Origin of the sequence: Paenibacillus mucilaginosus 3016 (genome assembly GCF_000250655.1) — a bacterium.
GTDB classification, from domain to species: domain Bacteria; phylum Bacillota; class Bacilli; order Paenibacillales; family NBRC-103111; genus Paenibacillus_G; species Paenibacillus_G mucilaginosus.
Map to the genome: position 1 here is coordinate 2,832,090 of NC_016935.1, position 115,343 is coordinate 2,947,432.

Annotated in this window: 90 protein-coding genes, 3 pseudogenes and 2 riboswitches (2 of these 95 cut by a window edge); of the genes and pseudogenes, 74 read left to right on the plus strand and 19 right to left on the minus strand. The window is 59.1% G+C overall.

Annotated elements, in window-relative coordinates; genetic code table 11:
* The 8 genes from PM3016_RS12175 to PM3016_RS12210 all read left to right on the plus strand — a co-directional run.
* Positions 1 to 1,465, plus strand: the 3' portion of a protein-coding gene (locus tag PM3016_RS12175) for a cache domain-containing sensor histidine kinase (RefSeq protein WP_013915870.1). 344 nt of this gene lie to the left of the window's left edge; 1,465 of the gene's 1,809 nt are visible here — the last part of the coding sequence; its start codon lies off the left edge, out of view; the stop codon is at positions 1,463 to 1,465.
* Positions 1,455 to 3,056, plus strand: coding sequence for a helix-turn-helix domain-containing protein (locus tag PM3016_RS12180; protein ID WP_013915871.1), 1,602 nt, complete (start codon positions 1,455 to 1,457; stop codon positions 3,054 to 3,056). The genes PM3016_RS12175 and PM3016_RS12180 overlap by 11 nt, the downstream gene beginning before the upstream one ends.
* Positions 3,057 to 3,194: 138 nt before the next feature.
* Positions 3,195 to 4,112 carry a carbohydrate ABC transporter permease gene (locus PM3016_RS12185; protein WP_013915872.1) on the plus strand — a complete coding sequence of 306 codons (918 nt, stop codon included), beginning with the start codon at positions 3,195 to 3,197 and terminating at the stop codon, positions 4,110 to 4,112.
* 4 nt (positions 4,113 to 4,116) lie between these two features.
* Positions 4,117 to 4,956, plus strand: coding sequence for a carbohydrate ABC transporter permease (locus PM3016_RS12190; protein WP_014369678.1), 840 nt, complete (start codon positions 4,117 to 4,119; stop codon positions 4,954 to 4,956).
* 70 nt (positions 4,957 to 5,026) lie between these two features.
* Positions 5,027 to 6,352 (plus strand): ABC transporter substrate-binding protein, encoded by a 1,326-nt coding sequence (locus PM3016_RS12195; protein ID WP_014369679.1) that lies wholly within the window; start codon positions 5,027 to 5,029, stop codon positions 6,350 to 6,352.
* A 98-nt stretch (positions 6,353 to 6,450) separates the two neighbouring features.
* Complete coding sequence (locus tag PM3016_RS12200) at positions 6,451 to 8,106, plus strand: MGH1-like glycoside hydrolase domain-containing protein (protein WP_014369680.1); 1,656 nt, start codon at positions 6,451 to 6,453, stop codon at positions 8,104 to 8,106.
* Positions 8,107 to 8,139: 33 nt separating this feature from the next.
* Positions 8,140 to 8,382: a hypothetical protein gene (locus PM3016_RS12205; protein ID WP_013915876.1), complete on the plus strand. Its 243-nt coding sequence runs from the start codon at positions 8,140 to 8,142 to the stop codon at positions 8,380 to 8,382.
* Between the two features lie 56 nt (positions 8,383 to 8,438).
* Positions 8,439 to 8,696: a YczF family membrane protein gene (locus PM3016_RS12210; protein ID WP_013915877.1), complete on the plus strand. Its 258-nt coding sequence runs from the start codon at positions 8,439 to 8,441 to the stop codon at positions 8,694 to 8,696.
* A gap of 4 nt (positions 8,697 to 8,700) precedes the next feature.
* On the opposite strand, the gene PM3016_RS12215 is transcribed toward PM3016_RS12210, so the two are convergent.
* Genes PM3016_RS12215 through PM3016_RS12225 form a run of 3 tightly spaced genes read right to left on the minus strand, consistent with a single transcriptional unit; the run spans position 8,701 to position 12,644 of the window.
* Positions 8,701 to 9,909: a Ger(x)C family spore germination protein gene (locus PM3016_RS12215; RefSeq protein WP_013915878.1), complete on the minus strand. Its 1,209-nt coding sequence runs from the start codon at positions 9,907 to 9,909 to the stop codon at positions 8,701 to 8,703.
* Positions 9,906 to 11,510, minus strand: coding sequence for a spore germination protein (locus PM3016_RS12220; protein ID WP_013915879.1), 1,605 nt, complete (start codon positions 11,508 to 11,510; stop codon positions 9,906 to 9,908). Before PM3016_RS12220 ends, PM3016_RS12215 begins: the two co-directional genes overlap by 4 nt.
* Before the next feature lie 36 nt (positions 11,511 to 11,546).
* Positions 11,547 to 12,644: a GerAB/ArcD/ProY family transporter gene (locus tag PM3016_RS12225; RefSeq protein WP_013915880.1), complete on the minus strand. Its 1,098-nt coding sequence runs from the start codon at positions 12,642 to 12,644 to the stop codon at positions 11,547 to 11,549.
* Between the two features lie 184 nt (positions 12,645 to 12,828).
* Here PM3016_RS12225 and PM3016_RS12230 point away from each other — a divergent pair, with 184 nt between their 5' ends.
* The 5 genes from PM3016_RS12230 to PM3016_RS12250 all read left to right on the plus strand — a co-directional run bounded on the left by PM3016_RS12230 (position 12,829) and on the right by PM3016_RS12250 (position 15,943).
* Positions 12,829 to 13,329 (plus strand): DinB family protein, encoded by a 501-nt coding sequence (locus PM3016_RS12230; RefSeq protein ID WP_013915881.1) that lies wholly within the window; start codon positions 12,829 to 12,831, stop codon positions 13,327 to 13,329.
* Between the two features lie 257 nt (positions 13,330 to 13,586).
* Positions 13,587 to 14,330, plus strand: coding sequence for a hypothetical protein (locus PM3016_RS12235; RefSeq protein ID WP_013915882.1), 744 nt, complete (start codon positions 13,587 to 13,589; stop codon positions 14,328 to 14,330).
* Positions 14,331 to 14,792: 462 nt separating this feature from the next.
* Positions 14,793 to 15,158, plus strand: a complete 366-nt coding sequence (locus PM3016_RS40735) for an RCC1 domain-containing protein (protein WP_269083272.1) — start codon at positions 14,793 to 14,795, stop codon at positions 15,156 to 15,158.
* Between the two features lie 3 nt (positions 15,159 to 15,161).
* Positions 15,162 to 15,629 carry a carbohydrate-binding protein gene (locus tag PM3016_RS12245; protein ID WP_013915884.1) on the plus strand — a complete coding sequence of 156 codons (468 nt, stop codon included), beginning with the start codon at positions 15,162 to 15,164 and terminating at the stop codon, positions 15,627 to 15,629.
* A gap of 89 nt (positions 15,630 to 15,718) precedes the next feature.
* The gene (locus tag PM3016_RS12250; protein WP_013915885.1) at positions 15,719 to 15,943 is read left to right on the plus strand and encodes a hypothetical protein; all 225 of its coding nucleotides are present in this window, start codon (positions 15,719 to 15,721) and stop codon (positions 15,941 to 15,943) included.
* A 354-nt stretch (positions 15,944 to 16,297) separates the two neighbouring features.
* On the opposite strand, the gene PM3016_RS12255 is transcribed toward PM3016_RS12250, so the two are convergent.
* Positions 16,298 to 18,181 (minus strand): DUF2264 domain-containing protein, encoded by a 1,884-nt coding sequence (locus PM3016_RS12255; RefSeq protein WP_014369682.1) that lies wholly within the window; start codon positions 18,179 to 18,181, stop codon positions 16,298 to 16,300.
* Positions 18,182 to 18,415: 234 nt separating this feature from the next.
* On the opposite strand from PM3016_RS12255, the gene PM3016_RS12260 reads away from it, so the two are divergent.
* From PM3016_RS12260 to PM3016_RS12275, 4 genes are all read left to right on the plus strand, one after another.
* Positions 18,416 to 20,275 carry a cache domain-containing sensor histidine kinase gene (locus PM3016_RS12260; RefSeq protein WP_014369683.1) on the plus strand — a complete coding sequence of 620 codons (1,860 nt, stop codon included), beginning with the start codon at positions 18,416 to 18,418 and terminating at the stop codon, positions 20,273 to 20,275.
* A complete protein-coding gene (locus PM3016_RS12265; protein WP_013915889.1) occupies positions 20,250 to 21,869 on the plus strand; it encodes a response regulator transcription factor in 1,620 nt (539 codons plus the stop codon). Before PM3016_RS12260 ends, PM3016_RS12265 begins: the two co-directional genes overlap by 26 nt.
* Positions 21,870 to 22,021: 152 nt before the next feature.
* Entirely contained in the window at positions 22,022 to 23,368 is a 1,347-nt protein-coding gene (locus tag PM3016_RS12270; protein ID WP_014369684.1) for an ABC transporter substrate-binding protein, read from the plus strand.
* 49 nt (positions 23,369 to 23,417) lie between these two features.
* Positions 23,418 to 24,554, plus strand: a complete 1,137-nt coding sequence (locus PM3016_RS12275; RefSeq protein ID WP_013915891.1) for a glycoside hydrolase family 88 protein — start codon at positions 23,418 to 23,420, stop codon at positions 24,552 to 24,554.
* Between the two features lie 788 nt (positions 24,555 to 25,342).
* Here PM3016_RS12275 and PM3016_RS12280 read toward each other — a convergent pair.
* Entirely contained in the window at positions 25,343 to 26,257 is a 915-nt protein-coding gene (locus PM3016_RS12280) for a LysR family transcriptional regulator (protein WP_014369685.1), read from the minus strand.
* A 113-nt stretch (positions 26,258 to 26,370) separates the two neighbouring features.
* Between PM3016_RS12280 and aroA the strand changes: the two genes are divergently transcribed.
* From aroA to PM3016_RS12330, 10 genes are all read left to right on the plus strand, one after another.
* Positions 26,371 to 27,717 carry a 3-phosphoshikimate 1-carboxyvinyltransferase gene (gene aroA, locus PM3016_RS12285; RefSeq protein WP_014369686.1) on the plus strand — a complete coding sequence of 449 codons (1,347 nt, stop codon included), beginning with the start codon at positions 26,371 to 26,373 and terminating at the stop codon, positions 27,715 to 27,717.
* Positions 27,718 to 27,734: 17 nt separating this feature from the next.
* Positions 27,735 to 28,790, plus strand: coding sequence for a chorismate synthase (gene aroC / locus PM3016_RS12290; protein ID WP_013915895.1), 1,056 nt, complete (start codon positions 27,735 to 27,737; stop codon positions 28,788 to 28,790).
* A 197-nt stretch (positions 28,791 to 28,987) separates the two neighbouring features.
* Positions 28,988 to 29,932, plus strand: coding sequence for a carbohydrate ABC transporter permease (locus PM3016_RS12295; protein WP_013915896.1), 945 nt, complete (start codon positions 28,988 to 28,990; stop codon positions 29,930 to 29,932).
* A gap of 12 nt (positions 29,933 to 29,944) precedes the next feature.
* On the plus strand, positions 29,945 to 30,778 hold the full coding sequence (locus PM3016_RS12300) for a carbohydrate ABC transporter permease (RefSeq protein WP_014369687.1): 834 nt from the start codon (positions 29,945 to 29,947) through the stop codon (positions 30,776 to 30,778).
* A 343-nt stretch (positions 30,779 to 31,121) separates the two neighbouring features.
* Positions 31,122 to 32,504 carry an ABC transporter substrate-binding protein gene (locus PM3016_RS12305; RefSeq protein ID WP_013915898.1) on the plus strand — a complete coding sequence of 461 codons (1,383 nt, stop codon included), beginning with the start codon at positions 31,122 to 31,124 and terminating at the stop codon, positions 32,502 to 32,504.
* A gap of 167 nt (positions 32,505 to 32,671) precedes the next feature.
* The gene (locus PM3016_RS12310; RefSeq protein WP_014369688.1) at positions 32,672 to 32,998 is read left to right on the plus strand and encodes a thioredoxin family protein; all 327 of its coding nucleotides are present in this window, start codon (positions 32,672 to 32,674) and stop codon (positions 32,996 to 32,998) included.
* Between the two features lie 90 nt (positions 32,999 to 33,088).
* Entirely contained in the window at positions 33,089 to 33,304 is a 216-nt protein-coding gene (locus PM3016_RS12315; RefSeq protein ID WP_014369689.1) for a heavy-metal-associated domain-containing protein, read from the plus strand.
* 546 nt (positions 33,305 to 33,850) lie between these two features.
* Entirely contained in the window at positions 33,851 to 35,254 is a 1,404-nt protein-coding gene (locus PM3016_RS12320; RefSeq protein WP_041619100.1) for an MFS transporter, read from the plus strand.
* A gap of 32 nt (positions 35,255 to 35,286) precedes the next feature.
* Positions 35,287 to 35,727 carry a MarR family winged helix-turn-helix transcriptional regulator gene (locus tag PM3016_RS12325; protein ID WP_014369691.1) on the plus strand — a complete coding sequence of 147 codons (441 nt, stop codon included), beginning with the start codon at positions 35,287 to 35,289 and terminating at the stop codon, positions 35,725 to 35,727.
* A 73-nt stretch (positions 35,728 to 35,800) separates the two neighbouring features.
* A complete protein-coding gene (locus PM3016_RS12330; RefSeq protein WP_014369692.1) occupies positions 35,801 to 37,018 on the plus strand; it encodes a saccharopine dehydrogenase family protein in 1,218 nt (405 codons plus the stop codon).
* Between the two features lie 259 nt (positions 37,019 to 37,277).
* Here PM3016_RS12330 and PM3016_RS12335 read toward each other — a convergent pair whose 3' ends face one another.
* Positions 37,278 to 38,285, minus strand: a complete 1,008-nt coding sequence (locus PM3016_RS12335) for a CobW family GTP-binding protein (protein WP_014369693.1) — start codon at positions 38,283 to 38,285, stop codon at positions 37,278 to 37,280.
* A 223-nt stretch (positions 38,286 to 38,508) separates the two neighbouring features.
* Here PM3016_RS12335 and PM3016_RS12340 point away from each other — a divergent pair, with 223 nt between their 5' ends.
* Both PM3016_RS12340 and PM3016_RS12345 read left to right on the plus strand, forming a co-directional pair.
* Positions 38,509 to 38,898 carry a DoxX family protein gene (locus PM3016_RS12340; RefSeq protein ID WP_014369694.1) on the plus strand — a complete coding sequence of 130 codons (390 nt, stop codon included), beginning with the start codon at positions 38,509 to 38,511 and terminating at the stop codon, positions 38,896 to 38,898.
* Positions 38,899 to 39,117: 219 nt separating this feature from the next.
* Positions 39,118 to 41,070 (plus strand): amidase family protein, encoded by a 1,953-nt coding sequence (locus tag PM3016_RS12345; RefSeq protein WP_014369695.1) that lies wholly within the window; start codon positions 39,118 to 39,120, stop codon positions 41,068 to 41,070.
* Between the two features lie 122 nt (positions 41,071 to 41,192).
* On the opposite strand, the gene PM3016_RS12350 is transcribed toward PM3016_RS12345, so the two are convergent.
* Together PM3016_RS12350 and PM3016_RS12355 are read right to left on the minus strand one after the other, a co-directional pair.
* On the minus strand, positions 41,193 to 42,671 hold the full coding sequence (locus PM3016_RS12350; protein WP_014369696.1) for a GGDEF domain-containing protein: 1,479 nt from the start codon (positions 42,669 to 42,671) through the stop codon (positions 41,193 to 41,195).
* 68 nt (positions 42,672 to 42,739) lie between these two features.
* A riboswitch (cyclic di-GMP riboswitch) is annotated at positions 42,740 to 42,832 on the minus strand.
* A gap of 267 nt (positions 42,833 to 43,099) precedes the next feature.
* A complete protein-coding gene (locus tag PM3016_RS12355) occupies positions 43,100 to 43,312 on the minus strand; it encodes a hypothetical protein (RefSeq protein WP_013915909.1) in 213 nt (70 codons plus the stop codon).
* A gap of 224 nt (positions 43,313 to 43,536) precedes the next feature.
* Here PM3016_RS12355 and PM3016_RS12360 point away from each other — a divergent pair, with 224 nt between their 5' ends.
* The 9 genes from PM3016_RS12360 to PM3016_RS12400 all read left to right on the plus strand — a co-directional run bounded on the left by PM3016_RS12360 (position 43,537) and on the right by PM3016_RS12400 (position 56,726).
* Positions 43,537 to 47,112, plus strand: coding sequence for a glycosyl hydrolase 53 family protein (locus tag PM3016_RS12360; protein WP_014369697.1), 3,576 nt, complete (start codon positions 43,537 to 43,539; stop codon positions 47,110 to 47,112).
* A gap of 1,352 nt (positions 47,113 to 48,464) precedes the next feature.
* Positions 48,465 to 49,382: an ABC transporter permease gene (locus tag PM3016_RS12365; protein WP_013915911.1), complete on the plus strand. Its 918-nt coding sequence runs from the start codon at positions 48,465 to 48,467 to the stop codon at positions 49,380 to 49,382.
* Between the two features lie 43 nt (positions 49,383 to 49,425).
* Positions 49,426 to 50,325, plus strand: a complete 900-nt coding sequence (locus PM3016_RS12370; RefSeq protein WP_013915912.1) for a carbohydrate ABC transporter permease — start codon at positions 49,426 to 49,428, stop codon at positions 50,323 to 50,325.
* A gap of 137 nt (positions 50,326 to 50,462) precedes the next feature.
* Complete coding sequence (locus PM3016_RS12375; protein WP_013915913.1) at positions 50,463 to 52,004, plus strand: DUF3502 domain-containing protein; 1,542 nt, start codon at positions 50,463 to 50,465, stop codon at positions 52,002 to 52,004.
* 175 nt (positions 52,005 to 52,179) lie between these two features.
* Positions 52,180 to 54,249 carry a beta-galactosidase gene (locus PM3016_RS12380; protein ID WP_014369698.1) on the plus strand — a complete coding sequence of 690 codons (2,070 nt, stop codon included), beginning with the start codon at positions 52,180 to 52,182 and terminating at the stop codon, positions 54,247 to 54,249.
* Positions 54,250 to 54,442: 193 nt separating this feature from the next.
* A complete protein-coding gene (locus PM3016_RS12385; protein WP_013915916.1) occupies positions 54,443 to 54,898 on the plus strand; it encodes a MarR family winged helix-turn-helix transcriptional regulator in 456 nt (151 codons plus the stop codon).
* An 87-nt stretch (positions 54,899 to 54,985) separates the two neighbouring features.
* Positions 54,986 to 55,765, plus strand: coding sequence for a pirin family protein (locus PM3016_RS12390; RefSeq protein ID WP_013915917.1), 780 nt, complete (start codon positions 54,986 to 54,988; stop codon positions 55,763 to 55,765).
* A 75-nt stretch (positions 55,766 to 55,840) separates the two neighbouring features.
* Positions 55,841 to 56,242: a DoxX family protein gene (locus tag PM3016_RS12395; protein ID WP_041619102.1), complete on the plus strand. Its 402-nt coding sequence runs from the start codon at positions 55,841 to 55,843 to the stop codon at positions 56,240 to 56,242.
* Between the two features lie 85 nt (positions 56,243 to 56,327).
* On the plus strand, positions 56,328 to 56,726 hold the full coding sequence (locus tag PM3016_RS12400) for a DoxX family protein (RefSeq protein WP_013915918.1): 399 nt from the start codon (positions 56,328 to 56,330) through the stop codon (positions 56,724 to 56,726).
* Positions 56,727 to 56,913: 187 nt separating this feature from the next.
* Here the strand turns inward: PM3016_RS12400 and PM3016_RS12405 are convergent, their stop codons facing one another.
* The 3 genes from PM3016_RS12405 to PM3016_RS12415 form a co-directional block, all read right to left on the minus strand.
* Positions 56,914 to 58,704 carry a cache domain-containing sensor histidine kinase gene (locus tag PM3016_RS12405; RefSeq protein WP_013915919.1) on the minus strand — a complete coding sequence of 597 codons (1,791 nt, stop codon included), beginning with the start codon at positions 58,702 to 58,704 and terminating at the stop codon, positions 56,914 to 56,916.
* A complete protein-coding gene (locus PM3016_RS12410; RefSeq protein ID WP_014369699.1) occupies positions 58,701 to 60,287 on the minus strand; it encodes a response regulator in 1,587 nt (528 codons plus the stop codon). Before PM3016_RS12410 ends, PM3016_RS12405 begins: the two co-directional genes overlap by 4 nt.
* Before the next feature lie 200 nt (positions 60,288 to 60,487).
* A complete protein-coding gene (locus PM3016_RS12415; RefSeq protein WP_014369700.1) occupies positions 60,488 to 61,558 on the minus strand; it encodes a glycoside hydrolase family 53 protein in 1,071 nt (356 codons plus the stop codon).
* Between the two features lie 804 nt (positions 61,559 to 62,362).
* Between PM3016_RS12415 and PM3016_RS12420 the strand changes: the two genes are divergently transcribed.
* From PM3016_RS12420 to PM3016_RS12455, 9 genes are all read left to right on the plus strand, one after another.
* Entirely contained in the window at positions 62,363 to 62,833 is a 471-nt protein-coding gene (locus PM3016_RS12420; RefSeq protein WP_014369701.1) for a nuclear transport factor 2 family protein, read from the plus strand.
* Positions 62,834 to 63,091: 258 nt separating this feature from the next.
* A complete protein-coding gene (locus tag PM3016_RS41570) occupies positions 63,092 to 63,247 on the plus strand; it encodes an ulvan lysase-like protein (protein ID WP_476638826.1) in 156 nt (51 codons plus the stop codon).
* A 180-nt stretch (positions 63,248 to 63,427) separates the two neighbouring features.
* Complete coding sequence (locus tag PM3016_RS12425) at positions 63,428 to 64,321, plus strand: ABC transporter permease (RefSeq protein ID WP_013915925.1); 894 nt, start codon at positions 63,428 to 63,430, stop codon at positions 64,319 to 64,321.
* A gap of 7 nt (positions 64,322 to 64,328) precedes the next feature.
* On the plus strand, positions 64,329 to 65,225 hold the full coding sequence (locus PM3016_RS12430) for a carbohydrate ABC transporter permease (protein ID WP_013915926.1): 897 nt from the start codon (positions 64,329 to 64,331) through the stop codon (positions 65,223 to 65,225).
* Between the two features lie 75 nt (positions 65,226 to 65,300).
* A complete protein-coding gene (locus tag PM3016_RS12435) occupies positions 65,301 to 67,010 on the plus strand; it encodes a type 2 periplasmic-binding domain-containing protein (protein WP_014369702.1) in 1,710 nt (569 codons plus the stop codon).
* Between the two features lie 88 nt (positions 67,011 to 67,098).
* Positions 67,099 to 68,889 carry a cache domain-containing sensor histidine kinase gene (locus PM3016_RS12440; protein WP_041619440.1) on the plus strand — a complete coding sequence of 597 codons (1,791 nt, stop codon included), beginning with the start codon at positions 67,099 to 67,101 and terminating at the stop codon, positions 68,887 to 68,889.
* The gene (locus PM3016_RS12445; protein ID WP_014369704.1) at positions 68,886 to 70,499 is read left to right on the plus strand and encodes a response regulator; all 1,614 of its coding nucleotides are present in this window, start codon (positions 68,886 to 68,888) and stop codon (positions 70,497 to 70,499) included. The genes PM3016_RS12440 and PM3016_RS12445 overlap by 4 nt, the downstream gene beginning before the upstream one ends.
* 73 nt (positions 70,500 to 70,572) lie before the next feature.
* Positions 70,573 to 71,100: a histidine phosphatase family protein gene (locus PM3016_RS12450; RefSeq protein ID WP_014369705.1), complete on the plus strand. Its 528-nt coding sequence runs from the start codon at positions 70,573 to 70,575 to the stop codon at positions 71,098 to 71,100.
* Positions 71,101 to 71,429: 329 nt separating this feature from the next.
* Complete coding sequence (locus PM3016_RS12455) at positions 71,430 to 72,053, plus strand: carboxypeptidase-like regulatory domain-containing protein (RefSeq protein WP_014369706.1); 624 nt, start codon at positions 71,430 to 71,432, stop codon at positions 72,051 to 72,053.
* A 497-nt stretch (positions 72,054 to 72,550) separates the two neighbouring features.
* On the opposite strand, the gene PM3016_RS12460 is transcribed toward PM3016_RS12455, so the two are convergent.
* Positions 72,551 to 73,369, minus strand: coding sequence for an alpha/beta fold hydrolase (locus PM3016_RS12460; RefSeq protein ID WP_014369707.1), 819 nt, complete (start codon positions 73,367 to 73,369; stop codon positions 72,551 to 72,553).
* Between the two features lie 113 nt (positions 73,370 to 73,482).
* Here PM3016_RS12460 and PM3016_RS12465 point away from each other — a divergent pair, with 113 nt between their 5' ends.
* From PM3016_RS12465 to PM3016_RS37320, 4 genes are all read left to right on the plus strand, one after another.
* Positions 73,483 to 74,439 (plus strand): helix-turn-helix transcriptional regulator, encoded by a 957-nt coding sequence (locus tag PM3016_RS12465; RefSeq protein WP_014369708.1) that lies wholly within the window; start codon positions 73,483 to 73,485, stop codon positions 74,437 to 74,439.
* 22 nt (positions 74,440 to 74,461) lie between these two features.
* Positions 74,462 to 74,740, plus strand: coding sequence for a DUF2277 domain-containing protein (locus PM3016_RS12470; RefSeq protein WP_013915934.1), 279 nt, complete (start codon positions 74,462 to 74,464; stop codon positions 74,738 to 74,740).
* 94 nt (positions 74,741 to 74,834) lie between these two features.
* Complete coding sequence (locus tag PM3016_RS12475; protein ID WP_128758940.1) at positions 74,835 to 75,122, plus strand: metallophosphoesterase; 288 nt, start codon at positions 74,835 to 74,837, stop codon at positions 75,120 to 75,122.
* Positions 75,123 to 75,333: 211 nt separating this feature from the next.
* Positions 75,334 to 75,585 carry a DUF1272 domain-containing protein gene (locus tag PM3016_RS37320; RefSeq protein ID WP_013915937.1) on the plus strand — a complete coding sequence of 84 codons (252 nt, stop codon included), beginning with the start codon at positions 75,334 to 75,336 and terminating at the stop codon, positions 75,583 to 75,585.
* Between the two features lie 161 nt (positions 75,586 to 75,746).
* Here the strand turns inward: PM3016_RS37320 and PM3016_RS12480 are convergent, their stop codons facing one another.
* Positions 75,747 to 76,526 (minus strand): exodeoxyribonuclease III, encoded by a 780-nt coding sequence (locus PM3016_RS12480; protein WP_014369710.1) that lies wholly within the window; start codon positions 76,524 to 76,526, stop codon positions 75,747 to 75,749.
* A 17-nt stretch (positions 76,527 to 76,543) separates the two neighbouring features.
* On the minus strand, positions 76,544 to 76,975 hold the full coding sequence (locus tag PM3016_RS12485) for a PilZ domain-containing protein (protein ID WP_013915939.1): 432 nt from the start codon (positions 76,973 to 76,975) through the stop codon (positions 76,544 to 76,546).
* Between the two features lie 245 nt (positions 76,976 to 77,220).
* On the opposite strand from PM3016_RS12485, the gene PM3016_RS12490 reads away from it, so the two are divergent.
* The 6 genes from PM3016_RS12490 (at position 77,221) to PM3016_RS12515 (ending at position 86,453) form a co-directional block, all read left to right on the plus strand.
* Positions 77,221 to 78,126 (plus strand): ABC transporter permease, encoded by a 906-nt coding sequence (locus PM3016_RS12490; RefSeq protein WP_013915940.1) that lies wholly within the window; start codon positions 77,221 to 77,223, stop codon positions 78,124 to 78,126.
* Positions 78,127 to 78,147: 21 nt separating this feature from the next.
* Complete coding sequence (locus PM3016_RS12495) at positions 78,148 to 79,041, plus strand: carbohydrate ABC transporter permease (RefSeq protein WP_014369711.1); 894 nt, start codon at positions 78,148 to 78,150, stop codon at positions 79,039 to 79,041.
* A 1,276-nt stretch (positions 79,042 to 80,317) separates the two neighbouring features.
* Positions 80,318 to 82,084, plus strand: a complete 1,767-nt coding sequence (locus PM3016_RS12500; protein ID WP_014369712.1) for a sensor histidine kinase — start codon at positions 80,318 to 80,320, stop codon at positions 82,082 to 82,084.
* Positions 82,069 to 83,730, plus strand: a complete 1,662-nt coding sequence (locus tag PM3016_RS12505) for a response regulator transcription factor (RefSeq protein ID WP_014369713.1) — start codon at positions 82,069 to 82,071, stop codon at positions 83,728 to 83,730. The genes PM3016_RS12500 and PM3016_RS12505 overlap by 16 nt, the downstream gene beginning before the upstream one ends.
* A 170-nt stretch (positions 83,731 to 83,900) precedes the next feature.
* Positions 83,901 to 85,556 carry an extracellular solute-binding protein gene (locus tag PM3016_RS12510; RefSeq protein WP_014369714.1) on the plus strand — a complete coding sequence of 552 codons (1,656 nt, stop codon included), beginning with the start codon at positions 83,901 to 83,903 and terminating at the stop codon, positions 85,554 to 85,556.
* A gap of 225 nt (positions 85,557 to 85,781) precedes the next feature.
* Entirely contained in the window at positions 85,782 to 86,453 is a 672-nt protein-coding gene (locus PM3016_RS12515) for a Rossmann-fold NAD(P)-binding domain-containing protein (protein ID WP_014369715.1), read from the plus strand.
* Positions 86,454 to 86,599: 146 nt separating this feature from the next.
* Here PM3016_RS12515 and PM3016_RS12520 read toward each other — a convergent pair whose 3' ends face one another.
* A complete protein-coding gene (locus PM3016_RS12520; protein WP_014369716.1) occupies positions 86,600 to 88,849 on the minus strand; it encodes a glycoside hydrolase family 127 protein in 2,250 nt (749 codons plus the stop codon).
* Between the two features lie 173 nt (positions 88,850 to 89,022).
* Here PM3016_RS12520 and PM3016_RS12525 point away from each other — a divergent pair, with 173 nt between their 5' ends.
* On the plus strand, positions 89,023 to 89,916 hold the full coding sequence (locus PM3016_RS12525; protein ID WP_014369717.1) for an AraC family transcriptional regulator: 894 nt from the start codon (positions 89,023 to 89,025) through the stop codon (positions 89,914 to 89,916).
* An 84-nt stretch (positions 89,917 to 90,000) separates the two neighbouring features.
* Positions 90,001 to 91,554, plus strand: a complete 1,554-nt coding sequence (locus PM3016_RS12530) for a sensor histidine kinase (RefSeq protein WP_014369718.1) — start codon at positions 90,001 to 90,003, stop codon at positions 91,552 to 91,554.
* Between the two features lie 128 nt (positions 91,555 to 91,682).
* On the opposite strand, the pseudogene PM3016_RS41360 reads toward PM3016_RS12530, so the two are convergent.
* Positions 91,683 to 92,469 (minus strand): annotated as a pseudogene (locus PM3016_RS41360) (transposase); the annotation flags it as partial.
* Positions 92,470 to 92,623: 154 nt separating this feature from the next.
* A pseudogene (locus tag PM3016_RS37330) lies at positions 92,624 to 93,303 on the minus strand (MFS transporter); the annotation flags it as partial.
* 383 nt (positions 93,304 to 93,686) lie between these two features.
* Here PM3016_RS37330 and PM3016_RS12540 point away from each other — a divergent pair.
* The 3 genes from PM3016_RS12540 to PM3016_RS38590 all read left to right on the plus strand — a co-directional run bounded on the left by PM3016_RS12540 (position 93,687) and on the right by PM3016_RS38590 (position 96,690).
* Entirely contained in the window at positions 93,687 to 95,141 is a 1,455-nt protein-coding gene (locus PM3016_RS12540) for a serine hydrolase domain-containing protein (protein ID WP_014369721.1), read from the plus strand.
* A 152-nt stretch (positions 95,142 to 95,293) separates the two neighbouring features.
* Positions 95,294 to 96,526, plus strand: coding sequence for an MFS transporter (locus PM3016_RS12545; RefSeq protein WP_013915954.1), 1,233 nt, complete (start codon positions 95,294 to 95,296; stop codon positions 96,524 to 96,526).
* 8 nt (positions 96,527 to 96,534) lie between these two features.
* Complete coding sequence (locus tag PM3016_RS38590; protein ID WP_013915955.1) at positions 96,535 to 96,690, plus strand: hypothetical protein; 156 nt, start codon at positions 96,535 to 96,537, stop codon at positions 96,688 to 96,690.
* A 136-nt stretch (positions 96,691 to 96,826) separates the two neighbouring features.
* Here PM3016_RS38590 and PM3016_RS12550 read toward each other — a convergent pair whose 3' ends face one another.
* Positions 96,827 to 97,393 carry a GbsR/MarR family transcriptional regulator gene (locus PM3016_RS12550; RefSeq protein ID WP_013915956.1) on the minus strand — a complete coding sequence of 189 codons (567 nt, stop codon included), beginning with the start codon at positions 97,391 to 97,393 and terminating at the stop codon, positions 96,827 to 96,829.
* Between the two features lie 431 nt (positions 97,394 to 97,824).
* Between PM3016_RS12550 and PM3016_RS12555 the strand changes: the two genes are divergently transcribed.
* The 4 genes and pseudogenes from PM3016_RS12555 to PM3016_RS12570 all read left to right on the plus strand — a co-directional run.
* Complete coding sequence (locus PM3016_RS12555; protein WP_014369722.1) at positions 97,825 to 99,354, plus strand: glycine betaine uptake BCCT transporter; 1,530 nt, start codon at positions 97,825 to 97,827, stop codon at positions 99,352 to 99,354.
* 77 nt (positions 99,355 to 99,431) lie between these two features.
* Positions 99,432 to 99,572, plus strand: a riboswitch (cyclic di-AMP (ydaO/yuaA leader).
* A gap of 123 nt (positions 99,573 to 99,695) precedes the next feature.
* Entirely contained in the window at positions 99,696 to 100,712 is a 1,017-nt protein-coding gene (locus PM3016_RS12560; RefSeq protein ID WP_014369723.1) for a transposase, read from the plus strand.
* A 717-nt stretch (positions 100,713 to 101,429) separates the two neighbouring features.
* A complete protein-coding gene (locus PM3016_RS12565; RefSeq protein WP_014369724.1) occupies positions 101,430 to 101,756 on the plus strand; it encodes a hypothetical protein in 327 nt (108 codons plus the stop codon).
* A gap of 82 nt (positions 101,757 to 101,838) precedes the next feature.
* A pseudogene (locus PM3016_RS12570) lies at positions 101,839 to 102,384 on the plus strand (alpha-amylase family glycosyl hydrolase); the annotation flags it as partial.
* A gap of 417 nt (positions 102,385 to 102,801) precedes the next feature.
* On the opposite strand, the gene PM3016_RS12575 reads toward PM3016_RS12570, so the two are convergent.
* Complete coding sequence (locus PM3016_RS12575; RefSeq protein WP_013915962.1) at positions 102,802 to 103,713, minus strand: ArsR/SmtB family transcription factor; 912 nt, start codon at positions 103,711 to 103,713, stop codon at positions 102,802 to 102,804.
* A gap of 167 nt (positions 103,714 to 103,880) precedes the next feature.
* Between PM3016_RS12575 and PM3016_RS12580 the strand changes: the two genes are divergently transcribed.
* The 8 genes from PM3016_RS12580 to PM3016_RS12615 all read left to right on the plus strand — a co-directional run.
* Positions 103,881 to 105,653 (plus strand): glycoside hydrolase family 2 protein, encoded by a 1,773-nt coding sequence (locus PM3016_RS12580; RefSeq protein ID WP_014650505.1) that lies wholly within the window; start codon positions 103,881 to 103,883, stop codon positions 105,651 to 105,653.
* A 279-nt stretch (positions 105,654 to 105,932) separates the two neighbouring features.
* Positions 105,933 to 107,243 (plus strand): ABC transporter substrate-binding protein, encoded by a 1,311-nt coding sequence (locus PM3016_RS12585; RefSeq protein ID WP_014369727.1) that lies wholly within the window; start codon positions 105,933 to 105,935, stop codon positions 107,241 to 107,243.
* Positions 107,240 to 109,075, plus strand: coding sequence for a cache domain-containing sensor histidine kinase (locus PM3016_RS12590; RefSeq protein WP_014369728.1), 1,836 nt, complete (start codon positions 107,240 to 107,242; stop codon positions 109,073 to 109,075). Before PM3016_RS12585 ends, PM3016_RS12590 begins: the two co-directional genes overlap by 4 nt.
* Entirely contained in the window at positions 109,050 to 110,672 is a 1,623-nt protein-coding gene (locus PM3016_RS12595) for a response regulator (RefSeq protein ID WP_014369729.1), read from the plus strand. The genes PM3016_RS12590 and PM3016_RS12595 overlap by 26 nt, the downstream gene beginning before the upstream one ends.
* Positions 110,673 to 110,963: 291 nt before the next feature.
* Entirely contained in the window at positions 110,964 to 113,204 is a 2,241-nt protein-coding gene (locus PM3016_RS12600; protein WP_014369730.1) for a helix-turn-helix domain-containing protein, read from the plus strand.
* Between the two features lie 230 nt (positions 113,205 to 113,434).
* A complete protein-coding gene (locus tag PM3016_RS12605) occupies positions 113,435 to 114,409 on the plus strand; it encodes an ABC transporter permease (protein WP_014369731.1) in 975 nt (324 codons plus the stop codon).
* 18 nt (positions 114,410 to 114,427) lie between these two features.
* Positions 114,428 to 115,300 carry a carbohydrate ABC transporter permease gene (locus tag PM3016_RS12610; RefSeq protein WP_014369732.1) on the plus strand — a complete coding sequence of 291 codons (873 nt, stop codon included), beginning with the start codon at positions 114,428 to 114,430 and terminating at the stop codon, positions 115,298 to 115,300.
* Positions 115,301 to 115,337: 37 nt separating this feature from the next.
* Positions 115,338 to 115,343, plus strand: partial view of an extracellular solute-binding protein gene (locus PM3016_RS12615; protein WP_013915971.1) — the beginning only. 1,560 nt of this gene lie beyond the right edge of the window; 6 of the gene's 1,566 nt are visible here — the first part of the coding sequence; its start codon is at positions 115,338 to 115,340; its stop codon lies off the right edge, out of view.

The window sequence follows — 115,343 nt, forward strand, 5'->3', positions numbered from 1 at the left end:
GGTGTCCGTATACCGCGGAGACGGCACGCGGATCGGCGCGGGCAACCAGGTCGCTTCCGACCTGTCGTTCCTGCGGGAGGCCTGGTACGACGACTTCGTCCGGCGGGGGAACCACTGGGTGCCGGCGCATACGGACCCGGTGGAGGCCGGCCTGTCGAGGCCGTACCCTGTGGTCAGTCTCCTGCTGCCGATCGGCGCGTTCGAGCCTACGGCTTCGAGGCCGCTCATGAAGATCAATGTAAGCGCTGACTTTCTGCTCGAGCCCTTGAACCGCATCCATCTCGGCGAGAGCGGCACGATCTTCCTGCTCGATCAGGAGGGCCGTCCGATGCTGCCCCAGCAGCAGGATGTCGATCTCTCCGAGGCGATGGCGAAGGCGGAGGAGATCCGCGCGGGCGCCCAGCCGCAGGGGGTCGTCTACACGAAGAACGGGGAAGGGACCACGGATATTCTCGTCTACAAAAAGCTGAAGCCCAACAACTGGCTGCTCGTGGGCGTGGTGTCGGAAGGAGACCTGTACGCGAAGCTGATGGAGCTGCGGGACAGCATCCTGCTCATCACGTCGCTGCTGCTGCTCTGCGCGATCCTGGCGGCTTCGTGGCTGTCCTACGGCATCACGAAGCCCTTGTCCCGCCTAGCGTCGGCCATGCGCCTCGTGCAGAAGGGGGACTTCGAGCTGGCTGAGAGCCGCATCCCGCCGGAGCGGTATGTCCGCAACGAAGTCGGCTATGTCACCTCCAGCTTCCGGGCAATGGTGACCCAGCTGCGGCAGCACATCCGGACGGAGTTCGAGCAGAAGCTGCTCCGGCAGCAGGCGGAATACAAGGCGCTGCTCCTGCAGATCAACCCGCACTTCCTGTTCAATACGCTGGAGCTGCTGAGCTCCCTGACGATGCAGGGCCGGCAGCGGGATGCCGTCCGGGTGATCGAATCCCTGGGCAAAATGCTGCGCTTCTCCCTCAAAATCAGCGACGATGTGATTCCGCTGGAAGAGGAGCTCCGGGTGCTGCGGCACTATCTCTCGATTCTGCAGATCCGCTTCGGGGAGCGGCTTCACCTGACGCTGGAGGAGGAGGGGGAGACCGCCGGCAGGCTCCCCATCGTGAAGTTCCTCCTGCAGCCGCTCGTGGAGAACGCGGTGGCCTACGCCTTCTCGGTGCGGCCGGAGGCGAAAGTGACGGTCCGCATCCGATGTGCGGACGGCCGCCTGCAGCTGACCGTCGCCGATAACGGCCCGGGCATGCCGCCGGAGCTGGTGCAGCGGCTCCATGCCGAGACGGCTGCCGCCCAGCTCCAGACCATCCTAAGCTCCACCGGCCCCGGGCAGATCGGCCTGCGCAATGTCCTGTCCCGCTGCCGTCTCTACTACGGACCGCTTTTCACCTTCGCCATTGACACCCGGGAAGATGAAGGGACGTCCATTGAACTCCATCTGCCCGCAGGAGGGAACCCCCATGACGTATAGCGTGATGATTGTCGATGATGAGCCCGAGATCCGGCTGGGCCTGCGCCTCAAGGTGGAGTGGGACAGCCCGGACCTGACGGTTGCCTGTGAAGCCGCCAACGGGATGGAAGCCCTGGGGAAGCTGGCCGGGGAGGCTGTTGACATCGTGATTACCGATATGAATATGCCGGTGATGAACGGCGTCTCGTTCCTGGAGTCGTGCCACGAGCTTTATCCCGGCTTGAAGCTGATCGTGATTACCGGCTACGAGGATTTCCATTATGCCCGGGCGGCGGTCCGCACCCATGCAAGGGATTACCTGCTCAAGCCCGTATCGCAGGAAGAGCTGACAGCGGCGCTCCGCAAGGTTGTCCGGGAGCTTGATGAGGAGAAGAGCCGGCAGGTGCAGCAGGAGAAGGTCCAGTGGCGCCTCTCGCAGGATTACAAGGAGATGAAGGAGCATTTTCTCACGGGCCTGGTGAAAGAAGAGGGCTTGGATGAGCGGGCGGTGACGGAGCGCTCGAAGTGGTTCGAGCTGGAGGCGTGGGCCGGACGGAAGGTACGGTTCGTCACCGCGGGACTAAGGGAGCGGGGCGGGGCCCCGCTGGGGGAAGAACGCACGCCGGACAAGCTGCGGACGCCCTTCGAGCTCCTCTGCCGGGAGTATGCGCAGACATACCCCGCGCAGCCGCTGCCCGTGTTCCGGGACGGAAGCTATCCGGGGCTCATGCATTTCATCGCGCCCGCAGAGCCCGGGGCGGCCGAAGCATTCGCGGAAGGACTTCGGAAGTGTGCGGGCGCTCATCTGGCCTTCGAGCCGGCGGTCGGGATCGGCGGGGAGGCGGAAGGCTTCGGCGCCTGGAAGGAAGGGTACATGTCCTCCCTGGTGGCCTGGAATATGGCCGGAAGCCATGTCGATGCGGGCTCCAGGGAGCACCCGGACACCAGAGCCGAGGGGGCGGAGGACACCGCCAAGGTGATCCGCAGGCACCTGATCCGCGGCGAGCTGGACTCCTTCGCGTGGGCGGTGCGCCGGGAGCTCGAGGACGCTATCCGGCACTCCCGCGGCCATCTTGTCAAACGGATCTTCGGACTGTATCTCCTGCTGGATGCGATCGGCAGCGCGGGCGGGGTCCAGCTCGACAGCGCCGACCAGCTGTGGGTGCGTCCGGACAAAGTGCTTGCCCTGGATACGGTGGAGAAGGCCGCCGCCTTCCTGACGGGGATCGGCCGCCGCATCCAGGAGGGGATGGGGGAGAAGCCTGAGGATGCGGAGGGCTCGGTCATCCGGGCCGCGAAGGCGTTCATCGAGGCGAACTACATGTACGAGCTGCACCTGACGATGCTGGCGGAGCGCTTCAATTACAATCCCTCGTACTTCTCCGAGCTGTTCAAGGCGAAGGTCGGGAAGACCTTCATCCAATACGTGACCGAGGTGCGGATGGCCCAGGCCCTGAAGCTGCTTGAAGAGAGCGAGCTCAGTCTGTGGGATATCGCCGAGCTGACCGGCTTCTCCAATCCGAGCTATTTCAGCTCCAAGTTCAAGAAGATGTACGGGGTCACCCCGTCGGAGTACCGGCAGAAGCCTGAAGCACCTACCCGAAAAAATTGATAACGCACTGCCGAAGAAATCGCATTCATTCCATGGGCTCCCATCCCTTATGATGATGTTGCGGCCCCGTTTAAGAAAACGGGCGGCGCTCTCTCTGCAGGAGACAAATTCGCATCACTTACGGATGGGAGGGTACACATGGCATCTGCACGCAGACCGTCTCTATGGCGGCAGGACCGCACGGCATACCTGTTCCTGCTGCCTTGGCTGCTCGGTTTCTTCTGCCTGACGCTCGGACCGATGGTCTACTCGTTCTACTTATCGCTGACAAAGTTCAACCTGCTCAATTCGCCCAGATGGCTGGGCCTGCAGAATTATGTACAGATTTTCACCGATGACGCTTCCTTCCTGCAGTCCCTGAAGATCACGTTCCAGTATGTGCTGCTGTCGGTTCCGCTCCGCCTGATCTTCGCCCTGCTCGTGGCCATGGCGCTGAACAAAGGCATCCGGGCCCTCGGCATCTACCGGACGGTCTACTATATCCCTTCCCTGCTGGGGGGCAGCGTGGCCATTGCGATCGTCTGGAAAAAAATCTTCGACGGCGACGGGCTCTTCAACCACTTCCTCGCCACCTTCGGGATCGAGGGGCCGGCCTGGATCGCCAATCCGCTCTATGTCCTCTATACGATCGTCACGCTGTCCGTCTGGCAGTTCGGCTCGGCCATGGTCATCTTCCTGGCGGGACTGAAGCAGATTCCGGCCGATCTCTATGAGGCTTCCGAGGTGGACGGGGCGGGCAAGGTGCGCCAGTTCTTCCGGATCACGCTGCCGCTGCTGTCTCCGGTGCTGTTCTTCAACCTGGTGATGAGCATCATCAATTCCTTCCAGGTGTTCACGCCAGGCTATGTGATCGGCGACGGCCGGGGCGGGCCGATTGACTCGACGTTATTTTACACGCTGTACCTGTATTTGAAAGGGTTCTCATTCTTCGATATGGGCTATGCTTCGGCGCTGGCCTGGATCATGCTCGCCATTATCGGCGCCTTCACGGCCCTGGTGTTCGTGACCTCGAAGTACTGGGTCTTCTACGGGGACGGCAAGGAGGAAAGGGGATGAAACCATGAACCAGGCAGCGTCCGTCCTCCGGATCGGCAGGCATGCGGTGATTATCGCCATCGGCATCCTGATGCTCTACCCGGTGCTGTGGCTGCTGAGCAGCTCGTTCAAGCCGAATACATTGATCTTCTCCGACACGAGCCTGTGGCCGAAGGAGGTCACTTTATCCAACTATATTACGGGATGGAAAGGCCTGCAGGGCATCTCGTTCGCCCGCTTCTTCGCGAATTCGGCCCAGATCTCGATCCTCTCCGTGCTCGGCAACGTGATCACCTGCTCACTGGCGGCCTATGCCTTCGCCAGGCTGGAATTCCGCTTCAAGAAGGTGTGGTTCTCGCTGATGCTCGTCACGATCATGCTGCCCTATCATGTCACCCTTGTGCCGCAGTACATTCTCTATAACAAGTTCGAGTGGATCAACACGTACCTGCCGCTCATCGTTCCGAAGTGGCTCGCGCATGATTCCTTCTTCATCCTGCTCATGGTCCAGTTCATCCGGGGGCTGCCCAAGGAGCTCGACGAGAGTGCGGTGATCGACGGCTGCTCGCAGTCCCAGATCTACTTCCGCATCATCGGGCCGCTGCTCGTACCGGCGCTGATCACCACGGCGATTTTCACCTTCATCTGGTCGTGGGACGACTTCTTCAGCCAGATGATCTATCTCAATAAAGTGCAGCTCTTCACGGTGCAGCTCGGGATCCGGTCGCTGTTCGACCCGTCGGGGGAATCGAACTGGGGCGCACTGCTCGCGATGTCGGTCTTGTCCCTGCTGCCGATCATGACGATATTCCTGTCGTTCCAGAAGTACTTTCTCGACGGGATCGCGACAACGGGGCTCAAGTAAGCAGGGGGGCCTGGAATGTACCGATCCGACAATTTATCCATCCGAATAGGAAAAAGGGGCGAAACACTCGATGAAAAAACGATACGGATTCATGGCGCTGGCCATGCTGGCCGGCACGCTGTCCGCCTGCGGCGGCGGTACGGGAGACCAGGGGACGGCTGCGGGAACCAGCGGCGGAACGGAGCAGGGGAAGACGGAAGCCGTGGAGCTGCGCATCATGTGGTGGGGCGACCAGAAACGGGCGGACCGCACGAACGAGGCGCTGCGCAAATTCGAGGAGAAGCACCCGAATGTCAAGGTGATCGGGGAGTTCGCTCCGAGCTCCGGTTACTTCGACAAGCTTAATACCCAGCTGGCTTCCGGTACAGCCCCGGACGTGTTCTTCCTTGGCGGCAACGTGGTGGATTACGCCAACAAGGGCGTGCTGCTTGAACTCGAGCCCTATGTCGGCAAAGAGCTCAACCTGAGCGACATGGACAAGGGCATGATCGACTACGGGACGATCAAGGGCAAGCTGCAGCACATCTCGGCAGGGGCCAACGCCCGGGGGATTGTCGTCAACACAGAGCTGTTCAAGAAGGCCGGCATGGAAGTGCCGAAGGACGGGTGGACCTGGGACGATTATGCCCGGATCAGCAAGGAGCTGGCGGAGAAGCTGGGCAAAGGGTATTACGGCACGTATGACTTCACGGTCGACGGCATGGATATTTTCCTGAAGCAGAGGGGCAAGCAGCTCTACGATATGGAGAACAACGCCCTGGGCTTCGAGGCCAAGGATATCGAGGAGTGGTTCCAGTATTGGGAGCGCATGCACAAGGAGGGCGGGGTGGTGACGCCGGAGCAGCAGGTCTCGAACCCGCCGGCGGACACGAGCAAATCCCTGATCGTCACGGGCCGGGCGGCGATGGGGCTCATCTCCTCCAACCAGCTCGTCGCCCACCAGAACCTGACCAAGGATGCGCTGACCCTGGTGCAGCTGCCGAGAGGCCCGAAGGGCACGGCCGTTATCTTCGAATCGAGCCAGGGCCTCTCCGGCTACGCGAAGACGAAGCATCCGAAGGAAGTGGCGCAGCTCATGAATTTCTTCATCAACGACCCGGATGCGGCCAAGATCCTGGGCAACGACCGCGGGGTCCCGGTGACGGCGGCCATGCGCGATCTGCTCAAGAAAGAGGCGAATCCGGTGGAGCAGATCATCTACGACTACACGAGCCGGGTGTCCGAAGCGGGCAAGAAGGAACCGGTGAAGGTCAGCTACAACCTGCCGGGCTTCACGGAGTTCTCCAAGCTGGCCGAAACGACGGTGCAGGAGATCGGCTTCGGCAAGAAGGACGTCCAGAAGGGCGTCGAGGACTTCTATAACGGCACGGTCAAGATTTTCAACAACAACAAGTAGACCGCCGGGCCGGTGGAACAGGGGAGAGGCTCCGCAGGGCAGCCTGTTCCCTGCGCCGGAACGGGGAACATCCATAGAGGAAAGCGGGGCGGATCGGAATGAGCATGGGGCTGCAGCTGCTTGATCGGCTGAGACAGACGGATACAGGGGCGAAGGTCGGTGCTTTGAAAAAGGAATCGGATGCCGCGGTGCTCGGGGAGTGGAAAGGCTCCGGCGTCAAATTCGCCTCTTCCTCGGAGGACTTCGAGGAGGTCTATTACACGGCGCTGCGCAAGCTGCTGGACTGCATTGTTCCGGCCGGCGGGGAGGCGCCCATCCTCCATGAGGGCGGCGTCTATCTTGGCTGCTGGCTGGAGAGCACGGGGACGATCAACGCGGAGATTCTCTCGCGGTTTATCCCGTCGGTGTCCGAGGCTTCCTTCGGGCTGTTCGCGGACTACCAGAGGGAGGACGGGCTCATGCCCTACAAGATCACGGGCAGCGGCCCTTCGTACAGGCAGATTCAGATGGTGACCCCCCTGGCAAGAAGCGTGTGGAACCACTATCTGCTGAACGGCCGGAACCGGGAATTCTTAAGCAAAATGTACGGGGCCATGCAGCGGTTCGACGGGTGGCTGGCCGCCTGGCGGAACACCCGGGGAACCGGCGGGGTCGAAGCGTTCTGCACCTTCGATACGGGCCACGACCTGTCGCCGCGCTTCTGGCATGTGCCGGACACGCCGCATCTCGGCGATCCGAGAGAGTGCTGGCCGGACTCCCCGGTTCTTCCCTTTGTGGCGCCCGACCTGACGGCGAATGCGGCCTGCCAGCGGCACTATCTGGCGCGGATCGCCCAGGAGCTGGGAGACACGACGCAGGCCTGGAAGGCCAGGGCGGAAGAGAGCGAACGCAGCCTGCTGCGTCACTGCTATCACGAAGAGGACGGCTTCTTCTACGATCTGGACCGCAGCGGACAGCAGGTCCGGGTGCAGTCCGACGTGCTGCTGCGGGTGCTGGCGTGCGAGATCGGGGACCGGGCTTTCTTCGATGAGGCGCTGCGCAGGTATCTGCTCAATACCCGCAAGTTCTTCGCCAAGTACCCGTTCACCTCGGTAGCGATGGACGATCCGCGCTTCGACCCTTTCTCGAGCTACAACACCTGGGCCGGTGCGGTGAACTTCCTGAGCCTGATCCGGGCGCCGCATGCGTTCGAGCATCACGGCCGGCATGTGGAGCTGACATGGGTGCTGCAGCCGATCCTCTCCGCAATGAGCCGGATGCGCCGGTTCGGCCAGTGCCTGAGCCCCTGGACCGGGGAAGAGGGCTACACCGAATCGTATTCGCCGGCGATCCTGTGCCTGCTCGATTATGTGGAGCGGCTCTGCGGCATTCTGCCCATGCCGGGGGGAGAGCTCTGGTTCACCGGGCTCGTGCCTTACGCGATGGATCACGGCCGGGAGGTCGCGGAGGCGACCGCCTACAGCCGGATCGTGGACGGCGTCACGTATGAGCTTGTGAATACGCGGGAGGAGGCGGTCCTCTACCGGGACGGCGAGGAGCATCTCCGCTTCCCGGCGGGAACGCGGGCCGTGACCGACCGCAGCGGGAACCTGCAGTCGCTCGTCGGCATGAGCGTGCGGACGGTGCAGGGAAGTGTCATTTACAGGGGAAGCGAGATCGGAGTGACGGTCAAGGGGAACGAACAGCTGCAGCTGGCCGGAGGGCGCCTTGTCACCCTGCTCGACATTGGGGTCGTCGTCCCGGCCTATGCGTAACAGGGCGGCCGCAGGAGCGGGGCAGAACCCAACTTGACCGTTCCGGCGGAAGGCCGATATTACATGTTCGCGACCTTCCGGCGCAGCGACAACGGGCTGCTCGGCACCGCGGTGCTCGTGTCGGAGGCGCTGACCGGCCCTCTCCGGCCGCACAGCGAGGGGCCGCTCGTGCTCACCGTGCACACGCCCAACCGGACTCCGGACGAGCGCCCGGTCTTCCTCCGCATCGTAGAGAGTGGAGGCCGGCTTACGGTACCGGATAACCTTTCTGTTTAGCCGGTTTGCATTTAGGAAATCCTAACCAGCATCACAAGAGGCAGGGAGTTGAGTGTATGGTAAAAATGTTGTTCGTCACCCTCTGCATGTTCGGCGCCGGTCTGCTCTATCTGGTCATGATCGACATGGTGTCCGGCCTGACCTTGCCGGAAGCTGTCATGATCCTAAGGGAGTCCTACTCCGTCCTGACGGTAACTGACTATGTGATCGTGCTGCTCCTTCTGGTGCTTCCGGCAGTTCATTGGGGCTATACCTTCTGGAAGGCCCGGACGGCCTCCGGCCAAACAAAGCGCAGCTCCCCCGATTCCCCTTAAACCGTTACTTCTTGAGCAGGTATGGCGTCGACCTCATCCCGGTCCTGCGGATGAAGGTCTCGACGGACACCTCCACCTTCGCTTCCGCAAACAGGGAGGGCCAATTTTCCTCCATGCTCTTCCACGACTTCATATCCGTGCTTTCCACAATCCGGTCCAATCCCAGGTAATCGCTCCGCCGGCTTTGTGCCCCTTGAACAGCCTTCTCGATCTCCCGCTTCGCCGCGTCCGCCCATTCTTTCTGCAGCTTCACGACCTCGGACCTCTGGCTCGGATCGATGGGGCAGCGGATTTCATTGAGATTGCCTTCTTCCTTCACGTGGATTTGAAAAGCAGGAGAACCGTTCTCCATGCGGTAGGTTACGTTGGTTTTCGATTGTATGACTTCTAAGGAAATGCCGTCCTCCTGCTTGCCGCAGGGCAGGGCGACAATGGTTCCCTTCACTTTGTCGAGCACCCGGATCAGCCCGCGGGCCTCGGTGCCGTCGGCCCATCCCGCCCATTTGCCCTCCTTGAACAGAGCCATTCCCTGAATCTCGGCATGCGCCGGAAGCTCGACTTTCTCCAAGTTCGCTTTGGTGCCGCCCTTGCGCCGGTCGCCTTCGATCTTAATCCCGCTGATCGCCATGCTGCCGGACCGGTTTAAGCTTTTGATGATATCCGTGACTTCCATCTCGGCATTATGCGCCCATACCCGGGATGTGTTCCGGATGCGCTTCGCATTGCCGAGCGCGGAGCTCGGCTCCAGAGGCATGGTGAGATTCAGCACGGCCTTCGCGTCGACTCCGCGGGATACGAGAACCGGCGTATTGAGGCGGAGCTCATGGCTCCTCTCGTAGAAGTCGAACAGCTCCCGCAGACCTTCCTTGGCGAGCGGTTCCCCGATGACAAGCAGCTGGATGTGGGCGAAGAAGAGCTGCCTGGGCACCTTCTGGGAGGCTTTGCGCAGGGCCCCGAACAGGCTTTTGTCCTCGGCCCAATAGACGGAGATCGTATTGGCATCGCCGCCGCCACCGCCTTTGGCGCCCAGGGAAGACGAGCCGGGATTCATGATCTGGAACGAGAGTCGGTAGCCTTCTCCGCCCGCGGCCTTATCGATGCCCATCCCGACCACGATCGCCAGGTCCCTCAGCTCCCGGGAGTTCCAGCAGCCCGCAAGCAGCGGCAGCAGAGCAAGCACCAGTACCAGCTGCAGCCCGGCACGCTTTTTCATGAGGCATTCCCTCCATCCTTCGAGTCGTCGGAAGAGCCCGCGGGTTCCATCCGGATCGTATTCTTCTGGTTCACGAGCCGGGGGCGGGAGAAGAGCGAGCCGAGCGGAATCCGGAGGAGCGAATCCTTCTGGTCCTGCATAATGAAAGGCCCGAAGGGTGTCATGTACGGAATGCCGAAGGAGCGCAGGGCGCACATATGAGCCAGCAGAATGATGCTCAGGATCATGATGCCGTAGAACCCGAGCAGCCCCGCACAGGCCATCATCAGGAAGCGGATCAGCCGGATCGACAGGGAGAGATTATAGGCCGGTGTCGAGAAGCTCGAGATGCCCGTGAGGGCCACGACAATGACCATGGCGGAAGAGATGATGCCCGCCTCGACGGCGGCCTGGCCGAGCACCAGCGCCCCGACGATCGATACGGCTTGGCCGATGGCCCGCGGCATGCGGATCCCGGCCTCGCGCAGAATTTCGAAGGTGACCTCCATGATCATGGCTTCGATGAAAGCCGGAAAAGGCACTCCCTCCCGCTGGGCCGCCAGCGAAATCAGCAGAAGCGTCGGGACCATCTCGTGGTGGAACGTAATGGCGGCGATATAGATGGACGGCACGAACAGGGAGATCAGGAAGGCCGCATGTCTCAGGACACGGATCGCCGTGGCAACCTCGAACCGCTGGTAATAATCCTCCGCCGACTGGAAGAACATGAAGAAGGTTGTCGGAGCGATGAGCACGAACGGCGTGCCGTCCACGAACACGGCAATCCGGCCTTCGAGCAGATTCCCGGCAATCGAATCCGGGCGCTCGGTGTTGTAGAGCGTCGGGAACAGGGTGGACGTATCGTCCTCAATGAACTGCTCGATATAGCCTGATTCCAGAATGGCGTCAGTCTCAATGGCATGAAGCCGCCGGCGGACTTCCTCCACAATCTTGTCGTTGGCCAGTCCCCGGATATACATGATCGCCACATCTGTCTGGGTGACGGCACCGAGCTTCATGCTCTCGAGCAGCAGGTGGGGACTGCGGATGCGGCGGCGCACCAGGGCCACATTGGTCGCGATCGACTCCGTGAAGCCGTCCTTCGGCCCGCGGATGACGACCTGGGAGGAGGGCTCGGTCACGCTCCGCATCTCCCCGCCCCGCGTGCCGCAGACCATCGCTTCCGCCGAGCCGTCCACCAGCAGCACGGTATCGCCCGAGAGAACGGCCAGGATCAACTCCTGCCAGTCGCGGGCTGTGCTGACTTCCCCGACCGCCAAGGCGTTGTCCCTGATATGCCGGGACAGCGAAGAATGGCCCGAGTCCGCACGCTTATGGAGGGAGGAGGACATGATGCTGTGGAGTATAAAATTGCTCACCATGGTCTTGTCGGTAATGCCGTCGGTATAAACGGCAGCGGCCTGCACGTCAAAGCCGTCTACCTTAAAGCTCCGTATGGTAATATCCGGGCTGTTCCCGAGTTCCTCCCGGATCCGGCTCAGGTTCTCGTCAAGCCGGAGGGACAGCGGCTGTTTTCCCTCTTTGGGGGAGTCGGATCCGGGCTTCCCGCCGGTATCGGACTGCGTACGAAGGCGGCTGCCTTTCAGGTTCCAAGGAAACATAGCCTGGTCACCCGCTTTCCTGATGGACTGGAATGATTACTTGAAGCCGAACCGCCTGCGGAGCAGGTGAAGGAGGATGAGCAGGGCGGGAATAACCACCATATAGATCGGAAGTACCAGGGTCAGATGTGTCCTTCCCTCTTCCTTGTGTTCCAGGAAGTTCGGAGCCATGAGAATGGACATGAACAGAACGGTAATGCCTGCGGAGTAGGCCAGCCTGCGTTCATCCTCAATACGGAACAGATAGGCCGCCGTAGCCATAGCGCTGTAGATGTACATGGACATTTTGAAAAAAACGCCGATGATCAGCGTCAGGAGCACAAGCGCATCGAGCCGCTGCAGAAAGTCCGCGATCTCGACCAGCCCGATCGTGGTGAACAACGGGAAGGTCGAGCGGGAATACAGGTCCGAGCCGAGCACGGACATTTCGACGGCATGGGTGAGGCTCAGCCCGACGGCACTGAGGACCATGGCGAGGATTCCCGTTTTTCTTGCCATCCGGACCTGGTTCAGCCGGGGCAGCACCGTGCTGAACGCGGCGATTTCGGCGAAGGGAAACATGAGGATGAACGGGTAGGCGGCTCCCAGGACCGTCCGCCAGCCCTCGCCGGTGATCGGCTGAAGATTCGCCGGGTCGATCTGCCCCGAGAACAGGATGACGAGATTGCCGAGTCCTCCTGCGCAGATCATGATGATCAGATAGATCTGGGCCAAGCGGAAAAAGACCTCGACCCCCTTCTGCAGAACATAGACCGCAGCGACGATCATAGCGAGATGGATCACCAGGGTCGGCGTCTGGTCATACGAGGACGCGATCAAGAGGTCCCCGGCTTCCCTGAGATTGCGGGAGGCGATATACAGGAAGTGCAGCATGTACAGCAGAGAGATGGGCCAGGCCAGATAGCGCCCGAGCAGGACGGCCATGTATTCGCTCGGAATCATATTCGGGTATTGGCGCAGCAGGTAATCGAACATCAGGTAGATGAGCAATCCCCCCGGCAGCGCGGCCCAGATGGACAGCCAGATGCCCTGATTGGTCTGCCCCCCGATCGGGATGACCAGAGCGGTGCCGAACTCGAAGAGAATGATCATGGCCAGCAGCTGGTTCGGAGATATCACCGACTTATTGAGCATGGTCCTGCGTCCCTTTCCTGTAGCGCGATCGGTGAAAGAAATTCGTTACTATCTTTCCACATCCGCCCAAGAAATATTTGTCCGCGAACCATCGCTGACATAAGGCTGTCAGGGTTGCCGTTGTAAGATAAGGGCATATACGGCTCAGAGACCCGTAACGAATCTTAAGGAGGTTATTCACTTTATGTTTAAGACCCTATCTGAATTCGCCGATTCATGGAAGAACGAATCCGCTTCCACCCAGCGTATCCTGGATGCCCTGACCGACAGCTCCCTTCAGCAGAAGATCGCGCCGGACTACCGCAGCCTGGGTCAGCTCGGCTGGCACATCGCCACTTGTATTCACGAAATGCTCTCGCGTACGGGACTCGAATTCCCTGCGCCGGAAGGGGAGGAGCAGGCGCCAAGCTCCGCAGCCGTCATTGCCGATACCTACCGCAGGGCTTCCGCCGCCATGCTGGAAGCCGTGCAGACGCAGTGGACGGATGCGGATCTCTTCACCCGCGTGAACCTGTACGGGGAGGAGTGGCCCAACGGGCTGACCCTGCGGATCCTGATCCAGCATGAGGTGCACCACCGGGGGCAGATGACGGTGCTGATGCGGCAGGCGGGTCTGCGGGTGCCGGATATTTACGGCCCGACGCGGGAGGATTGGATCGAGCAGGGGATGGTTCCGCTGGTGTAGGAAACCGATCGCCTGGTTGTTGGCAGCGGTAAAGTCAAAGATGGCCTTCCCTGTTGGAAGGCCTGTTTGCGTAACGAGCGGCGGGGGAAGGTCGGCCGGACGATCATCGTATGACTTGCTCACGGCATCGTCATGACCGGGACATGACGGCAGGCATGACAGGAAGCATGACCCGGGGGATGACGGGGGTCACTGGTCACTCCGGCGCGCAAACCGTACGATTACTCCGTGGAACTATTCTCGAAGGAGTGATTGGGATGATGAAACGGATTGCGGTTCTGGCCGCCCTGAGTGCCGTCCTGCTGGCGGGCAGCGTATCGGCGGCGCCATCGGTAGAGAAGCCGGGCGGAGGACCGAAGGGAACGCCCGCCGAGCACGTGAACCAAGCGGGCTTCGTCGACGATGATGCGGACGACGATGCGCCGGGAGCGCAGGGCGGGCACAAGGCGAAGGCGGAGGAGCCGAAGCCGCCGAAGATCGAGACGAATGCGCCGGCGGTGGATCTGACGGCACCGGGTGTCCAGTGGCTCGACCAGCTGAAGCCGGTGCAGCCCGGGGACACGGCCGCGCTGGGCGACGGCTACTGCGCCTGCACGATGGTGACGGTGAAGCTGAAGCGCATCAGCGTACGAGGCAACAACGAGTCGGGGACCGATGAGTGGCGCTTCCGGGTGAAGCTCGGCTCGCAGACCTTCTACTATCCTTCTTCCACAGGGCAGTACAACATCTCGAGCAGTGCCACTTATCCCCACGACATCTACCTCGATTATGTGCTGCATGATTCCAAGTACTACCTGACGGACGGCCAGACCGTCGGCATGATCTTCGATGTCGAGGCCCGGGAGCTCGACACGTTCTCCGACGATGTGTCCAGGGCGAGCGGGGCGCTAGGCATCACGATTCCGACGAGCGGCACGTGGTATTCCATCACGGCGCAGAACGATACGCCGGTGCTCTTCCAGTTCGAGATCTCGACCCGGCCGGCGTCCAAGTACGATTGAGGGGGGGCTGACGTCCCTTGGCGAACAAGGGGAGGGCACGCCCGCTTCACATGCGAAAGCCCGGCTGGACCTTGGGTCCGGCCGGGCTTTAAAATTTAGAAGTTATATCTCTTCAGGGCTCGATTCTGCTGGCGCGCAAAGCCGTCTATGAAAATAGCGGAAGTACGGTGCGCTATTTCCACTTTTTGATGGTTCCCATTAGAATTAAAGGAACTCAGATGCGCTATTGTAGGGAAGAGCACCGTTTCCAGGCTCGTTTTCCCCTTATAAGGCATCGGAGTTCCGCTATTTTCCGGGAAATGGAGGGAAATCGCTCAATAAGATACCTCACTTCCGTTATTTTAAAACGAACATTCCGGACGCCCTGCCAAAACGATCGGTCACCGGAGGCGGAGGCCGAACCGCATACCTTCCAGCTCGAACTCCAGGTCGCGGATCGCGGTCTCCTATGAGCCGGTCCAGATCGCAGGTCTCGAGTCGGTCGTCTCGGTCGCTGCGGGAGATAACTTCAACCTGGCCCTGACGAAGGACGGCAATGTCTGGGCGTGGGGGAACAATGCCCGCGGCCAGCTCGGCGACGGCACGAAGGAGAACCGGTCCACTCCCGTTCAGGTCCGCGGCATTGCGGGCGTGCGGTCCATCGCGGCAGGCAAGAACCACAGCCTGGCGCTGCTGAAGAACGGCACCCTCTGGTCCTGGGGCAGCAATGAGTTCGACCAGCTCGCTACTTCCGCTGCTGAAGTCGTCATGCCGCAGCGGATTCCTTATATCGACGGAGTGCAGATGATCACTGCGGGCCATGACCACAGCGCGGCCGTGATCGGCTAGGGGATGGTCTACCTGTGGGGCAAGAACTACTCGGGCCAGCTCGGTGACGGGACGACAGGGCATAAGCTGGTTCCGGCGCAGGCCCTGAAGGTGAATCACACCGCCGTCGAAGCGGAAGGTCTGGAGCTGCTGCCGAGCGAGGGCAGTATCGGAATGTATGAGGACAGTGCGGCATCCGGCGGCCGGGCTGTCGGCTATATCGACAACTATGGCGATAACCTGCAGTTCTATAATCACTACATCCCGGGCAAAATCATCCGCGTGCGCTATGCCGCACTGAACAGCGGCACCATGAACCTGTATATCAACGGGGCCTACGCGCAGAGCGTGTCCTTCGACTCTACAGGTGCCTGGACCGGACGGTACGCCTCTAAGCTGATCTACGTGCCCATACCGGAGAGTTCGACCCTCAAGCTGCAGTATGACCGGGGGTCGGTGCCGGTGAATATCGATGCGATTGAAGTCTTTTAGCCTGTCAGCCGGTCACTGCCCTGGATGCATAACCCCGTTTGGAAAACCCCATATTAAAACGGGTTCCAAACAGGGAGGAGGTGCAGACTATGGCAAACCAAAAGACCCAGCAGGCGGACAACGCGGTGCAGCACGCCCATAATGCCGTATCTCAGGCAATGGAGCATCCGACCGATCAGCTGATCGAGCAGGCGGACAACTCGATCCGCCACGCAAGAGCGGCGGTGACGCAGGCATATGAAACGGGCGACACGCTCAGCGCAAGCAGAGCGGCTGGCGCGCTCGAGGAAGAGTGCGAGCGTCTGGGCGACTAAGCCGAGGCTGGCATGAAGCACTATTACTGCACATGAGAGAAGAAAAGCAGGCTGCCGCCGGGCAGTCTGCTTCTTTTACGTTATTCACTTCACAGGAGCTGCCGGCCGGAGGTTGTACCGACATCCGCTTCCAGCGGGGGAGCCCGGTGGGAAGGGGAGGTAACTGGCGCCAAAAAGTTCAGGCAGCTCCCCAGCTCCCAGCCCGAGCTGCTTCCAGTACTATTCACCCTGTCGCAGCACTCGAATCTGCAGCTTACTTACGATCCAGCCGACTAGCGGCTCGCTGGAACCGTCCGCCTCCGCGTAGCTTACCAGCCGTCCGCCGGTAAGCTCGCTGCAGCTGCCCCCGCGGCTTCAGAGCTCCAGCCGCCTGCGCAGCAGCGGCTCGCCTGAACCGTCCGCCTCCGCGTAGATCACCAGCTCCCCGCCGGTAACCAGCGCCATCGGAGCCGCCTCCCAGCTTCCCGCTCCTCCGCTGACGCCCCCTTCACCGTAGACGGCCGACGCCAGCCAGGTCACGCCGGGCTCTATCCGCGTCCGGATCGTCGGGATCACCGTGCGGGGGTGCAGCAGGTTCGTGTTCGCGTTCGGCTGGATGAGCTCGGCGGTACCGCCGCTGCCGTACAGCCGCAGGATGCCGCTGGCGGTGCCGGCCCACGCCGCGTACGCGGCATCCTCCCGCACCGCCGTCTCCACCGGTCCGGCGGAGACTCCGCCGCTCCGCTCGATGCCGAGCGCGAACCCGCCTTCGGCCGCATCCAGCGTGCGGGCGGTCCGGATGCCGTGGACCCGGATGTGCCACGGGGTGCCCGGCACAAGCCACGTGTGCACCTCGACATCCGCCCACGGCTTCCACCGCGCGTAGATCAGGCCGTCGTCCGTGATGCGGGCCTCTTCGCAGCGCCGCTTCACGCGGTACAGGTTGTCTCCCTCGCTCAGCGCCAGCATGGAATCGAACGCCCCCTGGGCGAGTCCCCATTCGGCCCGCGGCACGCTGAAGCCGAAGAGGGTGGAGTAGGCAAACTTCTCATACTTGGCGGACGTATGCGTATGCTCGTTCGAAGATCCGTGTCCCGAGTTGAAGGCAAGCACGTGAGGCACCTTCCCGCTGTCTGCGCGGCGGAAGACCAGGTGGGGCGCGTGCTGTACAGCGAGGCTCTCCTCCGGCTCAGGCATCGGCAGCTCCTCGGCCGTCCAGAACGGATGATCCGCCGGCAGCGCCAGCGGCAGGAACGTTTTCAGCGCCCAGTAGGGCGATCCGGGAGCATTGTAGTTCTCGGCCATGATCAGGTTCGGGTACGCATACCCGATCGTCAGCGTCCCGTCCGGGGCGAAGATCCCCTGGGCGAACCACCAGCGCAGATTGCGGAGGATGAGGCCCTTGGTCACGCCCAGGGGGTAAGGCTCCACCCCGGCGAACACGAGCGCGCTCCAGAACGCGGACTGGGAGAACCGGTAAGCAAGGCTTCGGCCGTACGGCAGCGCCGAGCCGTCCTCGGCGAACCAGTGGAGGAACCGGCGGGCGAACAGAGCGGCCCGCTCCTTGTACAGCCGGGAGCGCTCCGGGTCCTCCGCTTCCATCAGCTTGGCGTAGAGCAGCCCGTAATAGTGAATGGCGAACGGAACGTAGTAGTCGCTGTGTCCGCCCACGCCGTCGGCATACCAGCCGTCCCCGAGATAGAAGCGCTCGATCTCATCGAGCGTCTGCCCGGTCAGCTCGGCATCGTAGGGGAGCCCCGCTTTTTTGAAGCCGATCTGCACGATGACGCGGAAGAACAGCCAGTTGCAGTCCCACAGCTTCCGTCCGTTGATCTGCCGGAGCCAGGCGGCCAGCCGCTCGAGCTCTTCGCCGGACAGCTTCTCCCGCAGCAGCTCCGGGACCAGCGCGAGAGCGAGGCCGAAGGCGGCCATCTCCACGGATTTTTGGTCATAGTCGTGCACCGTTCCCCAGTATTCCTCATGCCCCGGATCCGTGCCGCTGCGGATGCCTTCCAGCACGGTCTCGAGCAGCTCGCTGGTCTCTCCGCCCGCGAGGAGGGGAACCAGCCCCCACAGGACACGGGAGAAGCCTTCGTAGCCGGCGACCTCCCTCGGGTAGCTTGCTGCCGTGCCGCCGAGCTCGAGCCGGGCCGAGCCAGGACTGTAATACGGGAGCAGGGGAGCGCTGAGCTGTCTGAAGGCCAGGATGAGATCTTCTCTTGTTACCAGCGGATTGTTCACAATAGGCTGCGATTTCATTGTAGGGTTTCCTTTCCTTCCGTCATAAGCTCCTTCTGAAACTTGCCTCGATTATAACCGCACTTTGTTCCCCGATGCATCGGCCTCCCCCCAAGTAGTCAAAATAATTCTAAGAGATGTCAAAATAACGTTATCGTGCTGCCGGGTCCTGGCCTATAATGTACCTATAACCCCCGCTTCGGCAGGGCATCTGGAGCCCCCGATCACGGATGGCAGACAAGGAAGGCGACCCGCATGATTCTGTTTGGGCGAAGGTTCAGACCGTTCTCCATTACCTCATTTCGCACCAAGCTGACCCTCGTGTCGGTCTTGTGCATCCTGCTTCCGGCTCTCGTTACACTCGTCGTGTACAACCTGCTCACCCGCGATGCAGTGAAGGAGCAGGCGGTATCGGGTGCGAAGCAGACGCTGGAGCTCATTGACGGCCATGTATCCAACACGCTGGAGTACATGACCTATCTTCTGAATTACATCCAGGAAGACATCGATCTCAAAATGGCCCTGAAACAGCTCAATGACACCGTTTACAGTGAGGACCGGTTAACGAACGAGCAGTACACCACAGGCAGTGTGGTGCGGTACAAGATCGACAGCCTGACGGCGGCCGGGGAAAGCGTCTACCTGACGATCGTGCTGCCGAACGGCATGTACTTTACGAACTATCCGGCTTATGAATATGCCCCGGCCCGGATCTTGAAGGAGCCGTGGCTCCGGCAGGCGAACGGGGTGTACGGCTATCATTCCTATTGGCCGGGCACGCTGCCTACCCAGTTCCTGTCGGAGAAAGGGAGAAATCCGTACCAGCTGACGGTCGTCCGCGCGCTGAGAAACCAGAGCTCCGACAACTCCACGATCTACGCCTATGTAGTCGTCACGATCATGGAGAGCCGGATTCACCGGTATTTCGAACGCCTCGCCGCCGGCCAGGAGGTGATGCTCCTCGATCGGGACGACCGGGTGCTGTCGCATACGGATGCGGGGCATATCGGGACGGACTTCGCCTACCTGAAACAGGCGGAGGGAGAGCCGGAGCGGGATATCGTGCGCCGGGACGGCACCGACTACCTGATCTCGCAGCACCCGATCTCCTTCAGCGTCAACGGTTGGAAGCTCGTTTCGCTGACGCCGTACCGTACGGCGGTGACCAAGATCAATGCGATTTTTCAGAACGTGTTCCTGTTCCAGCTCGTCTCCTTCGTGCTCTTCTTCATCCTCCTGATGGTGGCGCTGCGGGCGTTCACCAAGCCGCTGGTGAAGCTGGACAAGGTGGCCGTGGAGGTGCAGAAGGGGGATCTCAGCGTCCGCTCGTCGATCCGCGGGATGGATGAGATCGGCCGCCTCGGCAAATCGTTCGACGGCATGCTCGAGCGCATCTCCGATATGATCGAGGAGATTACGCAGACCCAGGCGCGTAAGCGGAAGGCGGAGCTGAGCATGCTGCAGGCGCAGATCAATCCGCATTTTCTGTTCAACGTGCTGAATTCGATCCGGATGAAGGTGCTCGGGCGCGGGGACCGGGAGAGTGCGGAGATGATTGCTTCGCTCTCCAAGCTGCTGCGGATGACGATCCAGGACCAGGGAAGCATTCCCCTCCACGACGAGGTGGAGACCGTGATCGATTATATGAAGCTGATGAATATGCGCCAAAAAGAAACCGCTGTCCTCGAGGTGGACATTGCCCCGGAGGTGTATCTGGAGCGGGTGCCGCGCTTCTTCCTGCAGCCGCTGATCGAGAATGCGCTCATCCACGGCCTGAACCAGCAGGCCGGCACGGTCTTCCTCGAGGCCTCGCCGGAGGAGGCGGACCTGATCCGCATCCGCGTCCGGGATACCGGGCAGGGCATGGATGCGGAGAAGCTGGAGAGGCTGCGCCGGCGGCTGTCGGCCCTGCCGGGGGAAGAGGCGGCAGGCCCCGACAAGAAGGGCTTCTCTTCCATCGGGCTCTCCAACGTATACGAGCGGATGCGGATGACCTTCGGGGAGCGTTTCCGGATGGTGATCGACAGCACGGAGGGAGCGGGAACGGTCATTACGATGTATATTCCGAAGCAGGAGGAGGCGGAGCCGCATGTACAAGGTCATGCTGGTGGATGATGATTACCCGGTGCTGGAATTCCTGGCGAATACCATCCCGTGGGAGAAGCTCGGGCTGACGCTGACGGGCACCTATGAGAACGGGGCGGTGGCGCTGGAGGCGGCGCAGAAGATGATGCCCGATATTGTGGTGACGGACATCGGCATGCCGCGCATGAACGGCCTGGAGCTGATCCGGGCTCTGAAGGAGCTTGAGCCGAGGACGCGCTTCGCCATTCTTTCCTGCCACAGCGAGTTCCATTATGCCCAGCAGGCGATGAAGCTGAGCGTACAGGATTACCTCGTGAAGGATACGCTCGATCCGGAAGACATGGAGAAGCTGCTCGCCCAGTTCAAGGCCTCTCTGGATGAGGAGACGAAGGGGGTTGAGCGGCAGAACCGGATGCGGCAGATGATCGACCGCAACCGGGAGCGGCATAAGGAGACCTTCCTCCGCGGGACGATTCACGAGCCGATCCTGGACGGGCAGGCCTGGCTCCAGGAGGCGGAGGCGTTCGGGCTGAGGCTGCAGGATCGGGTGTGTCTGCCGGTGGCATGCTATATCGATGACCAGCGCCTGGCGCGGCAGCGGTTCGTTACCGATGACGTGCTGCGCTTCGCCGTCAATAATATTCTCGAAGAAATTCTCGGGGCCGATGAGCGGGGCGCGGTGAACTTCACCTATGACGTGCTCCGTTCCTTCATTCTCATCCCCGCGCCGGGCGGGATCAAAACCAACCCGTACGACGAGGCGGTCAAGCTGCTGGCCAGGGTGCAGTCGACGGTCTATGCGGCGCTCAAGCTCAAGCTGTCCTTCATCATCGGTCGGACCTGCGGGGAGCCCTCCGGACTGAAGCAGGAGCTGACCGGGCTGCTCGGCGCGTCGGGCCAGCGCTTCTATATGCGGCAGCAGTCGATGGAGAAGCGGGAGCAGATGACCTTCTCCGAGGCGGACCTGTTCTCCTGCTACGATGAGGCGGCCAGCGGCTTCCGCGGGGTCCTCCTAGAGGGCGGCGCGGCCACGGTGCAGCCGGTTCTGGCCTATTGGACGGGGTACCTGCGGGCGGAGAAGTTTCGTCCGGAGACGGTCAAGGATTGGGTGCTGAAGCTGGTGCTGGATCTCAAGCTGAAGCTGCAGTCGATGCAGCTGTTCCGCAACCATTATTCGGTGGAGATCCTGCACAAGGAGCTCCTGGAGATGGATACGCTCGATGAGATCGAAGCCTGGGTGAACGGCTTCTTCGAATCCTCGCTTACCGCCGCCCGGGACGCCAAGGTGCTCAGCAAGCGGACGGAGGTGCTCGATGCCTGCCACTATGTCTCGCAGCACCTGAACCGCAAGATCTCCCTCGACGAGGTGGCCGAGCACCTGTACATGAACCCGAGCTATTTCAGCCGGCTGTTCAAGAAGGAAACCGGGGAGACGTTCATCGAGTTCGTGAACCGGGCCAAGGTCAACCGGGCGAAGGAGCTGCTCGACGGCACGAACCTGTCCGTGGCGAAGATCTGCGAGGCGCTCGGCTACGACAACCACAGCTATTTCATCAAAATGTTCAAGGCGGCGGCAGGCGTCACACCGCAGGAATACCGGGGAACGGCACCGGTCAAGGCCTAGCGGCGGATAGTCAAAATACCGGCAGGAGAAGTCAATATAGCGTGATTCCTCCGCGGTGCCGGCTTGCTATAATGAGCGGGTGTGCCGGGGCCCGCGCTCCGGCTGCACCCGCCGAAGGGGCGTATATGACAACAACAGCATGGATGAGACGGATGCGGTGTGTGAGCGCTGGGGCTGTGTTGTGCCTGCTGGCCGGCTGCATGCCCGGAGGCGGCACGGACACGGAGAGCGGGGGGGGGCCGGGGCGGGAGCCGGTGACGATTGCCTTCCACACCTTTGGAAGCGAAGAGCAGCAGGCCTGGGGCCGGGTGATCTCCTCCTTCGAGGCCAGGCACCCGGACATCCGCGTGAAGCTGGTGAATCTGAGCGAGAACGGGGACACCCAGGAATACGCGAAGCGGCTGGATCTCGCGGCCGCTTCCGGCGAGGAGATGGACGTGCTCATGTTCAGCGAGCCCGCCATGTATGCCCAGCGGGTCGCTCTGGGCATGGCCGCGCCGCTGGATGAATACATCCGGAGGGAAGGCTACCGGGTCAGCGAGGAATACAAGGTGGACACGCAGCTCGGCGGGAAGGTGTATGCGCTGCCCGGCAAGTTCAATCCCTGGTATGTCCTGCTGAATAAGGACCATCTGGACGAAACGGGTCTGAAGGTGCCGACCGACTGGACGTGGGATGAGTTCATGGACTACGCCGGGAAGCTGACCCGCCCCGGTGCGGGCGGGCGCTACGGCACCTATCTGCACGGGCCGCGGGGAGACGGCTGGGCGGAGTTCACCCGGCTCGCGATGGCGAACCAGCCGGAGAATCCGGATTATCTGCGGGCGGACGGCACGTCCAATCTGGACAGTCCGCTGTTCCGCCGGTCCATCGAGATCCGCTACCGGATGGAGAAGCTCGACCGGTCGGCAACGCCCTATATCGATGCCATTGCGAGGAAGCTGCACTACCGCACCGAGTTCTTCAGCGGAGCGGCCAGCATGATCGTGATCGGCTCCTGGATGAACCCCGAGATCGGAGGAACGGAGGCGTTCCCGCTCAAGTTTCATGTCGCTGCCGCCCCGTACCCCCGCAATCAGGCGTCGGACCCGGGAGGCTATACGATCGTCACGACGGACTTCATGGCCGTGGCGGCGGCTTCGAAGCACAAGGAGCAGGCGTACCGGTTCATCCGTTATTACACGACCGAGGGGATGCTCGAGCAGGGGAAGTATATTCCCTCGTGGACGGGGGTGGACAGCGGGACGCTGGAGCGGATCATTGAGCGGACCGCAGCGGGAAGCCGGTCGCCGGAGCTCGTCGACACGGCTTCCCTGAAGGCCGTGCTGGCGGAGGCCAAAGCGCCGAAGCTCGTGACGCCCGCCCCGTTTCAGGCGGATGTATACCGGGTGGTCAACGAAGAGTTCGAGAAGCTGATGCTGGACCAGATAAGCCTGGACGCCATGATCTCGAACGCGCGGATCCGGACGCAGAAGATGATCGATACGAACAGGAAGTGAGCATGGCTAAAGGCCGGCAGCAGCTGCCGGCGAATAGGGGGATGAGGACATGAACGGGACGAAGAGTCAGCCGGATTGGGTACGGGAGGCGTGGAGCCGGACGACGGCCAAGGTTACAAGAATCAGCGGCCGCATCGGGGACCGGTTCCCGCATGCCTCCGTACAGGGGGAGTACAAGCTGGAGCCGCCTTACTGGTGGACGGCCGGGTTCTGGCCGGGCCTGCTGTGGCTCGTCTACCGCGAGACGAAGAACGAGGCGCTCCGGGAGCTCGCGGAATCATGCGAGCGGCAGCTGGATCAGGTGATCACCGATTATTACAAGCTCGACCACGATATCGGCTTCATGTGGACGCTGACCAGCGTAGCCCGGCATAAGCTGCTCGGCGCCGAGGATTCGAAGCGCCGCGCGCTTCTGGCCGCGAATCTGCTCGCGGCGCGGTTCAACGTACAGGGCGGCTACATCCGCGCCTGGAATCCGTGGCGCGAAGGCGAGCAGAATGCGGGCTGGGCGATCATCGACTGCATGATGAATCTGCCGCTGCTTCATTGGGCCTCGGCCGTGACGGGGGACCCGCGCTACAAGCATACGGCCGTCCGGCATGCGGACATGGCCGTGGAGCACTTCATCCGGCCGGACGGGTCGGTCAATCATATCGTGATCTTCGACCCGGAGACCGGGGAGAAGGTCGAGGTGAACGGCGGGCAGGGCTACGGCCCGGATTCGGCGTGGAGCCGGGGAACCGCCTGGGCCATCTACGGGATGAGCCTCAGCTATCACTACACACAGGATGAGAAGTACCTGCATGCGGCCAAGCGCGCAGCGCACTTCTTCCTGGCGAATCTGCCGGAGGACAGCGTGCCGCACTGGGATTTCCGCCTGCCGGAGGGCGTCCCCGCTTACCGCGATTCTTCGGCTGGCGCCTGCGCGGCCTGCGGCTTGCTGCTGCTTGCCGAGCAGGTGGACGGCCGGGAGTCGGCGCTGTACCGCTCGGCGGGGGAGCGCATCCTGCATTCGCTGTACGTGAATTACGGCGCTTGGGACAACGAGGAAGAAGAGGGCCTGATCCTGCACGGCACATCCCACTTCCCTGAAGGGAAGAACATCGATGTGCCGCTGATCTACGGCGATTATTATTTCGCCGAAGGCCTGGCGCGGCTGGCGGGTTACCGCGAGCTGTTCTGGTAATCCTGTGTAAGCCTGACCCGAAGGAGAAGGCCCTGCATCCCGGAGCGGATGCAGGGCTTTTTTTTGACACATTATAGAATTGAATAAATTTCGGGGCTCGATTCTTCTGGCGCGCAAGCTGTCTATGGAAATAGCGGAAGTACGGTGCGCTATTCCCACTATTCGGGGGTACCCGTCAGAGATAAAGGAACTCAGATGCGCTATTGTAAGGATGGGCGCGGTTTCCGTACCCGTTTTCTCCTTATAAGGCATTTGAGTTCCGCTATGTTCCGGGAAATGACGGGAAATCCCTCAATAAGATACCTCGCTTCCGCTATTTTAAAACGAACGTTGGGGCGCCGTGCCGAAACGATCGGTCACCGGAAGCGGAGGCTGAACCGCATACCTTCCGGCTCGAACTGCAGGTAACGGATCGCAGAGATCTGAGACAAACAGCGGATCAGCTCCGCCTGCAGCAGCTGCAGACCATCCGGCCGGCAGGCGTACTTCCCGCACCTCTATCCCCGTATGGACTGCGGTGAGATCCGATCAGGTTGAAGAGCAGTCGGCCCGCCGCCTCCTTGCGGTCCCGGAGAGCAGCAGAGGGGATGGATTTGGGGTGGAACGTTTACGGGCCGCCTATGAAGTCGTGTCCTCCCCCTTAAAAAAATCAAAGGGGACACGACTTCAAGAAAGGTTGAAACCCCATTCCCATTGCTCCCCGCGCGCCAACGTGTGACCGCCACACAGAGATCTTAAAGGACGCCGACAGGCGTTTTTCTTGCTCATTGGCGGAAGCCATGAACCCCTCAGGGACCCGTAAGCTTCTCACCAGAGGGCCCTTGCCCGGCGCGAAGCATCCGGACGAAGGCATCCGCCGCGGCCGACAGCTTCCGGTCCCGCCTGACGGCAAAGCCTATGCTCCGAGGGGGCAGCGGGTCCTCCAGCTTCAGCTCGAAGAGTGTACCTTCCCGAAGCTCTTCCTGCACGAAAGAGCGGCTGATGAACGCGGCGCCGTAGCCCAGCTTTGCGAACTCCGCCAGCAGATCGATGCTGCCAAGTTCTATGTCCGGCTTCACCGTCCGCCCCCTGGCGGCAAACCACATCTCCACGAACACCCTGGTGCTGCTGCCCGGGGATAATAGAATGAGCGGAAGCTCCGCCAGTTCCTCCGCTGACAGGGTCCGGCCCGCGAGCTCTCGGTAAGCATCTCCCACCACAAAACAGTCCTCCAGCACTGCGAGCGTCTGGATATGCAGCTGGGGATCGTCCATGGGCATATGGACCAGGGCGCAGTCGATCACGCCTTCCTTGAGGCGCTGGGTGATGTCGGGCGTCCGGCCGTGCGACAGACGAATCCGGATGCCCGGATAGCTCCGGTGGAAGGCGTTCAGCTGAGGCAGCAGCAGATGCTTGATCAGCGAATCGCTCGCCCCGATCCGGATCTCTCCCTCGCTTAACTGCTTCAGGTTTCGGAGATGCTTCTGTGCCGAGTCCAGCACGGCGAACGATTGCTCCACGTACTCGAGCAGCGCGCGGCCTTCTTCCGTCAGCTCAACACCCTTGGAGAGCCGGTGGAACAGGGGCAGCCCCATGGCCTCTTCGAGCTGCTTGATGGCATAGCTTACCGAAGGCTGCGTGATGTGCAGCTCCTGCGCCGCCTTCGTCAGATTCAGATGCCGCGCCGTATGCAGAAAAATCCGATACCACTCCAGATTCATCATTTGATATAGATCCTCTCTATGACAATGTGCCAAAAATCCGATTTCACCTATTTCAACGTCTTCATTATAATCGAGACATAGCGAGAAGACAAAGATAAGAAGAGGTGGCAGGCATGGTCATGGGTCAGCCGGATTTGGAAGCCCGTTCGCCCTGGTCGGCGAATAACGATAAACCGCAAGTGGAAATCCATCCCCCGGTGGGGGCCGTGAACGGAAGCCTTCGGGTGCCGGGGAGCAAGAGCCTGACGAACCGGGCGCTGGTCATCGCCGCGTTGGCCGAGGGAAGATCGGCCATCCACGGGATCCTGAAGAGCGATGATTCCTACTGGTGCATGGATGCGTTGAAGAAATTGGGCGTAGGGGTAACCATCGAAGGGGAGACCGCCTATATCGAGGGCTGCGGCGGGAAATGGCCGAATCCCTCGGGCGAATTGTACGTGGGGGCGGCAGGCACGGTCGCGCGCTTCCTGCCGGCAGCCCTGGCCGCCGGCACCGGAGAATGGACGCTCAGAGGAAGCCGGCGGATGAGCGAGAGACCGCTGGCCCCGCTGCTCCGTGCGCTCACAAGTCTGGGGACCCGGTTCCAGTATGGGGAGAAGGAGCTTTGTCTGCCTCTTACGCTCCAGGCGGACGGCCTGCAGGGCGGTGAGGTGACGCTGCCCGGCTCCACGTCCAGCCAGTTTATCAGCGGGCTGCTGCTGGCCGCACCGTATGCCAAGGAACCGCTCACGCTGCGGATCGAGGGCGAAGTGGTGCAGAGGGATTATGTCCGAATGACGCTCGATACCATGGCGGCATTCGGCATTAGGCCGGAAGTGTCCGCAGACGGTCAATCGATCGCGGTCCCGAGGGGATGCTATCAAGCGAGAGCGTTCCAGCTTGAGCCGGACGTCTCCACGTGCGGGTACTTCTGGGCTCTGGCCGCGCTGACAGCGGGCCGGGTGCGCATCGAAGGGATCGACGCGAAGAACACGACCCAGCCGGATATCGAGATCCTCGAGGTGCTGGAGCGGATGGGATGCACGGTGCTGCGCGGCGGGGATTTCGTTGAAGTGCAGGGCACGGAGCGGCTCAAGGGCGGGTTCACCATGAGCATGAGGAAGTCGTCGGATCAGACGCTGACGATCGCGGCTCTCGCCCCGTTTGCCGACGGACCGATTACGCTGACGGATGCCGCCCATATCCGGCATCATGAATGCGACCGCATCTCCGCCATCTGTGCGGAGCTCAGTAAGCTGGGCATCCGTGTAGACGAGCATCACGACGGCTTGACGGTCTATCCCGGCCGGCCGGTACCGGCTCTGCTGGATTCGCATGACGACCACCGCATGGCGATGGCCCTGTCCTTGATCGGGCTGAAGGCCGGCGGTATCCGGATTTCGGACCCGGGTTGCGTGTCGAAGACCTGTCCGGGGTATTTTGACCAGCTGTCCAGGCTTGGGGTAAGGATTGAATACTAACAGGGAGGCTTAATCATATGGGAGGCAGTACGTTCGGCGAGCGGTTCAAAATCACGACCTTCGGGGAGTCCCACGGCGCGGCTGTGGGGGTGATCGTGGAAGGGGTAACGCCCGGTGTGGAGATTGACGAAGCTTATATTCAGAAGCAAATGGACAGGAGAAAGCCGGGCCAATCGTCCGTGACCACCCCGCGCAAGGAATACGATATCGTCCAGATCCAATCCGGCGTCTTCGAGGGCAAAACCACCGGAACGCCGCTCATGGTCATTCTCTATAACCACGATATGAAGCCGGAGGCTTACAGCGACATCCAGCATGCGTTTCGTCCCGGGCACGCGGATTATACTTACCTGCAGAAATACGGCATCCGCGATCACCGGGGCAGCGGGCGGGCATCGGGAAGAGAAACCGCGGCCCGTGTGGCCGGAGGCGCCGTAGCCCGGAAGCTGCTTGAGAGAAGAGGCGTGCAGGTGCTGGCTTATACCCGGGAGATCGGAGGGATTGCGTGCCGCTCGTTCCAGGAGGAAGTCATCGAGGAGAACGCGGTCCGCGCCTGCGATCCCGAGGCGGCAGCCCGGATGATCGAGCGGATCGAGGAGCTGGCCCGGCGCGGTGACAGCTGCGGAGGGATCGTGGAGTGCCGCATCCGGGGGGTTCAGCCGGGGCTCGGGGAGCCGGTCTTCGATAAGCTGGATGCCGAGCTGGCCAAGGCGATGCTGTCGATCGGCGCGGTCAAAGGAATTGAGTTCGGCGCCGGCTTCGCCGCGGCCTCGATGCTCGGAAGCGAGCACAACGACGGGATGAGTGCCGACGGCTTCCTCAGCAACCACGCGGGCGGCATCCTGGGCGGGATCAGCACCGGAGAGGAGATCGTCTTCCGGATCAGCGTCAAGCCGACATCGTCGATCTCGGTCTCCCAGCGGACGGTCAATGTCCGGGGCGAGGAGCAGGAGATCCGGACCGAAGGCAGGCATGATCCGTGCATCTGCCCAAGAATCGTGCCCGTCGTGGAAGCGATGGCCTGCCTGGTCGTGGAGGATCATTACAAGCGGCAGGCCGCCCTGCTCGGCTAATCGCATAGTGCATCAGAAGCGTCTCTTTCGGACCCGGTCCGGAAGAGGCTTTTTTGCTTTATCAGAAAGGATGACTCGCTTAACGAAAAGTCAAGATAGCCTCCGAACCTATCAAAATAACGTTATGGTTGCCCCTCCCGTACTTCTTATAATGAACCTATACCAAGACGACTTACGGAAGTGAGAGGTGACCGACTGTGAATACGACAAGCTCCAATATGACCCTGGTGGAGAAAAAAGCCCGGCATACCCAAAGCAAAAGCGCGCTGCGGCGCAAGGAGAGCCTGGCAGGGCTCCTGTTCGTCGCCCCGATGCTGATCGGTGTGACCGTGCTGACGCTTCTGCCGATACTTGCAACCTTCGTGCTCAGCTTCGCGGATTGGAATTTTGTAGCCGGGATGCAGGGACTGAAGTGGACGGGAGTGGAGAACTTCGAGAAGCTCTTCGCCGACGAAAGCTTCCGGATCTCCCTCAAGAACAATTTCATCTTTATCTTCACCGTGCCGATCTACATGATCGTCTCGCTGGCTCTGGCCATCATGATCAACAAGCATGTATATCTCAAAAGCTTTTTCAAAGTGGCGTACTTCATGCCTTACATCTCGAGCGTCGTCGCCATCGCGATCGTGTGGCAGGTGCTCTTCCACCCGTCGGCCGGGCCGGTCAACCAGTTCCTGATGTCCATCGGCATCGACAATCCGCCGAAATGGATCGCGGACCCGGCTTACGCGCTGCCGTCGGTCATGATGATCTCGGTGTGGATCTCGATCGGGTACAACATGATCGTCTACATGGCGGCCCTGCAGTCGATCCCGAAGGATCTCTATGAAGCGGCCGATATCGACGGCGCGAACGGCTGGACGCAGTTCCGGAAGATTACGGTGCCGATGCTCTCCCCGACTTCGTTCTTCCTGCTCGTGACCGGGATCATTTCCTCCTTCAAGGTATTCGACCTGATCGCCGTACTGACCAAGGGCGGCCCGATGCAGTCCACGAGCATGCTCGTCTGGTATCTCTACGACCAGGCCTTCATCAATCTTCGGGTAGGTTATGCTTCCTCGATCGCCGTTGTCTTGTTCTTCTGCGTGCTGCTCATCACAGTGCTGCAGTGGTTCGGCCAAAAGAAATGGGTTAACTACTAGGAGGCGAAACTCATGAAAGAAAAGCTCAACGTCTGGAAGCTGACGAACACGGTGGTTATGCTGGCGGTCAGCATTCTGTTTCTCCTGCCGTTCATCTGGATGCTCTCGGCCTCCTTCAAGCTGGAGACGGACGTGTTCAAATATCCGATCCAGTGGATTCCGGAGCGCTGGAACGCGGTCGAGAACTATAAGGAAATCTGGGCCGGGCAGTACGCGTTCTACCTGTACTACTGGAATTCCATCAAGGTGGCGGTGCTCACCACGCTGATCTCCTGCACGGTATCGGCGCTGGCGGCATACGGCTTCTCGAAGATCGATTTTCCGGCGGGCAAGTGGCTGTTCCTCATCGTCCTGGCTACTTACATGGTGCCGTCCCAGGCGATACTCATTCCACAGTTTATCCTGTACCGGAATATCGGGCTGTTCGACAGCCACTTCGGGCTCATCCTGCTCGGCTGCTTCAGCGTGCTCGGCACCTTCATGCTGCGCCAGTTCTTCATGGGCCTGCACAACGATTACATCGAGTCGGCGAAGATCGACGGTGCGGGGCACTGGCGGATCTTCTGGCAGATCGCGTTCCCGCTGGTCCGTCCGGCGATCGCGACGTATGCGATCCTGCGCTTCATCTGGACGTGGAACGATTACCAGAACCCGCTGATCTTTATCCGCACGGATAAGCTCTACACGATTCCGCAGGCGGTGGACAAGTTCGCTTCGATGAACGGCGAATTCTACTCCCTGATCATGGCGGCCGCGGTGTCCGCGATCTTCCCGCTGCTCATCACCTTCATCATCGGCCAGAAGAGCGTCATCGAAGGCATTGCGGTGGGCGGGGTCAAAGGATAAGTTTAACGCTGGAATCGAGCACAGGAGGTTGGGGTGAGAGGTTGGAGCACTTGGCTGGCGTATCTCAGAGGCGCATTCCCGTATGGAAAAGGCGGTTAAAGACCGTCTCTGCGGTTCGCCCTTGCGGTAGGAGGCGGCATGACGAGAGCCGGCTCTCTGTAGCTGCCACTTGCGGAAGCCGCGCCGGCCCGGCTCCCGCACCCTTTGCCTGTAGGCGGTAAAAATAACGTGAGAAGTGGTCAAGATAGCGTCACTGTGCTCATGAAACCGGTTGCTATAATGAAGGGGTAAACGATGATCCAGCTTTTCGCAGAACCTTATATATAAACGGAGGGGCTCACTTATGAAAGCGAACACATGGACCAAATTAATCAGTACGGCGGCAGCGGTCAGTCTGATTGCAGGCTGCGGCGGTGGGGCAACGGAAACACCGGCCGCGGAGGGCGGCTCCGGCAGCGGCGGGTCGGCAGGATCGCCGGTCAAGATCAAGTTCCACGCCTTCGGCAGCGAATCGCAGCAGGCCTGGTCGAAGGTGATCTCATCCTTTGAAGCGAAGTACCCGAACATCAAGGTGGAGCTCGTGAACCTGAGCGAGAAGGGCGACACGCAGGAGTATGCGAAGAAGCTCGACCTCGCGGCGGCCTCGGGCGAAGAGATGGACGTCATGATGTTCAGTGAAGCGGGCATGTACGCCCAGCGGGTGGCCCTCGGCATGGTGGCGCCGATCGACGAGTTCATCGCGAAGGAAGGCTTCAAGGTCGGTGAGGAATACAAAGTCGACACGACGCTGAACGGCAAGGTGTATGCGCTGCCGGGCAAATTCAATCCGTGGTACGTTCTCCTGAACAAGGACCACCTGAAGGAAGCGGGCCTGGAAGTGCCTAAGGATTGGACCTGGGACCAGTTCATGGACTACGCGAAGAAGCTGACGAAGGGTGAGGGCGCAAGCAAGCGCTACGGCACGTACTTCCACGGCCCGCAGGGCGGCGGCTGGCTGGAATTCACGCGCTTGGCCCTCGCGAACCAGCCGGACAATTCCGACTATCTCAAGGCGGACGGCACCACGAACCTGGATAATCCGCTCTTCAAGAAGTCCATTGAGATGCGCTACCAGATGGAGAAGGTCGACAAGTCCTCCGTCCCTTACACGGATATGATCTCGCAGAAGCTGCACTACCGTCCGCAGTTCTTCAACCAGTCCGCGAGCATGATCGTCATCGGAAGCTGGATGAACTCCGAGATCGGCGGAACGGAGCAGTTCCCGCTGAACTTCAACGTCGCCGTTGCCCCGTTCCCGAAGAACAGCGCATCGGACCAGGGCGGCTACTCGATGGTGACGACCGACTTCATGGCCGTGGCGGCGAAGTCCAAGCATAAGCAGGAAGCGTACCAGTTCATCCGCTACTTCACCACCGACGGCACGATCGCCCAAGGCAAATATGTTCCTTCCTGGAACAAGGTGAAGACGGAAGACCTGAACCAGATCATCGACACGATCGTCGGCGGCACGAAGTCTCCGGACAAGGTCGACAAGGAGTCGCTGAAGACCGTGCTCGCGGGCTCCAAGGCTTCGAAGCTCGTACCGCCTACTTCGTTCCAGGCCGATGTTTACAAAGCGATCAACGAAGAGTATGAGAAGCTGATCCTCGATAAGCAGAACCTGGATGCCATGCTGAAGAACGCCCAGGAGCGCACCCAGAAGCTCATCGATTCGAACAAAAAGTAAGCTGTCACGTCAGCGGCAGGCGGGAGAGGACCTTCGGGTTCTCTCTTTTTTTGTCACTGCTCGAAAAACCATTAACATACAGTAGGGGGGTATAGTATAAATAAAGCACGAGGAAAACAAACCAAAGAACACACAGGATAGCCTGAGTGATGGAAGGAGTGAGGAGGATGGCGGTGCAGGTGCTGACTGACAAGACCTATGAAGAGTTCGTAGCGTCGGAGAAGCTGGTGCTCGTCGAATTCTGGGCACGGTGGTGCTCCTACTGCAAGCTGATGGAACTTATTCTGGCTGAGCTGTCCGAGGAATACAGGAACCGCGTGACCATAGCCACCGTGGATGTGGAGACGGAGACCGAGACGGCGGAGCGGCTGAATGTGCAGGGACTGCCGACGCTTCTGCTCTACCGGAACGGCCGGCTGCTCGGCCAGGTGAACGGGTTTGTACCGAAGGAGACGCTGACGGCCGAATTGTTGGATAAAGCACTGCAGCTGTGACCGTCCGATTCTGCGGATTTTTTTAACGGACCGATGATACCCCACTGGGGTAATGAAACAACTAACTATAGTAAGGGAGCGTGTTCTATTATGGAAAACAAACAAGTAAAGATTGCAATCGATGGTATGGGCTGCAAGTCGTGCGTGGCGAAAATCGAGAAGGCGGTAGCATCTGTGCAGGGGGCGGAGGGGACTGTGGACTTCGGAGAGAAGACCGCCCTGATCACGGCACAGGACAACTCGTCCTCCGATGAGGCTCTCGATGCCATCCGCAAGCTGGGCTACGGGGTAAGCGTGCTGGCCTGACCGGTGCGCGGGGGAGGTATCGGGAAGTCGGCCGCAGCAGTGCAGGGGGCAGAGCAGGCCCTAGCTTTCGGGGAGAAGACCGCCCTGATCACCGCACAGGGATACCCGGGAACCAGATCTTCCTATTGACGCTGAGACCCATTATTTCTACAATGGCCGCCCTCCCCGGTTCGCCACGCATACATCCAACTTGCGCTCTTTCCTGTGCCGAACACGGAACTTCCCGTGGAACCGGAGAGTTGAAGCGTGCGGGATTCAGGATGACCGGCCGGGGATTAACAAACAGCGGCTTGCTGCAGCCTGCAGTCCGCCTTTCGAGAGGAAGGGGGCTGCAGGCATTTGTGCTGCAAGTGCAGGGCCCGAGGGTGCAAAAGAGTCGGGGCTGGGGAGACGCAGGAAGTTCTTGACAACCACATAGTATAGTATCTAAACTAAACCGGAGGGATGGGAGAATCTGCTCAACTTGAAGAATAAAAGGGAGGTGCTGCATTGAACTACAGCAGCAGATTACCAGACCGAGGACAAACGGGAAGTCGCCGGACCGGGATGATGACGGCGGTCTGCATGGGGGCGTTTCTTTCCCACTTTACGGCGGGCGTTGTCAACGTATCGCTTCCCGGTTTGGCGGCTTTCTTTGACACGGACCTGAACAGGATTACCTGGGTCACCACCGGTTACCTGCTTGTGATTACCGCCCTTCTTCCCCTGATGGGGAAGCTTGGGGACCGCTGCGGACTGGGCTTGGTCCATCACAGCGGCTATCTCGTGTTCGCGGCCGGTTCCATTCTGGCTGCCTTGGCCTCGGATGTCACGGTCCTTCTCGCCTTCCGGGTGGTGCAGGCGGCCGGGGCCGCGATGTTCCAGGCGACCAACCTGGCGCTGATCTCCCACTACATGCCGAAAGAGCGGAGGGGGCGGGCCCTGGGGCTGGTCAGCACCTGCGTCGCGCTGGGAGCGATGCTGGGACCCGCGGCCGGCGGGTGGATCACCCAGTGGCTCTCCTGGCCGTGGCTGTTCCTGATCCATGTGCCTGCCGCTCTGGTGGCGGCCGTGCTTGCATTCCGTTTCATTCCGCTGAGGGAAGGGGAGCGGCTAAGACCGGAGGCAGCCGGGGCATCGGATCGCCTGGGGGCCGTTCTGTTCACAGCCTGCGTCGCTTTCGCTCAGCTGGGGATCCCGTCGGCAGCCGCGCAGGGCTGGCGGTCAACCGGGACGATGCTGTACGTCGGCGGAGCTCTCGTTACAGGGATTGCCCTCATCCTGTGCGAACGGCGGCGCCGCGAGCCCTTCCTGCCGCTGAAGGCCCTCCGCATTCCCGCCGTCTCCGGAGGGCTGCTGCTCAGCTGCGCTGCGTTCCTGCTGACGAATATGCTGCTGGTGCTCCTGCCGTTTTACTTGACCGGGCCCTTGGGTGGTCTTCCCCCGTCCGCTGCCGGGCTGGTCATGACCGCTTACCCGGCCGCCCTGGCTCTGGCCGGACCGGCTGCAGGCCGGCTCTCCGACCGCTATGATTCCGGACGCTTTATGGTCCTGGGCTTCGTCTTCATGGGAGCCGCCCTGGCCGTGCCGGCCTTAGCAAACGGACATCTTCCGCTCGGCTGGATCGCTTTCGTACTGGCTGCCGCGGGCTGGGGGATGGGGTTCGCAGCGTCACCGAATAACCGTTTCATTCTGCAGCATACCCCTGCAGAGCATATCGGTGCCGTCGGAGGCCTGATTGCCCTGACCCGCAACGCAGGCATGGGGTTCGGTGCGGCACTGGGGCTTGGCGTGATGAGCGCGGATGATGCCGGAGGACCGCTGCTCCAAGCGTTCCGGTCGGCCTTCGGAATCGGCGTATGGATCTGCCTGGGGACGCTCGTCGGGCTGATCTGGCTCCTTTTCCATGGAGGGCTCCGTAAGCAGAGTGCAGAAGCAGGAAGAAGGGAGGGTATGCAGAAGCCTTCTTGACAATCTCATCGTTTACTTACTAAACTAATAGCATGGAAAATAATCGATCCGCCCCAACAGGAAGCCATCATCTCGGACGCTTGTTCCTGCAGCTCCAGAGACTCGAACGCAAGCCCCGCATCTTTGGGGATGCCGGGCCATTAACGCCGAGCGAGATCCATACCATTGACGCGATCGGGATGGACGGGACCCTGCTCATGAGTGAACTGGCCGCAAGGCTCGGTGTAACGAAGGGGGCCGTCACCCAGATTTTCAGCCGTCTCGAAGCCAAAGAGCTTGTGATCCGCGCTCCGCATCCGGAAGACTCGAGGGCCGTATTGGTGTCGCTGACAGACAAAGGAAGAAGCGCATACCGGGCCCACGAGGAAGTGCACCGGCAGTTCTACGAAGAGCTGAGCACCGAGCTCGGCGAGGAGGAGATCCGGATCTTTGAACAGTGCATCCAGAAGCTGATCCGGTTTATGGAAGAGTAAATTTTTTGGGATAAATAGTATAGCATCTAAACTAAATCATTGGACGGCGGGAACAAAGGAGCGAATGCGGGAGATGAAGGGGTTAGACCGAGTAAGGCAGTTCATCGGGGCGAACCAGATGAGCCAATTAAGTGAGATGCGCCAGACAGTCCGGATCGGTCGGATGAATCCGTTGGATCCGAAGAACCCGGGGCACCAAGAGCCACTGGGGCTTTCGGGGAAGGAGGACATTCTGGTGGTCGGCGGGTACGGACAGGTCGGGCAGGTGGTCTGCCGGACGCTCGGCGAGCAGTTCCCGGGCAGGGTCTATGCGGCCGGGCGGGATGAGAGGAAGGCCGGCGAGTTCGCCGCCGCATCGGAGGGAACGGTCAAGCCTCTGCGGATGGACGTGCGGGACCCGGGCTCGGCGACCCTGCTGGAGCAAGCCGCTCTTGTAGTCATGTGTGTGGATCAGGAGAATACCCGGTTTGTGGAGCAGTGCCTGGCGCAGCATACCCACTACATCGACATAACGGCCTCCTATGATTTTCTCTGCAAAGTACGGGAGCTCGGGGCCCGGGAGAATCCGAAGTCGACGGCGGTCGTGAGCGCAGGGCTGGCACCCGGATTAACGAATCTGCTTGCCAAACAGTGTACCCGGGTGCTGGAGGAAGTTCATTCGGTGGAGCTGTATCTGCTGCTCGGTCTCGGAGAACACCACGGCCGGGCGGCCGTCGAGTGGATGGTGGACCGGCTCGTGGACGATTTCAGCCTCACGGTTCAGGGGGCCAGGCATCGCGTTCCCAGCTTCGGAGAGGGGAAAGCGGCGGACTTTCCCGGGGGATTGGGCCGCCGCTGGGCGTACAGGTTCGACTTCCCGGATCAGCATGTGCTTCCAGGCACGCTCGGCATTCCGTCCGTATCGACACGCCTGTGCTTCGACTCGGCGGCCGTAACCCGGCTGCTTGCGCTGGCCAAGAAGGCGGGTCTGCTCGGCCTGCTCCGTCATCCGGCCCTCCACCGCACCGCGGTCAGCGTCCTGGGGAAGGTGCAGTGGGGCTCGGAGGTCTATGCGGCTCTCGCCATTGCTGAAGGCCGGCTCGGAGGCCGTATGGTCCGCTACCGATGCTCCGTCCGGGGGGCCAAGGAGCATCTTGTGACCGGCAGAGTTGCGGCTTATGCGGCCAAACAGATATACACCGGAGCCTGCAGGCCCGGTGTATATCATCTTGAAGAACTGTTCGAGCCGCCGGAGGTGATCGGCAGTTTAGGCGAGGGAGTTGTTTTCGAGGAAGCTTTCGAGGAGACATAGGACGGGGAACCGTTGGAGTGAGCCGGATGGAACGGAATTAGGCGGTCATACCAAGCGGCAGGCACGCCGGCAGCCGTCGCCGCTGGCGGTGGTCACAGCCGGGTGCCGGTCCTTGCCAAGCATCGGCTCCCGTGAAGCGCCGGCCGGCCCCCGCCAAGCGTCGCTCCCTCAGCCGGAACTCCGCAATACCCGGGGAACGCGAGGGGCCTAAGCTTTCCCGCAGGCCGTGCCCGCCCGGCGGCGGCATACCTGCGGCCCGTTACACGGCCACGCAGCCGGCGAACTGCTCGCGGAACCAGGCCTCATCGAGGTTGCGCCCGATGATGACGAACTCGCTGCGCCGCACCTCGCCTTCCTTCCAGTACCGGTCGGAATCGGAAGTGAACAGCATGTGGATGCCCTGGAAGACTACGCGTTCCTCGACATCTTTGATATGGAGCACGCCCTTGTAGCGGAACGTGTCCACGCCGTGCTCGGAGAGCCACACGCCGAGGAAATCCTCGAGCTTCTTGAGGTCGAGCGGCCGCTCCTCGCGGAAGACGAGGGAAACGACGTCATCGTCATGCTCGTGGTCTTCTTCTTCGAGGAAGCCCGGGTCAAGCTCCAGCTTTTTCTCAAGCTCGAAGGCTTCGATGCCAAGGACCTTGTCCAGCTCGATCCGCGAGCGGCGGGTACGATAGATTCGCCCTGCCGGGTTCATGGCGCGCAGGCGCTTCTCCAGCTTCTGCAGGGACTCCTCGTCCACCAGATCGGTCTTGTTCAAGAGCAGCACATCGGCAAACGCCACCTGCTCCTGCGCTTCATGGCCTTCATCAAGGTGCATGTCCGCATGCTTGGCATCCACCACCGTCACGATGGCATCCAGGCGGTAGAAATCAGCCATCTCCTCATCCACGAAGAAGGTCTGGGCCACGGGTGCCGGGTCCGCCAGTCCGGTCGTCTCGATCAGCACGCGGTCAAAATTGCCTTTGCGCGGATCTCCCGCCCGCTTGGCATCCATGAGCTCGCCGAGGATGCGGATCAGGTCCCCCCGTACCGTGCAGCAGATGCAGCCGTTATTCATCTCAAAGATCTCTTCGTCCGCGCCGACGACGAGCTGGTTGTCAATGCCCACTTCACCGAACTCGTTGACGATCACGGCGATCTTATGCCCATGATCCGCCGTCAGGATATGGTTCAGGAGGGTCGTTTTGCCTGCACCGAGAAACCCGGTCAGCACCGTGACGGGAATAAGAGAGGAGGCGTCGATGGATTCAATGTCAGACATAGTAGGGGAGGCTCCTTTTATTTAATAGTAATTATTACTTTTATTAGAATAAGTTCTATCCCGCGGGGTTGTCAATCAAAAAGTAATAATTACGAAGTAATACCGCAATCGGGAAGAAACGGAGGCCCCTGCCCCCGTGTTAGAATAAGTGACAGATCTTCCTCATATATAAACGAGGAGCCGCCGGCTTACTGGTGAGAAACCGAATAAAGGAGTGTGTGTGATGAAAAAGGTTTGGCGTATTGCAGGATGGGTGGGGCTCATCCTGGTGGCAATCCTGTTCGTTCAGGCAGGAGTGCTGAAGCTGATCGGCGAAACGATGAGCGTCGAGGGCTTTAAGGCGATGGGCTTTCCGGATTGGTTCCGTCTGCTGATCGGCCTGCTCGAGGCGGTTGGCGGGGTGGCTCTGCTGTTCCGCAAGACCGCCCGCTACGCAGCGGCACTGCTCGGGGCGATCATGATCGGGGCCATCGTGACGATCCTGACCGTGGGCAACCCGCCGGATGTGGCGTTCCCAGCGGTTACCCTGGTGCTTCTCGTGCTGGTCGGCCTGCTCAGAAAGCCGGCGGGCCCCAGGACAGCCGGAGAGACGAAGCTGGGCATCGGACGATAAACTGCCCTGTTCGCTGCTCCGTTGATGAGCGCTGTGCTCAACAACACTTGAACCCAATCATAGCAAGGCTGTGCGTGCCGCTGGAATTCCGGCGGTTTTTTTGTGCTTCATGCCGAACTGTGGGCAGGGGATTGAAAAACGCGATCGCGTAATGTACCATGAATTTGTGATACATATGTGTTAGATAAGGTAACGTGACAACGAGAGGAGAGAGAAACTATGATGCACCATTCGACGCAAAAGAAAAAGCGCTTAACATCTCTGCTGGCAGGCACGCTTCTGCTGGCTGCTCCGCTGTCGGCCCATGCGGCCCAGCCGGGACTCTCTCTTTCTCCGGATGAGGCGGTACTGCAGGCTGCCCCGCTGTCCTCCGAAGGCTCCGGTCTTCCCGGCACCGCGCCCATGGCCTCTGTCGAGCTGGCAGGCCTGCTGCGCCAGGCGGCGGAACTGGCGGGCAAGAGTGCGGCATTCCCGCTTCCCGCAGGAGATGCCGTCACACGTAAGGATACGGCTGCAGCGCTGTCCGAAGCGCTTCAGCTCAGCCCCGCGGCCGAGCCTTACACGGATGTGCCGGACGATTCGCCCTATACTTCCGTCGTCGGGGCCGTATACAAGCTGGGGCTGATGAACGGCTACGGCGCCGCCTGGTTCGGGGCGGACGATCCGCTCACCCGGGAGCAGGCTTATACCGTTGCGAACCGCGTGTACGGCTATCTGAAGCCGTTCGAGCTCGTGGAAGCGAGTATCCCGGATATGCAGACCGCCATGGCTCAAGGGAAGCTGACCTCCGAAGGACTGGTGCAGATGTACCTTGACCGGATTGCGAAGTACGACAAGCAGGGCGTGAGCCTGAATTCGATGATCTCGCTCAATTCTGAAGCACTGGAGCTTGCGAAGGCGCTGGATGAGGAGCGGCGGAGCCAAGGCCCGCGGGGACCGCTGCACGGCATTCCGATCATCGTCAAGGATAACTACGATACCGAAGATATGGCCACGACGGCCGGCTGCCTCTGCCTCAAGGATTCCATGCCGGGTAAGGATGCCGACCAGGTGGCCAAGCTCAAAGCGGCCGGGGCCATCATCCTCGGCAAGTCGAACCTGAGCGAATTCGCCTTCAATATTACGACGACAAGCTCACTCGGCGGCCAGACGCTGAATCCGTATGCGCTGCAGTTCAACCCGGGCGGCTCGAGCGGCGGAACGGGCGCTTCCATCGCGGCGAACTTCGCGGCAGCGGGGATGGGAACCGATACCGGAGGTTCGATCCGCGTTCCGTCCGCCTTCAACAGCCTGGTAGGGATCCGGCCTACCGTGGGCCTGTCCAGCCGTGACGGGATTATCCCGCTGGCCCTCACGCAGGACGTCGGCGGCCCGATGGCGCGCAGCGTCACCGATGCGGCTATCCTGCTCGATGCCACGGCAGGCTATGACCCCGATGATACCGCAACGGCCTTCGGCGTGGGCCGGATTCCCGCAAGCTATACTTCGTTCCTGGATGCCGACGGACTCAAGGGAGCCCGGATCGGCGTGGCTGTGGAGCTGATCGGCTCGGAGCCGCAGCAGAAGGCGGTCAGCGACCTGGTCTACAAGGCTGTCGATGATCTGGAGCGGCTTGGCGCGCAGACGGTGCCGATCCTCATCCCGCATGCGGCCGAGATCGGGAAGTACCCGAGCCTCAGCGGCTACGAGTTCAAGTTCCACCTGAACGATTACCTGAAGGAGCTCGGGCCGAAGGCACCTTATGCGACGCTGAACGACATCATCGAATCGGGCCGGTACATCAAGACGCAGGAAGAGCCGATGAAAGCCCGCAACGCCCGCGAATCCCTTGATACGCAAGAGTACAAAGATATCGTTCTCTTCCGTACGAAGCTGACCCAGGAATCGCTGCTGAAGGTGATGGCGGATCATGATCTCGATGCGATCGTGTATCCGACCTCCGCTTACCCGGCGGCCCCGATCGGAGAGCCGCAGAACTCCGGTCCGAATACGAAGTTCAGTCCGTTCTCCGGCTTCCCTGCCGTTACGGTGCCAGCCGGCTTCACTCCGGACGGCCTTCCGGTGGGACTCGAGTTCCTGGGACGCGCCTTCGACGAAGGCCATCTGATTCAGCTGGCTTACGCTTATGAGCAGGGAACGCAGCACCGCAAACCGCCGGTCCTTCTTCCTTAATTCACGCATAGGCACTCATAAAATGAAACAGCCCCCTTGCCGCAGCTGCGGCAAGGGGGCTGTTGTCATTGGCATGATGTTCGTGGTCGGTACGCACAGCGGTGCAACCGCCCAAAGCAGGTCTATCCGCCTCGATAAAAAGCGAATCCCCGGCCCCCGCGTCGCTTGGCCTCATACATGGCCTGGTCCGCCGCATCGAGCAGGTCGGGCATCGTCCGTGCATCCTGCGGGTACAGGGCGATGCCGACGGACGGGGAGGTCCGGAGCGTCACCTCCTCCAGGCGGTACGGCTTCGAGAGGAGCTGGACGACGGCCTCGGAGAGCTCCTGCAGCCGCTCCAGGCTGCCGAGGGAAGAGAGGGGGACGGCAATGGCAAATTCATCTCCCCCGAGCCGGGCCATGCTGATGCCGTCTTTCTGCAGGGAGGACAGCCGTTCGGCCACTGCCTGCAGGAGCAGATCACCGGTGCGGTGCCCGTGATTGTCATTGATCGGCTTGAACTTGTCCAGGTCGAAGTAGAGAACAGCCACGGGCTCCTGTCCCGGGCCGGAGAGCTTTCCCTCAAGCTCCAGCTCGAACACCCTCCGGTTCAGCAGCCCCGTCAGGCTGTCACAGCTTGCGATCCTCTCCAACCTGCGGAGGGATTGGCGCAGTTTGTCGTTCAGCATCTCCCGCTCAGTGAGGAAGTGGATCTGCCGGACCAGCACGAGCAGCACGGTAAGGGTCAAGCCCCAGACGAACACGTCTGTCGTGAGGCGGTAAAAGACCAGAATCCCGATCAGCAGGAGCAGGCCGATATACGGAACGGAGAACCGGATCACGCGGCCGACACGCCCCTCGGCCCCGGCTGTACCCGGCTTGCCGGATAGGGAACGGAGTCCGGCCACCGCCATACAGAAGGCGGCTCCCGTCCAGAACGTGTCGATCCAGGGCTCAAGCGAATCCAGTGAGTGGATATCGATCAGCAGCATGTAGAGCGTATCCCCGGACATATAGCTTAGGCAGCCGATCGCGAGCATCCGCATCGTTCGGCGGCTCATCCGCCGCTCTCCGTTCAGCAGCCAGCAGGTGAGGATGAATACCATGAGCAGGGAGGTGATCGGGTAGATGAGATCGACGGAGATGGTGATGAGATCAAGATTCTCATCGCCCTGGTAGATCGGCTTGATCAGGAACTCCCAGCTGACGACGGCAAGACTCACCACGAGAATCATGGAGTCGAGCAGGTAACGGTTTTTCTCGCCCGAGCGCACCCATCCATAGAATGCGACCAGGTAGATCAGCGACTGGGAGACCCAGAAGATGTCCGCAATCCCGATGTCCGGTGCTTCCGTTTGCCATATCCATTCGTAGGAGCCCCAGATGAGCTGGGCCGTCATCTCGCAGAAGAGTGCGGTGCCGATCAGCAGCCAGAACCCCTTCTGGGGTCCGGTATGGGCACGGATGACCTGGATCACCACCCCGAGGGAGATGGCCGGTGCCAGGATATCCATCAGATAGAGCGGAAGAATATATTGGCCGTACCCTAAGGACACGGCAGCCTGCACGAAGACGAAGAGCAGACCGAAGATCAGCAGGCGGGAAGAGTGGATTGATCTCATGTTGGAAGCGCCCCTTTTGTAATCAAAAAAACCACCACCCAAGCAGGTGATGGTTGCGCGCACACCACTAAGGCAGCCCGGCTGCCATAGAATGAGAAGGTTCATTCCTTAGGCCCGAGGCTTTGCGTCCTTATTTTTCAATAAGTTTGCTATTGAACAAGTAGAGTTATGGATTGTCGAATGAAAAGCCGGAGGAAATAAATCGTTACATATAATAATAGACAATACGTTGGGATTCGTCAAAATGAAAAAAATGTCTCTTCAGGAAGAACCGTGTCAGATTCAAGAGAGAACGGGAAACAGCGGATTCCGGCGTACACCGGCAGAACCTGTGGGGAATGAAAGAAGGCCGGAGGGAGGACAGCTCCCGTTCCGGCCTTCGGCGTGCAGCGGCCGCCCGGGCATAAACCCGGACGGATTCGGCTGCGTTATTTTTTCAGCGCATCCTTCTTGACTTCTTCTACGAAGACATCGTGGGAATCGCGGGTGCTCCCCGGCTGAATCTCCACGAGCGAATACTTCTTGTCGCCGATCATGATGACGTCCTCAACCTCCGGAAGCGGCTCCTCGAGGTATACGGTCCCCAAATACGAATTGCTTTTCTTCAGTTTAATGTTCCAACGGAACTGCGGCTTGGCCATGTTCTTGTCCTCCTGAATTTCATATGAAATTCAAGTTACCACAGTTCCTCTCAAAATAAAAGGGAACGGAGGGCCGCGAGGGAACACAGATTCCTGCAAAAAGTACAGAAGAATGATATTTTACGGGGGTAATCCCTGTGGGAGCGTTTGCTATAATCGGTTCAGCGGTCGGCAAGAAGTTTGGTTAACCGCTTACAACGAAGTCAGGGAGGTCGTTTTGAGGCATGCGATTCGTGAAAAAAAGCACGGCCCTGCTGCTGGTGGCAGCCATGGCGCTGACATGGGTTCCGCAGGGGGCACGGGCTGCAGAGCAGGAGAGTGTGATCCGCATCAATCCCATTGAGGGGCTGAGCCCGGATTTCATTAAAGGCTCGGATGTCTCCATGCTGAGCCAGATTAAAGAAAGCGGTGGCCGTTACTACGACGGCGGCGTGGAGAAGGATGCGCTGCAGATCCTGAAAGACCACGGGACGAACTGGGTCCGTCTGCGGATCTGGAACAACCCGGTGGATCCGGACGGAAATCCGCTCGGGGGCGGCAATAATGACCTGGCGAGGACGGTGGAGACTGCCGTCTACGCGAAGGAGCTGGGCCTGAAGGTGCTGCTCGATTTCCATTACAGCGACTTCTGGGCGGATCCGGGCAAGCAGTTGAAGCCGGCTGCCTGGGAAGGTCTCAGCGGCGCCGAACTCGAGCAGGCGGTCTACGACTATACCGACAGCGTGATCCAAGAGCTTAAGGCGCAGGATGCGATGCCGGATATGGTGCAGATCGGCAACGAGACCAACGGCGGCATGATCTGGCCGGACGGCAAGACGTGGCAGCAGTCCGCAGGGGAAGAGATCGGCGGCTACGACGGGTTCGCGAATCTCCTGAAGGCGGGGATCCGCGCGGTGGAGGATAACGATCCGGAGGATCAGACGCGGATCATGCTGCATCTGGCGGACGGAGGAGACAACGACCTGTACCGCAGGGTGTTCGATGCGCTTACGCTCCGCGGCGTGAACTTCGATATCATCGGCCTCTCGTTCTACCCGTACTGGCACGGTACGCTGGAAGAACTGAAGCACAATATGAACGATATCAGCACGCGCTACGACAAAGACGTCATCGTTGTGGAGACGGCTTATGCGCATACGCTGGAGAACGGCGACGGGTTCACGAACATTTTCGGCCCGGCGGAAGAAAGCGCGGGAGGCTACAAAGCGACGGTGCAGGGGCAGGCCCAGGCGGTGCGGGATATCATGAACGCGGTTCATGAGGTGCCGGGCGGCCGCGGTCTCGGCGTGTTCTACTGGGAGCAGGACTGGATTCCGGTAGAGGGCGCAGGGTGGAAAATCGGAGAGGGCAACGGCTGGGACAACCAGGCGATGTTCGACTTCGAGGGCAATGCGCTTCCATCGCTCGATGTGTATAACCTCGTTTCGGCCCCGCTGGAGGGCGAGCCTTACGCGGCGGAGCTGGAATATGTGCAGCCGGTGACGCTGGACATTACGGTCGGCGGCGAGCTCCAGCTTCCTGCCGCGGTGAAGGGGGAGTTCAGCGACGACTCGATCCGCTTGCTTCCGGTGGACTGGGAAGCGGTGAGTCCGGAGGATCTCACGAAGCCGGGCACGCTCCGGATTGCCGGGACGATCGAAGGGGCTTCCCTTCAGGCGGAAGCGGTCGTTACCGTGGAAGGTACACGCAACTATGTGACCAATGCGGGCTTCGAAGCCGGGGATTTCAGCGGATGGACGCTGAGCGGCGATACGGAAGCACTCGATGCCGAGAATTCAAGCGCACCGGCAGGCAATGCCTACAGCGGCGATTATTCCCTCCATTATTATCTTGACCGGCCTTATACGTTCAAAGTGGAGCAGAAGGTTACCGGACTGCCGGACGGTACGTATACCGCGGCCGTACGCACGCAGGGCGGCGGCGGGGAGAAGAGCCTGAAGCTCTTCGCGGTGAATGCGGCGGGCGACAAGCTGACCGCGGACATCGTCAATACCGCATGGCATGAGTGGAAGCATATCGTCATTCCGAATATTACGGTGACCGGCGGAGAGCTGACTCTTGGGGTCGAGGCCGATGCCAACAACGGAAGCTGGGGCAGCATCGACGAGTTCGAGCTGTATACGGATCATTCCCAGGTCACACTGAGTGCTCCCGAAGAAGTGGAACCGGGCAGCGAGTTCTCCGTCGGGGTCGGCGTGGACGGGCTCGTGAATGTGATCGGCTCGCAGGACCTGCAGCTCTCGTACGACCGTGAGCTGTTCCAGTACGTAGGGGCGGAGAGCAGCGAAGCGGGTACCGTCGTTGCGGCGACGTATGATGCGGATGCCGGTACGGTTCACCTGGTAACGCAGCATGCGGAGGGCAAGGCGGCGAATACGGAGTCGCTCCAAGTGAAATTCAAAGCGCAGCACATCGAGCGGGAAGGCACGATCGGTGTGACATCGGCAGAGTGGACGGCGCTGTCCTCCGGCAAAAAGATATCGCCTTCCGCTCTTGGCAGCGTGACCGTGTCGGTCTATGGTGCGGCGAACCAAGAGCCGGGCGGCGGCACCGGCGGCAACAATGGTGGAGACAACGGTGGCGGTACCGGTGGAGACAATGGTGACGGCAACAACGGCAGTGGCAACGGTAACAGCAGCAGCAATGACAATGCCGCAGGGAAGCCGGCTTACGATGTGGCCACCGGCACGGCAACGGCCAAGCTGAGCGCTGACGAGGCGGCCAAGCGCCTGAAGGCGGAGGGCGGCCAAGCCCTGAAGCTGGAGATCCCGGCGGTAGAGGGGGCCAAGGCATACGCTCAGGAGCTTCCGGCAGCCCTGCTGCAGGAGCAGCCTGATCTGCGGATCGAGCTGGTCACGCCGTTCGGCAGCGTGTCGCTTCCAGGCCTCATGCTGGCTGGAAGCAAAGGCCTGGGCTCCGGGCCGGTGACAGTCAGTATCCGCACAGTGGACCCTTCCGAGCTGAAGGACGAAGCCCTGAAGGGCAAGCTTGGCGGCAAGCCGGTCATCGACCTGACGGTCCTGGCGAACGGGCAGCCGGTGGCGTGGAACAATCCGGACGCGCCGGTGACGGTATCCATTCCTTACAAGCCGAACGCTGCGGAAGCGCAGCATCCGGAATATCTCACGGTATGGTACCTCAATGCAAACGGTGAGGCGGAAGCTGTTCCTACCTCGCACTGGAATGCCAAAACGGGTCTGCTGACATTCCAGACGACCCACTTCAGCGCCTATGCGGCCGCTTATGACAAGCGCTCTTTCAGCGACCTGTCGCATGTCGGCTGGGCGGCCCAAGCCGTAGAAGCCCTTGCGGCCAAAGGGGTCATCCAGGGGACTTCCGATACCGAGTTTGCTCCGGACGCGCCGGTGACGCGCGCCGAATTCCTGCAGATGCTCGTGCGGGCGGCCGGACTGACGGCATCGTTCGACTCGAACTTCTCTGACGTCACACGCACGGATTACTTCTATGATGCCGCAGGCATCGCGAAGAAGCTGGGCGTGGCCGGCGGCAGGGAGAACGGCGCCTTCGCGCCGTCGGAGCGCATCACGAGGGAAGATCTCATGGCGCTCACCGTGAGAGCCCTCGAGAAGGCCGGCAGGTGGAAGAACACCGGCGGCAGCGGGCTGGAGGCGTTCAGCGACGGATCCACCGTGGCCGGCTATGCCGCCGACGCGGCCGCAGGCCTGGTCCAAGCTGGCGTGATCAACGGCAGAGGCGGCGTGCTCGCTCCGAAGGAAGCGACAACCCGCGCGGAAGCGGCGGTCATTCTGTACCGTGCCCTGCAGGTGTCAGCACAATAATTCAACATACCGTGCCTGCACCCTGAAGGGGGCGGCCTGCGTATCGATCATCTTAAGAAGCTCCGGAAAACAGAGGGTCCGGCCGTTCAGCGGCCGCCTCTGTCCGGGGCTTTTTGGCGAGGGAGGGGGGTTACTGTCTCTCTGCTGCCGGCCCCCCACAACCCAACCATCCAGCAGCGTCGTTCCAGTATGCGATGTTTTTCATCGCATAGATGACTCTGCTTTGCCAAAGTGGCCGTTATGTGATGTTTTTCATCCCTTAACAGCGGCGGATGCACCTAATAGCGTGTTCGGCGTCGTTTTTACGATGCTTTTCATCGTATAGGGGGCTCCGGACTGCTCGGCTTGAGATTATGCGATGTTTACTATCGCATAATGGGCCTCGCTGCCTGTCCGGCCCTGAGCAGCAGGTGACATTACCCGCGAGTGCCGACTCCCCGAGCCCCTGTACACGGTTAAAACCTTCCGGTCCGATGCGCCGGTCCTGAGGGTGCAGTGGGATTCGGATTGGTGACCGCCTGGCCGCCGCTTGTGATGCAGGCGGCGTTTCAGGGCGGAATGGAAATAGAGGAACTATGATGCGCTATGTGCTTCTTGGTGGAGGGTTTTCCAAAGATAGAGGAACTGAGATTCGCTATTACCAGCAGAACGCCTGCTTTTCTCTGAAATGAAGGGCAATAAGGCATCTCAGTTCCGCTAAGCGTTGAATATCCACGAGAAATGCACGAATAAGACATTCTAGTTCCTCTATTTAAGATGGATGAGCTACTGAGCGGAAGCACACATTCTGCCGGCCTTCGAACCGGCTCGGATGACGGATGGCCAAAGACACGGTTGGATGTGAAGGGGAACGCTGAGCGGTATGGCTATTAGAAGATTGCATGCCGTCATGATAGCGGTGCGGGTTATGGGTTGACAGCGTCCGACCGAGTGCCGGGTAACCGGCTCGGATGACGGATCGCCGAAGGAACGATGGCATATAAGGGGGCGCGCTGAGCGGTACGGCTGTTCGAAGATCGCATGCTGGCATGATAGCGCTTCGGGTTATGGGTTGACAGCGTCCGGCCGCTTACCAGGTGAGCAGTCGGTAACGGATGTGCGGCAGATCAGCCTCCTGCACGGTGAGCGCGGCGGGATCCGTATGATCGCTGCCCGGACAAATTGGACGGTGGACGGTTCAGGCAGGTGTACCTTCTGCCTCAGGATACGCCACCCGTCTTCCATTCTGCCGCATTCTGCCAGCCGCAAAAAGTACAGGAGAGTCTTATTTTGTAGGGTACGAACACCGGCCTTGAACTGGTACCCTTAGTACATAACCTACAGAGACACGAACCGGAGGAGTGACTGGAAAGATGAAGAGGGGCCTGCTCTACCGCATCAACGCCAACCGGAGCCTGCTGCTGATGATCGCGCCGGCGACGCTGTTCTTCTTTATTTTCAACTATATCCCGATGGCGGGCATAGTGCTTGCGTTCAAGCAGTTCCGCTATGACCTTGGGATTCTGAATTCGCCGTGGGTGGGACTGGATAACTTCAAGTTCTTCTTCCTCACAGGCGACGCATTCAACGTAACACGCAACACCCTGCTGTATAACGCCGCTTTCATCGTCATCAACAATGCGCTGCAGATCGTCGTGGCGATCCTGCTCGCGGAGGTCGGCAGCAAGCTGTTCCGCAAGACCGCGCAGACGCTGATGTTCCTGCCCTACTTTATCTCGTGGGTCGTGGTCGGGGCCGTGGCGTACAACCTGTTCAACTATGAGTTCGGAGCAATCAACACGCTTCTGAAGTCGTTCGGTATGGAGCCGCTCGACATCTACACGACCGCCGAATACTGGAAGTACATTCTGATCTTCTTCTCGGCCTGGAAGGTGGTGGGATACGGCGCCGTCTTCTATATGGCCTCCATCCTCAGCATCGACAAGGAAACGTATGAAGCGGCCGACATTGACGGAGCGAACGTGTTCCAGCGGATTCTCCACATTACGCTGCCTTCGCTGAGACCGACGATCCTGATTCTCGTACTGCTCGCCATCGGCGGCATCTTCCGCGGCGACTTCGGCCTGTTCTACCAGCTCGTGGGCAACAACGGCATGCTGTTCCAGGCAACGGATGTCATCGACACGTATGTGTACCGCTCCCTGCTCGTCAACAACGAAGTGGGCATGTCGGCGGCGATCGGCTTCTATCAGTCCGTACTCTGCTTCGTAACCATTCTGGCCACCAACTACCTCGTCCGCCGGACGGACCGGGAGAACGCGCTGTTCTAAGACAGGCGGCGCTCCTCCCATAACAACGAAGAGGTGAAAGACAATGATGACAACAACCGTGAAAAAAAACCGTGCGGACCAGCGCATTCTTGATCTGATCGGCTATGTGTTCGTAGGCTTGGTCGCCCTGGTCTGCCTGGTGCCGTTCCTCCTGGTCGTCAGCGGCTCGTTCTCCAGCGAGTCGAGCATCACCCGCGAAGGCTTCGGCCTCTGGCCGAAGGAGTTCTCGCTGGCCGCTTACCAGTTCGCGTTCCAGCATCCGGAGCAGTTCATCAATGCCTATGTGCTGACGATCTCGCTGACCGTGGTCGGAACGGTGCTCGGGCTGTTCATCTCGGCGATGACCGCTTACGTGCTGCAGCGTCAGGATTTTCAGTGGAAAAGCGGGTTCGCGTTCTACTTCTACTTCACAACCCTGTTCCAGGGCGGCCTCGTTCCGTGGTACATCCTCATGGTGAACTACCTGCAAATGAAGGATACGTACTGGGCGCTCCTGCTGCCGCCGATGCTCAATGTGTTCTACATTCTGATCCTGCGCACGTTCCTGCGCAGCATCCCCGAAGCGATCACGGAGTCGGCGAAGATCGACGGGGCGGGGGACTTCACGATTTTCGTCAAGCTGATCCTGCCGCTCTCGAAGCCGGCGCTCGCGACGATCGGGCTGTTCACGGCCCTCGGCTACTGGAACGACTGGTTCAACTCGCTGCTGTTCGTTTCCAACGAGAAGCTGTACACGCTGCAGTACCTGCTCTATAAGACGCTCGGCAACCTTGAAGGCCTGCGCAAGCTCATGGAAGTATCGGGCATGCGGGTCGCGGAGCTTCCGGGGGAGAGCCTCAAGATGGCGCTCGCGATCATCGTCACCGGTCCGATCGTCCTGCTCTATCCCTTCGTACAGCGGTTCTTCGTACAAGGTCTTACGGTGGGTGCGGTGAAGGGCTGAGGCCCTTCCGCCGCATCATCACCACAACTCACGCGGAATCAGGAGCAATGAGCATTCGGGATTGGATCTTTCTGGGACTACCCAGTGATCATAGATGGGTTTACACTAAGGATACAGACAAGGGGAGGCAATACCTTATGAGCAGCAAGAACAAACTGATGGCCCTCGGCTTGGCATTCACTACAGCAACTGTATTTGCGGGCTGCAGCTCGAACACACCGGCGCCGAACGGCTCCGCCTCGAGCACAGCACCCGCCGCGTCTTCTTCTGGAAGCGCAGACACCAGCAAAGAAGTCAAGCTGAAGATGGTCCTGCTCGGCTCCAAGCCGGCGGACTTCGATCAGGTGTACGGCGAAGTCAACAAGATCATGAAGCAGAAGATCAACGCGACGCTCGATGTATCCTTCATCGACTGGGGCGATTACAACCAGAAGTATCCGCTGATGTTCGCGGCGAACGAGGATTTTGACCTCGTGCTCTCCGCTCCGTGGCTCTTCTATGCCCAACAGGCCAACAAGAACGGCTTCCTGGAGCTGACGGAAGACATGCTGAAGAAGTATGCTCCTAAGACGTGGGAGCAGGAGCCAAAGATTGCCTGGGAACAAGCCAAGGTCAATGGTAAAATTTATATGGTTCCGCAGAACAACTTCGAGTACAGCTATCATCTCGTAGCGCTCCGCGGCGACCTCCGCGAGAAGCTCGGACTGCCGGAAGTGAAGACGCACGACGACTACCTGAATTACCTGAAGGCTGTAGCCGAGAAGGAGAAGAGCTTCACGCCGAGCCTTGGTGCAAGCGAATTCAATGCGATCGAGCTGGTACAGGCCAATGAGTGGAACTTCGTTGTGCCGCAGTACCCGATTGCTTACAAGCTGACCGATGCGTCTTCGAAGGTATTCAACTACGCGGAGACACCGGAATTCGAAAGCTTCGTAGCCAAGATGAATGCTGCCGCCAAGTCCGGAGCCTGGTCCCGGGATGCGCTCGTAAGCAAGATGGACAAGATTCAGGCGTTCAAGGACGGCAAGCTGGCATCGGTAGAGTGGAACCTTGGTACGCTGACCCGTGCCAAGTCCGAGATCCAGGCGGCCCATCCGGACTGGAAGGTCGAGCTCGTCGACCTCAGCGCGGATAAGAAGCGTCTTGCGAATCCGTTCATCAACAACGGCATGTCGATCCACGCCACGAGCAAGAATGCCGAGCGTGCGCTGATGGCGATCGACCTGCTCCGCTACGACAAAGAGATTCACGACCTGACGAACTACGGTATCGCCGGCAAGCACTACGAGCCGGTTGGCGACAAGCAGTTCAAGCCGCTGAAGGACTCCGCCAACTTCCCGCCGGCAGGCGTATCCCCGTGGGGCTGGAACTCGCTGAATGAGCGTCTGGATGCGACGGTGGCTGATGAGATCAACAAGTTCACCGAAGGCTGGAAAAAGACGGTTACAGTGAACCACCCGCTCGAGACGTTCACGTTCGACGATGCGAAGGTCAAGAACGAAGTGGCTGCCATCAATAACGTGATGAACACGTACGGCAGACCTCTCTTCTACGGAATCGTAGACCCGGCTGATGCCAAGGGCGGCGTGCAGGTGTTCCGCGAGAAGCTGAAGCAGGCCGGCATCGACAAGGTGCTTGCCGAGATGCAGGCACAGGCTGACGCAGCGGCAAAGAAGTAAGCCGCGAAAAAGTAAGCCGCAAAAAAGTAAATTCAGGCAGCGATGCTGCCGCAGGGGTCCCGCTTCCTCCGGGAGGAAGCGGGATACTCTTATCCGTGACCGGAAGGCAGACCCGGCAGCGGAGTGTTTGTTCATCTCATCCGTTCCGTCATTCTTACATAAGAAGGTGTTTATGATGTCCAAAAAGTATCCTCCGGTCAGCCCGAAAGCGCCGGTAATGCTCCACGGCGCCGACTACAATCCGGATCAGTGGCAGAAGTACCCGGAGATCCTGAAGGAAGACCTGCGGCTGATGAAGCTCGCGAAGTGCAACGTGATGTCGGTCGGCATTTTTGCCTGGGCCGCCCTGGAGCCCGAAGAAGGCCGGTACGAGTGGGCCTGGATGGACCGGCTGCTGGATTCGTTCGCCGAGAACGGTATCTATGCGTTCCTGGCTACGCCAAGCGGCGCACGCCCGGCCTGGATGTCCGCCAAGTATCCGGAGGTGCTGCGCACGGGCGCGAACCGCGTGCGCAACCTGCACGGACAGCGTCACAACCACTGCTACACCTCTCCGGTATACCGGGAGAAGGTGGGTCAGATCAACCGCCTCCTCGCTGAGCGTTACTCGCAGCATCCTGCTGTGATCGGCTGGCACATCTCCAACGAGTACGGCGGCGAGTGCCACTGCGAGTACTGCCAGGATGCGTTCCGCGGTTGGCTGCAGAAGCGCTACGGCACGCTGGAAGCGCTCAATGATGCCTGGTGGACGTCGTTCTGGAGCCATACGTACACCGACTGGTCCCAGGTCGAGTCGCCGGCGCCGCACGGAGAGTCGTTCGTCCATGCGATGAACCTCGACTGGAAGCGGTTCGTTACCGACCAGACCGTCGACTTCATGAAGCATGAGATCGCACCGCTGAAGGACGTGAACCCGGAGCTGCCGGTCACGACCAATCTCATGGAGAACTTCGAAGGGCTGAACTACTGGAAGTTCGCCGAGGCGCTTGATTTTGTCTCGTGGGATGCCTATCCTACCTGGCATGACAAAGAAGGCGATATCGGCCAGGCGGTCCGCTTCGCGTTCTTCCATGATATCAACCGCTCGCTGAAGGGCGGCCAGCCGTTCCTGCTCATGGAAAGCACGCCGAGCCTCACGAACTGGCAGGAGGTCAGCAAGCTGAAGAAGCCGGGCATGCACCTGCTCTCTTCCCTGCAGGCCGTAGCCCACGGGTCGGACAGCGTGCAGTACTTCCAGTGGCGCAAGAGCCGCGGCTCCTCGGAGAAGCTGCACGGCGCGGTTGTGGATCACGCCGGCCACGAGCATACGCGCGTGTTCCGGGATGTCACCACGGTAGGCGAAGCCCTCGAGAAGCTGGCCGAGGTGGTCGGCACATCGGTGGAGCCGGAAGTGGCGATTCTCTACGACTGGGAGAACCGCTGGGCGGTGAAGGACTCCCAGGGGCCGCGCAACATCGGCATCCACCACGAGGAGACGGTGCTCGAGCACTACAAGCCGTTCTGGTCCCGCGGCATTCCGGTGGACATCCTCTCGATGGACTGCGACATCAGCAAATACAAGATCGTCGTGGCGCCGATGCTGTACATGGTGCGCGCCGGCGTGGGCGAGCGGCTCGAGAAGTTCGTGGAGAACGGGGGCACCCTGGTGACGACGTACTGGTCCGGGATCGTCGACGAAAGCGACCTCTGCTTCCTCGGCGGCTTCCCAGGCCCGCTGCGCCGCACGCTTGGGATCTGGTCCGAGGAGATCGACGGGCTGCATGACGGGCAGACGAACTCGGTGGTTGCCGCGGAGGGCGCTCCGTCAGCGCTGAAGGCTTCCTACGAGGCTTATGAGCTGTGCGATCTGCTGCATCTGGAAGGGGCCGAGGCGCTGGCTTCCTATGGGGATGACTTCTACGCCGGCCGTCCGGCGCTGACCGTCAACCGGTTCGGCGAAGGAAAGGCTTATTACATCGCTTCGCGGAACAAAGCGCCGTTCCACGACGATTTCTATGGTTCGATTCTAGCTGAGACAGGAGTGAAGCCGGTGCTGCCTGGAACACTGCCGGAAGGGGTAACCGCACAGAAGAGAACGGATGGGGAGCATGATTATGTCTTCCTGCTCAACTTCAGCAGCTCCGAAGCTGTGGTTGAGCTCCAGCAGGCGGGGGACTACACGGAGCTGCTGTCCGGCAGACCGGTGGAGGCGTCCGTGAAGCTCGACGGGTTCGAGTGCCTGGTGCTGAAGCGCCCGGCCCAGTAAGCTTAGCCCGAAGACGTACAGCCATTCTGCAGCAAACGTAAATCGAGAACCACTGCTTCTGTGCCGGGCGCACAGGGGCGGTGGTTTTTTTAATTATTTTTCCCTCTCCTGTTGACAATAAAAAAATGAAGATGTATATTTATCTTAAATCAAAGATAATTGAATTAAAGATGAGTTGCGGAGGTGATGCCGGATGCCCGTTCCATTCCAACTAGATGAGGCCCATGCGGGCTCACTGAAATTGTTCGTTGTCCTGTCGAAGGCATACAAGGCGATCATGGAGCAGGCCGAGAAGGATGTGAAGCAGTATGGATTGTCCCCGTCCGAATTCATGATTCTCGAAGTATTGTATGCGAAGGGAAGAATTCCGCTTCAGCAGATCGGAGAGAAGGTCCTCATCACCAGCGGCAGCATCACCTACAATATCGATAAGCTGGAGAAGAAAGAACTGCTGCGGCGCGTGCCCTGCAAGGAAGACCGCAGAGTGACGTACGCCGAGATCACGGAAGCAGGGAATGAGCTCTTCCACCGGATTTTCCCGCAGCACGCGGCGCGGATTCATGACCTGATGAAGGTGATTTCGCCGGAAGACCAACAGATGGCGACCGGGCTGCTCAAACAGTTGGGCAAGGCGGCCGAGGCGCGTTAGCGGCATTAGGGGAGTGAGGACGTCCGGTTCTGAGCATCAAAAGGGAATCGAATCCAATATGTTATAAGAAAATGGAGGTTGACGACGATGCAAGCACTTGTATATACACCTGTCATGCAGGGAACAGGGGAATTTGACGGCGGCCGGATTAAGGAGCAGAAGCCGATCGGTTTTCCGGGGGAAGGCTCCGTGGTCAAACGGGTGGGGCCGCTGTTCTATTGGGCATGGGCCACATCGGAGACGGAAGCTGCAATCGGCCTGCATCCGCATAAGGGCTTTGAGATTATGACCTATGTGGTGGGCGGCACAGCCTATCATGGGGATACCTTGGGGACGGACAGCGTGGTTGGCGCAGGCGGGGTACAGGTCATGCAGACGGGATCGGGCGTAAGCCATAAGGAGAAGCTGAGTGCCGGCGCGGAGCTGTTCCAGATCTGGTTCGAGCCCGACTTGTCGGAAGCCGTTCTGCGGCAGCCGACGTATCACCAGTACGCACATGAGGATTTCCCGCAGGTGAGCCGGGCGGAAGGGGTCAGCGTCAAAACCGTCATCGGCGGGGGAGCGCCCGTAGAGCTCGCTGCCGATATCCGGATGTGGGATGTGGAAGTGCAGGGCGGCGCCCTATATACGCAGAGCGTACCCGAGGGTTACACGTTAACGGCACTGGCGATCCGCGGACAGGGAACATGGGCTGCGGCAGGCGTGTCTTCGAGGGAGCCGACGGCATTCCATCACAAGGACTTTATTGTCGCTGCGGCCGCATCCGATACCGAGGTGGAGATCCGGAACACGCAGGACGCCCCCCTTCGGCTGATTCTGATTCAGGTTCCGACCAAGGTGGATTATCCGCTGTATCCTAAGCGTTGAGGTTGGTTTATCTTTTGCACACCATATATCTTAAATAAAAGATTATTTAATTCAAACTAAAGGGAGACGATGATCATGATGGCACTGGGATTATTGCTGGTTCGGTTGGTTGTAGGTTTGCTGTTCGTAGGGCACGGGGCGCAGAAGCTGTTCGGCTGGTTCGGAGGCTACGGACCGAAGGGGACAGGAGGCTGGATGGAGTCGATCGGGATGAAGCCGGGCGTGCTTATGGCGGTGCTGGCCGGACTCATGGAACTGATTGGCGGAGCCCTCTTCGCGGCCGGGCTGCTCACGCCGCTGGCGGCTGTGCTGATCACGCTGACCATGCTGGGGGCCATTGTTAAGGTGCATGCGCAGAACGGACTGTGGGTTACAGCGAACGGGTATGAATATCCTCTCGTGCTGATCGCAGTGGTGATTGGTGTTGCACTGACCGGTGCGGGAGCTTACTCGCTGGATGCACTGCTGAAACTGTAACGGAAGCTTTGAAGAAGTGGGATTTGCACACCATATATCTTAAATAAAAGATTATTTAATTCAAACTAAAAGGAGACGATAGATCATGATGGCACTGGGATTATTGCTGGTTCGGTTGGTTGTAGGTTTGCTGTTCGTAGGGCACGGGGCGCAGAAGCTGTTCGGCTGGTTCGGAGGCTACGGACCGAAGGGGACGGGGGGCTGGATGGAGTCGATCGGAATGAAGCCGGGCGTGCTTATGGCGGTGCTGGCCGGACTCATGGAACTGATTGGCGGAGCCCTCTTCGCGGCCGGGCTGCTCACGCCGCTGGCGGCTGTGCTGATCACGCTGACGATGCTGGGAGCCATTGTTAAGGTGCATGCCCAGAACGGACTGTGGGTTACGTCAAACGGATATGAATATCCTCTGGTGTTGATCGCAGTGGTGATTGGTGTTGCACTGACCGGTGCGGGAGCTTACTCGCTGGATGCACTGCTTTCCTAACTAGCTGTGGGATTGGGGAGCGGACGCTGCTGAGGGAACGGACACGGGCCGATGTGGCGCATCATGCGGCCGCACGCATGGGAAGAGCCTGATGAAGTGGAACCGGCTTGATAAGAAAAGACCCCTTTTCATCCTTGAGTGGAGGAGAAGGGGTCTTGTGTGTGATCCGTATGAGTTCCGCTGCCGCCTATTCCTCCGGAGGCTGCACGGCGGGAATGCGCAGGGTCACCGTCGTGCCTTCCCCCGGCGTGCTGCGGTAGGAGAGGCCGTAGCCCTCGCCGAACACGTGCTGCAGCCGCTGGAGCACATTGCGGCTGCCGTAGCCGCTGCCCTTCAGGCTGCCGCGGTAGGTGCCGGCGTCCATCTGCCGCACGAGCTCTTCCTTCATGCCGATCCCGTCGTCGGCAATGGTAATCACAAGATCGTCGGCCTCCTTGGCGGCCGAGATCGTAACAGTGCCCTCGCGGGACACCCGGCCGAGGATGCCGTGCAGGATCGCGTTCTCGACGATCGGCTGGAAGGTGATCTTCGGGATCGCATAGCCGAGCAGCTCCTCGGGCACGTCGGCCACGAGGCGGATTTTGTTCTCGAAGCGGATGTTCTGGATCTGCACGTAGAAGGAGACATGCTTGAGCTCTTCGCCGACCGTCACCACATCCCGGCCGCTGCTGAGGCTGACCTTGTAGAACCGGGACAATGCTTTGACGACCTGCCGGATCTCGTCGTTCATGCCGCTGCTGGCCATCCAGTTAATGAGGTCCAGCGTGTTGTACAGGAAGTGAGGGTTGATCTGCGACTGCAGCGCCTTGAGCTCCGCGCTCTTCACTTCCTGTCCGAGCTTGTACTGCTCCTCGTGCATGGTGGAGATCTTGTCGATCATGAAGTTGTAGGTCTTGATGAGCTCGCCGATCTCGTCCTTGCCCTGCGTCTGGGCGAGGGGGATCAGGCTGCCTTTCTCCACATCCTTGAGCCTCCCGGTCAGATGGGAGATGCGCCGGGTCACCGACACCGACAGAAGATAGGCCACGACGTGGGCCGCCAGCGCCACCACCAGGAGCAGCGCCAGCAGGTCATTGCGCAGCTGGCGGCTCTGCTTCATGACCTCGTCGATCGGAATGGCCGTGACCATCGACCACTGCGAGGAAGGAATGGGCCGGTACAGATAGTAGGTCCCGTCGAGCTCGGCCGAAACCGTCCCGTCCTGGAGCGTGCCGGTCGCAGGCAGAGGGAAGGGGGGCGGGGACGCTATGGGATCGGAAGAGAGCACGATGCGCGAATCGCTGGAGGCCAGGTACGTCACGCTGTTCTCCACGGCATTGGCGTTCTTCAGGATGTCGCGGATCGTGTCCGCCCGGACATCGACGCGCAGCCGCCCGACGGTATGCTTGTAATTGTTCGGGTCGAGCAGGCTGCGGACCACATAGAGATACTGGTTGGCTGCAGCCCCCTTCGTCTCGATCTCCGAGGGGGAGCACCAGAGCATCTTCGGGTTGTTCTCGACGAGACGCTCGAAGCAGGCGTTGCCTTCCGTCAAGTTCAGCGGCAGGAAGTTCTCGGACTCATTGCCGAACACATACTGGCTGTCGACATAGAGCGTCACCCGGGCGATATCGGTTCCGTCCTGCAGGGAGCGCAGCTGCTGCTTCAGGTCGCTGTAATCCTGGAGCTGGCGGTGGATATCCGTATTCGTCCCGGGGTCGGTGATCGAGCGCAGGATCGACGGGTTCGCGATCAGCACGTCCGTCGTCTCGCCGATGCGCTGGAGCCGGTAGCTCAGGAAGGCATACGTCTGGTTGAATCCCTGCTCGGCCGAGTAGGTGACGTGGTTGATGAGCAGCCCGGATACCTTGTCCGATACAACGAACTGGTAGGCGCCGAGCGGGACCAGGATCAGCAGCAGGTAGGTGTACAGGATCTTGTGCCGGAGCTTCGTGTTGTAGAGCCACTTGCGGCCGAGCCGGGTCAGGGAGGTCATCATACGCGGCTGCGCTCCCTGTATTCCGACGGCGTCATGCCGGTCAGCTTGCGGAAAATCTTCGCAAAGTATTCCCCGTCCCGGTAGCCGACCTGAAGCGCCACGTCGAAAATTTTGTACGAATCGGTCTTGAGCAGCTCCTTGGCCCTCTCGATCCGGTATTCCATCAGGTACTGCTTCACGGTGGTGCCGGTCGCTTCCTTGAACACGGCAATGAGGTGCGAAGCGGTCATCTGCATGTGCTCGCTGATTCCCTGCACAGTCACATTCTCATCGGCATAGTGATGGTGAATGTACCGGATGATGCGGGCCGCGGTGCTCCCGCCGCCGCGCTCCTTCAGCGCCTGCTCGAGCTGGCCGAGCTTCCCGAGCAGCGCCTGCTGCACGTCCTCGAAGAAGTGGCAGTGGAAGACGAGCTCCCAGGGCAGATCGTCCGGTCCGGTACTGTGAAAAAGCGAGATCCCCCGCTCCCCGGCGAACCCTTCGAGCTCGAGCAGCAGCCGGTAGTAAATCTCCTTGACGCTGTTGATGAGGGTCTCCGGCCGCTGGCGAATCTCCTGGGCCACCCGACCGAGGAGGCTGCGGATCTCGCCGAAGCGTCCGTCCACGAGCAGCTCCCGCACCGTCTTCTGCAGCGACGGATCGGGATGATACTGTTCCTGCAGCGAGAAGCCGGTGGCCTGGTCGCGGTGGACGGCGGCCGAAGCCGGCCCCCGGTAGAAGGTCTCCTGCAGCCGTGCAACGGCCGACGCGTAGGAAGCGGGCAGCTCTTCGAGGCCTGGGGAGATCCGTCCTCCGCCAATGGCGAAGCGGCCTCCGGTGTGTTCTCCAAGCGCGCCGGCCAGCGCCTTGCATACGCCGTACAGCGTGTTCTCGTCCAGCGGGCGGTCGCCCGGCGCGAAGAGCAGCAGGACCGTGTGCAGCTCGTCCTTCTGTCCGAGCAGGAAGGTCAGTCCGCAGGCTCCGGCCGCTTCCTGTGCCAAGGCTTCCAGCTCCGCAGGGGAGGGAGGAGGCGGGAGGATCTTGAGCATGACGGCTGCGCAGGAGGGCTGCTCCGGCAGCACGAGTCCCGCCAGCTGCAGCCGGCCCCGAAGCTGCTCCTCGTCGCGGGCGCCCCGGATCAGCTGGAGGCAGATCTCCTGGCGGAGATAGGCGGAGCTCGCGTGGAGGCTTTCCTTCGTCAAGGCTTCATGCTCCATGTGCCGCCTCTCCTGCTGGCACAGCTGAACCGCTCCCTGCAGCGCCTCTTCGAGCTCGTCCATGTCGATCGGCTTCTCGACATAGGAGATCGCTTTGAGGGAGATCGCGGCCTTCAAGTATTCTTTCTCGGCATAGCCGCTCATGAATATGATCTTGCAGCCCGGGTACCTGCGGCGCACCTGGAACGCCAGGTCGACGCCGTCCATACGGGGCATCTTGATATCGGTCAGGACGATATCCGGTTCGAACGATTCGAGCAGGGACAGCGCTTCCAGTCCGTCCACGGCAGTGACGACCTCGGTGATGCCGAAGGACTCCCAATCGACCGACCGCCGGATGCCTTCCCTTGTCATTTTCTCATCATCAGCCAGAAGCAGCTTCAGCATCTCTTTCTTCCCCTCGGATCCGTTTTTCTTTGCTGTACCCTTAAGAGTAACTCAGACCGCTGACCTTTGCACGCCCTTTTCTTTCCACCCTGCAAAATGCACAGGAAATCGATATTTTGTCGGGGGGGGGGGAGGGACCCTCCCACACGAAAAACACCGTCTCCGCCCCTTCGGCGCAAGACGGTGTTCTCGTATGCTGCTTAGTTCAGGAAGCCATCGAGGGCGACCGTCGGTCTGCCGTTGGTTCCCCAGGCTCCTTTGTTATAACCGCCGTTGTAGCCCGGCGATGCCTCCGGCTCCCAGTAGAAGACGCCGAGGCCTTTGCCGTTCGCAATGCCGCGCACCTTGTTCTTGATGTCGGCGATGAAGCTCTTGGCTGCGGACGCCTGGGTATAATCCATGCCGACCTCGGAGACGATGACTTCTTTGCCGTAGGTGGCGATCATGTCGTTCAGGTTGGCCAGCGTCTGCGTATTCTTCGTGGACCAGTCGGTGCTGGTCGGATACAGCGATACGGCGATGACGTCGAAGTTCGCCCCGTTGCTGATCAGGCCGCCGATGTTCCAGCGGAATACGGCGTTATCGTACCCGTTCGCCAGGTGAACGACCGTCTTGGTCGTGCTGCTCACGGATTTGACCGCGTTATGTCCGGTGTTGACCAGCCAGGCGTAGTTCTTCATGGAGACCGATGCCTTGCCGTCCTCCCAGAGCATGCCGTTGTTCGTCTCGTTGCCTACCTGCACCCACTCCGGCGTAACGCCATAGCTCTTCATCTTGTTCATGACGGACACGGTATGAGCCCAGACGTTGTCCATCAGCCCCTGGAAGGTCAGGGTTTTCCAGGCCGCCGGCTTGTTCTGCTGGCCCGGGTCCGCCCACGAATCGCTGTAGTGCAGGGTGAGCATGACGCGCAGGCCGAGATCCTTGGCGCGCTTGGCCAGCTTGGCCGCATTATCGGCATTCATGTAACCGTTACCGTAATCGCTCATGTTCGGATTCACCCATACGCGGATGCGCACGGAGTCCATCTGGTAGTCCTCTTTGAGAATGCGGAGGATGTCGCGCTGAACGCCGTTCTTGTCATACCAGACCTTGCCCTGGGCTTCCATCCCGGGGACCCAGGAGATATCCGCGCCCTTGGCGAAGGCGGCCGCCGCTTCCGCCTGTGGCAGTGAAGAAGCTTGAGGGACGGCCGCCGCCAGCAGGCAGAAGGTCAGCAGCAGGGCGAAGACGGCAGTCATTTTTTTGCGGAGATTGATGAGTGTGTACATGTGTGGACACCTGGCCTTTCGTTGTTGTGTTATTAAGCGCTTTCATCTCTCTGATGCCTTGCTTTCCTGTCAATGATCACCTCCTGTTCCTTCCACGATCTTACCAACTCTGCAGAGGAGTGCGTACCGTACGAAATAAGAATATCCTGTAATTTTTGTCGATGGGAATGCCCTTTCATGAGGTTCTTCCTGAAATAAAAAGACACTCCCCCCAGCGGCGGAGAGCCGACCGCTCCCGTAGGGTTCAGAGCAAACGTCTTCACATCGCTGCCCGAGGCATTATACGCTTTGACAATCGGGGAGCTGTATTTGGATGACGGATTGAATATCTGTCTCAACTATCTCGATACAATCTGGGAAAAACGGTTTTCTCATCTCGGAAAGCCGTACTGCCCTAGGTGAAGCACGTCGGAAAGCCGTATGCGGGAAAACCGCACGTACGGTTTGATGAGGATGGGGGAATCCCGGCCCTTAACTCTACTTACCGGGGGGGACAGGAAAAGGGAGCTGCAAGATCAGTCTCAGGAATGGTTATCCCTTCATATATTGCATCGCTCTCCAAAAAAGAGCATTTTTTTATTCGTTTAAATCAATGAATTTATGAGTTTAAATGCGTTTGTATAAATGCAATTGATTCAATATGATTGACTTAAAGTCTGTTGTATAAAAAAGGAAGGAGTGTTAAGGGTGGCAGTAACCAACCGGTTGTCAGTCTGCATGTAAATGAAGTTAAGTTCAGTACCCGGTGGATGAGGTATCATCTTTTAACTTAATCTGACAGACCATACAGAGGAGGAAAAAGCAATGAGCGATATTCAGAGCATGGTTGATCGCTTCAAGATCGATGCGCTGCGCGGAGAGTTCACTGACACGGTGATGATGCGCGACCCCGACCGCCTTGCGTCGCTGTTCACGGAGGACGGCGTGTGGCGGATTCCCCCAGTCGTCGAATTCGTTGGCCGGGAACAGATTCGCGCCGGGAGCAAGCGGCTGCAGAGTCAGTGGGACTATTTCGTGCAAACCACGCACCCGGGCACGATCCAGCTCCAGGGCGATACCGCAGTCGGCCGTGCCTACATCTCAGAGCTCGCGCGCCTGCGCGAGGGCAGGAGCGGACTGAACTACGCCGTGTACCATGACCGCTACCAGCGCACAGAGGACGGCTGGAAGTTCTCCGAGCGCGTTTACGAAATCAGATACCTTGACACCACACCGCTTCCGGGAGCGGCGCAGATCGACAAAGAGCTGCTCAAAGAAAACATGAATATGGAATAGCTGATAGGAAAAGCAATCGTATCGGAGGCAGTAGCGCAGGCTTGATGGCTGCTCGCGTATTGGCGGATATTAGTTAATTAAGGAACAACGGAACGGAGCCACGCGGATTTGCGGGCTCCGTTTTCTAATGAATTATGGAATATCACAGTTCTTCATCGCTGCTGGCGGGTCTGCAAGGAATCCACACCGGTTGGACTCTGACAATGATGGCTGCGCCTGCGAGGGACCGGGTCTGGAGTTCATGCTTCCTGACGGAGCGTGAGACAACAGCTGGGGTCCAGAAGCTTTAAGTGGACGTATTGGGGGAGCCGTACCTCTGATGGCTGCCAAGCCTTGCTGGCAGACCGTGATCCGCGGTTTGCGGGAGCGGCTCTTCGCAGCCGATCAGCGCCGCACAGCCGGCATCATCCGTAATTGGGAGGGTTCTCTGAATGAAGTTATCGGCACATGCAGGCGTCCGTTGCCCAGCTGCGGTGTTCGGCGGACCGTCGAATCAAAACGGCCACCACCCAATCAAAACGATATAAAACCAATCGTTGTTGTATGGTTGTTTCCAAGAATCCCCTTTATCATAAAGAAACGAGGGGGATGCTTATGTACGCAAAGGCTTACAAGTACCGCTGGCAGTATCTCATGATTTTACCGGGCGTGGTCCTGCTGTTTCTCTTCCATTACGTACCGATGGCGGGGATTCAGGTCGCGTTCCGGGACTTTCAGATCGGCAGTTCCATCTGGAGCAGCCCCTGGGTGGGCATGGACAATTTTGCGTTCCTGGGGGAAGAGCAGTTCTGGACGGTGGTCCGCAATACGCTGTACATTTCGGTGCTGAAATTCTTCTTCGGATTTCCCGCGCCCATCCTGCTGGCACTTATGATCAACGAGGTCACTCACTCAGCCTTCCGGCGTTTCGTCCAGTCGGTGAGCTACCTGCCGCACTTCTTCTCCTGGATCGTCGTGGCCTACATCCTGCAGGCCTTCCTGACATTGGACGGAGGCCTGGTGAACCAGGCGGTCACCGCGGCAGGCGCGGAGCCGATCTTCTTCCTGGGCTCCACGGAGTGGTTCCGTCCGGTGGTGATCGCGAGCGGCCTGTGGAAGGAGACCGGCTGGAACACCATCCTCTACCTGGCGGCCATTACGACCATCGACCCGCAGCTCTATGAAGCGGCGAAGGTGGAGGGGGCCGGCAAGCTGGCGCAGATCCGCCATATTACGCTGCCGGGCATCATGCCTACGATCTCCATCGTGCTGATCCTCAGCATCCCGAGCCTCATCACCGTCGGCATGGATCAGATCTATCCCTTGATGAACTCGGCCAATATGGAAGTCGCGGACGTTCTGGATACCTATGTTCTCCGCAGCGGGCTGCAGCAGGGCTATTTCGGCATGGCGACCGCGGTCGGCCTGCTCTCCTCGGTGATCAGCCTGGTGCTGGTCGTCACGACCAACCAGCTGTCCAGAAGAATGAACGGCGAAGGGCTGTGGTGACAAGCATATGAGACCGAATGCAGCCGAAACCGTCATCCAATCGCTGATCGTCGCTCTGCTGTCCCTGATGTGCCTGTCCGTGCTCTATCCGTTCCTGTACATGCTGGCGATCTCCCTCAACGAGGGGGCGGATGCCGCCAAGGGAGGCGTGTACCTGCTGCCGCGCGCTTTCACTCTCCTGAATTATGAGATCGTGCTGGGTAATGAGGTCATCCGCCATGCGTATCTCATTACGATCGCCAGGACCGCAGCGGGCACCGTATCCGGTCTGTTCGTCACGCTACTTGTGGCTTTCGGGCTGTCCTACAGGGGGCTGCCGCTCCGGGGAGTGATCCTCAGCTATATCCTGATCACCATGCTGTTCAACGGAGGACTGGTTCCGTACTACATTCAGCTGAACAACCTGGGGCTCCTCAACACGTTCTGGGTCTACATTCTGCCGGGCATGTTCTCGGTCTGGAATATGTTCGTCATGCTGAAGTTCATTCAAGGCATTCCCGAAGCGCTGATCGAATCGGCGGAGATGGACGGGGCCGGGCCGGTGCGCGTGCTCCTGCAAATCATCATTCCGCTCTCGAAGCCGATGCTCGCCGCCCTGGGACTCTTTACGGCGGTCGGCCACTGGAACGACTGGTTCACCGGCGCCTTCTTCGTGACCGACCAGTCGCTGATTCCCGTCCAGACCTTCCTGCAGCAGCTGCTCGCGGCTTCGGATATCTCTGCCGTCCTCGGCTCGAATACGAACCAGGAGGCGCTGGCCCGCAGCTCCCAGATGCAGAATATTACGCTGATGTCGATCAAGATGGCGGTTGTAATGGTGAGTGCGCTGCCGATCCTGTGCGTGTATCCGTTCCTCCAGAAATATTTTGTGAAGGGCGTGCTCGTCGGGTCGGTGAAGGGGTAGGACAGTGTTCAGCCCATGATGTGAAATACGGCAGTATCCATATACCAAAACAGGCAGAGACAGGGAGGAACGGAGATGCGTTTCAAGACGACAGGCAAACAGTGGGGAGCCTTGACGCTGGCCGCCATGCTGGCGGTATCCGCAGGATGTTCGGGTGCGGGAGAGAGCGGGAGCGGGAACAGCAATCCGTCGGCCGATACGGGCAAAGGAGCCTCGGAGGCTCCGGCGGGCGGCAGTACGAGCGCGTTCGAGCTGTGGCTGGGCTGGTCGGCGACGATCAACAACAACAGCCTGATCCAGAAGTATTGGAAGGAGAAGGAGCCGGGCGTCGAGGTGAAGCTCGAAGCGACGCAGGGGGATGCGACGACTGCGCTCAACCTGCGGATCAATACGGGCGGCTTCAAGGACGCGGCCATCTTCAGCCGCAGCGAGACGGTCAAGAGTGCGATGGACCGCTCCAAACTGCTTATGCCTCTCGAGCAGTACTTCACCATGCCGGAGAAGTACCCGGGCCTCGCCTCCATCCCGAAGAAGTATCTGGACCGGATGAAGGATAAGGACGGACATATCTGGTCCATTCCGACGTGGTTTGATCAGAATCCGGACGATCCGTGGCCGGGCTGGTCTTCGGTGGGTTGGACGGTCCGCTCGGATCTGCTCGAGCAGACCGGCATGAAGGCGGAGGATCTGGCCACGCTCGAAGGCGTCGAGGCGTTCCTGAAGAAAGCGGCCGGACTCAAGGATGCGTCGGGCAAGCCGATTCTTCCCCTTTCGTTCCTGATGGACCCGAACAGCACGCTCGGCTGGAGCGACGAGAACGCCGTGATGAGCGCCTTCGGCGTGACGACCGGCGGGGCGGGAATCGAGAAGAAGGGCGGCGAGTTCGTTTTCGCCTACGATGATCCGAATTATAAGGCCGCCTATCATTGGCTGAACCGGATGTACCGCGAGAAGCTGATCGACCCCGAGGTCGTGACGAACAAGAAAGAACAGTACCAGGAGAAGAATAAAGCCGGCCGGATCGCGATGAATGTGGGAAGCTTCTGGAATATCCCTGCGTCCGCCTGGGAGACGCTCGACGGTCCTACAGAGCCCGGGTGGTACTATCAAGTGATTCCCTTCCCCAAAGTGCCGGGCGTTGAGAAGATCGGTTCGAATCAGGTCGTGAACCCGTACCCGGGCTACGATGTCTATATCAACAAGAACACCAAGAATCTGGAGGCGATCCTGACATTCTTCGATTACACCCTGCAGCCGAAGCCGGAGCAGCAGCATGTCATCAACGAGGGGCCTCCCGGTCTGTATTGGAATTGGACGGATGGGCCGCTCGGCAAGTGGAAGTTCACGGACGAGGCCTACAAGAAGGACCGCAACGCGGGGGACGTGGCCCAGAAGGCCAAGGTGACGCCCGAGCTCTACATGACTTCCTCCTTCAGCAGCAAGTGGTACCCTTGGTGGAATACGGCGGAGGCGGAGAAGAAAGGGGCGGCCAAGACCGTGCAGTTCACGGAAGCGATTGCGAAGATGGGCGGCGTGCGCAATGCGCATTCGCACGACCTGGTTCAGACGAAGCAGGGCGGTGTCATGGAGAAGTATGCGCCGGAGCTGGAGAATATCCGCAAGGAGTACCGGGGCAAGCTGCTGATGGCCAAGGACGATGCCCAGTTCGAAGCGGCCTGGCAGGCGTTCCGGGATGCGCTGGAGAAGCGCGGCCACTGGAGCGAGGTGAAGCAGGAGTGGCGGGAATCCTATCAGGCGGATATCCAGGCGAACGGTGAGTTCTAGTATAATGAAGGAGCAGCCCCTTACATAGGGGGTGCTCCGTTTGATGTTCGCGGGAAGGTCCGCCAGTAACGGGAACGGGAGGAAGCAGATGCTTAGACAGCATATCGAGAAAACCATCATCCGCCTGACCCGCCCCATGAACCTCAAGGGCAAATTCGTTCTTCTCTACGGCCTTATTGTCTTCCTGCCAACGGCCCTGCTGGCAGTCGGAGCCGGGTATCTGGCGCTTCACCACACGAGGGCCAACTATATGCTCACGATCGAGGAAGCGGTCCGCCAAAGCGCCAGAAGCATCGAATTCAAGAAGCAGAGCTATGATCTGCTTGCGGTCCGGACGGCCACCGACGGCGAGCTGATCTCCAGGCTCTCCCGCGATTATGCGGACATGTTCGAGCAGGTGGAGACCGTCGAATACGTGGACCGCTCCTTCCAGTATACGGCCAAATACCTGCCGGGCATCGAGGACTTCCGGATCTATCACGCGAACGCCTCGCTGGTTCAGGACGGCGGGCTGCTGTGGAAGCCGGAAGGCCGCATGCTGTCCGGCCAGAAGGAGAAGCTCTGGTTCGACCGGACGCTGGCTTCTCCGGAGGCCATGAGCTGGACCAACGCGCAGGGCGACAGGTCGAAGCTTGTGGTCACGCAGAAAATCTTTGCCGGCTCCGGCGATCCCTACGGAGTCGTCTACATGCTGCTCGACTATAACGCGGTCTTCGCGGAACCGTTCCGGCACCCCTTCGGCGGAGCGGGCGAGCTGTACATCGTAGACAGCGGCGGGCATATTATCGCCTCCTCGGAGCCGGGCGAGATCGGGGAGCCCCTCGCCGGTTCCGCCCTGCAGCCCTACTGGGACCGGCAGAATCAGGAGGCTTCGCGGGGAACGGGCAAGCTGCTGGTCACCAGCCGGCTCGCTTCCGGCTGGACCGTCGCCGCCCTGGTCCACCTGGACCGGATGGAAGAGCAGTCGAGACGCATCTTCCTCGCGGTGGGCATCGGAATCGCTTTCTTCCTGCTGCTGTCCACCTTCCTGATCCTGACCGTGCTGCGCAACATCGTCTGGCGCATCCGCAAGCTGGGGATGCGGATGACGGATATCTCGGACGGGGTGTTCGAGGTGACCGTAAGCAGCAGGGACCGCGACGAGCTTGGCGAGCTCGAGATCCTGTTCAATCAGATGTCCGGCCGTCTGGGCCGGCTGGTGGAAGAGAGCACGCAGGCCGGCCTGAAGGAACGCGAGCAGTCGTTCAAGGCGCTGCAGGCCCAGATCAACCCCCATTTTATCTACAATTCGCTCAGTCTGGTCCGCTGGCGGGCCATGGATCTGAAGGATGAGATGCAAGTTCGCATCATTGATGCCATGACGACCTTCTACCGTCTCGCCCTGAATAACCGGGACAACATTACGCTGTTTCGGGAGGAGCTCGAGCACCTTAAGGCGTATATCGAGATCCAGCAGCTGCGGTATCCGAATCGGGTTACGGTGGAGTGGCGGGTGGAGCCCGGGGTGCTGGACCTCTTCACGATCAAAATGCTGCTGCAGCCGGTTGTGGAGAACTGCTATCTGCACGGCAGCATCATGAGAGCAAAGGACGCCCTCCTGCGGATCACCATATATCAATCGCAGGATAGCGTACATATAGAGATCTACGATAACGGCAAGGGAATCCGCAAGGAGGTATTGGAACGCATTCAAGCATGCGCCTACGGGGGAACCGGCAACGGATTCGGCATGAACAATATCCGGGAGCGGCTGGGGCTGTATTTCGGTTCGAAGGCCCGGTTCGCCATAGACAGCGTCGAAGGCGAGTGGACGGCCGTATCCATAGATATCCCGGTTTGCAGGGAGCGTCCTGAGCTGATTCGTGGGGGTGGAGGATGATTCGCGTATTGATTGTGGATGACGAACCGCTGCATATCGAAGGACTCGTCCGGCATATCGATTGGGAGAAGCTGGGCTATGCGCCTCCCCTTACGGCGGAGTCGGGCGAGGAAGCGCTGGCCATACTGGGTGAAGCGCAGGTGGATGTGCTGGTTACGGACGTGTCGATGCCGGAGATGACGGGCATCGAGCTGCTCGCCAGGTGCCGGTCCGACTACCCGCATCTGGGATCGATCCAGACGCTGATGATCAGCGGGTATGATGAATTTGAATTCGTGCAGGAAGCGATTCATCTCGGGGTCAAGGCGTACGTGCTCAAACCCATCAAGACGGAGGAGATGGAGGAGAAGCTGGCGGCCTTCCGGACGGCCATCGAGAGGAAGCAGCAGATCGAACGGGAGACGGAGGCCCTGAAGGAAAAGGTGACCGGGAGCCTCGAGGTCCTGCACGACCGCTTCGTAGGGGACCTGATCGAGGGACGACTCCAGAACGGGGACATGGCCGGTTCGTGGAGCCGCCTTCTGGAGCTGCCGGCGGAGCCGTGGCTGTTCCGCCTGTTTCTGTTCGGCTACGACCGGCTCCATGATTGGCCGCAGCAGGATGCCCGGCAGCGCATTCTGCTCAGCGAGGGGCTGATGCGGGCGGTGCGGGTGGGCCTGTCCGGCCTCCCGGGGACCTATATCGGAAGAACGGGGGCCGACGAGGCGGTGGTGATCCACCTGAACGCTTCGCCGGCGGACCGGGCCCGCATCGAGAAGCAGCTGTCGTTCGTTCAGGAGGTCATCCGGGAGCAGTATGCCGCTTCCCTCACCATCGGGGTGAGCCGGGAATGCAGCAGGTGGGAGGAGGCTCCGCTCCTCCTGAAGGAAGTGAAACATATGGTGAATGGGGCCAGAGGTGCCGGCGGCGGGCTCATTCATTACTTCGACCGGCTGGAAGCGACGGATTACCATGAGTTTCAGCTGCGGGAGGAGAATATCCCCGAGATGCTCCGGCTCTTGGAGAAGGGGGAGGGCGATCAGGCGGTCCTCACCTTCAACCATGCCTTCGACCTGCTGCTGATGAAGAGCCCCGTATCCTTTTCCTACGTTCAGGCCTTCGGGATGGGGCTGCTCAGCGAGCTGGCGCGGAAGTTCAAACGGCCCAAGGAAGACGACGGCGAGATCAACATCCGGATGTGGCAGAGGCTGATCGACTGTACGGGCACCGCGGAGATTCGGGAAGTGCTGCTGGATGAATTGTCGCGGTATGCCCGGATGCAGCAGAAGGAACGGGCGGCGCAGCAGCACCATCTGATCCATAACATCACCCGATACCTGGAAGATCACCTGCTCGATCAGGTGACCGTCAAGCAGCTGGGGGAGCAGTTCCAGCTCAATCCGAGCTACCTCAGCGTGCTCTTCAAGAAGGAGACCGGCAGGACCATCTCCGACTTTGTGCAGGAGCTGCGTATGAACCGGGCCAAGGCGCTGCTGCGCGATCCGCATATGAAGGTGTATGAGGTCGCGGAGCAGGTAGGGTATCAGACCACCGCGTATTTTGCCTATTTGTTCAAAAAAACCACCGGGTTCACGCCGCAGGAGTTCAGGGACTATCATTATGAAGAATAAACTCGAGGCGGCAGGAGGACATCCGTGCTAAACTCACCTTATGTAGTCATACAGAAAAAGGAGAGAAGCCTCCATGATCTATGTCGTCCGGCACGGGCAGACCGATTGGAACAAAGAAGGAAGGCTGCAGGGCAGGAGAGGACTGCCGCTGAACGAGACCGGCATCCGGCAGGCCGAGGAGGTCAGGGACCGGCTGCGGGAGATCCGCTTCGATGCGGTCTTCTCCTCCCCGCAGGAGAGGGCGGTTCAAACCGCGGAGATCGCAGGGGGCAAGCGGGCGATCGTGGATCCCCGGCTGGATGTCTTCGATCTCGGGGAAGCGGACGGCCTGCGCAGGGAGGAAGTCCGCTTGGCGGGTGCTGTTCCCGACCCCGGGTTATATGCGGGGGTGGAAGAGATCCGCAGCTTCATCGGGCGGGTATTCGCCTTCATGCGGGAGCTGGAGTCGCAGGTTGACGTAAGAGAGGCGAACGTTCTGCTGTCGGGGCACCGCTGTACGACGGGGGCTATCGGTGCGTATTACGAAGGCATCCCGGAGGATGGCAATATCCTGAGGTACTCCTCGGGGAACGGGAAATTCAAGGTGTATCCTGTACGGTAACAAGGATGAAGGGGACGCCGATCCGGCATCCCCTCAGTCTACTAGGCTTGTCAAGATTGCCGTTTCAGTCCTTTAATCACAAATATCACTAAATTGGAATCATCCACCGGATCCTCCATCATGGACGGGTCCATTTTTCGTTAATGATAGAGTGATTCTTTAGGCCGTTCGCACGGTAAGAAACAATGCGCTTATTTCACTTTTCATGTCTCCGATGAACAAGAGTTTCATAAAATACGCTTTAGTATTTTTTCGTACCCATATATAGTATGGTTTCCATAAAGGCCCATTAACTTTTTGCATAACTTTACATAAGGGAGGCAGCACAAATGACTGCATTTACATTTCTCAAACAAACCACATGTGTTGTACTAGGCGTCTTTTTATTATCGGGTACTTCTGTATTGGCTGCTTCAGAGAAATCTGTTCCAGAGCAGCTGGCCTCTATGGTAGCGCAGATTCAGGAACTAAGTAAGAAGATAGATCTATTCGAACACACGCTTGTTAAAAAATCGGACTTTGAAGCATTAAAGCAAACGGTTGCCGCACAACAAAAAGCAATAGATGAATTGCGAAACAACAATCATCCTACCCCTCCATCTCAAGCGCCTGTTGTTAAATTTAAATTAAAGGTCACGGACAATGTTTGGGAACTAACGCCCCTGCCTAATATCAGAGTAATAGTAAATGATGCGACCGGCACCAAGAGATATACCGCTATATCCGGTGCAGATGGCAAAGTTGCTTTTGATCTTCCTCCCGGGCAATACTGGTATACCTATGAAGTCCTTGATGCGAATGGCGAGGTTATAGAGACTACTGCTGTCCGCAATATGCTTGAAGGAAACGTATACGTGGATCAAGCTGCCATGCTGGAATGGAACAATATGGAGAAACTTCTTTCAGTACCTATGATTTTTTACACCGATCCGCAATATGTAAAGCAAGATTAGTTAGTAGGCCGCTTTATCCGGGGTGGTCACTGGTCATCAAAATGAAGTCGTTTGGGGGATTGGCATGAATGATAAAAGGGTTGTACGAAGCCCATAGGCCCCATATTATTGGCAAATCATCCACATGCTCATGCGGCTATTTATTTTCATGACCCCAATGGAAATTCACTTGAATTCATAGGCCCTGTCGAGCTTGATTCATCTCAAGAAACTCAATCGATGATCTAGAAGCATGGGAAGAAAGGAGAAGAAAGTAATCTAGTTCGGTCCATTCTGGGGACAAGAACATATATGTCCTCAGAAAATGGACCGTCCGCGTCCAAAACTTGGGACAGATCTGGCTGCAGGTGACCTGGCACCAGTCCAATAACCCCACACCGGAGCCGATCAAGTACTCCGGTTGGCGGGGTTATTGAAGTGCCGGAGGTTTAATCCAGAAGTTAGCGGTGGAAGTGTGGGAGAGGTTAGCCCAGCTGAATCTGGCCCCTGGGTCAAGCTCAGACTGCAAGCCCCTCGAGAAATTCCCTCACGGCGCGGCAGTAACCGCCCAGATCATCCGTATGGACGCCATGCCCCGTATCGAATACGGCCAGCCGGGCGCCGGGGCGGCGGGACACCATCCGCTCGGCTTGGGCCTCGTCCATGACAAAGCTGTGCCTGCCGTGGATCAGCAGGATGGGGCAGGCGGAGGAGAGCCAGTCGTCCCACCACTCTCCGTTGCAGTTCTCCTGGGAGATGCGCATGCCTGGCAGATCGCAGCGCAGGCCCCAGCCCCGCTCGTCTTCGAAGGAGCCTTCGATGAAATAATCGATGCTCTTCAGGCCGGCCTGCTTCAGCGCCTCGCGGAGTTCCCTCAAGGAGCCGGTGCGCTCGGGCAGCTTCCCGGCGAAGCTCAGGTCAGCCTGAATCTCGGCACCGATATCTTCGACGATCACGGCCTTCACCAGCTCGGGATAGCGTGCCGCAAACTGATACGCATTGAGTCCGCCTAGGGAATGGCCGAGCAGGGTAACCGGCCGGCCGCCCAGCACGGTGCGGATGAAGGCGAGAATGTCGCCGATATAGCTCTCCCGGGAGTAATCCCGGTCCTCCGGGTGTTCGCTCCAGCCGTGACCGCGCTGATCCAGGCTGATCACGCGCCAGTCCGCAAACTTCGCCGCCACCTCCGAGAAGGTCCTCGCATTCCCCATGTGTCCATGCAGCAGGAGCAGCACGTTATCGCTCTCCCCGCCGTAATCGAGGTAAGAGAGCTGGAGCGATCCGGACGGAAAGCATTTGCGGACTCCGCAGGGGTGGTATGTTTGAACAGATAGCATAGTATATTCCTCCTTTAGTGGGTTAACAGGGGTCATCTGGTCTTGACTTCTTCTTGAATGTAACAGACAATAGTGACAATTCATGTCACGATCATAAAAAAATGGAGCCGCGTATGTCCAAATCCAAACGACTCATGGAACTCATGATGGCCGTCAACCGGAAGCGCAAATTTACCGTCAAGGAGCTCGCCGGAGAGTTCGGCGTGTCGCCGCGGACGATCCTGCGCGACCTGCAGGAGCTGAGCGAGCTGGGGGTTCCGCTCTACTCCGAGGTGGGTCCTCATGGTGGGTACCAGGTGCTGAAGCAGCGGATTCTGCCTCCGATCGCATTCTCCGAGGACGAAGCAGTCGCGGTTTTCTTTGCGGTGCATGCGCTGCGGCACTATGCTTCCCTTCCCTTCGAGACGGAGTCTTCCTCGGCGCTGAACAAATTCTATTACTACATGCCGCAGGACACGCGGGACCGGATTGACCAGATGAAGCAGCGGGTGGACTTCGTGACCCCGGCGAGGCAGGCTTCCTCCCCGTACTTATCCCTTCTGCTGGAAGCGGCCATCCGTCAGCAGGTGCTGCTGGTCGATTACGAATCCCGGGGGCAGCGTTCCCGGCGGGAGCTCCAGCCTGTCGGCATCTACACGCGGGACGGCCTGTGGTACTGTCCCGCCTACTGCTTCCGCAGCGGAGAGCTTCGGGTGTTCCGGTGCGACCGGATGCATGCCGTCGAGCCTTCGGATACCGAGCCTGTGGAGCTGCGGCATGTCCACCTGGAGAACCGGCTGCACGAGCAGCGTGCCCCGGTGGAGCAGGAGGCTGTCACCATCTTGGCGGAGCTGACTCCGGCGGGGGTGCAGGCGTGTGAGGCGGCACCCTGGCCCGACCCCCGGCTGCATCTGCGCGAAGACGGGAGCGGGTGGCTGGAGGGGGAGATTGCGAAGCGGGACCTGCCGTATTTTGCACAGTTTTTCATCGGGTTGGGGCTGGATATCACGGTGAAGCAGCCGCCGGAGCTGCTGGAGGCCATTCGGACGAAGCTGGCTGAGCTTACGGCCAAGTATAAGCCATGCAAATGACCATAAGAGAGGAAGATGGCCCATGTGCCGCAATATCAAAACCTTGTTTAACTTCGAGCCGCCCGCGACCGAGGAGGAGATCCAGGCCGCCGCGCTGCAGTTCGTACGCAAGATCTCGGGCTTCCAGACTCCGTCGAAGGCGAATGCGGACGCGTTCCACCTCGCTGTAGAAGAAGTGACGGCCGCCGCCCGGAAGCTTATGGGGACCCTGGTCACGCAGGCGGAGCCGCGCAGCCGTGAGGCGGAGGCCGAGCGGGCACGGGCGCGCAATGCCAAGCGGTTCGGGACGGGAGAGGAGTAGGCGGGGAACCACCAGCTATATCAAAGTGTATGAGGCTGCCTGCAGGATCGGCGGTCTTTTTTCGCGCACGGTGAAAGATATCATACTGATTTTAATGATTTTGCAATGGATGCTCCCGCCGGGTTATGCGGAGGCTGCGGCTTTATTCGCTGACCGGGAGGAGCCGATCTGCTTTGGCCATTATCATCCCGTTCACTTCTTCGGGGCGACGGCGCCCCTGTTTCTGAACCCGGGCTCGCTGGGGTGTAATCATCAGCCGCTGGCCCGCTTGGCGTTAGTCGAAGTGGACGACAAGGGAACCCTTGAGCTCATGGCCGCCGGCTGCGACAATACCGGATTCTTAAGGTCTTATGACGTGCTGCAAGTTCCGGACGGGAGTTGATTCGGAAGATTTTTCATGGCGGACAGCGCCCTTAGCGTATCCTTCTCCAAAATGGTACACCCCTTTGCTGCAAAAGTGGATCTTTTCGTCATACCGCTGATCTGGTTGAATAGGAATACCCCGATAGCGAGGGGGACGGCATGAATACCCGTTCCGGATCAACAGGGAGCGCGTGCCGGTATTACCGGAAGACGGAGACGGAGGTATGGCCATGGGACTCGAGATGAGAGACCGCTGTGAAACCTGTACGAAGGCGCTAGACCGTACATCGACCGCCTACATCTGCACGCATGAGTGCACCTTCTGCCCCGAATGCACGGAGGCGGTGCACCATGTATGCCCCAACTGCGGCGGAGAGCTGGTGAAGAGGCCGAGAAGCGGACCGGCCGTAACCAGCTGCCCGTTCCGCTCGCAGTCGGTGCATAGTGCCGCAGGTCATGCGGGGTACCGGATCCCCGATTGAACGCGGTCACTGAGCCATCTGTGGACGGACCCCGAATAGCCTGTACATGGGGCAGTTCCGGAGGCTTGAACTGTCCGTCCATTTCATGGAATAAGCACGAAAACTCAAAAACACCCCCTCTCCGATACGCACCGGATAGGGGGTGTTCTTGTGCTGCCGCTTTAGACGTCGACCGCAGCTGCCTGCGGCACTTCGGCCAGAGTCAGAACGACCGGGCAGTGGTCGCTGCCCAGCACATGCGCGTGGATCTGCGCGTCCTGCAGGGAGGGGGCGAGCCGGGCGGAGGCAAGGAAGTAGTCGATACGCCATCCGACGTTCCGCTCCCGCACCTTCGGCATGTTCGACCACCAGGTGTAGGCGTCCGTCTGCTCGGGATAGAAGTGGCGGAACGTATCGATGAACCCGGCCCCGAGCAGGTCGGTCATCTTCTGCCGCTCCTCGGCGGTGAAGCCGGAGTTGCCGCGGTTGCCCTTGGCATTCTTGAGGTCGATCTCCTCGTGGGCGACATTGAGGTCCCCGCACAGGATGACCGGCTTCACGGCATCGAGTCCGGCGATATAGCGGCGGAACCGGTCCTCCCACTCCAGCCGGTAGTCCAGCCTGGACAAGTCCCGCTTGGCATTCGGCGTGTAGACCGTTACGAGATAGAAGCCGTCGAACTCGAGCGTGATGATGCGCCCCTCCGGCTCGGAGTCCTCTTCGAGGCCATAGCGCACGCTGAGCGGCTTAACCTTGGTGAAGACGGCGGTGCCGGAGTAGCCCTTCTTCTCCGCATAGTTCCAGTATTGATGATAATCCGGGTAGTCCAGTGCGATCTGGCCTTCCTGCAGCTTCGTTTCCTGGACGCAGAAGATATCCGCATCCGTCTGCGCGAAGTACTCGCTGAATCCTTTATTGACGCAGGCCCTCAGGCCGTTCACGTTCCATGAGACAAGCTTCATCGTTTGTAATAATCTCCTTACTGCTGCGAATGGTTGCTGGGTACCGGCTGCGGTACGGCTTCGTACCGGGCGGACCAAGGCTTGGTCATGACGGCCGCCTGTGTTCTCAGGCGGTGCTCTCCCGTCAGGCTCTCGTGCGTCAGGAAGCGGTTCAGCGCATTGGAGATCGACAGGAACTGCACGCCGTACAGGAAGCCGGTCTCGGTGTGCTCCTTCCAGACGATCTTCCCGTGCATTTCGCCGAACAGTGCGTTCTCGAACTTCAGTACATAGTCTCCGTGTGCCGGGAAGTTTAACGAACACTTGAAGGACAGTCCCGTCAGGGAGATGTCCTTCAGTTCGATGAAGGTCCGCCGCGTCTTCGTCTCTTTGTTCTGGATGCTATGTATGGATAAGGACAGATCCAGCGCGGTGGTGGACCGTTGATGCTGCCGATTTTCGTGGGACATGATGCATTCTCCTTCTGAGGTCGTGTGCGTGCCAGCCGATTCGTTTTAGTGAACTGTAGATCAAATATATCAAAAATCACGAAAATTGTCCTGTAATATTAGGGAATCTTTAGGTTCAACGGCCTATAAACCGCGAAATGTTAAAAAAGTGTGAGGTCAACAAAAGACACCGGAAGTCAACAGGCTCCACTAGGAAGGCTCCCAGGGGCAGTTCTATAATGAACCGTAAGAGGAGGAGACAGGACATGAACGCCAATCTCAAAGGATTCGTACGTAACATCCCGCTTCATCTCATGCTCGTTCCCGGGCTGATCGTGATCCTGATTTACAACTATATCCCGATGGCGGGGCTCATCATAGCCTTCCAGGATTTCTCGCCGATCGGAGGCTTCCGGGTCATGAACTGGGTGGGGCTCGATAATTTCAAGTATCTCTTCGAGCTGCCGGGCTTCTATCAGGTGGTCTGGAACACCGTCTTTATCTCCGTTATGAAAATCATCGCGGGTCTGACCGTCCCGGTCCTGGTGGCCCTGCTGCTCAATGAAGTCCGTTCGTCGGGGTTCAAGCGCTCGGTGCAGACCATTATCTATATGCCCCACTTTTTCTCCTGGGTCGTGCTTGCGGGGATCCTGATCGACGTGCTGTCGCCGAGCGGCGGTCTCGTCAACATGGCGCTGAAGGCCGCGGGCTACCCTCCGATTCAGTTTCTCGCGAGCAACGACTGGTTTCCTTACGTGCTGGTGATCAGCGACCAATGGAAGGAATTCGGCTTCGGCACCATCATCTATCTGGCGGCGCTGACGAGCATCGACAGCTCGCTGTACGAAGCGGCCGTCATGGACGGGGCCGGGCGGTGGAAGCAGACCTGGCATATCACGCTGCCGGGCATCCGCCCGATCATGATCCTGATGCTGACGCTGAGCCTGGGGAATGTTCTGAACGGAGGCTTCGACCAGGTGTTCAACCTGTACAATCCGCTGGTCTACGAATCGGGGGACATTCTCGATACGATGATCTACCGGATCGGCCTGCAGGATGCCCAGTATTCCGTCTCGACGGCGCTCGGGCTCATCAAGTCGGTGGTATCCTTCCTGTTCATCGGGCTCGGGTATTATCTGGCCTACCGCATTGCGAATTACCGGATTTTCTAACAAGGAAAGGAGCAGCTACCGATGCATCACATTTCGGCCCCGTACCGCTGGTTTCTCCGTTTCAATTACGCTGTGCTTACCGTCCTGGCGCTCTTGTGCCTGTTCCCGCTCGTGAACATCCTTGCGATCTCGTTCAGCTCGAGCGGTGCGGTGGCGGCGGGGAAGGTGACCTTCTGGCCGGTGGATTGGACGCTCTCGTCCTACACTTATATGATGGAAAACCGCCAGTTCACCGGTTCCTTCCTCATCAGTCTCACCCGGGTGGCGCTCGGGACGGCGGTCAACCTGGTGCTCACGATCCTGGTGGCTTATCCGCTGTCCAAGGACGCCCGCACCTTCCGTTCCCGCACCGTCTATGCCTGGATTTTCGTCTTCACGATGCTCTTCGGCGGCGGGCTCATACCGACCTATCTCGTCGTGAAGGAAACGGGGATGCTGAACTCTGTCTGGGCGCTGATCCTGCCGGGCGCGGTCCCGATCTTCAACGTGCTGCTCATGCTGAACTTCTTCCGCGGTCTGCCTAAGGAGCTCGAGGAGGCGGCCTGGATGGACGGCGCGGGACATTTCCGCACCCTGTGGAGCGTCTATCTGCCGGTCTCGCTGCCCAGCATTGCCACAGTGACGCTGTTCACTGTCGTCGGTCACTGGAACGCATGGTTCGACGGGATGATCTATATGAAAAGTCCGGAGCATCACCCGCTCGCGACTTATCTGCAGTCGATGCTGCAGCAGCAGCTGAACGTGACGACGACAACAGGGATGTCGCTGGAAGAAGCTGACCGGCTCAGCCGTGTCTCGGACCGGACCACGCAGGCATCCCAGATTTTCCTCTCCGTGGTACCGATCCTGGTGCTGTACCCGTTTCTGCAGCGATATTTTGTCAAGGGACTGGTCGTAGGGAGCGTGAAGGGATAAACTTGTAAGCAGGACAGGAGAAGGGGCCGCCCGTGCGGCTCCTTTGGTCGTGAGAAGGGCGCGAGTCGTGGGGAAACAAGGGAGGCAGCGAATGTGGGCGGTACCCGCGGGAGTAGGGGCGTGATCTCGAGAAACGCTGTCAGGCTGCGCCCCCGGATCGGTGTCAGCACTCTAGGAGAGTGGAGCTAGAGGGGCCGGGGGTGGTGGAGACGGCGGCGGAACAGTGGAACGGGAGATAGGTCAAAACCGCGGGAACTGTGGAGGCAGCGGAAACCGAGGAGGGCGGAAAGGGTGGAGATACCCGAACCTGCGAGACCCGGATTCGTTTTTGCTGCTTGCGGGAGGGCCGCCCTTATGGAAATAGCGGAACTCAGATTCGTTATGCTGTCCGCCGGGAGGGCAAATCCGTAAATAGAGGAACTGAGGTTCGTTATGCTGCCCACCAGGAGGGCAAACCCGCAAATAGAGGAACTGAAGTTCGCTATTTGACGGTTACTTGGTGTTTTTCAATGAAAATGATGGCAATAAGGCATCTGAGTTCCGCTATTCGCTGGGAAATCACGGGAAATATCCAAATAAGATATCGTAGTTCCGCTATTGCAAGCCACGGGCCGGGTCACCGGTCAGGTCGTGCTGGATAAGCCACGGGCGGCGTCTCCGATCAAGTCGCTGGATAAGCCACGGGCCGGGTCACCGTTCAACTGATAAGCCACTGGCCCTGTTACCGGTCAGGTCGCTGGATAAGCCCAAGCCCTCGTAACCGGCTAAGCCATGGGCTCCCTCACCGATCGAGGCTTGGATGAAGCCACCGGCTAGTCAACGGAAAAAACACAATGAAAATTCGGCACCATGCTCAAGCCGAATTCCTGCAGGGAGGCAAGGGCGCTGCCTATTTCCTGGCACGGGATTGCAAAACCCTGTGGGGGGCCGTTGGCGGCTCCTTTTTTGGAATGAATATCGGTGGCATTCCATGTCTGCTTACTGTCCGCAAGGTACCCTGACGGCTGCTGCCATCCATCCGCATGTCCCGGGGGCCCTTCCGCAATTAGGGCTCATTGCGCGGAATCACCGCTGAAGGCATACCTTGGTGCCATCCCATGTTCCGGAGGAGAAGGCTAGTAGCTCTAGCCGCCGCCATCCCGATGTTCCGGAGGAATGGCAGGAGCACTAGCCGCCGGCATCTCCATGCATCGGATGAACAGGCAGGAACACGAAGGGAAACCGATCCGCCGGCGCAGAGAAAGCCAGGGTGCTTCCCAAGAAAAGGAGGATCCATATGATTCAGCTTAAGCGCTTACTTCATATCCTGGGATCCAGGTCCATCGTGGCGAAGCTTATGGCCGCCTTCCTGCTGGTAGTCCTGCCCTTGTGCATCTGCAGCATCTGGATTACCTACAACAGCTCGAAGCAGATGCAGCAGGAGATCGAGCGGGCGAACGAGTCGAAGCTTCATTTTTATTACAGCCATCTGGAGTTCGAACTGAACCGGATCACGGCGCTCGTGACGGAATATGCGTTCGATGAGACGCTGTCGACGTTCAGCACGCGAATCCCGATTATGAGTCCATATGAGAAGGCGGCGAATCTCAACTGGATTCACACGAAGCTGAAGCAGATCCGGGAGACGAGCCCCTATATCGGGGACGTTGTGTATTATGTACCTCGGATCGGCAAAAGGGTCAGCGCCCAGGAAGGCATCACCGATGTGCCGGCGGAGCAGTGGCAGGGGCTGATCTACAGCATGGGCAACCTCAAGGGGGCCTTGTCCCAGTACGGGGGCGAGCTCTACATGCTGCGGAGCAATCCGTTCAACATCGACCGGGAGACGCCGCCCGACTTCCTGCTCGGCGTACGCCTGTCCTCGGCCGAGCTTGAGCGGAGGCTGAAGGAGTTCGCCGTCTCGGGCGAGAGCGACATCACGCTGCTCTTCGGCCGGGGCAGCGACTATGTCGTCTCGTCCTCGTCCGATTACCAGTCGCTGGGGCTCGGGGAGGAACGGGCGCAGGAGCCGGCCGTCAAGGTTCAGCAGCGGCGGACGGAGGAGTATCTGCATTATACGATTTTTGACCGCGACAACCACTTCCGGCTCACAGCCAGCATTCCGAACGACGTCGTGATGAGGCCGATCCAGGTGTATTCGCAGTGGCTGCTCCTGCTGTCGGCGGGGTCGGTGGTCATCGTGATCTTCTTCTCCTTCTGGATCTACCGGACGCTGCACAGGCCGCTGACCGTTCTCGTCAAAGGGTTCAAGAAGGCGGAGCAGGGGGACATGAAGGTGAAGCTTAATCCATCACGGCAGGATGAATTCGGGTACCTCTACGCCCGCTTCAACGAGATGATGGAGCACCTGCATGCGCTTATCGAGGAAAACTACATCCAGCGCATCCGGACAGGCGAAGCGGAGCTGAAGCACCTGCAGTCGCAGATTACGCCGCATTTTCTGTACAACAGCCTGTTCAGCATCAAGCAGATGGCCGAGCTCGAGAACGTGGAGCTCATCAAGGAATTCTCGGACTACCTGGGCCAGTACTTCAGGTACATGACCAGGGACGCGGCCGCCGAAGTATCGCTCGGGCAGGAGGTCGACCACGCCCTGGTGTATCTGGCGATCCAGCGCATCCGTTTCGGCTCCAGGCTGCGGGCGGAGGTGGAGGAGCTGCCCGCCGAATACCGGAGCATCCGGGTGCCCCGCGTGCTGCTCCAGCCGCTGATCGAGAACGTGTTCGAGCACGGGCTGCGGGAGAAACACAGCGGGGGGCTGCTGCGGCTGAGCTATGCGCGGGAGGAGTCGGGTCTCGAGATCCGGGTGGAAGATAACGGGGAAGGTCTCGGCGGTGACATGATAGAGGAGCTGAGCCGGAGGCTCGGCGGTACGGGGCCGGCCGAGGGAGAACGCACCGGGCTGCTCAACGTGAACGAACGCCTGCGGATCCGGTTCGGACCCGGGTACGGCATCCGGGTGGAGCGCAGCAGGCTCGGCGGCCTGTGCGTCTGCCTGCAGCTGCCGGCGGAAGGAGAGATGAATCCATGCGCCGCATGCTGATTGTGGATGACGAACCGCTGATTGCGGACGGCCTCCACGCTTATTTTGGGAAGGCGGAGCTCGAGGACCTCGAGGTCATCAAGGTCTACTCGGCTTCGGAAGCCATCGAATGGCTCAATCTGGTCAAAATCGATATCGTGCTCAGCGACATCTGCATGCCGGGGATGGACGGGATGGCGCTGATTCAGGAGATCGGAGACCGCTGGCCCCGCTGCAAAATCATTCTGCTTACGGGTCACAACGAATTCGACTACGCCCACCAGGCGATCCGCAATCCGTGCGTGGTGGATTACCTGCTGAAGACCGAAGGGATGGACCGCATCCGCTCGGTAGTCGAGCAGACGCTGGAGCTTCTCGCTTCCGAGCAGGACTTCCACACGCAGGCCCAGTGGTTCCGGGACAAGCTGCCGAGGGCGCTGCCCCAGCTGCAGAAGCAGCTGCTCTTCGACATCGTGCGGCGCAGCGAGTGGAAGGACCGGCTCTCGCTGCAGGAGGAGTTCGAGGCCGTTCACCTGCCGTTCCGGGCGGAGCTCGCTGTGCTTCCGCTGCTGCTGCGGATCGAGGAGTGGCGCAGCTACGAAAGCGACTCGGACCGCAGCCTCATCCGCTATGCCGCCGCCAATATCGCCGAGGAGCTGCTCGGCGACAAGTCGGTGGCCAAGGCGTTCGAGCTCGACCGCCAGACCGTAGCCTGCTTCGTGCAGCCGCAGGCGGACCCGCTTCGCCCGGGCGGGGAGGCGGAGCGCTGGGCGCGGACCGTCCGCTTCGTGCACGGCACGATGGAATCGGTGCAGCAGGCGTGCGGGGAGTGCCTGCACCTGTCCGTGTCGCTCATCGCCGGAGAGAGTCCGGTAGGCTGGAGCGAGCTCTACGGGGCGCTGAGCCGGCTGGGCCTGTCCGTCGTAGGCAGTCCCGGGCTCGGGATGGAGAAGCTTGTGCGGGTCGACCTGACGCCCGCGTCCGCGCCGCCATCCCGCAGCGAGGCTTACCCGGCGATGTCGGAGCTCCTGCTCGACAACCTGAAGCAGGAGCTGCTGCAGGGACGGGAGGACTGGGCGCCGGCACTGCGCCGGTGGATGGAGGCCGCAGGCGCGGAGGGGCCGCAGGACCCGTTCGTGAAGCTGCGGCTGATCGGCGGGATCGGCGAATGCCTGCTGCAGACGCTGCAGGAGCTCGGTCTGTCCCCGGAGCAGGACGGGGAGACGGACCTGACGCCGATGCTCCGCTTCGGGGTCCACACCGGGTGGGCGGAGCTGCTTGCTTTCTATGAGGCCGCCTTCCGGTGGATCGTCTCCAGGCGAAGCGACACGTACAAAAGCAGCGAGCTCCAGGTGCTTTCGGCGATCCACAGCTACATCAAGGGACACCTCAAGGAAGATCTGTCGCTGACCCGCATCGCACAGGAGGTTTCGCTCAATCCGTCGTACCTCTCCCGCTGGTACAAGCGGGTGACCGGCAAGGGGCTGTCGGATTATATCCTGGAGAAGAAAATCGAGCGGAGCAAAGAACTGCTCCTGGGCTCGTCCGCCAAGATGTACGAAATCTCCGAGGAGGTCGGATTCAGCGACCAGCACTACTTTTTCCGTTTTTTCAAAAAGGCGGTCGGGTGCACGCCCCAGGAGTTCAGGGATGGGAGGAAGCTCTAGGGAAGGAAGAATTTCGGGGGACAGGGAAACGGGATACCGGGACATAGCACGATCACAGCGAAAGGGGGCCAAAAGTAAAGAGAAGATACCCGAGGTAAAGGACTGCCACTCGAAGGGTCGGCGCTTTCTTCATACAATGTACCTAAGACATTCAACAGGAGGTTCCATTCATGAGAGAGAATGGCAGAAGACTGAAGAGACTCGCGCTGGCCATGGTGCTGCCGCTGGCGGTAGCCGCCTGCTCCCAGAGCGGGGAGCCGAAGACGGCGGGGGAGACGCCGCCGAACGAGGCCGGCAGCGCGGAGAAGCAGGGCGGTCCCCTGACCAAGTTCGACCCGCCGATTACCATCCGCGCCACGATGAACGAGACGGGGAAGGATACGCTGGCCCAGGGCGATACGTATGAGAACAACGTGTGGACCCGGGGATACGAGAAGGAGCTCGGCATCAAGGTCAAGTATGACTGGATCGTCGCGGACGCCAACTATAACGACAAAATGAACGTCACGCTGGCGAGCGGGGATCTCCCGGACCTCCTCAAGGTAAGCCCGGTCCAGTTCGAGCAGCTCCAGCAGGCCGGTATGCTTGAGGATTTGACGGAGGTGTACAATACCTATGCCTCCGATCTGGTGAAGGAGTTCTACGCAGCGGAGAACGGCGCAGCGCTGAAGCCGGTGACGAAGGACGGCAAAATCTATGCGATGGTGAGCTATCCTGGCGCGCTCGATTCGTCGGATATGATCTGGGTCCGCCAGGACTGGCTCGACAAGCTGGGCCTCGGCGCTCCGAAGTCGATGCAGGACGTGATCAAGATCGCCGAAGCGTTCACGAATAACGATCCGGACGGCAACGGCCAGAAGGACACGTACGGCATCCAGCTCAACAAGGATCTGCCGATCAACGCATTCCTGCTCGGCTACCATGCGTACCTCGAGACGTGGTTCAAGGACGGCAGCGGCAAGCTCGTGAACGGTACGGTGCAGCCCGAAGTGAAGAAAGGACTCGCCGAGCTGCAGCGCCTGTACAAAGCCAGCGCGATCGATCCGGAGTTTGGCGTGAAAGATTTTGCGAAGTCGATGGAAGCGATCAATGCCGGCAAGGCGGGCATGTTCTTCCTGCCGCAGTGGGCGCCGTTCCCTGTCAAAGAGATGATCAAGAAGGATAAGAACGTGAACTGGGTCCCTTACCCGGTGCAGTCGATCGACGAAAAGCCGGCCAAGACGCAGAACCACCAGACCCTCGCGGGTGTGTTCGCGGTCCGCAAAGGCTACGAGCATCCGGAGGCGCTGATCAAGCTGCTGAACTTCCAGGCGGAAAAGATGTTCGGGGAGTCCGCCAAGACCGAGCGTGCGGGCTACCTGAACGGACTGACCGGCACCGGCTGGCAGAATGCCGTGGTGTCCAACCTGCCGGCGAACAAGAACGTGAAGGCGATGGAGGAAGTGGTGCAGGCGCTGGACAGCGGGGACACGTCGAAGCTGGGGCTCGAAGCGAAGCTGTTCTATGAGGATATCCAGGCCTACCGCAAGGGCGACCTCGACAAGTGGCACATGGAGCGCATCTTCGGGCCGCTGAGCTCCCAGGCAGTCATCAAGCACTACCGCGACAACAACCTCGTCGTGATGAACGAGTTCATCTATGCGCCGACGAAGACGATGAGCAGCAAGCAGGCCACGCTGGACAAGCTGAGGGCGGAGACGTTCCTCAAGATCATCTACGGGGACCTGCCGGTCGATGACTTCGACAAGTTCGTGGAGAACTGGAAGAAGCTCGGCGGCGACCAGATTACGGAGGAAGTCAACAAGACGGTGCAGGCGAACAAGTAAGGGACCTGCCCAAAGCCTAAGCTAGTGAACAGCTATGCGAAAAGCAAGCCGGTCCGTGCGTGGAGACATCCATGTGCGGGCCGGTTTTTTTGGGGCGCTGCGGGCCAGGCCGCTCCGGGAGGAAGCTCAGGCTGCCCGATCATTGGCATGTTCCGTAGCGTAATTGTACAATGAGAAGGACTTAAATCCATCCTTTCTTATGAGACGGGAGTTGGAGCGATCCCAATGAAGATTATCATTTTTGGAGCCACGGGGATGGTTGGTCAAAGCGCCCTGCGGGAATGTTTACTGAATGACGAGATTCAAGAAGTACTGACGGTGGGACGGAAGCCGGCGCCTCAGCAGCATAAGAAACTAAAACAAAGGGTCCTTGAAAACCTGACGGATTTGGCCGGTATAAAAGAGGAAGTAACAGGTTGGGATGCTTGCCTTTTTTGCCTCGGAGTGAGTTCCGCAGGGATGAAAGAAGAAGAATACCGAAGAATAACCTATGACCTTACCCTTTCCGCTGCGGAGACATTAGCGGGTTTGAATCCTCAGATGACCTTTATTTATGTCTCAGGAAGCGGCACCGACAGTTCCGAATCCGGACGCTCGATGTGGGCCAGAGTGAAAGGGGAGACGGAAAACGCTTTGCTGCGTCTTCCTTTTAAGGCAGCTTACATGTTTCGCCCGGGTGTCATACTTCCCGTATATGGTGTTACGTCCAAAACCAAATGGTACCAAACCCTCTATGATGTGATGAAGCCCTTGAATCCCATGCTCATGCGGCTGAAGAGCGTCATTACTTCGGAGCAATTGGGCCAGGCCATGATTCATGTTTCGCTCCAGGGGTATGATCGGCCAATCATCGAAAGCTATGAGCTGAAAGAGATCAGTATGAAAGCTCAGCAGTAGTCCGAGACCTGATTATCATGATGCGAACGGAACGCAGAAAAACAAGACCCCGCCGGATAAGGCGGGGTCTTGCCGGTTTCGTCGGGGGATGAGCGGAGAGGCGGGGCCAAGCCGCTTTTGGCCAGTTCCGCTCATCCCCTGCGGATCTACAGGCGCTTCACGATCCGCAGGCCGGCCACCTGGGCGACCTTGCGGCCCTGATGGGCAGCGAACTTGATCGTGATGCTGGTCTTGCCCGCAGTGAGCTCCTGCGGGAGCTCGTAGACCAAGGTCTCGAGCTTGCCGAGCTCCTCGGACTCCAGCCTGCCGCCGCCGAGCACCCGGCCGTCCGCCAGAAGATCGAAGCCGCCTGCAGGCTGCGACGTCTTCAGGTAGGTGACCGCCAGCTCGACGGGCTCCTCCGGCAGCACCTTCATGGCGAAGGAGAACCAGCCGCTGGGCCAGGTGTCCCGGTATTTGCGGTTATGGATGGAGCCGAGCCCGACATGCTCGCCCTGGAAGTCATGGTCGCGTTCCGGCTGCATCTCGGCCGGCTGCACGAAGTCGACCGTGCGCGCTTCGAGCTGCGCGTTGTACTCGACCGCAGCGCGGTACCCGGATTCCGCCGCCGCCCATGCTTCGCGGGTGAACAGGTCCCAGTAGACCGTATACCTGCGGTCGTACATCCGGTAGAAGGGACGGAGCTCAAGGTCACCGGCGTAAGCGATGCCCTGCAGCAGGAAGGTGTTCGGCTTCCCTTCCACCGGCCGGAGGCCTGCCAGCAGCTCTTCACGCTCACCGATGAGCACGGAGGCCAGAGCCCGCTCGCCGTCCTGCGGCGCATCGATGGCGCCGAGATCGCCGGCCAGCACCAGCGGGCCATAGAGCAGCGCGATCCGGTCCGGATTATCCGGCATGCTCTCGATCCGCAGCGTCATCGGGAAGTCGTACTCCAGTGTGTCCCCGTCCTGCCACTCGCGTTCTACGGTGACGTAGCCGCCCGGGCGGGCATCGGCAGACACCGCCTGTCCGTTCACCTTCACGCTTATCCCGGGTTCGGCCCAGGAGGGGTACCTCACCTTCACGGCGAAGGTGCCCGGCTTCGCGGTGCGGATCCGGAGCACGCCCCGGCCGTTCTCGGGGAAGGCCGTCTCCTGTGTCAGCCGGACACCCTGCTCCTCCCATTCGACGGTGGAAGGGACGAACTGATTGACGAAGAGGGCGCTTCCGCTGTGGAAATAGATTGCGCTCCCGTACAGCGAGTGGCTTTCCATGCCGGACCCGACGCAGCACGTGAAGTCCTCGTACTGGGAGTTGAAGGACTTGTGACCGCCCATCTCCAGGGAGACGAAGTAGCATACCCGTCCGTCGACGGGCTGCTGGGAAGCGAGGATGTGGTTGAACATCGCCCGCTCATAATAATCCGCATAGGCGGCAAGGGCGTCCCACTGGAACAGGTGCCGCGTCAGCTTCAGCATATTGTAGGTGTTGCAGGTCTCGCAGGTGCCTTCGCCGAGGCGGTCGTTCAGCTTATCCGGCTCGCCGAAATGCTCGTTGTAGCTGTTGCCGCCGATGACGTAGGAGTGATGGTTCACGACCCGGTCCCAGAAGAAGCGGGAGATCCCGGCATAGCGCTCCTCTCCCGTTACCTCATACTGCCGGGCCGCGCCGATGATCTTCGGGATCTGGGTGTTGGCATGCCGCCCGCCCAGCGTGTCCTTCCGCTCCGCAATATCCCCCAGCACTTCGCCGTGCCAGAACCGCTCGGCGAGCTTCAGGAAGCGGTCGTCGCCGGAGTGCACAGCAAGGTCCGTCAGCACTTCGTTCATCCCGCCGAATTCGCAGTGAAGCACGCGCTGCACCTGCTCGTGGCTGAGTCCGGAGAAGACATCGTCCAGCCACAGCCCCAGCTTGATCTCGATCTCGAGCGCTTTGCGGCTCCCTGCCAGCAGATAGGCGTCGCGCAGGCCGGCGAACAGCTTGTGCATCGTATAGAGAGGCACCCAGCCTCCGTTGAGGTCGAAGCCCTGGGAGCGGATGTCGCCCGCCTTCACTTCCTGGAAGAGCTCCTTCCCGCGGGGGATGCCCGAGATGAAGCCGCTGCCGTCGGCCCGCTGGCACTGCTGCAGCTCCTCCACGACATAGTTCACGCGGGAGAGCAGCTCTTCCCTGCCGGTCGAGGCATACATCAGCGCGCAGCCGGACAAATAGTGGCCGAGCGTATGCCCGCTGATCCCCCTCGACTCCCAGCCTTCATAGTGCGGGGCCTTCGGCTCCAGTCCCGCATATTCGCGGAACCGCGACAGAAGGCGGTCCGCCTCGAGGTTCAGCAGATAGGAAGCGTTAAGCTCCATGGCATGCTTCAGCGGCCCGGATTCGATCCGGACCTTGTGCAGATCAAAAGCCTGTGTGTTCACTCTGTCTCTCTCCTTCAGCGGCCTTGCCGGCAAGAGGCGGCAAGTGTATATTTGTACCATTACCTTACCACTCGAATGCCGGTTTGTCGGTAGAGCAGGGTTACAAATGGTGGACAAACCCGACATGGTGAAGAGAGCAGGAGAGGCTGCAGAATCACGGAGGTGGACGAGTCATGTCCTGTTTGAAAATCAGCATCGATACGCCGGTACGCTTTTTGGCCGCCGGCGAGTTTATCTCCGAGACCCCCTGGACCCACGCGGCCCGCTCGATGGGATGCTACGAGCTCATCATCGGCGTGAGCGAAACGGTGTACCTGCGGGAGGAGGACACGCGCTTCGAGGTAGGCCCGGGGGATGCGCTGCTGCTGAGGCCGGGGCTTGCGCATGGAGGCTACCGGGCCTCGCCGCCGGGAGTCAAATTCTACTGGTTTCACTTCGACTGCCCGCAGGGGGCGCAGTGGCTGACGGCACCGGCCATGAAGCGGACGGCCGAGGAGATTCAGGCGAGGGAGCACCGGGCCTGGTCGGTGGGGGAGGTGTACCTGCCGCAGCATCTACACATCGAACAGAAGGAGCGGATCGGCATCCTCGTGAGCCAGATTCTGCATGTGGCCAATGCCAATTATTTGACGGCGCACAGTGTCAATTACCTGCTGACTTCACTGTTCATCGAGATCTCGGAGCAGGTGCTGGCGCCCACACCGGCCAGGGGAGCCCGCATGCAGGGAGACGCCCAATTCATCAAGATGGCGGAGTGGACCCGCATCCATGCGGAGGAGCCGCTGACGGTATCGGCCCTGGCGGCCAAATTCAACTACAACAAGGACTATCTCACCCGCCTGTTCAAGCAGCACACCGGAATGGGGCCTTTGGATTTTATCCACAGCGTACGGATCGCCAAGGCGAAGGAGCTGCTCTCGAGAACCGCGCTGTCCGTGAGGGAGATTGCGGCGGAGGCCGGGTACCCCGACGACAAATATTTTATGCGCCTGTTCCGGCAGCACACGAATATGACCCCGACGCAGTACCGCAATGCGTACCACAAGACGTTCATGAATAATGTCTAGCGGAAAGGCCCGTGGTAGGATAGACGCAGGGGGGCCCATCCCGTAGAATGAGGGAGTCAGTCCTACGCTGGAGGAATCGATGAGATGCTGTCTTGGAACCGAACGCGCCTGATGGCCGCCGCGATGATCGGCTTATCTTTCTTGAACCTGATTTTTGTACTGTATGTGCTCAGCGGCATCCGCACGGACATCCATGAGGCGATTAACGACCGCCGGCACAAGATTGCGATGAACAACCGCTTCTGGAGCGGGTTTCTGCTGCATGACAAAACGCTGGAATATTATATCGCTTACCCGCACAAGACGGAGCTCGGCGGCCGGATTCGGGAGCTCCGGGAGCAGGAGACGGAGCAGCTGGACCGCCTGGATGCCATCCTGAAGTATCAGCCCTCCCGGGAGGCACTGATGCAGCTGAGGGCGCAGCATACGCATTATCTGGAGATCGAAGAGGCGATTCTGAAGCGTACGGCGGAGGGGGAAACGGGCCAGGCCTCCCAGCTGTTCCATGAACAGCTGCACCCGCTGACCTACGAGATGCAGCTCTCGATCGAAACGCTGGGCACGTACCAGGAGAACCTGATGGACAGCGTGCTGGAGGAGATCCGGTCCACGCGGCTCAGCATGGTGATTCTGGTGACAATCAGCCTGCTGTTATCGCTGGCCTTCGTACTCGTGCTGCGGGTCTTCCGGAGGAAGGAGGCGGATCTGCAGCAGCTGACCGCCCTGCTGAAGAAGCTGCCCCAGGAGGGACAGGAGCTCTCCTATGTGAATCTGGATCATGACTCCGCCGACGAGTTCAAGGTCATCGCCCGCACCTTCAACGAGCTGTCGAACCGCCTGGAGGAGAAGAATCAGCTGCTGACACTGAGCAGCCAGCAGAAGAAGAACATTCTCGGGGTGCTGTCCCACGAGCTGCGGACCCCGCTCAACAGCATCATCGGGCTGTCCGACATGCTGGCCCAGGATGAGTCGAATGCCGACCGGGAATTCGCCCACCTCATTCACCGGAGCGGCACCGAGCTGCTCGGCACGATCAACGATCTGCTGGACCTGTCGGCGGCGGTGCAGGGGACGCTTGAAGCGGAGGCGGGACCGGTGAATCTGCGTGCCTTCGCCGAGACGCTGGACGGGTATTTCCGCCCGTTCGCACTGCAGAAAGGGCTGAACTTCACGGTCCGTGTGGAGGCGGGGGTGCCGGAGATCTTCTATACGGATGAGCGAATGCTTCAGCGCATCCTCGTCCATCTCCTGTCCAATGCAGGCAAGTTCACGGAGCGGGGTGGCGTGTCTCTCACGATCCGCGGTATGGAGCAGGAGGATAGGGAAGCTGCGTTCCCTGTATCGGCGGCTTCGGCCGTGTCCATCTCGGTCAGCGATACCGGGGCGGGCATTGCCGAAGATCAGAGGAGCCGGATCTTCCAGCTGTTCCATGCTCCGGATCAGTACATGACTCGCCAGCAGGGCGGAATCGGGGTCGGCTTGTCGCTCTGCGCCGAGTTCGTCAAGATCCTTGGCGGAGAGCTGCGGCTGGCAAGCCGGGAGAAGGAAGGCAGCACCTTCACGCTGCTGATCCCGACTCTTGCGGAGGAGAGCTTGGCGATCGACGCCCCGGCATCTCAGGAGGCAGGGGTGGACTAGCCGGCGGAGGAAGCCTGCAAGCGGACAAGATAATGTAAGCCTGAGGAACAGCAGGCATAGGAATCGGCTCGACGAACGGGGAAGCTTTCAAGCTTCCCCGTTTTTCTTTTTGGGTATTCGGATTTTATGTTCAGAGACTCCGTATAAGCGTTTGTAACACGATAATCGAAGTAGGAGAATATCTCCTCCTCCCAGTTCGCCATAGCTTTTGTAAGAGGCTCAAAAGCAGATTGCAATTCCGTTGGGATGGCTTTCCAATCGTGATATTTAAGGTACGCCTTCTGTCTACTGTCTGAATCCCACAAGTCAAAGAATGATTCTTTAAGTTCATAGGCAATGCCAAGAGAGGGATGATTCTTTGTCCAAATGTCAAGCGTTATCCTATCCATCTCTGTGAGCTCCTTGTTGCGCTTCAGGAGGATAAAGCGATCGCGTGCATAAGCCCACGCCGTTCCTTCGGTGATAAGCTCACTCTAAGCTGTTTGCGGATGGTTTCCAACGCTTCGTTTGCCATTCGGTACGTTCTTGAATATTGGTTAAGACACAACGAGGCTTGATAATGTGAATCTCATCAATGCCAAGCCAATTAGGAGTCTCAAATCGCAACGTTTCTTCAAGGCGCTTGATGTAGTCACGAAAGATGTTCCGTATGGTCTTCTCATTCAAACCTACATCTTCCGAAACACTTGTAAATGTACGCTTGATGCTCTGCTTTTCAATGTACGATAATAAACGATTAGTACAGCTTCGCTTTTCATTGATCGTGTGGTCTAAACGCTCCCAGAAGGTTTGCTTGCAATCTCTACAACGATACCCCTGACGCTTTATGAGAAGCCCTACACGCTTTCCGTGGATCGGCAAGTCCATACATAACTGTTCTCGGTTATCGTGCTTGTAAAGGTTCGCTATGCATCCATCATTAGAAGGTTTAGACTGGTAATAGGATAAAGCTGCACTGGCAGGAAACTAGAAATTCAACTCAAAGACCTGCCGACAATATTTTGTCGGCAGGTTGAGCTACTACGAGGCCGGTGAGCATGCAACAAACCGTAAGTTGGCAGTCAATTAGTCATTTCGAAGGTTTGACTATTCTGCTACCCTGTTTATCATTCTTTAATCCGATACTTGCGATTAGTGCGATGATCACTGCAATGGTAACCACCAGAAATGAATCGGAATAGTTTACGGCATCTAAACTATACATTGGGTTTAACGGAAAGTTAGCATCTCTCCGTGCATGCAGAAATGCTCCGATGAGGCTAGCTCCTGTTCCTGCCCCAAGATACAGTGCACCCTGAAAGAATCCCATACCTACTCCAACCATATCCTTCTGAAGAACTCCTACAGCAGAATTAGTAGCGGGTGAATTAACTAAAGCAAAAGCTATTCCCGCCCCCATGACTCCCACTGAACTCATAATGGGGGATGCCCCTGAGGCAAATGTCGACAAGAAAAAGTGGATATTCCCATCACGATTAGTCCAGTAACAATAAGCGATTTGGTCCCAACACGATCAGATATTCGGCCAACCCATGGCGAAAGGAGTGCAACAGCCGCACCTCCTGGTAAAAGTGTTAAACCTGCTTCACCAGGGGTGAGTTGGTTAACTTCCAAATTAAGCAACGGTACGTATACAAGGACCGCAAAATAGGCAAACGCAGACAAAAATGCTACAACCACGGAGTTCACATAGAATTTGTTTTTGAACAAGACCGGTCGTACGAATGGATTTCTTGCCGTGCCAATACGAGGAAGTAGAAAAGGGAGGTTTTATAGCGCTTCAAACGCGTTTAGGATCAAACATTAACTAAAGGAACCGAATTTAGCGCAATGAAAGCAGCCGATCAAATGGATCGGCTGCTTTCATTGCGCTAGAATCCCATAACAGCCGGATATTGAAGACGTAGAAAGCCTGTGCATTCGTGACAGCGAACGGCCCCCTAACTCCTCCTTGTTTTTCAGAAAATGATAATAAAAAATCTCCCATTTTTATAAGTTTCACCCGTTACACTGGGTTTAAATTAGAAACTCAAGAGGGAGAGGAGCAATACAATGAAGCATCAATCAACACGAGAATGGCCTTACCCGTACGATTTAACGTTTCCCTTTGCTGGATTGGAGGGAGCGTTACCATGAATACCGCAAAAAACAAAATCATGATTTGCATAAGTAGTGTACTGCTCCTGGTGTCCATCCTGGTTACACCAGTTACTGCAATCGAAGCTCGAGAGAAAGCTGAAATAGTACAAGAAATTGATGATTACGTCAAAAGAAACATGAAAGTCAACAAGATTAATGCTTCGGCTCTCGCTATAGTAAGTAAGAACGAGATATTTTATACGAACGGTTACGGTGTATACCCAGATGGTCGACAGATCACCAGCAGCACTCCTTTTCCCATTGCTTCACTAAGTAAAGCTTTCACGGCACTGGCTGTTCTGCAATTGGTGGAAAAAGGTCGAATCCATCTTGACACTCCGTACGCCGCATACTTTCCAGAACTCTCCCCCATGGATGAGCGTGTCCACAAGATTACAGTCCGGAATTTGCTGAATCACACAAGCGGTCTCACTGACAAAGTGAATCCCGACATGACACGAGATCTTCAATATCAATCACTGCGAGAGATTAATCAATCGTTAAATACCGTTAAGCTTGTGAATGAACCCGGAACGGCTCATTTCTACCACAATCCAAATTATCAGTATTTGGCTCTCCTTGTGGAGAAAGTAAGCGGGCAGAGCTTTTCCTCCTACATGAAACAGTATATATTCGAGCACCTGGGTATGAGGAGTACCTTCAGCATCAGCACGACACAGCAAATCAATGAGAATTCAGCAATACCGGGGGGGAATTATTTATTGCTTGGCTTTCCTGTGCGGCAGGCTGAACCGCATTGGTTTATTGACGGCCCGGCGGGGATCATTTCCTCTGCAGAAGATATGGCAAAGTGGATGCTTGCACAATGTAGTGGGGTTCTTCTGACATCAGAGCTGGCGGAGGAGTACCATACTGCCGGACAGCGCGGCCCTTATGGAATGGGGTGGGTCGTAGAAGAAGACGAACATATGGGACGGACCATCTCACACAGTGGGACATTTTGGACATATAAGAGTGAAGAAAAGATATATTTAGATCAACAGCTCGGGGTTACCATGATGTTTAACTCGGGAATAAATACTTTTGTCGATTATAGAGCTTTTATGGAAGGCATCGTAAGGATCCTAAGGGGTGAAAAGGCCGAAGTTCCTAACTTTAACAGCAGAAACATGGATACAGTTATGATTTTGCTCTTGATTGTCACGGTTCTTTGGGGGATATATACATATTTTCGTATCTGCAAGAGCAGCAAGAGCATTACGATTGGAAAATTGTTTTTTCTATCCGTATGGAGACTTCTCCCTATCTTAATACTCTTGCTTCTATCTCCAATCCTTACTTTTATGGCCGCTGGGCGGGTTTTACCATGGTTCGGGCTATGGATCACCATGTCCTCTCTAATGATATGGCTTGTTGTATTATCCATTATTAATATAATCCATGCGATTTGCCATATCCGAAGGAAAAGTCATGCAGGAAATCATTAGCACTGGCTATTAGTTAAAAGGGCAGCTAAAACCGTAGGGCGACATGTCGTGAACCCCAATTCATAAAGTTGAAAAAAAAGGATTATTACCATTCCGACCGAAACTATCTTAGTAAGATGAAAGCGGGTGACAGAAGAAAGGGAGGAAATTAAATGTTTGGATTTTCCAGACTTCCCCAAAACGCACGTGGCTGTCTTCTGTACGAACCGTTGTTTCTTATTCCGTACAGCATGTTCAGCACGTATGCCACAATCTATATGTTCGAGATGGGGATGAGCGAGACGGCAATCGGCTGGGTCACCACGCTGACCCTGCTCGTACAGGTATTCTCGTCCTTCATCAGCGGCTATTTGACTGACAGGCTCGGCCGCAAAGGGGCGCTGCTTTATTTTGACTTGCTCAGTTGGACGGTGGGTACACTGCTCTGGGCGGTATCGCAGAATATCTGGTTCTTTATTGCTGCGGCTGTTGTGAACGGTTTTCAGCGGGTTCCGCATACGGCGTTCTACTGCTTGCTTGTGGAAGATACCGAATCCAAGGATCGCACCTTCGTCTTTTCCATTCTTCAGTTCGTCGCCATGCTTGGCGGCTTGTTCGCTCCGCTCGGTGGACTGCTTGTCGCTCAGTACGGCCTCGTTCCGGGGATGCGGGTCATGTATGTGCTCGCTTGCGTATGCATGACGATTCAGTTCGTCGGTCGGCATTTTGCCACCCGTGAGACCCAGATCGGACTGCGCAAAATGGCGGAAACCCGCAGCGTAAGCTTGATGGCCGGGCTGCGAGAGTACAAGGGTGTTTTCCGTAGCATGGCTGGGAATAAGCCGCTGATGATGATTTTTGGCGTTTATATCCTTTTCCAGTTCCAGCTTACGATGAAAGGCACCTACTTGTCGCTCTATCTCGTGGATGATCTCAAGCTGGACAGCGGTCTTGTGTCTATCTTCCCGGCTGTTACTTCGATGATTATGCTCCTCTCCATGTGGCTGCTGCGCCGGCAGAGTGATCAAGGACTTCACACGGTTATGCTGTGGGGTTTCTTCATCTCGCTGGTGTCCAATCTCATCCTGATCCTTCCGCTCCCCGGCATGATGTTCTGGTTGATTCTCAGCACAGTCCTCGCCGCTGCAGGTACGATGATGACGTATCCGTATTTGGAAGCGGCGGTAGCCAACGCCATTGACGATGAAAACCGCGCAAGCATATTCGCCATGCTGTCCGTACTTATTCTGCTCGTCGTATCCCCGTCCGGCATTATTGGGGGAGGAGCGTACCGACTCGATCCTTCACTGCCATTCCTATTGATTGTTCTATCGTTCGCGGCCAGTATTGCGCTACTGGTGCTCTACAAGAGAAGCGTCGGTCGGGAAGAGCCAAGCTCGGCCTGATCATCATCATGCTCGCGACGAGGGATTATATCCGCAAATCCAGGGGCATCCGGGAAGGCCGGTTCGCCGATCCGCGCAGAACGGTGTACTTCACCTTCATCTCGCTTTCGATCATCGGGACGCTCCTGACGATCATGATCGTTACCCTGATGCTGACCGGGTGAATCACAAAGGGACAGGCCGCTGACTGCGGCCTGTCCCTTTGTGGCAGGAGGGGCTTCTAATGGATGTGCCGGCTCCGGGCGGACTCTACCATGTCCCTCTCATGCAAGAGGATCCGGAGCACGGGGTGGTTCCCTCTCATGACTGCGGCGGATCTTTGGGGACCCAGTCGAAGATTTCTCCGGATTCGAAGGTGTCAATCAGCCGGTCGAGCCACTGGTAGTAGCGGATGGCTTCATCGATTTTATGCAGATCCGTCTGAAGGGTCTCATGAAGTGGAGAATCCTCAGGAGCTTGGGTGCCAAGCGACGATAATTCCGCCTTGGATTTGCGGAGGGCACTAAGATTCATCTCCAGCGCCTTGCGCCATTTCAGGGAGAAGAAGTCGCTGAAGGTCTGGAACCAGTCCATCTCGACCTCATAGAGATCCTTGCGGGAGCCCTTCTCCCATACCTTGTGAACCATCTTCAAGTCGACAAGCGTCCGTACCCCGGTACTCATGCTGGTTTTGCTCATTTCCATCGCCCGGCCCATTTCGTCCAGGGTCATCGGCTTGTTCTGGAAGAAGAGAAGCCCATAGAGATGTCCGGTGGAGGGGGTGATCCCGTACAGGTCCATATTATTGCCGATCGCTTCGATGATGCGCTTGCGGGCTTTTTGTATAACGAGCTCCTGCTCTGAGGATATGCGGTTTGTCGGTTCCATGGTATCGTTTTTCACCCTGCCTTTAGGTATACAACGCTATTGTAAGGAACAACCCGGGCAATGTAAAGGACTGCGGGAAAGATGTCCGGGAAGTCTCTTTGCTGCCGCGATTATATTGTACAGTTTTTTCTGTACAAACAGTATAAACTGAAAATGATGTTGACACAATGTCCAAATTGTACTTACACTTAAAAGGCGGGAAGCGGCGGGAGCCGGCTTGGCAGGAAGACAAGAATGCGATTGGCAATCCATAGGGAATACAGCAGCCTAAGTGGGGGAGAATGCAGAAAGAAGGGGCAGCCGGTGTCCGCGCAGTGTGGGAGATGGTAGGGCAGCCCCCTTGAATGGCTTGGCCGAGAGCTAAGGAACACAGGCCATCATGAGTACACCTGAGACAATTGAAAATAGAAGCAGAAGGATAGGAGGTACCTATGGTATTTGGAGTTTCCGTATTGATTATCGTAGCCTTTGTGCTGTGGGGGGCCTTGGATCCACAGGGGCTTGCCGCCCGGGCGAATGAATTTTTGGCTTTTACGACAGGGAAGTTCGGCTGGTTCTATCTGTTCGCCGCCCTTGGATTCCTGGTGTTCGTCATCTATCTCGCTTTCAGCAGGTACGGCAGGATCCGTCTCGGGGAGGATACGGATGAGCCCGAATATTCCGACTGGAGCTGGTTCGCCATGCTCTTCAGCGCAGGGATGGGAATAGGCCTGGTGTTCTGGGGAGTGGCGGAGCCCTTATCCCACTATGCCTCGCCTCCTCAGGAAGCGGAGAGCGGGTCGACGGAGGCCGCGCGGCTGGCTCTGCGGTACGCCTTCTTTCATTGGGGACTGCACCCTTGGGCGATCTATTCGGTAGTCGGCGTCGCTTTGGCTTACTTTCAGTTTCGCAAGAAAAAAACGGCCCTGATCTCCCAGACCTTCGAGCCTCTGATCGGAGATAGAGTGAACGGATCGCTCGGCAAGTTTATTGATATCTTGGCAATCATTGCGACGGCCTTCGGTGTAGCGACATCCCTCGGTCTTGGCACGCTGCAGATTAACGGCGGCCTGAACTTCATCTGGGGCATACCGAACGGGGTCACGGTACAGATTGTCATCCTGATTGTGCTGACCATTCTGTATCTGCTGTCTGCAGCCTCGGGCCTCGATAAGGGAATCCGCATTCTCAGCAATACCAACCTGATCATCGCTATCGGACTGCTTGTCTGTACGTTCATTCTGGGGCCGACGTTCTTCCTGCTCGATACCTTTACGGTGACGCTGGGCGGCTATCTGCAGAACCTGATCCAGATGAGCCTGCGTATGACGCCGTTCACCCAGGGCACCTGGGTCAGCAGCTGGACACTCTTCTATTGGGCCTGGTGGATCGCCTGGGCACCGTTCGTCGGGATGTTCATCGCCCGGGTGTCCCGGGGGCGGACTATTAAGGAGTTCGTGCTTGGCGTTCTCTTCATTCCAAGTCTGTTCAGCTTCATCTGGTTCTCCGTCTTCGGCGGCACAGGGCTGCATCAGCAGATAATGGAAGGCATTCCCCTGACGGATCTGGTGAACAACGATGTAACGACGGCTTTGTTCGCCACTTTGAGCCATCTCCCTCTGGGGAGCTTCCTGGCGGTGCTGGCCGCACTGCTCATCGTTACGTTCTTCGTGACTTCAGCGGATTCGGCAACCTATGTGCTTGGCATGTTCTCCTCCGGAGGCAGTCTCGTGCCTTCGGTGAAAGTGAAAGTCGCCTGGGGCGTCGCCCAGGCGGCCATCGCACTGGTGCTGCTTCTCAGCCACGGGCTAGAGGCGCTTCAGACCGCTTCTATCGTCACGGCTCTGCCGTTCGCCGTGATTATGGGCGGGATGTGCGTGTCCCTGCTGAGATCCTTGCAGGCGGAAGAGCGGATGAGCCGGAAGAAAGAGCGGGAGTTCCGCAAGGCCGTAGAGGCCGTGATCCAGGAGCGTAAACACTAAAGACAACGGAAGGGGGCCGTGCGGCAGATCATGGAAAATCGGGATGAAGCCTTGACGGCAGCCCCCCGACCCGGTATGATGAACCTGCGCTTAATTGCCGGGCCGCTGGGTCCGGGAAGCGGGGGAACCAAGTTTTTGGGGCGTATCATGTGATCATGTAGGGGACCATCTACCCCGAGCCCGACAGCTAACCTCGTCAGCGGAAGATGGGTCGGAGCACGAATTCAAGCTCGTAGTGAAAGACCCGCAGCCACGGGTCTTTTTTTTCTACGGCTGATTAACTTACTAACTGCCCCCTCCAATGGGTAATTATCGGTACAGACCATTTGGAGGGATCTTTCATGAAAGCGAGAAGAGGGCTACCTCGAAATCGACTTATTCCTGAAAAAAGAATCTACTTCCGTCCCGAGCTGACACACTGCCCGGATTGCGGTACGAAGCTCAAGCGGCATCATACCGCTTCACATAAGATTGTAGCTACACTGAAGGGAATTTTAGATGTCTGGAATATGGCCTACCACTGCCCGAACGAAGCCTGCGGTAAATTGGAGCGTTATTTTCGTTCGGCTCAAGCGGACGCCCTATGTTTAAAACATACATCTTATGCTTATGACGTTCTTGTGCTTGTTGGAGAAATGCGCTTCAAACAGCATATGACGGTTACTGAAATATCCGAAGCGTTGACCCAGCGAGCGATTCCAACCTCCGAGCGCCATGCGATGCGTTTATACGAATGGTATCTAACTTTGCTTCGCGCTTCTTTAACCGATGATGTAAAGGAAGATTTAAAAAAAATCGTAAAGGAACATGGCGGCCTTCTCTTGTCTATGGATGGGGTTCAGCCCGAAAAAGGTAATGAAACGCTCTATGTTGTTCGCGAAGGATTTAGTGGTCGTATTTTAGCTGCCAAAAACCTGAAAAGCGGATCGTGCTCGGAGCTCAAAGCTCTGCTAAAGCCTGTTAAGGACTTGGATTATCCAGTTGTTGGGTTGGTAAGTGATGGCCAACGGTCGATCCGTATGGCTATGGAGGAAACATGGGGTGACACCCCTTACCAATATTGCCAGTACCACTATCTCAAAGATATTGCCAAGCCGGTAGTCGATTTGGACCGTAAACTGAAGACCGAGATTAAAAAAAGCTTGCGAGGTATTCGGGAAATTGAGAAACAGGTCGAGCACGAGTCCACTGTAGAAGCCGAAGTAGCCCGGGACTACCTGGCCGCCACACGCTCGCTGCTTTTGGAAGACGGCACCCCTCCCCTAGACTTGCCTGGTATTCGGATTTACGAAAATGCCCAAGCAGTAAAAGCTTCACTGGAGCAAAGTGAAGCAAAAAAAGGGGGCCTTCATTCCTGAGTAAAATAACCAAACTCTTCCGAAAGCTGCCGGAATTGACTGCTCAGTATGAAGCTGTAAAGCGTTGGCAGATCCCCATTCAGGAAACAGCCAGAATATTGGAGCCTGCCCTTGTAAAAGCGGACCAGAGTAGTGAAACGGTTCGATGGGAAATGGGCTGTCTGCTGTCTTGGATGCAGCAGACATACACTAGGACGGAGGATACGCCCCTCCTAACCAATTTTCAGAGTTACACTGAAGGTTTTTGGAAGGGGCTTTTTACGTGTTACGATACCCCGAATATTCCGAGAACGAATAACGACCACGAACGATTCTTTCGCCAAACCAAAACCAAGCACCGGCGTACAACTGGCCGCCGCAGTTGGAACGAACACATACTGCGTAGTGGGGAATTTGTTGTCCTTGTGGATGATGCCCTGAAGCAAAAAAACTTACTGCACCGTCTCCGATCTGTTCCCTACGACACTTTCTACAGAGAACGAAGTCGTTGGAAGGAACGATTGACTGAAACAACAAAACGGAGACGCTTCCGCCGTAACCCCGCGGCTTACCTCAGGCAAACTGAGGCCAAACTTTGTAAGTGGATTGGACAGCCGTAGTTTTTTTTTATGCGGCCCATGGGATACACGGCCGGAAGCCAGCCTTCCGGCCGCGGCATGGGTCTGTTTGGCGTGCCAAGGCATGCCGCGGTCCGGAGGGAAAGGGGAGAATGCCATTATGATGCAGCGCATCAGGAGCAGCAGTCTGCAGGAGCTCAGCAGAGAACAGCAGGAGAATCTGCGCCGGCAGTGGACGCCGCAGGAAGGGGATTATATCGCGATCGGTGACCACGAGGAGATGGTGTATTACCTGAACGGCGTGGACTCCGTCAAGGCGCTTCCTCTCTTGACGATCGGGGAGATGATCGCTTATTTGAACAGGCAGGGCAGGCCGGTGGAAATTCGCGAGGCCGCCGGCACCTGGATCGTCCGGGCCGGAGGGGAAGAGTCACGCTCGGCCGAGCTGTGCGAGGCCCTGTGGGAAGCGGTCAAGCGCGCGCTGTAAGTCTGTGTGTCGGAAGAAGGGACGATATTTTCTACCTCGTTGGTCCATATTTTCCCTCGGAGACCAAGGGAGCTGATCTGTTGTGAGCCGCAAGAAACGTCTTAGAAGAATATCCGCCGCTATGCTGACCGTACCGATGCTGGCTGCATTCGCCTCCGGCGTGATGGCGCAGGAACCGTAGGGTCCGGGCGCATCCAACGGGAGCGGGGTATTCTACGAAATCTATGTGAATTCCTTCTATGATTCCAACGGCGACGGGCACGGCGATCTCAAGGGGATCGCACAGAAGCTGGACTACCTGAATGACGGCCGGCCGCATTCGGGTCAGGATCGGGGTATCAGCGGCGTCTGGATGATGCCGATCAACGCTTCCCCGAGCTATCATAAATACGATGTGACGGACTATTATCAGGTGGACCCCGAGTACGGGACCCTGAATGACTTCCGGAGCCTGATGAAGGAAGCGGACCGCAAGGGCGTCAAGTTCATCATGGACCTTGTCATCAACCATTCGAGCAGCGAGCATCCGTGGTTCAAGGAAGCAAGCGCCGATCCGAACAGCAAGTACCGCGATTATTACATATGGGCCGACGGGAACACCGTGGTGGCGGAGACGGGCTCCTGGGGTAACGATTCCGGCCTACGGCTCGGTGGTGGCGGAGTAAGCGTAAGAGAGGGAGCAAAACAGAGGGAAGCCGTGCAGGAGAGAGGGCCTGTACGGCTTTTTTTTGTGCCAATATAGGGCTAGAGGCGGAGGCTGAACCGCATACCTGCCGGCTCGAACTGCAGGCCGCGGATCGCGGCCGCCTGAGGCAAACAGCGGATCAGCTTCGCCTGCAGCGGCTGCAGCTGAGACCATCCGTCCGGCAGGCGTACACCTCGTATCCCCGTATGGACTGCGGTGAGATAGGGACCCTGCCAGATCAGGCCGAAGAACAGCCGGCGGGAAGCCTCCCAGCGGTCCGGTGGAGCAGCTGCACATCCTATATTTTAATAAACGCGCATGGATTTTATAGAACAGTGAAGTCGGTTATCCTCGTTCCGTTCATTCGTAACCGATCCGGACCTCGATCTCCTGGTCATAATTGCCGAAATGCCGGCCGAAGAGGCTGACGCCGCCGGGGTGCTCGGCCGTGTCGGGGCAGGCGATGCGGAAGAGGAGCTCGCGGCCGGGGCCGATGGCGAGGTCCGCCGAGGTCAGCCCTGACAGCCGGACGCCGTCAAGATAGGTGCCGCGCTCGTCTACGGTGACGGTCTTGAGCAGGCCGTGCTGCGTGCCGAGCTTCCACCACTTCGGCGTATGGACGCCGGGCGTGCTTCCGAAGTCCCCGGGACAGGTCCAGGTGCCGAGCACCGTGTCCCCCAGCGAGAAGGTGATATCGGAAGGCCAGTGCTCGTTATACCCCGGCGCTTCGGAACAGAGCTCCAGCGACAGGGAGAAGCTGGTGACGGTTTGTCTGCCGACGAGGTAGTTCGGGATACGGTATTCGATGAAGCCGGAGGCGAACCAGAGATGCTTCGCCTTCACGTGCTCCGGGTCGGAGAAATACCGGGGGTCGTCGACCATGCCGATGACCCCGTTCTCCGAAGCGAGACCGCAGGTCGGCTTCACGCTGCAGCGCTCGTACTGGCCGACCGGGATTGAGACGGCATAGCCGCTGCCGCCGTGCTCCTCCGGCGGCTCGGGGGCCTTCAGCTGAAGCACGATGGAGTCCGGGATAAGGTAGCAGACCTTGCGCCGGCCGCGGGTGCCGGAGATGCTCTCGGTACCGACGATCCCGTTCTCCTCCAGCTTCTGAATGTGCTTGGTGATAATCGCGGAGGAGAGCTGGAGCGCGTCCGCGAGCTCCTTGATGTTCATCGGCTGCCGGCTCAAGAGCTCGATCATCCGGACCCGCGTTTCGGAGCCGAAGCATTCGAGCAGCGGCATATTCAGGCTGTTCACTGATATGTTCATAGGGAGAATGCCTTTCAGGTCCTGTTTTGGATAATGGGGTTACGCCCCTATTATATTCCCTGAAAGTTAATTAATCAACTTTTGGTTGACGAAATCAAAGGGATAAAGGCATAATGGGGTTGTAAATTCATTATTTTTGGTTAATTAATTAACTTTAGAAGAAAGTAATGGAGGAGAAGCAGATGACGGACCATCTTCGCGCAGAACATCCGCGCCCGCAGTTTGTAAGAGAGCAGTGGGTTCATCTCAATGGGGAATGGGAGTTCGACTTTGACGACGAACAGGCGGGGGACCGGGAGCGCTGGTATGCCGGCAGCCGGGAATTAACGAAGCGCATCCAGGTGCCGTTCGCATTCCAGAGCAAGCTGAGCGGCATCGCAGACCCGGCCTTCCACGACACCGTCTGGTACCGGAGGAAGCTGGCCGTGCCGGATTCGTTCGCCGGCCGGCGGGTGATTCTGCACTTCGGCGCTGTGGACTATGAGGCTTCCGCGTGGGTGAACGGGACGCTTGTGGCCCGGCATGAGGGCGGTCATACGCCGTTTCATGCGGACATTACGGATGCCCTGGCGGAGCACGGGGACAACGTGCTGGTCGTCAAGGCCGTCGACTACAGCCGCGATGTTACGCTTCCGAGGGGCAAGCAGTACTGGCTGGCCGATTCGGCAAGCATTTTCTATACCCGGACCACTGGGATCTGGCAGACGGTCTGGATGGAGGCGGTCTCCCCTGTGCACCTCGAGAAGGTGCGGATGACCCCGGACATCGACCGCAAGTCCATCGAGATCCGCAGCTTCATCCAGGGGGCTGAGCGGAGCGGGAACCTCCGGATGAAGGTGGAGATCACCTTCGAAGGGAAGCCGGTCGCCGAAGATGTGTACCGCGTTACGGGAGCCCAGACCACCCGCAGCATCCGGATCGAGGACTTCAACGACCACGGGCTCGGCGGCTGGTGGACGCCGGAGCATCCGAACCTGTACGATGTGACGTTCACTCTTCTCGATGGGGAGACGGAGGCGGATTCGGTCAAGAGCTACTTCGGCATGCGGAAGGTTTCGATTGAAGACGGGAAGCTCTGCATCAACAACCGGCCGTATACGATGAAGCTGGTGCTCGATCAGGGCTACTTCCCGGACGGCAACCTGACCCCGCCGAGCGACGAGGCGATCCGGCAGGACGTGGAGCTGACGAAGGCGATGGGCTTCAACGGGGCCCGCAAGCACCAGAAGCTCGAGGACCCGCGCTACCTGTACTGGTGCGACCGGCTGGGCCTGCTCGTCTGGAGCGAGGCGGCCAATGCGTACGAATATTCGGAGGAGTACGTACACCGGTTCACCCGCGAATGGCTGGAGTCGGTGGAGCGGGATTACAACCATCCGTCCATTGTGGCCTGGGTTCCGCTGAACGAGAGCTGGGGGGTGCCGAACATCCAGATCGACAAGCGGCAGCAGCAGCACGCCCTGGCGATGTATCACCTGACCAAATCCATCGATGAGATGCGTCCGGTCGTATCCAATGACGGGTGGGAGATGGTGACGACCGATCTGTTCAATATTCATGACTATGAATGGCGCCGGGAGGTGCTCGAAGAGAGGTACGGCACCGTGGGCAAGGCGGTCTCCGCGATGCCTGCGAACCGGCGGCTCGCCGTCGAAGGGTTCCCGTATGCCGGGCAGCCGATCCTCGTCACGGAGTTCGGGGGCATCGCGTTCAAGAAGAGCGACTGGGAAGGCTGGGGCTACTCCGGCGCGGAGAACGAGGAGGACTTCGAGCGGCGCCTGCGCAGCGTGATCCAGCCGCTGCTGGAGTCCCCGGTCGTGCAGGGCTACTGTTACACCCAGCTGACGGATGTCGAGCAGGAGATCAACGGGCTGCTGACCTATGACCGCAAGCCGAAGATTCCGCTGGAGATCATCAAGCGGATCAATGAGGGGCTATAACCAAGGGCTGTAATCAGAGCCGGAGAACCCGGACGCTGACCGGTTGGAAGCGGCATGAGCTCATCGGAAGCGCCGCGGGTCAGCGGATTCAAGAAGCCAAGAAAGAACGGGTATCCGTTCGCTTGGCTTTTTGCTGTAGAGCCCGCGCCTGGAAGGGGCCTCCGGGACCTAAAAATATGTCCATATTTACCAACCCGGTGCCATGTACAACGCTGCGGAGGATCGGCTATGCTAAGGGTTCCAACAGCAAAAGCGAGACTGGGATTCGGAGGTTGACGCATGAGACGCATCGGGAGGCTGTGCCGCAGTGCCGCACTCCTCACCGCGGTCACCTTGGGGACGGGCGGATGCCTGGGCTGGGGGACGCAGGAGGGGCCGCTGCCGGCTGATCATGAAAGCGCCACCACCAACATTACGTTCTGGACTCCCTTCAGCGGAGGGGACGGCTTGTATATGATCGATCTGGTGAAGCGCTACAATCAGGAAAACCGCGACGGGGTTACGGTGAACCTCATCAATAACAAATCGGAGGACTATTACACGAAGCTGACGACTTCGATCGTAACGGAAGAAGCGCCGGATGTGGCGGTGGTGCACGCCTCGCAGTTCGCCCGGCTGCAGGCGGCCGGGTTCCTCGACAGCATCGACGGGGAGGCGGACAGCGCTGGTATCCGCTGGGAGGACTTCCATCCGGCCGTCGTCGATTCCACCGTGGCGGATGGCCGGCATTATGCGGTGCCGCTCGACACCCATTTTTACGTCATGTACTACAACAAGCGGTGGCTGAGGGAAGCGGAGCTGCTGACCGGCGATGGGAAGCCGAGGCTCGGCCCCGGGGAGGAGGGCTTCACCCGGTTTCTCCAAAGGGTTCGGGAGCGTGTGCCGCAGGAGGTGGCTCCACTGGCCATGCCCAGCGTGCGGATCGACGCCTATTGGTTATGGTGGTCGCTGTATAACCAGATCGACGGAGGCGGAGTCATGCTCACGGATAACGGCGGGCCGGCCCTGCAGGAGGCGGCGGCGCTGAGGGCTCTGACCTATGTCGAAGGCCTGTATGACAGCGGACTCATTCCGCCCGACATCTCCGATGCCGTGAAGCTGTTCTCCGAAGGACAGGCGGCGGTCCTGTTCCTCGGGGTATGGGGGACGGGCATCTTCGAGAAGGTGCCGGAGCTCGACTTCGGTGTAGTTCCCTTCCCCACGCTGTATGACCGGCCGGCCTCCTGGGGGGACTCGCATACGTTCGCTTTTCCGGCCGGGACACAGAAGAACAGGGAGAAGCGTGTCGCCGCCCTCTCCTTCGCGAACTGGGTGGCCCGGCACGGGGCCGACTGGGCGAAGGCAGGGCACATTCCCGCCGCCTTCCATGCGGTCGATTCGCCGGACTTCCGGGCGCTCCGGCACCGGTCCGACTATGCGGCGGCGGCCGAATATACGGCTTATTACCCGAAGAGCCCGAAGCTGGGACTCATCCATGCAGGAGCCCAGAGGAGCTTCGAGCTGATGCTGGCCGGCAAACGGACGCCCGGCGAAGTGCTGGCGGAGCTGAAGCGGACGATCGAGGAGAATGCGGGGGAGCAGGGGCCATGAGACGGATGGATCTTCGCGATACCCTGCATCGTCAGCCGCTGCTTCACAAATTTATCCTCGTGAGCCTGGTTCTGATCTCTCTGCCTCTTCTTGTCGCGAGCACGGTCAGCTATCTGGGCTACTCGGCCTCAATCCAGCGCAATGTCGGCAAGTATCAGGGGGATGCCGTCCGGGAGCTGACCGCCAACATCGATACGTACATGAAGGAGCTCGGCCTGCTGTCGACCCTGCCTTACCAGCAGCCGGAGGTGATGCGGTTCCTGGCATCCGCGCGCCAGGAGGGCCGGCCTCCGTCGTTCGACGAACGGGCTGCCCTCGAAGAGCTGGTGAAGCTTGTGTTCACGAACGGGCGGGTCGACGTGGTGGGGCTGTATCTCTACGGCGAGCGGGGGGCGGCCTACGTGCTCCGGCCGGACAGCGCCGCTCACTTCTCCGCGCCCGGCTGGCGGGAGGAGTCCTGGGTGGAGGCGGCCTCCCGTACGGGCCGGGGCGTGTACATTGGGCTGCATGAAGTGAGATCCACCAGCGGCGCCCCGTTCGAGGTCTTCTCGCTGGCCCGCAAGCTGCGGAGCCTCGAGACCGGCGAGGACCTCGGGTATATCGTGCTCGATGTCGATGTTCGCAGCGTCCGGAGCAAGCTGGACCAAATGTCCACCTCACCCTACGAGGAAGTGGCCCTGGTGGACAATCAGGGCTCTACCGTCTACACGAAGGGCACCGGTCTGTCCGGAGAACCGCTGGCAGGCTACCGGGGGGCAGGGACGCTGAACGTCACCCGGGAGGGCCGTGAGGAGCTGCTGACCTACCGGACCTCCGAGGTCACAGGCTGGACCACGGTGAAGACGGTCCCCATGGCGGTGCTCCTGCAGGAGACCGAGAGTGTGCGCCGTTCGATCGTCGGCATCGGCCTGCTCTGCCTGCTGCTCGGTGTTGTGCTGTCGGTCTGGCTCTCCCTGCGCATTACGCGGCCCCTCAGCCGCCTGCGCAGCGTCATGAAGCGGGTGGAGCGCGGGGAGCTGGGTGTGTCCGTGCCGATCGAGAGCCGGGATGAGGTCGGGCAGCTCAGCCAGACGTTCAACCTGATGGTCTCGCGCCTCAGCGATCTCGGCTACCGGCTCTATGAGTCGGAGATCCGGGAGAAGGATTCCCAGATCGCCGCGCTGCAGAGCCAGATTAATCCGCATTTTTTGTACAACACGCTCGGTTCCATCTCGATGTACGCGGAGCTTGGCGGCAGCCGGGAGGTGGTCCGGATGACGAATAACCTGAGCCGCCTGCTCCGCTACAGCATCGGCAGCAACCGGCATGAGGTGCCGCTGTCGCAGGAGCTCGAGCACGTGAACGGGTACATGGCCATTCAAGGCATCCGGTATGAGGAGCGGCTGACCTTCATCACGGAGATCGGGGAGGAGCTGCTCGGCTTCGCGGTGATCCGCCTGATCCTCCAGCCGGTTGTCGAGAACTGCATCATCCACGGCTTCGAAAAAGGCTGGGGCAGCGGAACGATCCGGCTCAGCGCCGTCCGGGAGAACGGCTGCATGCGGATCACCGTTGCGGATGACGGGCCGGGCATGGAGCCTATCCGGCTGCAGGAGCTGCGCCGGAAAATTCTGGAGGCCCCGCTGCCGGACGGTCCGGGAGGGCATGGGCTGGTGAATGTGCACCGGCGGATCGCCCTGAGGTACGGGAACCGGTACGGGCTGACCGTCGACAGCGGACCGGGAAGAGGCACAAGCGTCAGCCTGCTGCTTCCCCTCGTCAGCATGAGGGAAGACGGACACCCCAGCAGAGAAAGGGAGGAACGGTATGCCGACCATACTGATCGTGGATGACGAGTCGATTTTTCGCAGAGGGCTGGAGCATATGCTGGCGGAGCTGTCGCCCGACTGGACGGTCAGCGGTACGGCCAGGGACGGGGTGGAGGCGCTGGAGCGGATGGAAGCCTGCCTGCCCGACGTGGTGATCACGGATATCCGGATGCCCCGGATGGACGGCATCCAGCTGCAGTCGATCATTAAGGAACAATACCCCCGGGTGCGCTGCATCGTGATGAGCGGCTACAGCGACTTTGCCTACGCCCGGGAGTCGCTGAAGATGGGGGCGAAGGATTATCTTATGAAGCCTCCCGAGTGGGAAGAGCTCTTCGGCACGCTCTCCAAGCTGAAGGAGGAGTGGCTCGAAGAGAGCGTGAGACGGCAGGAGTCCGCGGAGGGGGACCGGGAGGAGAAGCAGGTGCGGCTGCAGCTCCGCCAGCACATCCTCTCTTCACTGGTGGCGGGCACGGTCCAGGAGGAGGAGCTGGAGCTGCTGGACCGCGTGGGCCTGAGCTTCCCTTACCCGAGCTGGACATGCTGCGTGGTCCATCTCGACCGCGATTCGGTCACGGCAGGGCGGTATTCGCTTGCGGATCCTTCGCTCTTCGCGCTCTTCATCTCCCAGTTCGTGCAGGAGCTCATTCCTCCGCGGATGCGGGGAGAGGTCTTCATCGCCGGAGACTCGAAGGTGGTGGCTCTCCTGAACCATGAAGCAGGCGAACCGGAGCATGAGGAGGTGGTCCGCCTGGCGAAGCGCGTATGCCATCAGATCCGGACCCTGTCGAGCCTGACGGTCACGATCGGGGTGGGCGGCGCGGCAGGCGATCTCGAGTCGGCGGCGCGCTCGTTCGCCGAGGCGGAGATGGCGCTGCTGTACCGCCTGGTGCAGGGCGGCGACCGCGTGCTGGCGTACGAGGCCACCGCCGGGCACGCGGGGCGGAAGGCGGAGCTGCCCGGCAGCGACTGGCGCCTGCTGGAGGAAGCGCTCCTGGAGGGCCGTACGGCGGATGCCGGGGCGGCGGCCCGCCAGTGGGCGGGCGAGCTCGTCAGCCGCAGCGCCGACCCGGGTGCGATCCAGCAGCAGGTCTGCAAGACCGTGCTGCACTTCTACGAGGCGGCGGTGAGGCGGGACTGCGTGCAGGCGTGGCTCGGGGCGAAGGAGGTCAAGCAGGTGCTGGCGGAGCTGTGCTCGATCTCCTCGCGGACCGAGCTCACGGAGGCGTTCGGCGGGATCCTCGGCCGCCTCGCGGCCGTGTTGTCCTCCCGAAGGGCGGATGCAGCCGTGCATCCGGTGGACGGGGTGCTGGCATATATCCGCGAGCATTATGCGGAGCCCATTACACTGAGCGGGGCGGCTGAGAAGGTGTACCTGAACCCCTCCTACCTCAGCACCCTGTTCAAGAGCCGGCTCGGAGTGTCGTTCATCGAATATTTGACGAACCTGCGGGTGGAGGAGGCGAAGAAGCGGCTGCTGTATTCACGGGAGAAGATCGCCTCCATCGCGGAGGCGTCGGGCTTCTCGAACATCCGGCACTTCAACCGGGTGTTCAAGTCGGCCACCGGCCTTACGCCGCTGGAGTTCCGGAAGGAGCGCCGCGGGGAGGACCCGCTGTAATGCGGTCCGGCTGCCATGGAACTGCGGGACGGGCGGGGGGAGGCGCTGGGTGAAGGAAGCTCACAGCTCCGGAGCAGCCAAGGCAAGGACAACGAGAGGAACTCTCCAAGGATCTGCAGGATGCAGGTCCTTTTCGGCATGGGGAGGGAAGCCTGAAGGCCATTGATGAAAGCGTTTTTAAATGGTAAGCTAGGGAAAAAATTGAAAACGTACGATAAAGCAGCTTGTCAGAATGAGGAGAGAAGACGGGGGCGCTGCCATGTCCAATAAGGTCCAGGAGGATGATACAGGATGAGGATGAATCTGTATTACCGGATGCTGCTGTCCTACACGCCGATCTTTTTTGTGGTGATTTCTGTTTTGATTTTTTCCTTTTATTCCGTCTTCAGCAGCTCCGCCGAGAACCAGCTCCGGATGATGAATGAGGCCATTGCCGTGAAGGTGCTTCAAGCCATCGACGCCAACCTCAAATCGGCGGAACGCATGGTGATCAAAGAGGTTAATATCAACCGCTCCCTTTCCGATTTTTTTACCTCCGCCGAAGACCAGGCACTGTACGACTACTTCCGCATCTCGCAGAATATGGACGAGCTTTCCTCCATTCTCCCTTTCTCCAATTCCATCTACTTATACAATGCCAATACCGGTATGGTGTTATCCAGAAGCGGCCTCTCTCCGCTGGATCAGTTCGGGGACCGTCCTTTCCTGGAATCCGTCTACCGTTCCATAGGGAACCGGAGCGGGTGGACCGATCCCCGCACGTTCAAGGAGTTCAATCATGACACCGTCGAAGAGCAGGTCGTATCGCTGGTCAAGCTGTATCCCTACAGCGGGGAGAAGCAGGGCATGATCGTGATCAATATCCGGATCCAGGCCCTGCTCCGGTTTGTCAAGGAACTGAACGGGAACGAAGCCGGCCCCGTGCTGCTCCTGGGAAGCGGCGGGAGTCCGTTCGAGAAGAGCGGCCCCGGCGCCGCTGAGCCGTCCGTTCCGGAGCAGGAGACCTTCGTTCGTACGAAATCCGTCTATACGGGCTGGGCCTATGTCTCAGGCGGTCCCGGCGGCAGGCAGCTGTCGCTGCTCTCCGGGTTGAATCAGGTGTGGATGATCGTCGGGCTGTCTGTGACCGCGTGCGGCCTCCTCTGGTTCACCTACATCACCCACCGCAACTACAAGCCGATCCAGATGATCGCCGGGCGTATCCGGAATTATACCAAGCGCAAGAGCGGCGAGCTGGTGGGGCGTGCGGAGAAGGACGAATTGAAATTCATCGAAGCGGCCATCGACGGACTGCTGGAGAGGGCCGGGCAGTACGAGCAGCTGCATAAGGATGATCTGCACCTCCGCCGGAGGCAGATGCTGTTCGATTGGCTCGAAGGGCACAAGGCGCTGCCGGCGGCGCAGTGGAAGGAAGAGATGGCGAGGCTGCAGCTGCCGTCGGACTTCGAGCGGTTGACGGCGGCGGTGGTGGAGATCGACCGGTATTCCCACTTTACCGCGGCGTACAATGCCTCGGACCGGTATCTGCTGACCTTCGTGCTCAGCAACGTGCTTCAGGAGATTGCCCAGGGCGAAGGGCTGTACGTATGGAACGAATGGCTGGAGCCGCAGCAGATGACGATTATCTTTTACCAGGAGAGCGGTGCGGGCCAGGAGAGGGTAAGGGATGCGATGAGCAAGCTGCAGGCGTGGACCGCGGACAACCTGGGCTTCACGGTGTCGGCAGGCATCGGTTCGGAGGCTCCGGACCCGGAAGAGGCGCCCCAGTCGTACGCTGAGGCCAAGGAGCACGTATCGTATAAGCCCGTCTTCGGCGTGGGTGCGCTGATCGGCAGCGGGGATCTGCAGTTCAAGGCGAAGGGGCGCATCTTCCCCCATCTGCAATCCGCCAGGACCGTGGCGAAGTCGCTGCGCACCGGTGACGGAAAGTGGCAGGAGCATCTGCTCCAGCTCTACCAGGAGCTGAAGAAGGGGAGGTTCTCGCAGACGGATATCGACACGGTAACGAGTTACATGATCTACCATCTGCACAAAGAGATGATGGACATGTCCGATGAAGTCAACCGGCTGCTGCAGGAGGAATATGTCCCGGAGCTTGAGGAGATCGCGGGCGGCTCGGAGACGCTCGAGGAATGGAGCGACCGGCTCAGCGCCGCGCTCACCCGGCTGGAGGTCCGTGTCCGGTCGCTGCGTTCGGTGAAGAACAACTATGCGCTGATCGGGCAGGTGAAGGAATACATTGAGAAGCATTACGCGGACCCCAATCTGTCCCTGAACCAAATCAGCGACCGGTTCGAGATGAACCCGCGCTACCTGAGCAGACTCTTCAAGGAGGAGTTCGGCGAGAAATTCATCGATTACATGCTCAGGGTCCGGCTGGAGGAAGCCCAGAAGCTGCTGCTGCATACGTCGCTGCCTGTTCAGGATATCGCGGAGAGGGTCGGCTATGTCCATGTCATTTCGTTCCACAGGGCGTTCAAGAATATGTACGGCCAGCCTCCGGGCCATTACCGCAAACGGGCGGATGCTTGACCGGCGCCGGTTTCTTCGAAATAACGCGCACCGTCCCTAGTGGACGGTGCAGCCGTTTATCTTAGGGCCTTCGCCTCGGCTGGTGCGGTCAGGTTAAGTGTGCGCAAACGTTAAGCGATTGTTTTGAAAGCGCTTTATACCATTTCGATAAGCGGGCGAATCATGTGAATTGCTCCTCCGCGGCGGCTGGTTTACTGTGGAGTCATTCCACTACGACAAGGAGGAAGCCCATGCACGGAGAAAGACCTGCGGTCCCCGAAACCGCGCTCTCTGCCGAATCGATCGCGCCCGTGTCCGTCTCCAAGCGACGCCGGCCGGCGTGGGTTCAGGATTGGCAGCTTTATGCGCTCCTGGCCCTGCCGATGCTTTACTTTCTGGTATTCAAGTACATCCCGATGTACGGGGTCACGATCGCCTTCAAGGAGTTCAACATCTTCGAGGGCATCTGGAGCAGCCCGTGGGCGGGCCTTGACGCCTTCCGCGAAATTTTTGCGATGCAGGACTTCTATAAGGTGCTCCGCAACACCTTCCTGCTCAACCTGCTCGATCTGGCGGTGTCCTTTCCCGCCCCGATCCTTCTGGCTTTGCTGCTGAATGAAGTGCGCATTCCCTGGTTCAAAAAAGGAGCCCAGACGGTCCTGTATTTACCGCATTTTATTTCCTGGGTCATTATCGGCGGCATGGTCTACCAGCTGCTGTCGACGAACACCGGTCTCGTCAATCATCTGCTGAAGGTGTCCGGCATCGGGGCGATTCCCTTCCTGACGGAGCCCTCCTATTGGATCATGACTTATGTCGGAACCGGGGTGTGGCAGAATGCGGGATGGGGTACCATCATCTACCTTGCCGCTCTCACAGGGATCAACAAGGAGCTCTATGAGGCGGCGGACGTGGACGGAGCCGGACGGCTGCGGAAAATCTGGAGCATTACTCTGCCCAGCATCAAGCCGACGATCATGATTCTGCTCATCATCAACATCGGGCATATGGCCAGTATCGGCTTTGAACGGCCGTTCGTGCTGAGCAATCCGCTCGTGACCGATGTCTCCGACGTCATCAGCACCTTCGTCTACAAGGTGGGCGTACAGTCGGCGCGGTTCTCCATTGCCACGGCGATCGGCTTGTTCCAGGCGGTGGTCGGCTTGATTTTCCTGCTGGCCTCGAACTACATTTCCAAGAAAGTGACCGACCAGGGGATCTGGTAAAAAAGGGGGGGATATGCCATGAAAACGTCCGCCGTGGACAAATGGATCGATATGTTCATTCTTGCCGTCGTTACCGCCGCTTCGTTCCTCTGCCTGGTTCCGATCCTGCATCTGGCTTCGGTCTCGCTCAGCTCCAATGATGCCATCCTGTCGAATAAAGTGACGGTGGTTCCCGTGGAATGGAGCACGCTGGCCTATGAGACGGTGCTGAAGGATGTCAAAATGTTCAACTCGCTGTTCTTTACGATCGGACTGGTCCTTCTCTTCACGCTGATCTGCATGGTGATGACGATCTGCGCGGCCTATCCGCTGACGAAGAAGAAGCTGAAGGGCCGGGATTTCTGCCTGCTGATGATCCTGTTCACCATGTTCTTCAGCGGCGGGCTCATTCCGGAATATCTCCTTGTCAAATCGCTGAAGCTCACCAACACGATCTGGGCGCTGGTGCTTCCCGGGATGATCAACGCCTTCTACCTGATCATTCTCAAGACGTTCTTCTCCTCGCTTCCCGAAGAGCTAGAGGAATCGGCACGAATGGACGGCTGCTCCCACATCGGCATTCTTGTCCGGATCGTGCTGCCGCTGTCCCTGCCTGTTCTGGCAACGCTGAGCCTGTTCTACGCCGTCGGCCGCTGGAACGGCTTCATGGATGCGCTCTTCTACATCACGGACCAGAACATGTACCCCATCCAGCTCAAGCTGTATCAGCTCGTCATCAGCAACCAGATGAGCGATGCGCTCGCCACCGAAGGGATGAGCGCGACGGTGCCGATTCCCGAGAGCATGAAAGCGGCGAGCATCATGTTCGCGACGATTCCGATCCTGCTCGTCTACCCGTGGCTGCAGCGCTATTTTATTTCGGGCATGATGATCGGGGCCGTCAAAGGCTGAAGCGGTACCATATGATATGATAAGGGGTTGAACGTTGATGGCA

Bases quoted from the DNA above. Each gene is read 5' to 3' on its own strand.
- PM3016_RS12180 (WP_013915871.1), top strand. From the start codon at position 1,455: ATGACGTATAGCGTGATGATTGTCGATGATGAGCCCGAGATCCGGCTG.
- PM3016_RS12185 (WP_013915872.1), top strand. From the start codon at position 3,195: ATGGCATCTGCACGCAGACCGTCTCTATGGCGGCAGGACCGCACGGCA.
- PM3016_RS12190 (WP_014369678.1), top strand. From the start codon at position 4,117: ATGAACCAGGCAGCGTCCGTCCTCCGGATCGGCAGGCATGCGGTGATT.
- PM3016_RS12195 (WP_014369679.1), top strand. From the start codon at position 5,027: ATGAAAAAACGATACGGATTCATGGCGCTGGCCATGCTGGCCGGCACG.
- PM3016_RS12200 (WP_014369680.1), top strand. From the start codon at position 6,451: ATGAGCATGGGGCTGCAGCTGCTTGATCGGCTGAGACAGACGGATACA.
- PM3016_RS12210 (WP_013915877.1), top strand. From the start codon at position 8,439: ATGGTAAAAATGTTGTTCGTCACCCTCTGCATGTTCGGCGCCGGTCTG.
- PM3016_RS12215 (WP_013915878.1), bottom strand. From the start codon at position 9,909: ATGAAAAAGCGTGCCGGGCTGCAGCTGGTACTGGTGCTTGCTCTGCTG.
- PM3016_RS12220 (WP_013915879.1), bottom strand. From the start codon at position 11,510: ATGTTTCCTTGGAACCTGAAAGGCAGCCGCCTTCGTACGCAGTCCGAT.
- PM3016_RS12225 (WP_013915880.1), bottom strand. From the start codon at position 12,644: ATGCTCAATAAGTCGGTGATATCTCCGAACCAGCTGCTGGCCATGATC.
- PM3016_RS12230 (WP_013915881.1), top strand. From the start codon at position 12,829: ATGTTTAAGACCCTATCTGAATTCGCCGATTCATGGAAGAACGAATCC.
- PM3016_RS12235 (WP_013915882.1), top strand. From the start codon at position 13,587: ATGATGAAACGGATTGCGGTTCTGGCCGCCCTGAGTGCCGTCCTGCTG.
- PM3016_RS12245 (WP_013915884.1), top strand. From the start codon at position 15,162: ATGGTCTACCTGTGGGGCAAGAACTACTCGGGCCAGCTCGGTGACGGG.
- PM3016_RS12250 (WP_013915885.1), top strand. From the start codon at position 15,719: ATGGCAAACCAAAAGACCCAGCAGGCGGACAACGCGGTGCAGCACGCC.
- PM3016_RS12255 (WP_014369682.1), bottom strand. From the start codon at position 18,181: ATGAAATCGCAGCCTATTGTGAACAATCCGCTGGTAACAAGAGAAGAT.
- PM3016_RS12260 (WP_014369683.1), top strand. From the start codon at position 18,416: ATGATTCTGTTTGGGCGAAGGTTCAGACCGTTCTCCATTACCTCATTT.
- PM3016_RS12265 (WP_013915889.1), top strand. From the start codon at position 20,250: ATGTACAAGGTCATGCTGGTGGATGATGATTACCCGGTGCTGGAATTC.
- PM3016_RS12270 (WP_014369684.1), top strand. From the start codon at position 22,022: ATGCGGTGTGTGAGCGCTGGGGCTGTGTTGTGCCTGCTGGCCGGCTGC.
- PM3016_RS12275 (WP_013915891.1), top strand. From the start codon at position 23,418: ATGAACGGGACGAAGAGTCAGCCGGATTGGGTACGGGAGGCGTGGAGC.
- PM3016_RS12280 (WP_014369685.1), bottom strand. From the start codon at position 26,257: ATGATGAATCTGGAGTGGTATCGGATTTTTCTGCATACGGCGCGGCAT.
- aroA (WP_014369686.1), top strand. From the start codon at position 26,371: ATGGTCATGGGTCAGCCGGATTTGGAAGCCCGTTCGCCCTGGTCGGCG.
- aroC (WP_013915895.1), top strand. From the start codon at position 27,735: ATGGGAGGCAGTACGTTCGGCGAGCGGTTCAAAATCACGACCTTCGGG.
- PM3016_RS12300 (WP_014369687.1), top strand. From the start codon at position 29,945: ATGAAAGAAAAGCTCAACGTCTGGAAGCTGACGAACACGGTGGTTATG.
- PM3016_RS12305 (WP_013915898.1), top strand. From the start codon at position 31,122: ATGAAAGCGAACACATGGACCAAATTAATCAGTACGGCGGCAGCGGTC.
- PM3016_RS12310 (WP_014369688.1), top strand. From the start codon at position 32,672: ATGGCGGTGCAGGTGCTGACTGACAAGACCTATGAAGAGTTCGTAGCG.
- PM3016_RS12315 (WP_014369689.1), top strand. From the start codon at position 33,089: ATGGAAAACAAACAAGTAAAGATTGCAATCGATGGTATGGGCTGCAAG.
- PM3016_RS12320 (WP_041619100.1), top strand. From the start codon at position 33,851: ATGATGACGGCGGTCTGCATGGGGGCGTTTCTTTCCCACTTTACGGCG.
- PM3016_RS12325 (WP_014369691.1), top strand. From the start codon at position 35,287: ATGGAAAATAATCGATCCGCCCCAACAGGAAGCCATCATCTCGGACGC.
- PM3016_RS12330 (WP_014369692.1), top strand. From the start codon at position 35,801: ATGAAGGGGTTAGACCGAGTAAGGCAGTTCATCGGGGCGAACCAGATG.
- PM3016_RS12335 (WP_014369693.1), bottom strand. From the start codon at position 38,285: ATGTCTGACATTGAATCCATCGACGCCTCCTCTCTTATTCCCGTCACG.
- PM3016_RS12340 (WP_014369694.1), top strand. From the start codon at position 38,509: ATGAAAAAGGTTTGGCGTATTGCAGGATGGGTGGGGCTCATCCTGGTG.
- PM3016_RS12345 (WP_014369695.1), top strand. From the start codon at position 39,118: ATGATGCACCATTCGACGCAAAAGAAAAAGCGCTTAACATCTCTGCTG.
- PM3016_RS12350 (WP_014369696.1), bottom strand. From the start codon at position 42,671: ATGAGATCAATCCACTCTTCCCGCCTGCTGATCTTCGGTCTGCTCTTC.
- PM3016_RS12355 (WP_013915909.1), bottom strand. From the start codon at position 43,312: ATGGCCAAGCCGCAGTTCCGTTGGAACATTAAACTGAAGAAAAGCAAT.
- PM3016_RS12360 (WP_014369697.1), top strand. From the start codon at position 43,537: ATGCGATTCGTGAAAAAAAGCACGGCCCTGCTGCTGGTGGCAGCCATG.
- PM3016_RS12365 (WP_013915911.1), top strand. From the start codon at position 48,465: ATGAAGAGGGGCCTGCTCTACCGCATCAACGCCAACCGGAGCCTGCTG.
- PM3016_RS12370 (WP_013915912.1), top strand. From the start codon at position 49,426: ATGATGACAACAACCGTGAAAAAAAACCGTGCGGACCAGCGCATTCTT.
- PM3016_RS12375 (WP_013915913.1), top strand. From the start codon at position 50,463: ATGAGCAGCAAGAACAAACTGATGGCCCTCGGCTTGGCATTCACTACA.
- PM3016_RS12380 (WP_014369698.1), top strand. From the start codon at position 52,180: ATGTCCAAAAAGTATCCTCCGGTCAGCCCGAAAGCGCCGGTAATGCTC.
- PM3016_RS12385 (WP_013915916.1), top strand. From the start codon at position 54,443: ATGCCCGTTCCATTCCAACTAGATGAGGCCCATGCGGGCTCACTGAAA.
- PM3016_RS12390 (WP_013915917.1), top strand. From the start codon at position 54,986: ATGCAAGCACTTGTATATACACCTGTCATGCAGGGAACAGGGGAATTT.
- PM3016_RS12395 (WP_041619102.1), top strand. From the start codon at position 55,841: ATGATGGCACTGGGATTATTGCTGGTTCGGTTGGTTGTAGGTTTGCTG.
- PM3016_RS12400 (WP_013915918.1), top strand. From the start codon at position 56,328: ATGATGGCACTGGGATTATTGCTGGTTCGGTTGGTTGTAGGTTTGCTG.
- PM3016_RS12405 (WP_013915919.1), bottom strand. From the start codon at position 58,704: ATGATGACCTCCCTGACCCGGCTCGGCCGCAAGTGGCTCTACAACACG.
- PM3016_RS12410 (WP_014369699.1), bottom strand. From the start codon at position 60,287: ATGCTGAAGCTGCTTCTGGCTGATGATGAGAAAATGACAAGGGAAGGC.
- PM3016_RS12415 (WP_014369700.1), bottom strand. From the start codon at position 61,558: ATGTACACACTCATCAATCTCCGCAAAAAAATGACTGCCGTCTTCGCC.
- PM3016_RS12420 (WP_014369701.1), top strand. From the start codon at position 62,363: ATGAGCGATATTCAGAGCATGGTTGATCGCTTCAAGATCGATGCGCTG.
- PM3016_RS12425 (WP_013915925.1), top strand. From the start codon at position 63,428: ATGTACGCAAAGGCTTACAAGTACCGCTGGCAGTATCTCATGATTTTA.
- PM3016_RS12430 (WP_013915926.1), top strand. From the start codon at position 64,329: ATGAGACCGAATGCAGCCGAAACCGTCATCCAATCGCTGATCGTCGCT.
- PM3016_RS12435 (WP_014369702.1), top strand. From the start codon at position 65,301: ATGCGTTTCAAGACGACAGGCAAACAGTGGGGAGCCTTGACGCTGGCC.
- PM3016_RS12440 (WP_041619440.1), top strand. From the start codon at position 67,099: ATGCTTAGACAGCATATCGAGAAAACCATCATCCGCCTGACCCGCCCC.
- PM3016_RS12445 (WP_014369704.1), top strand. From the start codon at position 68,886: ATGATTCGCGTATTGATTGTGGATGACGAACCGCTGCATATCGAAGGA.
- PM3016_RS12450 (WP_014369705.1), top strand. From the start codon at position 70,573: ATGATCTATGTCGTCCGGCACGGGCAGACCGATTGGAACAAAGAAGGA.
- PM3016_RS12455 (WP_014369706.1), top strand. From the start codon at position 71,430: ATGACTGCATTTACATTTCTCAAACAAACCACATGTGTTGTACTAGGC.
- PM3016_RS12460 (WP_014369707.1), bottom strand. From the start codon at position 73,369: ATGCTATCTGTTCAAACATACCACCCCTGCGGAGTCCGCAAATGCTTT.
- PM3016_RS12465 (WP_014369708.1), top strand. From the start codon at position 73,483: ATGTCCAAATCCAAACGACTCATGGAACTCATGATGGCCGTCAACCGG.
- PM3016_RS12470 (WP_013915934.1), top strand. From the start codon at position 74,462: ATGTGCCGCAATATCAAAACCTTGTTTAACTTCGAGCCGCCCGCGACC.
- PM3016_RS12475 (WP_128758940.1), top strand. From the start codon at position 74,835: ATGATTTTGCAATGGATGCTCCCGCCGGGTTATGCGGAGGCTGCGGCT.
- PM3016_RS37320 (WP_013915937.1), top strand. From the start codon at position 75,334: ATGGGACTCGAGATGAGAGACCGCTGTGAAACCTGTACGAAGGCGCTA.
- PM3016_RS12480 (WP_014369710.1), bottom strand. From the start codon at position 76,526: ATGAAGCTTGTCTCATGGAACGTGAACGGCCTGAGGGCCTGCGTCAAT.
- PM3016_RS12485 (WP_013915939.1), bottom strand. From the start codon at position 76,975: ATGTCCCACGAAAATCGGCAGCATCAACGGTCCACCACCGCGCTGGAT.
- PM3016_RS12490 (WP_013915940.1), top strand. From the start codon at position 77,221: ATGAACGCCAATCTCAAAGGATTCGTACGTAACATCCCGCTTCATCTC.
- PM3016_RS12495 (WP_014369711.1), top strand. From the start codon at position 78,148: ATGCATCACATTTCGGCCCCGTACCGCTGGTTTCTCCGTTTCAATTAC.
- PM3016_RS12500 (WP_014369712.1), top strand. From the start codon at position 80,318: ATGATTCAGCTTAAGCGCTTACTTCATATCCTGGGATCCAGGTCCATC.
- PM3016_RS12505 (WP_014369713.1), top strand. From the start codon at position 82,069: ATGCGCCGCATGCTGATTGTGGATGACGAACCGCTGATTGCGGACGGC.
- PM3016_RS12510 (WP_014369714.1), top strand. From the start codon at position 83,901: ATGAGAGAGAATGGCAGAAGACTGAAGAGACTCGCGCTGGCCATGGTG.
- PM3016_RS12515 (WP_014369715.1), top strand. From the start codon at position 85,782: ATGAAGATTATCATTTTTGGAGCCACGGGGATGGTTGGTCAAAGCGCC.
- PM3016_RS12525 (WP_014369717.1), top strand. From the start codon at position 89,023: ATGTCCTGTTTGAAAATCAGCATCGATACGCCGGTACGCTTTTTGGCC.
- PM3016_RS12530 (WP_014369718.1), top strand. From the start codon at position 90,001: ATGCTGTCTTGGAACCGAACGCGCCTGATGGCCGCCGCGATGATCGGC.
- PM3016_RS12540 (WP_014369721.1), top strand. From the start codon at position 93,687: ATGAATACCGCAAAAAACAAAATCATGATTTGCATAAGTAGTGTACTG.
- PM3016_RS12545 (WP_013915954.1), top strand. From the start codon at position 95,294: ATGTTTGGATTTTCCAGACTTCCCCAAAACGCACGTGGCTGTCTTCTG.
- PM3016_RS38590 (WP_013915955.1), top strand. From the start codon at position 96,535: ATGCTCGCGACGAGGGATTATATCCGCAAATCCAGGGGCATCCGGGAA.
- PM3016_RS12550 (WP_013915956.1), bottom strand. From the start codon at position 97,393: ATGGAACCGACAAACCGCATATCCTCAGAGCAGGAGCTCGTTATACAA.
- PM3016_RS12555 (WP_014369722.1), top strand. From the start codon at position 97,825: ATGGTATTTGGAGTTTCCGTATTGATTATCGTAGCCTTTGTGCTGTGG.
- PM3016_RS12560 (WP_014369723.1), top strand. From the start codon at position 99,696: ATGAAAGCGAGAAGAGGGCTACCTCGAAATCGACTTATTCCTGAAAAA.
- PM3016_RS12565 (WP_014369724.1), top strand. From the start codon at position 101,430: ATGATGCAGCGCATCAGGAGCAGCAGTCTGCAGGAGCTCAGCAGAGAA.
- PM3016_RS12575 (WP_013915962.1), bottom strand. From the start codon at position 103,713: ATGAACATATCAGTGAACAGCCTGAATATGCCGCTGCTCGAATGCTTC.
- PM3016_RS12580 (WP_014650505.1), top strand. From the start codon at position 103,881: ATGGAGGAGAAGCAGATGACGGACCATCTTCGCGCAGAACATCCGCGC.
- PM3016_RS12585 (WP_014369727.1), top strand. From the start codon at position 105,933: ATGAGACGCATCGGGAGGCTGTGCCGCAGTGCCGCACTCCTCACCGCG.
- PM3016_RS12590 (WP_014369728.1), top strand. From the start codon at position 107,240: ATGAGACGGATGGATCTTCGCGATACCCTGCATCGTCAGCCGCTGCTT.
- PM3016_RS12595 (WP_014369729.1), top strand. From the start codon at position 109,050: ATGCCGACCATACTGATCGTGGATGACGAGTCGATTTTTCGCAGAGGG.
- PM3016_RS12600 (WP_014369730.1), top strand. From the start codon at position 110,964: ATGAGGATGAATCTGTATTACCGGATGCTGCTGTCCTACACGCCGATC.
- PM3016_RS12605 (WP_014369731.1), top strand. From the start codon at position 113,435: ATGCACGGAGAAAGACCTGCGGTCCCCGAAACCGCGCTCTCTGCCGAA.
- PM3016_RS12610 (WP_014369732.1), top strand. From the start codon at position 114,428: ATGAAAACGTCCGCCGTGGACAAATGGATCGATATGTTCATTCTTGCC.